The sequence below is a fragment of the Rhizobium sp. PAMB 3174 genome (assembly GCF_052908375.1).
In genome coordinates, this window is record NZ_CM128608.1 from 4010810 (window position 1) to 4126152 (window position 115343).

The 115343-nt window shown below is 62.5% G+C and carries 103 protein-coding genes (1 of these 103 cut by a window edge); 57 read left to right on the plus strand and 46 right to left on the minus strand.

Features of this window, described 5'->3' with window-relative positions:
* Positions 1-78: 78 nt before the first annotated feature.
* From ACU5AY_RS19180 to ACU5AY_RS19210, 7 genes are all read left to right on the plus strand, one after another.
* Positions 79-873, plus strand: a complete 795-nt coding sequence (locus tag ACU5AY_RS19180) for a response regulator (RefSeq protein ID WP_446822645.1) — start codon at positions 79-81, stop codon at positions 871-873.
* Positions 874-1002: 129 nt separating this feature from the next.
* Complete coding sequence (locus ACU5AY_RS19185) at positions 1003-1953, plus strand: sensor histidine kinase (protein ID WP_446827395.1); 951 nt, start codon at positions 1003-1005, stop codon at positions 1951-1953.
* A 77-nt stretch (positions 1954-2030) separates the two neighbouring features.
* Entirely contained in the window at positions 2031-3131 is a 1101-nt protein-coding gene (locus ACU5AY_RS19190; RefSeq protein WP_446827396.1) for an AI-2E family transporter, read from the plus strand.
* Positions 3128-4135, plus strand: coding sequence for a zinc-binding metallopeptidase family protein (locus ACU5AY_RS19195; RefSeq protein WP_446827397.1), 1008 nt, complete (start codon positions 3128-3130; stop codon positions 4133-4135). The genes ACU5AY_RS19190 and ACU5AY_RS19195 overlap by 4 nt, the downstream gene beginning before the upstream one ends.
* 56 nt (positions 4136-4191) lie before the next feature.
* Complete coding sequence (locus ACU5AY_RS19200; protein WP_446827398.1) at positions 4192-4530, plus strand: hypothetical protein; 339 nt, start codon at positions 4192-4194, stop codon at positions 4528-4530.
* A 20-nt stretch (positions 4531-4550) separates the two neighbouring features.
* Positions 4551-4733, plus strand: a complete 183-nt coding sequence (locus tag ACU5AY_RS19205; RefSeq protein WP_446827399.1) for a hypothetical protein — start codon at positions 4551-4553, stop codon at positions 4731-4733.
* Positions 4734-4806: 73 nt separating this feature from the next.
* Entirely contained in the window at positions 4807-6585 is a 1779-nt protein-coding gene (locus tag ACU5AY_RS19210) for an SLC13 family permease (RefSeq protein WP_446827400.1), read from the plus strand.
* 108 nt (positions 6586-6693) lie between these two features.
* On the opposite strand, the gene ACU5AY_RS19215 is transcribed toward ACU5AY_RS19210, so the two are convergent.
* Positions 6694-6861, minus strand: coding sequence for a DUF1328 domain-containing protein (locus ACU5AY_RS19215; RefSeq protein WP_261928619.1), 168 nt, complete (start codon positions 6859-6861; stop codon positions 6694-6696).
* Between the two features lie 186 nt (positions 6862-7047).
* On the opposite strand from ACU5AY_RS19215, the gene ACU5AY_RS19220 reads away from it, so the two are divergent.
* Both ACU5AY_RS19220 and ACU5AY_RS19225 read left to right on the plus strand, forming a co-directional pair.
* Positions 7048-7269 (plus strand): NepR family anti-sigma factor, encoded by a 222-nt coding sequence (locus ACU5AY_RS19220; RefSeq protein WP_446822652.1) that lies wholly within the window; start codon positions 7048-7050, stop codon positions 7267-7269.
* Positions 7262-7825 (plus strand): sigma-70 family RNA polymerase sigma factor, encoded by a 564-nt coding sequence (locus ACU5AY_RS19225; protein WP_446822653.1) that lies wholly within the window; start codon positions 7262-7264, stop codon positions 7823-7825. The genes ACU5AY_RS19220 and ACU5AY_RS19225 overlap by 8 nt, the downstream gene beginning before the upstream one ends.
* 16 nt (positions 7826-7841) lie before the next feature.
* Here the strand turns inward: ACU5AY_RS19225 and ACU5AY_RS19230 are convergent, their stop codons facing one another.
* A complete protein-coding gene (locus tag ACU5AY_RS19230) occupies positions 7842-8201 on the minus strand; it encodes a hypothetical protein (RefSeq protein ID WP_446822654.1) in 360 nt (119 codons plus the stop codon).
* Positions 8202-8510: 309 nt separating this feature from the next.
* Between ACU5AY_RS19230 and ACU5AY_RS19235 the strand changes: the two genes are divergently transcribed.
* Complete coding sequence (locus ACU5AY_RS19235) at positions 8511-9170, plus strand: Crp/Fnr family transcriptional regulator (protein WP_446827401.1); 660 nt, start codon at positions 8511-8513, stop codon at positions 9168-9170.
* 171 nt (positions 9171-9341) lie between these two features.
* A complete protein-coding gene (locus tag ACU5AY_RS19240) occupies positions 9342-9878 on the plus strand; it encodes a PRC-barrel domain-containing protein (RefSeq protein WP_446822655.1) in 537 nt (178 codons plus the stop codon).
* 49 nt (positions 9879-9927) lie between these two features.
* On the opposite strand, the gene ACU5AY_RS19245 is transcribed toward ACU5AY_RS19240, so the two are convergent.
* The 13 genes from ACU5AY_RS19245 to ACU5AY_RS19305 form a co-directional block, all read right to left on the minus strand.
* Positions 9928-10968: a sensor histidine kinase gene (locus tag ACU5AY_RS19245; protein ID WP_446822656.1), complete on the minus strand. Its 1041-nt coding sequence runs from the start codon at positions 10966-10968 to the stop codon at positions 9928-9930.
* A gap of 101 nt (positions 10969-11069) precedes the next feature.
* Entirely contained in the window at positions 11070-12026 is a 957-nt protein-coding gene (locus ACU5AY_RS19250) for a diacylglycerol/lipid kinase family protein (protein ID WP_446827402.1), read from the minus strand.
* A 150-nt stretch (positions 12027-12176) separates the two neighbouring features.
* The gene (locus ACU5AY_RS19255; RefSeq protein ID WP_446822658.1) at positions 12177-13349 is read right to left on the minus strand and encodes an osmoprotectant NAGGN system M42 family peptidase; all 1173 of its coding nucleotides are present in this window, start codon (positions 13347-13349) and stop codon (positions 12177-12179) included.
* Positions 13350-13358: 9 nt separating this feature from the next.
* Positions 13359-15170: an N-acetylglutaminylglutamine synthetase gene (gene ngg, locus ACU5AY_RS19260; RefSeq protein WP_446827403.1), complete on the minus strand. Its 1812-nt coding sequence runs from the start codon at positions 15168-15170 to the stop codon at positions 13359-13361.
* 9 nt (positions 15171-15179) lie between these two features.
* Positions 15180-16955 (minus strand): N-acetylglutaminylglutamine amidotransferase, encoded by a 1776-nt coding sequence (locus ACU5AY_RS19265; protein WP_446827404.1) that lies wholly within the window; start codon positions 16953-16955, stop codon positions 15180-15182.
* Between the two features lie 160 nt (positions 16956-17115).
* Positions 17116-18390: a TRAP transporter large permease gene (locus tag ACU5AY_RS19270; protein WP_446827405.1), complete on the minus strand. Its 1275-nt coding sequence runs from the start codon at positions 18388-18390 to the stop codon at positions 17116-17118.
* Positions 18391-18398: 8 nt separating this feature from the next.
* The gene (locus tag ACU5AY_RS19275) at positions 18399-18965 is read right to left on the minus strand and encodes a TRAP transporter small permease (RefSeq protein ID WP_446827406.1); all 567 of its coding nucleotides are present in this window, start codon (positions 18963-18965) and stop codon (positions 18399-18401) included.
* 117 nt (positions 18966-19082) lie between these two features.
* On the minus strand, positions 19083-20063 hold the full coding sequence (locus ACU5AY_RS19280) for a sialic acid TRAP transporter substrate-binding protein SiaP (protein ID WP_446829064.1): 981 nt from the start codon (positions 20061-20063) through the stop codon (positions 19083-19085).
* Between the two features lie 226 nt (positions 20064-20289).
* Positions 20290-21306, minus strand: a complete 1017-nt coding sequence (locus ACU5AY_RS19285) for a zinc-binding alcohol dehydrogenase family protein (protein ID WP_446827407.1) — start codon at positions 21304-21306, stop codon at positions 20290-20292.
* Between the two features lie 89 nt (positions 21307-21395).
* A complete protein-coding gene (locus tag ACU5AY_RS19290) occupies positions 21396-24908 on the minus strand; it encodes a molybdopterin cofactor-binding domain-containing protein (RefSeq protein WP_446827408.1) in 3513 nt (1170 codons plus the stop codon).
* Complete coding sequence (locus ACU5AY_RS19295) at positions 24905-25402, minus strand: (2Fe-2S)-binding protein (protein WP_446827409.1); 498 nt, start codon at positions 25400-25402, stop codon at positions 24905-24907. The genes ACU5AY_RS19290 and ACU5AY_RS19295 overlap by 4 nt, the downstream gene beginning before the upstream one ends.
* Positions 25403-25435: 33 nt before the next feature.
* The gene (locus tag ACU5AY_RS19300; protein WP_446827410.1) at positions 25436-27181 is read right to left on the minus strand and encodes a hydantoinase B/oxoprolinase family protein; all 1746 of its coding nucleotides are present in this window, start codon (positions 27179-27181) and stop codon (positions 25436-25438) included.
* On the minus strand, positions 27178-29286 hold the full coding sequence (locus ACU5AY_RS19305) for a hydantoinase/oxoprolinase family protein (protein ID WP_446829065.1): 2109 nt from the start codon (positions 29284-29286) through the stop codon (positions 27178-27180). Before ACU5AY_RS19305 ends, ACU5AY_RS19300 begins: the two co-directional genes overlap by 4 nt.
* A gap of 233 nt (positions 29287-29519) precedes the next feature.
* Between ACU5AY_RS19305 and ACU5AY_RS19310 the strand changes: the two genes are divergently transcribed.
* The 9 genes from ACU5AY_RS19310 to ACU5AY_RS19350 all read left to right on the plus strand — a co-directional run bounded on the left by ACU5AY_RS19310 (position 29520) and on the right by ACU5AY_RS19350 (position 38787).
* Entirely contained in the window at positions 29520-30974 is a 1455-nt protein-coding gene (locus ACU5AY_RS19310; RefSeq protein WP_446829066.1) for a 6-hydroxynicotinate reductase, read from the plus strand.
* A 2-nt stretch (positions 30975-30976) separates the two neighbouring features.
* Entirely contained in the window at positions 30977-31858 is an 882-nt protein-coding gene (locus ACU5AY_RS19315) for a UPF0280 family protein (protein ID WP_446827411.1), read from the plus strand.
* Positions 31851-32435, plus strand: a complete 585-nt coding sequence (locus ACU5AY_RS19320; protein WP_446827412.1) for an amino acid synthesis family protein — start codon at positions 31851-31853, stop codon at positions 32433-32435. Before ACU5AY_RS19315 ends, ACU5AY_RS19320 begins: the two co-directional genes overlap by 8 nt.
* Entirely contained in the window at positions 32432-33016 is a 585-nt protein-coding gene (locus ACU5AY_RS19325) for an amino acid synthesis family protein (protein WP_446827413.1), read from the plus strand. The genes ACU5AY_RS19320 and ACU5AY_RS19325 overlap by 4 nt, the downstream gene beginning before the upstream one ends.
* Before the next feature lie 30 nt (positions 33017-33046).
* A complete protein-coding gene (locus ACU5AY_RS19330; RefSeq protein WP_446827414.1) occupies positions 33047-34114 on the plus strand; it encodes an aromatic ring-hydroxylating dioxygenase subunit alpha in 1068 nt (355 codons plus the stop codon).
* A gap of 67 nt (positions 34115-34181) precedes the next feature.
* Entirely contained in the window at positions 34182-35381 is a 1200-nt protein-coding gene (locus ACU5AY_RS19335) for an ABC transporter substrate-binding protein (protein ID WP_446822671.1), read from the plus strand.
* 79 nt (positions 35382-35460) lie between these two features.
* Positions 35461-37323: an ABC transporter permease gene (locus tag ACU5AY_RS19340; RefSeq protein ID WP_446827415.1), complete on the plus strand. Its 1863-nt coding sequence runs from the start codon at positions 35461-35463 to the stop codon at positions 37321-37323.
* A complete protein-coding gene (locus tag ACU5AY_RS19345; RefSeq protein ID WP_446822673.1) occupies positions 37320-38093 on the plus strand; it encodes an ABC transporter ATP-binding protein in 774 nt (257 codons plus the stop codon). The genes ACU5AY_RS19340 and ACU5AY_RS19345 overlap by 4 nt, the downstream gene beginning before the upstream one ends.
* Positions 38083-38787: an ABC transporter ATP-binding protein gene (locus ACU5AY_RS19350; RefSeq protein WP_446826005.1), complete on the plus strand. Its 705-nt coding sequence runs from the start codon at positions 38083-38085 to the stop codon at positions 38785-38787. The genes ACU5AY_RS19345 and ACU5AY_RS19350 overlap by 11 nt, the downstream gene beginning before the upstream one ends.
* A gap of 24 nt (positions 38788-38811) precedes the next feature.
* Here the strand turns inward: ACU5AY_RS19350 and ACU5AY_RS19355 are convergent, their stop codons facing one another.
* The gene (locus ACU5AY_RS19355; RefSeq protein WP_446822674.1) at positions 38812-39300 is read right to left on the minus strand and encodes a MarR family winged helix-turn-helix transcriptional regulator; all 489 of its coding nucleotides are present in this window, start codon (positions 39298-39300) and stop codon (positions 38812-38814) included.
* Between the two features lie 249 nt (positions 39301-39549).
* On the opposite strand from ACU5AY_RS19355, the gene ACU5AY_RS19360 reads away from it, so the two are divergent.
* The 7 genes from ACU5AY_RS19360 (at position 39550) to ACU5AY_RS19390 (ending at position 46622) form a co-directional block, all read left to right on the plus strand.
* Positions 39550-40353 carry a ferredoxin--NADP reductase gene (locus tag ACU5AY_RS19360; protein WP_446827416.1) on the plus strand — a complete coding sequence of 268 codons (804 nt, stop codon included), beginning with the start codon at positions 39550-39552 and terminating at the stop codon, positions 40351-40353.
* Between the two features lie 246 nt (positions 40354-40599).
* Complete coding sequence (locus ACU5AY_RS19365) at positions 40600-41943, plus strand: substrate-binding protein (protein WP_446827417.1); 1344 nt, start codon at positions 40600-40602, stop codon at positions 41941-41943.
* A 94-nt stretch (positions 41944-42037) separates the two neighbouring features.
* On the plus strand, positions 42038-43069 hold the full coding sequence (locus tag ACU5AY_RS19370; RefSeq protein ID WP_446822677.1) for a branched-chain amino acid ABC transporter permease: 1032 nt from the start codon (positions 42038-42040) through the stop codon (positions 43067-43069).
* 1 nt (position 43070) lies between these two features.
* On the plus strand, positions 43071-44279 hold the full coding sequence (locus ACU5AY_RS19375) for a branched-chain amino acid ABC transporter permease (RefSeq protein WP_446827418.1): 1209 nt from the start codon (positions 43071-43073) through the stop codon (positions 44277-44279).
* Between the two features lie 12 nt (positions 44280-44291).
* Positions 44292-45044: an ABC transporter ATP-binding protein gene (locus tag ACU5AY_RS19380; protein ID WP_446822679.1), complete on the plus strand. Its 753-nt coding sequence runs from the start codon at positions 44292-44294 to the stop codon at positions 45042-45044.
* A gap of 31 nt (positions 45045-45075) precedes the next feature.
* A complete protein-coding gene (locus ACU5AY_RS19385) occupies positions 45076-45816 on the plus strand; it encodes an ABC transporter ATP-binding protein (RefSeq protein WP_446829067.1) in 741 nt (246 codons plus the stop codon).
* 98 nt (positions 45817-45914) lie between these two features.
* A complete protein-coding gene (locus tag ACU5AY_RS19390; protein WP_446827419.1) occupies positions 45915-46622 on the plus strand; it encodes an SDR family NAD(P)-dependent oxidoreductase in 708 nt (235 codons plus the stop codon).
* A 15-nt stretch (positions 46623-46637) separates the two neighbouring features.
* On the opposite strand, the gene folD is transcribed toward ACU5AY_RS19390, so the two are convergent.
* Together folD and ACU5AY_RS19400 are read right to left on the minus strand one after the other, a co-directional pair.
* The gene (gene folD / locus ACU5AY_RS19395) at positions 46638-47543 is read right to left on the minus strand and encodes a bifunctional methylenetetrahydrofolate dehydrogenase/methenyltetrahydrofolate cyclohydrolase FolD (protein WP_446827420.1); all 906 of its coding nucleotides are present in this window, start codon (positions 47541-47543) and stop codon (positions 46638-46640) included.
* 127 nt (positions 47544-47670) lie between these two features.
* Positions 47671-48603, minus strand: coding sequence for an ROK family protein (locus ACU5AY_RS19400; protein WP_446827421.1), 933 nt, complete (start codon positions 48601-48603; stop codon positions 47671-47673).
* A 319-nt stretch (positions 48604-48922) separates the two neighbouring features.
* On the opposite strand from ACU5AY_RS19400, the gene nagA reads away from it, so the two are divergent.
* A complete protein-coding gene (nagA, locus tag ACU5AY_RS19405) occupies positions 48923-50131 on the plus strand; it encodes an N-acetylglucosamine-6-phosphate deacetylase (protein ID WP_446827422.1) in 1209 nt (402 codons plus the stop codon).
* A 59-nt stretch (positions 50132-50190) separates the two neighbouring features.
* Here the strand turns inward: nagA and ACU5AY_RS19410 are convergent, their stop codons facing one another.
* Both ACU5AY_RS19410 and nspC read right to left on the minus strand, forming a co-directional pair.
* Positions 50191-51438: a saccharopine dehydrogenase family protein gene (locus tag ACU5AY_RS19410; protein WP_446827423.1), complete on the minus strand. Its 1248-nt coding sequence runs from the start codon at positions 51436-51438 to the stop codon at positions 50191-50193.
* A gap of 48 nt (positions 51439-51486) precedes the next feature.
* Positions 51487-52584, minus strand: a complete 1098-nt coding sequence (nspC, locus tag ACU5AY_RS19415; RefSeq protein WP_446827424.1) for a carboxynorspermidine decarboxylase — start codon at positions 52582-52584, stop codon at positions 51487-51489.
* A gap of 973 nt (positions 52585-53557) precedes the next feature.
* On the opposite strand from nspC, the gene ACU5AY_RS19420 reads away from it, so the two are divergent.
* Positions 53558-54100: a M15 family metallopeptidase gene (locus tag ACU5AY_RS19420; RefSeq protein WP_446822686.1), complete on the plus strand. Its 543-nt coding sequence runs from the start codon at positions 53558-53560 to the stop codon at positions 54098-54100.
* Positions 54101-54210: 110 nt separating this feature from the next.
* Here ACU5AY_RS19420 and pcaF read toward each other — a convergent pair whose 3' ends face one another.
* The 3 genes from pcaF to ACU5AY_RS19435 are packed head-to-tail and all read right to left on the minus strand — an operon-like array spanning position 54211 to position 56854.
* Positions 54211-55413 carry a 3-oxoadipyl-CoA thiolase gene (pcaF, locus tag ACU5AY_RS19425; RefSeq protein WP_446827425.1) on the minus strand — a complete coding sequence of 401 codons (1203 nt, stop codon included), beginning with the start codon at positions 55411-55413 and terminating at the stop codon, positions 54211-54213.
* A 47-nt stretch (positions 55414-55460) separates the two neighbouring features.
* Complete coding sequence (locus tag ACU5AY_RS19430; protein WP_446827426.1) at positions 55461-56150, minus strand: 3-oxoacid CoA-transferase subunit B; 690 nt, start codon at positions 56148-56150, stop codon at positions 55461-55463.
* Positions 56147-56854 (minus strand): 3-oxoacid CoA-transferase subunit A, encoded by a 708-nt coding sequence (locus ACU5AY_RS19435; RefSeq protein ID WP_446827427.1) that lies wholly within the window; start codon positions 56852-56854, stop codon positions 56147-56149. Before ACU5AY_RS19435 ends, ACU5AY_RS19430 begins: the two co-directional genes overlap by 4 nt.
* A gap of 149 nt (positions 56855-57003) precedes the next feature.
* On the opposite strand from ACU5AY_RS19435, the gene ACU5AY_RS19440 reads away from it, so the two are divergent.
* The 4 genes from ACU5AY_RS19440 to ACU5AY_RS19455 all read left to right on the plus strand — a co-directional run bounded on the left by ACU5AY_RS19440 (position 57004) and on the right by ACU5AY_RS19455 (position 64868).
* Entirely contained in the window at positions 57004-57759 is a 756-nt protein-coding gene (locus ACU5AY_RS19440; RefSeq protein WP_446827428.1) for an IclR family transcriptional regulator domain-containing protein, read from the plus strand.
* 92 nt (positions 57760-57851) lie between these two features.
* Positions 57852-58238, plus strand: a complete 387-nt coding sequence (locus ACU5AY_RS19445; protein WP_446827429.1) for a DUF6165 family protein — start codon at positions 57852-57854, stop codon at positions 58236-58238.
* A gap of 91 nt (positions 58239-58329) precedes the next feature.
* Positions 58330-63357 carry a tetratricopeptide repeat protein gene (locus tag ACU5AY_RS19450; protein WP_446827430.1) on the plus strand — a complete coding sequence of 1676 codons (5028 nt, stop codon included), beginning with the start codon at positions 58330-58332 and terminating at the stop codon, positions 63355-63357.
* Entirely contained in the window at positions 63354-64868 is a 1515-nt protein-coding gene (locus ACU5AY_RS19455; RefSeq protein WP_446827431.1) for a tetratricopeptide repeat protein, read from the plus strand. The genes ACU5AY_RS19450 and ACU5AY_RS19455 overlap by 4 nt, the downstream gene beginning before the upstream one ends.
* On the opposite strand, the gene ACU5AY_RS19460 is transcribed toward ACU5AY_RS19455, so the two are convergent.
* Positions 64859-66049: a glycosyltransferase family 4 protein gene (locus ACU5AY_RS19460; protein WP_446827432.1), complete on the minus strand. Its 1191-nt coding sequence runs from the start codon at positions 66047-66049 to the stop codon at positions 64859-64861. The genes ACU5AY_RS19455 and ACU5AY_RS19460 overlap by 10 nt on opposite strands.
* 214 nt (positions 66050-66263) lie before the next feature.
* Between ACU5AY_RS19460 and ACU5AY_RS19465 the strand changes: the two genes are divergently transcribed.
* From ACU5AY_RS19465 to ACU5AY_RS19480, 4 genes are all read left to right on the plus strand, one after another.
* Entirely contained in the window at positions 66264-68492 is a 2229-nt protein-coding gene (locus tag ACU5AY_RS19465) for a peptidase domain-containing ABC transporter (RefSeq protein ID WP_446827433.1), read from the plus strand.
* On the plus strand, positions 68464-69819 hold the full coding sequence (locus ACU5AY_RS19470; protein ID WP_446822696.1) for an HlyD family type I secretion periplasmic adaptor subunit: 1356 nt from the start codon (positions 68464-68466) through the stop codon (positions 69817-69819). Before ACU5AY_RS19465 ends, ACU5AY_RS19470 begins: the two co-directional genes overlap by 29 nt.
* Positions 69816-71138, plus strand: a complete 1323-nt coding sequence (locus ACU5AY_RS19475; protein ID WP_446822697.1) for a tetratricopeptide repeat protein — start codon at positions 69816-69818, stop codon at positions 71136-71138. Before ACU5AY_RS19470 ends, ACU5AY_RS19475 begins: the two co-directional genes overlap by 4 nt.
* Before the next feature lie 133 nt (positions 71139-71271).
* Positions 71272-71994 carry a sulfate transporter family protein gene (locus tag ACU5AY_RS19480; protein WP_446822698.1) on the plus strand — a complete coding sequence of 241 codons (723 nt, stop codon included), beginning with the start codon at positions 71272-71274 and terminating at the stop codon, positions 71992-71994.
* On the opposite strand, the gene nth is transcribed toward ACU5AY_RS19480, so the two are convergent.
* Positions 71984-72751, minus strand: coding sequence for an endonuclease III (nth, locus tag ACU5AY_RS19485; protein WP_446827434.1), 768 nt, complete (start codon positions 72749-72751; stop codon positions 71984-71986). The genes ACU5AY_RS19480 and nth overlap by 11 nt on opposite strands.
* Positions 72752-72776: 25 nt before the next feature.
* Between nth and ACU5AY_RS19490 the strand changes: the two genes are divergently transcribed.
* Together ACU5AY_RS19490 and ACU5AY_RS19495 are read left to right on the plus strand one after the other, a co-directional pair.
* Entirely contained in the window at positions 72777-73274 is a 498-nt protein-coding gene (locus tag ACU5AY_RS19490; protein ID WP_446827435.1) for a DUF2244 domain-containing protein, read from the plus strand.
* 79 nt (positions 73275-73353) lie between these two features.
* Positions 73354-74235: a methylated-DNA--[protein]-cysteine S-methyltransferase gene (locus ACU5AY_RS19495; RefSeq protein ID WP_446827436.1), complete on the plus strand. Its 882-nt coding sequence runs from the start codon at positions 73354-73356 to the stop codon at positions 74233-74235.
* Positions 74236-74245: 10 nt separating this feature from the next.
* Here the strand turns inward: ACU5AY_RS19495 and ACU5AY_RS19500 are convergent, their stop codons facing one another.
* The gene (locus ACU5AY_RS19500) at positions 74246-75238 is read right to left on the minus strand and encodes a sugar-binding transcriptional regulator (protein WP_446827437.1); all 993 of its coding nucleotides are present in this window, start codon (positions 75236-75238) and stop codon (positions 74246-74248) included.
* A gap of 234 nt (positions 75239-75472) precedes the next feature.
* On the opposite strand from ACU5AY_RS19500, the gene tal reads away from it, so the two are divergent.
* Together tal and ACU5AY_RS19510 are read left to right on the plus strand one after the other, a co-directional pair.
* A complete protein-coding gene (tal, locus tag ACU5AY_RS19505) occupies positions 75473-76438 on the plus strand; it encodes a transaldolase (RefSeq protein ID WP_446827438.1) in 966 nt (321 codons plus the stop codon).
* Between the two features lie 245 nt (positions 76439-76683).
* Entirely contained in the window at positions 76684-78159 is a 1476-nt protein-coding gene (locus ACU5AY_RS19510) for a hypothetical protein (protein ID WP_446827439.1), read from the plus strand.
* A gap of 111 nt (positions 78160-78270) precedes the next feature.
* On the opposite strand, the gene lysS is transcribed toward ACU5AY_RS19510, so the two are convergent.
* The 6 genes from lysS to ACU5AY_RS19540 all read right to left on the minus strand — a co-directional run bounded on the left by lysS (position 78271) and on the right by ACU5AY_RS19540 (position 83916).
* Positions 78271-79767, minus strand: a complete 1497-nt coding sequence (gene lysS / locus ACU5AY_RS19515) for a lysine--tRNA ligase (RefSeq protein WP_446822705.1) — start codon at positions 79765-79767, stop codon at positions 78271-78273.
* A 5-nt stretch (positions 79768-79772) separates the two neighbouring features.
* Positions 79773-81245, minus strand: a complete 1473-nt coding sequence (gene gltX, locus ACU5AY_RS19520) for a glutamate--tRNA ligase (RefSeq protein WP_446827440.1) — start codon at positions 81243-81245, stop codon at positions 79773-79775.
* Positions 81246-81471: 226 nt separating this feature from the next.
* Complete coding sequence (locus tag ACU5AY_RS19525) at positions 81472-81822, minus strand: hypothetical protein (RefSeq protein ID WP_446827441.1); 351 nt, start codon at positions 81820-81822, stop codon at positions 81472-81474.
* 69 nt (positions 81823-81891) lie between these two features.
* Positions 81892-82287: a DUF1236 domain-containing protein gene (locus tag ACU5AY_RS19530; protein WP_446822708.1), complete on the minus strand. Its 396-nt coding sequence runs from the start codon at positions 82285-82287 to the stop codon at positions 81892-81894.
* 149 nt (positions 82288-82436) lie between these two features.
* A complete protein-coding gene (locus ACU5AY_RS19535) occupies positions 82437-83174 on the minus strand; it encodes a TerC family protein (RefSeq protein WP_446827442.1) in 738 nt (245 codons plus the stop codon).
* Positions 83175-83268: 94 nt separating this feature from the next.
* The gene (locus tag ACU5AY_RS19540; protein WP_446827443.1) at positions 83269-83916 is read right to left on the minus strand and encodes a TetR/AcrR family transcriptional regulator C-terminal domain-containing protein; all 648 of its coding nucleotides are present in this window, start codon (positions 83914-83916) and stop codon (positions 83269-83271) included.
* A gap of 167 nt (positions 83917-84083) precedes the next feature.
* Between ACU5AY_RS19540 and ACU5AY_RS19545 the strand changes: the two genes are divergently transcribed.
* From ACU5AY_RS19545 to xylA, 5 genes are all read left to right on the plus strand, one after another.
* A complete protein-coding gene (locus ACU5AY_RS19545) occupies positions 84084-85316 on the plus strand; it encodes an HlyD family secretion protein (RefSeq protein ID WP_446827444.1) in 1233 nt (410 codons plus the stop codon).
* 17 nt (positions 85317-85333) lie between these two features.
* Positions 85334-86914, plus strand: coding sequence for a DHA2 family efflux MFS transporter permease subunit (locus ACU5AY_RS19550; RefSeq protein ID WP_446822712.1), 1581 nt, complete (start codon positions 85334-85336; stop codon positions 86912-86914).
* 128 nt (positions 86915-87042) lie between these two features.
* Entirely contained in the window at positions 87043-88068 is a 1026-nt protein-coding gene (locus tag ACU5AY_RS19555) for a LacI family DNA-binding transcriptional regulator (protein ID WP_446827445.1), read from the plus strand.
* Positions 88069-88094: 26 nt separating this feature from the next.
* The gene (xylB, locus tag ACU5AY_RS19560; protein WP_446827446.1) at positions 88095-89546 is read left to right on the plus strand and encodes a xylulokinase; all 1452 of its coding nucleotides are present in this window, start codon (positions 88095-88097) and stop codon (positions 89544-89546) included.
* 45 nt (positions 89547-89591) lie between these two features.
* On the plus strand, positions 89592-90902 hold the full coding sequence (gene xylA, locus ACU5AY_RS19565) for a xylose isomerase (RefSeq protein WP_446827447.1): 1311 nt from the start codon (positions 89592-89594) through the stop codon (positions 90900-90902).
* A gap of 50 nt (positions 90903-90952) precedes the next feature.
* Here xylA and ACU5AY_RS19570 read toward each other — a convergent pair whose 3' ends face one another.
* A complete protein-coding gene (locus tag ACU5AY_RS19570; protein WP_446827448.1) occupies positions 90953-91591 on the minus strand; it encodes a CatB-related O-acetyltransferase in 639 nt (212 codons plus the stop codon).
* Between the two features lie 353 nt (positions 91592-91944).
* On the opposite strand from ACU5AY_RS19570, the gene ACU5AY_RS19575 reads away from it, so the two are divergent.
* From ACU5AY_RS19575 to ACU5AY_RS19585, 3 genes are all read left to right on the plus strand, one after another.
* Entirely contained in the window at positions 91945-93324 is a 1380-nt protein-coding gene (locus tag ACU5AY_RS19575) for a GH1 family beta-glucosidase (protein ID WP_446827449.1), read from the plus strand.
* A gap of 72 nt (positions 93325-93396) precedes the next feature.
* Positions 93397-93912, plus strand: coding sequence for an NADPH-dependent FMN reductase (locus tag ACU5AY_RS19580; RefSeq protein WP_446827450.1), 516 nt, complete (start codon positions 93397-93399; stop codon positions 93910-93912).
* 124 nt (positions 93913-94036) lie between these two features.
* On the plus strand, positions 94037-96208 hold the full coding sequence (locus tag ACU5AY_RS19585; RefSeq protein WP_446827451.1) for a bifunctional diguanylate cyclase/phosphodiesterase: 2172 nt from the start codon (positions 94037-94039) through the stop codon (positions 96206-96208).
* Between the two features lie 26 nt (positions 96209-96234).
* On the opposite strand, the gene trhO is transcribed toward ACU5AY_RS19585, so the two are convergent.
* From trhO to ACU5AY_RS19600, 3 genes are all read right to left on the minus strand, one after another.
* A complete protein-coding gene (gene trhO / locus ACU5AY_RS19590; protein ID WP_446827452.1) occupies positions 96235-97152 on the minus strand; it encodes an oxygen-dependent tRNA uridine(34) hydroxylase TrhO in 918 nt (305 codons plus the stop codon).
* An 89-nt stretch (positions 97153-97241) separates the two neighbouring features.
* A complete protein-coding gene (locus ACU5AY_RS19595; protein WP_446827453.1) occupies positions 97242-98183 on the minus strand; it encodes a CHAD domain-containing protein in 942 nt (313 codons plus the stop codon).
* Complete coding sequence (locus ACU5AY_RS19600) at positions 98161-98655, minus strand: CYTH domain-containing protein (RefSeq protein ID WP_446827454.1); 495 nt, start codon at positions 98653-98655, stop codon at positions 98161-98163. The genes ACU5AY_RS19595 and ACU5AY_RS19600 overlap by 23 nt, the downstream gene beginning before the upstream one ends.
* A 162-nt stretch (positions 98656-98817) precedes the next feature.
* Here ACU5AY_RS19600 and ACU5AY_RS19605 point away from each other — a divergent pair, with 162 nt between their 5' ends.
* Together ACU5AY_RS19605 and ACU5AY_RS19610 are read left to right on the plus strand one after the other, a co-directional pair.
* Positions 98818-99456, plus strand: a complete 639-nt coding sequence (locus ACU5AY_RS19605) for a 2-dehydro-3-deoxy-phosphogluconate aldolase (RefSeq protein ID WP_446822723.1) — start codon at positions 98818-98820, stop codon at positions 99454-99456.
* A gap of 73 nt (positions 99457-99529) precedes the next feature.
* Entirely contained in the window at positions 99530-100231 is a 702-nt protein-coding gene (locus tag ACU5AY_RS19610; RefSeq protein WP_446827455.1) for a tellurite resistance TerB family protein, read from the plus strand.
* Here the strand turns inward: ACU5AY_RS19610 and ACU5AY_RS19615 are convergent.
* Together ACU5AY_RS19615 and ACU5AY_RS19620 are read right to left on the minus strand one after the other, a co-directional pair.
* The gene (locus ACU5AY_RS19615; RefSeq protein ID WP_446827456.1) at positions 100206-102194 is read right to left on the minus strand and encodes an FUSC family protein; all 1989 of its coding nucleotides are present in this window, start codon (positions 102192-102194) and stop codon (positions 100206-100208) included. The genes ACU5AY_RS19610 and ACU5AY_RS19615 overlap by 26 nt on opposite strands.
* Before the next feature lie 3 nt (positions 102195-102197).
* A complete protein-coding gene (locus tag ACU5AY_RS19620; RefSeq protein ID WP_446827457.1) occupies positions 102198-102605 on the minus strand; it encodes a MarR family winged helix-turn-helix transcriptional regulator in 408 nt (135 codons plus the stop codon).
* Between the two features lie 208 nt (positions 102606-102813).
* Here ACU5AY_RS19620 and ACU5AY_RS19625 point away from each other — a divergent pair, with 208 nt between their 5' ends.
* The gene (locus ACU5AY_RS19625) at positions 102814-103512 is read left to right on the plus strand and encodes a GNAT family N-acetyltransferase (RefSeq protein WP_446827458.1); all 699 of its coding nucleotides are present in this window, start codon (positions 102814-102816) and stop codon (positions 103510-103512) included.
* On the plus strand, positions 103509-103715 hold the full coding sequence (locus ACU5AY_RS19630) for a hypothetical protein (protein ID WP_446822727.1): 207 nt from the start codon (positions 103509-103511) through the stop codon (positions 103713-103715). Before ACU5AY_RS19625 ends, ACU5AY_RS19630 begins: the two co-directional genes overlap by 4 nt.
* Before the next feature lie 11 nt (positions 103716-103726).
* On the opposite strand, the gene ACU5AY_RS19635 is transcribed toward ACU5AY_RS19630, so the two are convergent.
* From ACU5AY_RS19635 to ACU5AY_RS19645, 3 genes are all read right to left on the minus strand, one after another.
* Positions 103727-104770, minus strand: a complete 1044-nt coding sequence (locus ACU5AY_RS19635; RefSeq protein ID WP_446827459.1) for a nickel/cobalt transporter — start codon at positions 104768-104770, stop codon at positions 103727-103729.
* The gene (locus ACU5AY_RS19640) at positions 104764-105396 is read right to left on the minus strand and encodes a DUF1007 family protein (RefSeq protein ID WP_446827460.1); all 633 of its coding nucleotides are present in this window, start codon (positions 105394-105396) and stop codon (positions 104764-104766) included. The genes ACU5AY_RS19635 and ACU5AY_RS19640 overlap by 7 nt, the downstream gene beginning before the upstream one ends.
* A 71-nt stretch (positions 105397-105467) precedes the next feature.
* Complete coding sequence (locus ACU5AY_RS19645) at positions 105468-106364, minus strand: LysR family transcriptional regulator (protein ID WP_446827461.1); 897 nt, start codon at positions 106362-106364, stop codon at positions 105468-105470.
* A gap of 523 nt (positions 106365-106887) precedes the next feature.
* Here ACU5AY_RS19645 and odc2 point away from each other — a divergent pair.
* The 4 genes from odc2 to ACU5AY_RS19665 all read left to right on the plus strand — a co-directional run bounded on the left by odc2 (position 106888) and on the right by ACU5AY_RS19665 (position 110358).
* Positions 106888-108021: an ornithine/lysine decarboxylase gene (gene odc2, locus ACU5AY_RS19650; RefSeq protein WP_446822731.1), complete on the plus strand. Its 1134-nt coding sequence runs from the start codon at positions 106888-106890 to the stop codon at positions 108019-108021.
* A 75-nt stretch (positions 108022-108096) separates the two neighbouring features.
* On the plus strand, positions 108097-108684 hold the full coding sequence (locus tag ACU5AY_RS19655) for a GNAT family N-acetyltransferase (RefSeq protein WP_446827462.1): 588 nt from the start codon (positions 108097-108099) through the stop codon (positions 108682-108684).
* 305 nt (positions 108685-108989) lie between these two features.
* Positions 108990-109679 carry an OmpW/AlkL family protein gene (locus ACU5AY_RS19660; RefSeq protein ID WP_446827463.1) on the plus strand — a complete coding sequence of 230 codons (690 nt, stop codon included), beginning with the start codon at positions 108990-108992 and terminating at the stop codon, positions 109677-109679.
* Between the two features lie 232 nt (positions 109680-109911).
* A complete protein-coding gene (locus ACU5AY_RS19665) occupies positions 109912-110358 on the plus strand; it encodes a glyoxalase superfamily protein (RefSeq protein ID WP_446827464.1) in 447 nt (148 codons plus the stop codon).
* Positions 110359-110457: 99 nt separating this feature from the next.
* Here ACU5AY_RS19665 and ACU5AY_RS19670 read toward each other — a convergent pair whose 3' ends face one another.
* The 5 genes from ACU5AY_RS19670 to ACU5AY_RS19690 all read right to left on the minus strand — a co-directional run.
* A complete protein-coding gene (locus tag ACU5AY_RS19670) occupies positions 110458-111180 on the minus strand; it encodes an SH3 domain-containing protein (protein WP_446827465.1) in 723 nt (240 codons plus the stop codon).
* A 177-nt stretch (positions 111181-111357) separates the two neighbouring features.
* Positions 111358-113208: a methyl-accepting chemotaxis protein gene (locus ACU5AY_RS19675; protein WP_446827466.1), complete on the minus strand. Its 1851-nt coding sequence runs from the start codon at positions 113206-113208 to the stop codon at positions 111358-111360.
* A 182-nt stretch (positions 113209-113390) separates the two neighbouring features.
* Positions 113391-113810, minus strand: a complete 420-nt coding sequence (locus ACU5AY_RS19680) for a DUF2267 domain-containing protein (protein ID WP_446827467.1) — start codon at positions 113808-113810, stop codon at positions 113391-113393.
* A gap of 6 nt (positions 113811-113816) precedes the next feature.
* The gene (locus ACU5AY_RS19685) at positions 113817-114803 is read right to left on the minus strand and encodes a WD40 repeat domain-containing protein (RefSeq protein WP_446827468.1); all 987 of its coding nucleotides are present in this window, start codon (positions 114801-114803) and stop codon (positions 113817-113819) included.
* Positions 114803-115343: the 3' end of a CobW family GTP-binding protein gene (locus ACU5AY_RS19690; protein ID WP_446827469.1), read on the minus strand. 566 nt of this gene lie beyond the right edge of the window; only the last 541 of its 1107 coding nucleotides appear in the window; the start codon falls outside the window, past its right edge; its stop codon occupies positions 114803-114805. Before ACU5AY_RS19690 ends, ACU5AY_RS19685 begins: the two co-directional genes overlap by 1 nt.

Sequence of the window (115343 nt, forward strand, 5' to 3'; positions counted from 1 at the left end):
CGCGGAAGGGAACTTTTTTCTGGACCAGACGTTTTCTTCCGGATTGAGTCTTGGTTTCCTAATCTGGAGATATTTCATATGTCGTTGACCGCACGCGTCGCTACCCACCTTCCGTACCTCCGACGCTTTGCCCGGGCCGTCACCGGTTCTCAGACTTCAGGCGACGCCTATGTCGCCGCCATGCTGGAGGCCTTGATAGAGGATCTCTCGCTTTTCTCGGACACCGGCAATGACCGTGTCAGCCTCTACAAGCTGTTTGTCCAGATCTTCGAGCGGCTGGATGTCGACGTCACTCCGCTGGAATCGCCCTTCGCCTGGGAGAAGCGGGCCGCCGCGAACCTTGCCAACCTGCCGAAGACGGAGCGCATCGCGTTCCTGCTCATTTCGGTCGAAGGTTTCTCCTCCTCCGATGCAGCCAAGATTCTCGACGTCGACGAAGCCCAGTTCTCGCGGCTGATAGAGGAAGCCGCCCGCCAGATTTCGCAGCAGGTCGCCACCGACATCATGATCATCGAGGACGAACCGCTCATTGCGCTCGACATCGAGCAGATGGTCGAGGACCTCGGCCATCGGGTGACCGGCGTGGCGCGCACGCATACGGAAGCCGTGGCACTTTTCAAGAAGACCTCCCCGAAGATGATCCTCGCCGACATCCAGCTTGCCGATGGCAGCTCGGGTATCGACGCGGTCAACGACATCCTCAAGGAGGACATGATGCCCGTGATCTTCATCACGGCGTTCCCGGAGCGGCTGCTGACGGGTGAACGCCCCGAGCCGGCGTTCCTTGTGACAAAGCCGTTCAACCCGGACATGGTGAAGGCTTTGATCAGCCAGGCTCTGTTCTTCAATGAGAAGGTGAAGGAACAGGCGTAACAGATCGGCTGCGCAAACCGGTTTCGAAGGTTCATTTGCGGCACCGTCGGCGATGGTCGACGGGCGCCCCACCGAGGGTTTTGACTGGTGCATAGATTGTCGTGGGTTGAGTCGGGGGAAATTGACGCGTTGTCGCGCGATTTCTTTATCCATGCTCTTCTCGATATGGGCGCCTGTTATCTGCTCTATGACGAGAGTGACAAGTGTATCTGCATAACCCGTCTGCCGGAGCCCTGGTCGCGTACGATTGAGGAAACACCCACCGATCTGCGCCTTTTCGGTCCGGAGATCGCTGATCGGCTGAGCGCCCTGAAGAAGGGGCTGACGGATCCCGGCATGCAGGACCGCATCGATGTCAGTCCCGACGAGGAGACCGTCTTCGAATTCCGCTGCCGAAAGGTCGATATTCCCGAACGCGGCCGCTATTTCATCACGTCGATCACCGACAAGTCCGAGGAGCGGCAGCGGGAAAAGCTGTTGCGCACCCTGCTTCTGGAAGTCAGTCACCGCTCGAAGAACCTTCTTGCCGTGGTCCAGGGCATCGCCTCGCAGACGGCACGGTTTTCCGGGTCGCTCGATTCCTTCCTGCAGAAGTTCAGGGGCAGGCTCTATGCCCTGTCCCAGTCTCAGGACCTGGTGACGGAATCGAGCTGGCAGGGGGCAACCTTCCTCGATCTTTTGCGCGGACAGCTCTCCCGCTACGTGGCCGACACCTCGACCGCCATCGAGGTCTCGGCCGAGAATATCCTTCTGTCGCCGAATGCCGCCATGCATGTGGGCCTCGCGCTGCATGAGCTGATCATCAATGCCATCAGCCATGGTGACATCCTGAAGGGAACCGGAACCGTTCGCGTCAGCTGCCATCGGGTCCAGACGGCGTCGGGGACGGAGATCAGGATCGTCTGGACCGAGCAGCCCTCGTCGGGCACCTTCGAGGAGGCGAAGTCGATCGAGGGGCAGTTCGGCAGCACCGTGCTGCAGAAGGTCGTGCCGGCTTCGGTCAACGGCCGTGCGATCCACCGCGTCGACGAGAGCGGCATCCACTACGAACTGACATTCCCGGCAGACGTCCGCGACTGAATTCGAACAGCGACACACTCAAGTAAAGGAACAAACACGGCTCCCGTTCGTTGTCCGTGGCCTTGGGGACACAGCCAATGATAACCGTGAGACGGCAGAATTACAGCCATAAGAGAATCAATCTGGACGGCCTTCTCAATCTGCTTGCGAGGCTTTCCCTGATCGTACTCGCCTTGTTTGCATGCATCGCGGCGATGGACTATGCGCAGGTCATCATCGCGCCGGTCGTATTGGCGGTCGTCATCGGGCTCATGCTCGCGCCTCTGGCCTTGCGGCTGGAGCGGATCGGCTTCTCGCCTTGGCTGTCCTCCGGCGTGGTGGTTCTGGCGCTTCTCATACTCATCATGGGCACCATTATCGCATTTGCAGTGCCAATCTCCGCATGGGTGGATAAGGCACCGGAGATATGGCAGTCGCTGCAATTGCGCATTTCCGACTGGCGATCGACGATTTCCTCGCTCAACGCATTCTGGGAACGGCTGGGTCAGGTCGCAGGCGATGCGAGCAAGATGAAGGTCGCCGTTGACGGCAACAGTGGCGTCGAAACGGTGATCACACTGGCGCCCGGTTACGTCGCGGAGCTCATCCTCTTCCTGCTCAGCCTCTATTTCTTCCTGGCCACTCGTGACAACTTCCGCATTCTCGTCCTGTCGCTGTGCATAACCCGGCCGCTGCGCTGGCGGGCGGCGCGGATATTCCGCGATACCGAATACCTCATGTCGCGCTATCTCCTGTCGATCTCGATCGTCAATGTCGGGCTTGGCATCGTCGTCGGCTTGGCGCTCTGGCTGATCGGTGTGCCGTCGCCCTTCCTGTGGGGCATGCTGGCGACGGTTCTCAACTACGTCGTCTATGTGGGCCCGGCGGTGATGACGGTTATCCTTCTGGCGGTTAGCCTGGCAACGAACGACACCACGGGCGCCACCCTGTTGCCGCCGGCGGTCTACCTTTCCCTGAACTTCATCGAATCCCAATTCGTCACGCCGCGCGTGCTCGGCTCATCGGTGACGATCAATCCCTTCCTGATTTTTCTGGCTCTGACATTCTGGCTCTGGCTCTGGGGACCGATTGGCGGCTTCATCGCCGTTCCGTCGCTTTTGATCTTCTCGGCGATCCTGACGAACATCATCCCGACGCTGGCCATCGGAGAGCCGACACCTCCAAGGAGAAACGCGTGAAAATTTTCAAATGCAGCAATTGTGACAACGAAGTTCATTTCGACAACCATGTCTGCGTCAATTGCAGCGCATCTCTCGGATACAGCCCCGAGACGTTCGAGATGCTGTCATTCACCGAGCAGCTGCCAAACGGACGCATAAGATGCGCCAACGCGGACAGCGCCAGTTGCAACTGGCTCGTGGACGCCAACGAGGGGCATGCCTTCTGTGTTGCCTGCCGGCTGAACCTGATGGTGCCGGACCTGTCCAACCCGGAGCATGCCGAGCGCTGGCGGCGGCTCGAGAGCGCCAAGCGCCAGTTCATATACGGGCTGATGCGGCTCGGCCTGCCGATCGTTTCGCGCGATGAGGATCCCGAGGAAGGGCTTGCCTTCGAACTTCTTGCGGATCAACCCGGCCAGGAGAATGGCTCGGTGCTGACCGGGCACGACAATGGGCTGATCACGATCAACATTGCCGAGGGAAGCGATCCGGAGCGCGAGGCGCGCCGCGAGGCGCTGGGCGAGCCGTTCCGCACCATGATCGGGCACTTCCGTCACGAGTCCGGCCATTATTATTGGAACCGGCTCGTGCGCGACCAGGGCAGGATTCCCGAAGCCCGGCCGATATTCGGCGACGAGAGCGAGAATTACGCCGAGGCTCTGCAACGCTATTATGCAAATGGTCCGGCTCCCGCATGGCAGGAACACTTCATCAGCGCCTATGCGTCGAGCCATCCCTGGGAAGACTTCGCCGAGAGCTGGGCGCATTACCTCCATATCGTCGACGGGCTGGAGACAGCGCAGTCCTACGGTCTGAAGTCCACGACCGCGGCGATGCCTTACGATCCCTACGATTCCGCCCAGCCGGTCGAGCAGCTCGTCAAGGCCTGGGTCTCCCTCTCGATTGCCGTCAATGCCGTCAACCGGAGCATCGGTCAGCCTGATCTCTATCCCTTCGTCTTTTCCGACGACGTGATCGGAAAGTTGCGGTTCATCCACCGTCTGGTGCACGGAGAAGTCTAAAAAGGAACAAAACTTCGCCATGGCCGTTTCTTCTTCGTGAAAGAACGGAGGCGGCTATGAGCGGCTTTGCAGCAATTCTGGTTTTGGTGGCTTGCCCGGTGGGCTATGGCGAATGCGTGCGTGAACCTGTGCGTGTTGTGTCCTACGAAAACGTCGCGGACTGCAATCGGAACCTGCCCGTTGAAACCAAGCGGGCTGAAAAATACGGTATGAAGATCTACGGGTCGTGCAACATTGTCGACGCCAATCTGGTGACGATGCGCACGCCGATCGATTTCACCGCCGGCGCAAGCGCCTACAAGACCGCCCGCGTCACTGCCGCGCCGACAGGCCAGGCTATGAGCTTCTCCACGTCCGAGTTTGAAAGGACCCTGGCCCCGCGCGCTTCCAACTAGACGCCGAACAGGAGACGACCATGACAAATTCCAGTGAGAAAGACTTCGAAATCCGCAAGATGGCGAAGGATGCGCAGCTCGACGAGGACCTTGAATCGATGGTTCCGCCGACCTGGAGGCGTTCCACGTCCTTCTTCATGGCTGTTCTGTTCTGCCTGATCGCGCTTGCGCTGATCGCAATTCTCTACATTTCTATCGGCTGACGATTCCCGCAGAATACATATTCGCATAAGCTGGCAATCCGTCCGCCCCTTCCGGTTTGGAGTTCGAGAACGCATGGATCTGGCTGGCTTCGTCCAGGCGCATGGCGCCGTTATTTGCCTTGTCATTCTTGCAGCACTGTTTGCCGCGTTCGTATCCGAACGCATGCCGGCGTCGGCGGTCGCCACGATCGGTGCAAGCCTCATGGTCGCGCTGGGATTGGTGACGACGGACGAGGCGCTCGCGGTCTTCTCGAACAGCGCGGTCATCACGATCTGCGGCATGCTCATCCTGTCGGCAAGCCTGGTGCGTACCGGCGTGCTGGAGGCACTGGCCGGATATGTGGTGGCGGCTGCCTCCAGCCGGCCCCGCAGCGCCCTGGCGATGATGCTGGGCGGGTCCGTGCTGTTTTCCTCGCTCGTCAACAGTACGCCGGTCGTCATCGTCCTCATTCCGCTGATGAAGAACCTTGCCTCGGCGCTCGGCACCAATTCCAAACGCCTCTTGATCCCCCTGTCCTATGCGGCCATTCTCGGCGGCACATGCACGCTGATCGGTACGTCCACCAACCTTCTGGTTGACAGCGTAGGCAGACAGGCGGGCCTTCCGCCATTCGGAATTTTCGACATCACCCCGGTCGGGCTGATCACGGCCGCGGCAGGCCTCACCTTCATGCTGCTTTTCGGTGCACGACTCCTGCCGGCCGACAGCGAAAGCGACGACGATACGGTCGTGCGGCCCGACATCATAACCGAGTTGCGCCTGCGCGACACGTTCGCCTCGCTCGGCAAGCGCTACGGCGATATTTCGGAACTGAAGCCGCGCGGGGTGAAGATCGTCGCGATCTACCGGAACCGGGTGAAGCTCGACCAGGAGGACAAGGCGACGGTCGCGGAGGCGGGTGACCGTCTCGTGCTGCGGACAACGGCGGAGGAACTGGCGACGCTGCGCACCGTTGAAGGGGTGCGTATGGGGCTCAGCGTGCGTGGCCGGTTCAATCCTGAAGACGAAATCCTGCGTGTGAGCATTGCGCCGCAAAGCCCGGCCATTGGTTCCACACTGCCGAATGCGACCTTCTTTTCCCGGTCCGCCGTTACCGTCGTCGGCGCCAGCCGATTCCGCAATCTCGCCGGGCCGGACCTCTCCGGCCTGATCCTGAAGCCCGGGGACCGGTTGTGGGTCAGCGGTCCGAAGGAGGAGCTGGCGACACTTTCGCGCGACCGGTCGCTGATTGCCTCCGAAAGCGGACTGGCACCGCCTTTCCGCCGCAACAAGGCAATCCTTGCCATCCTTGCCCTGGTCTTCGTTGTCGTGCTGGCCGCGCTCAATGTCATGCCGATCGTCGGCCTGGTCATCATCGCGGTCGGCTTTCTGCTTCTCATTCGCGGCCTCGATGCAAAGGACGCATGGCCGGCCGTCAACGGCGAGGTGGTCATGCTGATCTTCGGCATGCTGGTGGTGGGGACAGCCATGGAAAAGTCCGGCGCGGCACAGCTGATCGTCGACATCCTGCTGCCGTATCTCAAGGGGCTTTCGCCCTTCATGGTGCTGATCGCCTTCTATGTCCTGATTTCATTCCTGACCGAGATCATCTCGAATGCCGCGGTTGCCATCCTGATGGGGCCGATTGCGGTGTCGGCGGCCGAAGGACTGGACCTGCCGCCGGTCGCGCTGCTGGTGGTGGTCATGTTTGCCGCGAGCGCCAGCTTCGCCACGCCCATCGGCTACCAGACGAACACGCTCGTCTACGGTGCGGCCGACTACCGCTTCGTCGATTTCCTCAAGATCGGCGTGCCGATGAACATAGTCTGCGGACTGGCGTCCTGCACGGCGATCTACTTCTTCTTCGTCTGAGGAGACAGTGCGGCCTGCCTGCAGATGTTGGTCGGCGCTCCGGACTGCGCATAAAAAAAATGCCCGGCGTCATGCCGGGCATTTTTGGTCCGTCCGGTGACGGGGCGGTTATACGCCCCGGCGGAACCCACCGAAGATCAGCGAGAGGACGAAGAGGATGATGAAGACGAAGAACAGGATCTTAGCGATGCCGACCGAGGCGCCGGCGATGCCACCGAAACCGAGGGCTGCTGCGACAAGGGCGATAACCAGAAATACCAGAGCGTAGTAAAGCATGTCACTTCTCCTTTGACAGATGCTTGCTAAACGCGTTGGACGCAAAGTCGTTCCCATGGACATGTGAAGGATTTCGTTCATTGTATGAAATTCGCCGGAGGCTGACGAAATTGCAATTTCTGCGGGGAACTTTAACCCGGTGGGTGCCGTTAAGGTGAAAACAGAAACAAATATAAGTGGTTCGAAATGCGTAAGATAGAATCCAGACAAGTTGGCGGGGCGGCTGGCGGGGCCGACGCGTCCGCAGATTTCGCCCATGACGGCATAGCGTCCAAGCTGAAGGAGTTTTACGGGGTCCTCGAAGACGAGGGTATTCCGGACAACCTCGTCCAGCTCCTGGAAAAGCTCGACGCCGCCGAGAAGGCCGAGGCAAAGGTTCAGAGTTCGAAGGGTACAGTCGATGGGTGACAAGACCAAAGCCGGATTTGACTTCAAGAGCCAGCTGCTGACCACCATACCCAGCTTGCGGGCTTTTGCCGTGTCGCTGAGCGGCCATCACGATCGGGCCGATGACCTTGTCCAGGAAACCGTTGTGAAGGCTTGGTCCAAGCAGGAATCGTTCGAGCCGGGTACCAATCTGAAGGCCTGGCTGTTCACCATCCTGCGCAACGAGTTCTATTCCCAGATGCGCAAGAAGGGTCGGGAAGTGTCCGATCCGGACGATTATTACACCTCGCAGATGTCCGTACACCCGAACCAGTACGGATCAGTGGACATGAAGGATTTCCTGCATGCGCTGAAGCAGATCAGCGAAGATCAGCGCGAAGCAATCGTCCTCGTCTGCGCATCCGGTTTTTCCTACGAAGAGGCGGCCGATATCTGCGGCTGCGCGGTCGGCACCATCAAGAGCCGTATCAATCGCGCCAGAAGCCGTCTGCAGGAACTGCTCGGCGTGAGCGGTGAAGCGGATTACGGTCCGGACGCACACAGCGCCGCCGTCATCAAGCAGACGCTGACAGCCTGACCAAGGAGCGGGGCCGTCAGGCCCCGTACAACCCTTCCAGAAATGCCCGAATGGCATCGTCGGTAAAGGGGATGTCGATCACGGGATAACTGGTTTCCGCCCGCAATTTTTCCCGGATGTTGGAATTGGCCGTGAGGAACGCGACCTGTGAGCCGGCTCTGATGATCCGCTCGGCCTGTTCGCAGCATTCCTCGAACGTTGCGCCCGCCTCGACCAGCACGAGATCGCGTGGCGTCTGCGCCAGCATGTCATCCAGGTGGTCGCGCCGGCAGAGGCTGATCTCGCAGTCGAGCAGTTCGCGGACCGCCCGTTCGGCATCCATGGCAATGAAGAACTGGTTCTCTGCAATCAGTATCTGGCGGCGGCGGTTGGTCATTTATTCCTGCAAATCATTACCGTCCGAAACGGTCAAAATCGGTGTAACGGGCAAATCGTCGCTGTCTTCGGGGGCGGGGGCCAGTGAGGACTTGCGATTGGAAACACGAAAGACCCGAGTTTCCTCCCAAGTCATTTAAAAATGACATGTGAAACCGCTTTTGCGGAACAAACCCGCACTATCGGCGTTCATGGCAGTTGAACAGGAGAGCCCATCGTGGACACAAAGGTTGAATCCAGGCCCTCGCAGGATTGCAAGAATTGTAGTCTGCGCAAACTTTCCGGGCTCCGTCCCTTGTCGGTTACAGAATTGAAATTCGTTCAGGATTTCAAGTCGGGCGAACTTGCGTGCGATGCGGGCATGACCCTGATCGCCGAAAGTGCCTACAGCCCGCATCTCTACACCGTGCTCGACGGATGGGGCTTCCGCTACAAGACGCTTGAGGATGGCCGACGCCAGATCCTCAATTTCGTCGTGCCTGGAGACATGGTCGGGCTGCAGGGCGCCGTTCTCAAATACATGGACCACAGTGTCGAGGCTTTGACGCCGATGCGTCTGTGCGTGTTCGAGCGGGAGCGCTTCTTCTCGCTGTTTGAGAAGCATGCCGATCTGGCCTTCGACGTGACCTGGATTGCCTCGCGGGAGGAAACCATTCTTGATGAGCATCTTCTGAGTGTCGGGCGTCGTTCAGCACTCGAGCGGTCTGCCTATCTGCTTGCCTTTCTCTACTACAGGGGCCTCAACGCGGGTCTGATTTCCAAGGGCAAGGCGCACCTTCCGGTCACCCAGGCGCTGATCGCAGATACGCTGGGTCTGTCGATTGTGCACACCAACAAGACCCTGAAGAAGCTTGCTGCCCGCAAGCTTGTGACCTGGAAGGAAAAGGGCTGCGAAATCCTAGATGCCGACGGCCTCTCGGCGGTTGCCCAGTGGGAGCCGCGGTCGGAAGCCGAGCGCCCGTTCATCTGAGATTATTCATTATCTTTTTGATTTTAAAAAGAAATATCAAAAAATAAATTTCCGCCCGCAATCTGCGGAACCTTTCAAGAGGTCATCACGTTTACCCCCTGTATCCGGTCGGAAAGACAACAAGACTCCCAAGCCTGGCCGGAAAGAGAGAGAAACCAAAGGAGACACCTCATGTTTCGTGCACTTATTGCTTCGACCTTTCTGACCGCCGCCGTTGCGTTCCCGGTTATGGCGCAGAGCACCAACACCGATGCCGGCGCAAGTGGTGCCGCCACGATGGATTCCGGTGCTGATACCGGCACCATGGACACCAAGCCCGCTGTGCCGGGCGTAGGCACTACCGGCACTGCCGATGTCACGGCTGACGCCCAGGCCAAGCCGATGATGAACCTCGACGGCAAGGAATTTGCCGCCAATCAGCTGATCGGCACCTCGATCACCGACGGCAATGAAGACAGCATCGGTGAGATCGGCGACATCATCCTCTCCACCGAGGGTGGCGTGCAGTCGTACATCGTCAATGTCGGCGGCTTCCTGGGTATCGGCGACAAGCCGGTTGCCATCTCCCCCGACCAGCTGACGATCATGGCTGATGCTGACGGCAACTTCTCCGTCAAGACGGCCATGACCAAGGAACAGCTGGAATCGGCGCCGCAGTTCGATGCGACCAAGTATCCGATGGATGCGGCCGCTCCGGCTACCAAATAACGATAACGGAATTTGAAAACTCGCCGGCGTCGCAAGACGCCGGCCTTTTTTATTCCGGCTTGCCGAGCGTGACGATCACTTCGGCAACCGTGCCGCGCTCGGTTTCCGGGTAGCGGATGCCGCTGCCGATGGTGTCGGCCATCGTCTTGACGATCTTGCGTCCAAGTCCGGTCGATCCGGCGCTCGGCTGGGCCGCATTGACCCCGACACCGTCATCTTCCACCGCAAGACGGGCCGACGTTTCATCGATCTTGTTGAAGAGAACGCGGATTTCTCCCTGCTGGCTGTCCGAATAGGCGTATTTCAACGCATTGGTCACTAGCTCGGTGACGATCATGCCGGCGGAGACGGCCCTGTCGGCGGGCAGCAGGATACGTTCGACGTCGATGGAGATCGAGGTGGAGGAGCCCTTGGCCGCAGTCGCGGTGATGTCCTTGACCAGAGCATTCAGGTACGGCTGCATCTCGACGGTGCGCACGTCGTCCGTCGTGTACAGGCTGCGGTGCATGCCGGCGATGGCGGAGATGCGCCCCTGGGTTTCCTCGAGCGCTTCCTTGACCTCCGGATTGGCGGAGTTGTTGGCCTGCAGGCGCAGAAGGCCTGCGACCAGTGCCAGGCTGTTGGCGACGCGATGGTTCATTTCCGCCAGCAGGGCTTCGGCTCTTTCCTTGGCGAGCCGCGTCTCCTCGTCGGCACGGGCCTTCGCCTCACGCAGCCGTGCATTGCTGACCGTCTGGTTGATGGCATCCACCAGGAGCGGGAAGAAGTCCTCGCTGACGCTCTTCAATACGTAGTCGGATGCACCTGACTTCATCGCATCAATGGCGATGCGCGCCTCATGCGAGCCGGTGATGTAGACCACAGGAATGCCGATGCCGAGCTCCTGGAAGCGCTTCAGCATGTCGTGGCCCGTCATGTTGCTGAGATAGTGATCGAGCACGATCACATCGAAGGACTGCTCCCGCAGATAACTGATGGCGATTTCCGGATCATGGGTATGCGTGACATCGTGACTTGCCCGGCCAAGATTTCTCTTGACCAAACTCGCGAGGGCAAGGTCATCGTCGATGTAGAGTATGCGTGTTTCCATATAAGCCGCTAGCGTCCTTCCGGCAGAAGGGATAACCCTGTCCAGTCTCCTCGAAGGCCGCACGTTAGCGCGCCGCGGATTGAATTCCTAGTTGCATGTGATCAACGGTCGGACAAAATTTCCCCGAAAACCGATGAATTTTCAGAGGTGTCCTGCTTCGGGACGAGTACGCGCAACGCCTTCGGGTGCAGCCGTATGACGACCTCGCCTTCAAATAGCACGATCTCGCCATCCATCACCACATGGGTCTTTCGACGGTTGTCGAGAAGCTTGAGGCTGACTTCGCGCGCCGAAGAGATATCTATGTCGGGATCGTCGAGCCAATGGCCTCTGATCAGGCCGAAAGAGAGCTTGATCAGCGTGCCGAAGGAGGCGGGCGGCAACGTGTAGAGGCCGAGAATGCCCTCGTCGAGCCTGTCGGAGTAAGGCAGATGACCCGCGCCATACATGTTGTTTGACACTGCGACCAGGCTGAAGCGACCGCTCTTCTTCGGTGCGCCGTCGCACAGGATCTCCATCTTGATGCGCGGCGGGCGCCGGAAGACCGTGATGCCGGCGCGGATGCTGGCGAAAATCTTGCCGATCCGCGACCGGAACGGCAGCGATTCGCGCAGGCGCACCATCTTGGGATGAATGCCGGCGGCAAACTGGTGGATGAACGGCTTGTCGTTTGCGGTGGCAATGTCGACGTGCCTTTCCTCCCCGGTGGCAAGCGCCTCGACCGCGGCGAAAATATCGGTGGGAAGCTCCAGCGACTTGGCGAAGAAATTCATGGTGCCGGCGGGGATGACGGCCAGGAGCTTCTGATGCTTCCATGCCGTTGCGGCGCCAAGCGACAGGGTGCCGTCGCCGCCGGCAACGATGATGCCGTCCAGATCAGGGTCGGTCGTAACCCGCTCCATGGCTTCCACCACGTCCTTGCCGGAGGCCATGACGATCTTGACCTCATGGCCGGCCTGGCTGAACGCGGTTTCGATGTGCTGGGTAAACTGCTGGACGTCGATCGTCCGCAACGTGCCGCCTGCGGCGTTGACAATGGCGGCGAAGCGCATGGTCATATCCCCTTATCCCATGTGATCGCCGAACGCATGGTGCGGCGCGAGCCGTACCATCGGGCGCGTCCCCAGCAGGAATGCGCCCGGATGGATTTGGTTCCCGGTCATCGGTGGAATTCTCGCGCGCGGCTTTGCGTCAGAGGCGCGCGCTCGTCATTCGCCGGCGTCCAGCTCCTCGTCGCGGATGTCCGGGGAGAGATCCTGGCTTGCCTCGTCGGTGTTCTGCCGGGTGAAGCCCTTGACCCCTTCCGCCGTCGGCGAAAAGTCGCGGGTAATGGCGACCGGGCTTGCCACGTAGGCGGCAATCAGCTCGGCCAGGGAGCGCAGCGCGTGGAGATGGATGCGCTCGTAGCCGTGCGACGCGTCGACGCCGAAGGTGATCAACGCCGTGCGGACATCGGCGCCTGCCTCCAGCGCGCTGGCGGAGTCCGAGCGGTAGTAGCGGAAGATGTCCTTCTGGTAGCGGATATCGTTTTCCCGGCAGAGATCGACCAGCTTCTTGGTCAGGTGATAGTCGAACGGGCCGGTCTGGTCCGCCATGGCGATGGTGACGCCGAACTCGGAGGAATTCTGCCCGGGCGCCGAGGTGCCGTTGTCGACGGCTATCATGGAGGCCACTTCCGGGGTCAGCACCGAGGCGGCGCCGACGCCGACCTCTTCGGCAATCGTGAACAGGAAATGGATGTCCACCGGCGTGCGGACCTTTTCGTCCTGCAAGGCCTTGAGGGCGGCAAGCTCGACGGCGACGCCGGCCTTGTTGTCGAGATGTCGCGAGACGATGAAGCCGTTGTCAATGAATTCCGGCTGCGGATCGATGGCGACCATGTCACCGATCTCGACGCCGAGCCGCTCCAGGTCCTCGGCACTTCGCGACATGGCGTCGATGCGCAGTTCGACGTATTCCCAGCCGATCGGCATGGTGTCGACTTCTTCGTTATAGGTGTGGCCCGATGCCTTCAAAGGCAGGACGGTGCCGCGGTAGGAGCCCTTCTCCGTGAAGATGGTCGCACGAGCGCCTTCGGCAAAGCGGGCGGACCAGTGACCGACAGGCACGAGCGCGGCCCGGCCATTGGCCTTGAGCGCCTTGATCTGTGCGCCGAGTGTGTCGAGATGGGTGACGACGGCGCGGGCGCCATGGCGGCGCGAGCCCTGCCTGACGGCGCGGATGGCGCCACGCCGGGTCAGTTCGGCTTCGAGGCCGAGTTTCTGCAGCTCACCGGTTACATAGCGTACGATCGTGTCCGTGTAGCCTGTCGGGCTCGGTATGGCGAGCAGGTCCTTCAGAACCTGGATGAGATATGCGCTGTCGATCGTCAGCCGTGTCATGTGTCCTCCTTAAACTCCTGTTCGCCGCATCGCCTGCCTGACCGGTTCCGGCATCGAAAGCGGAAAGAGCAGATCGATGAAGCGTTCGACGGTCGGCTGGGGCTCGTGGTTTGCCAGCCCCGGCCGCTCGTTCGCCTCGATGAAGGCATAGTCGGCCTCATGCGGCGACTTCACCATAAGGTCGATGCCCGTCACCGGTATGTCAATCGCCCGGGCGGCTTTGACGGCCGCCTCGATCAGAACGGGATGGACTTCCTCGGTGACGTCATGAATGGTTCCGCCGGTGTGCAGGTTGGCGGTCCGGCGCACCATGACTTCCTCGTCCGCCGGGATGACGCTCTTCAACGAGTAGCCGGCCGCCGCGAGGGTCCGCCGGGTTTCCGCGTCCACCGGGATCTCGGATTCACCGCCCGTCGCGGCGGCACGGCGGCGGCTCTGTGCCGCGATCAGCTCCGCGGCGGTTGAACGCCCATCGCCGACAATGATCGGCGGACGCCTGATGGCGGCAGCCACCAGCCTGTAGTTTATCACCACGAGACGCAGGTCCTGGCCCTCTATCATCGCCTCGATCAGCACATCGTTGGACACCGATTTTGCTTCGGCAACCGCAGCCGCGACGTCCTCTTCGGTGGTCAGCCCGATGGAGATTCCGCGGCCCTGTTCGCCTCGGGCCGGCTTGACGACGAGCGAACCGTGTTCCGCCAGGAATGCGCTCACGGCCTCGCTGCCGGCGTCGCCGCTGATCTGCGGCGGCACCCGCACGCCGGCCTGCTCGACGATCCGCCTCGTCGTTGCCTTGTCGTCGCAAATCGACATGGCGACGGCCGACGTCAGTTCCGACAGGCTTTCCCGGCAGCGGATCGAGACGCCGCCATGGGTCAGGCGGAAGAAGCCACCACCGGCATCCATGATGTCGACCTGGATGCCGCGCCGACGCGCCTCCTTGACAATGATCGCCGCATAGGGGTTCAGGCCCTCGTCGGTCTCGGGGCGGGTGAAGAGCCGCTCGTTGATCGAATTCTTGCGCTTGACCGAGAAGAACGGCACGCGCTGGAAGCCGAGCTTTTCATAGAGCGCAATAGCCTGCTCGTTGTCGTGCAGGACAGACAGGTCGAGGAAGCTTGCGCCACGGGCGGCGGAGTATTCTGCGAGGCGCCGGACCAGCGCCTCGCCGATACCGGCATGGCGGGCCTGCGGATCCACGGCAAGGCACCAGAGCGAGGAGCCGCGCTCGCTGTCGTTGAAGGCGCGCATGTGGTCGACGCCGGTCACCGTGCCGATGATCTGGCCGGTGCGCTCGTCCTCGGCGACGAAATAGATGATCGCCCGCGCATCGCGCTTGGACCAGAAGAACTCCGGCGGCACCTGCACCATGGATCGCGAGGCGTAGATGCGATTGATGGCGATCGCATCCCGCTGCGAGGTCAGCCGGCGGATGAAATAGCCTTTCGGCGTCCGCTTCGACGGCCGGTAGCCGGACAGGTCCAGCCGGTAGGTGTGCGAGGGGTCGAGGAAGATCTCCTGCGGCGCGCTTGCCAGCAGCACATGCGGGTCGCGGACATAGAGTGCGATGTCGCGGCGGTCCGCCTTCTCCTCGCGCAAGGCGCCGGCCAGCGTATCCGGACTGGTGAAGGTCTGGGCGAAGACCAGCCGACCCCAACCGCAGTCGAGGGCGAAATCGGATTCCGCCTTCTGATCCTCATCGGGTTGCGGATGGGCGATCGGGGGTTTGAGCCCCTGCTCACGCATCCGTTTCAGTCGATGTCCGTAGCCGTCGCGGCCGCGCTGTGTCACGGACGTCGTCTTCTTCGTGTCGGACATGTCAGCACCTCAGATGTCGTGGGCCTGCAGCCACATTTCCAGAAGGGCGGCCTGCCACAGCTCCGAACCACGCAGCGGCGTGATGTGGGCGGCGGGGTCGGCAAAGAGCTGGTCGAGCCACTGCTTCTGGAACAGACCGCGCTCGCGTGCCTTCTGGGAGGTCAGCGCATCGCGCACCATGTCGAGGAACGGACCCTGGATGTATTTGAGCTGCGGAACCGGGAAATAGCCCTTCTTGCGGTCGATCACCTCGCTCGGGATCACCTGGCGGGCGGCATCCTTGAGGATGCCCTTGCCCTGGTCGGCGAGCTTCAGTTCCGGCGGCACGGTGGCGGCCAGTTCCACGAGCTCGTGGTCGAGGAAGGGAACGCGGGCCTCAAGCCCCCAGGCCATCGTCATGTTGTCGACGCGCTTGACCGGGTCGTCGACCAGCATCACCTGCGAATCGAGGCGCAGGGCCCGGTCCACGGGCGTGGCTGCACCGGACATCATCAGATGGTCGCGCACCAGCTCAAAACTTTCGTCGCGGTCGGCCATCCATTCGGGCGACAGCTGCGTGGTCAGCGTCTCGTGGCTGCGGTCGAAGAAGACCTTGGCATAGTCGCCGACGACATCGTTGGAGCCCATCAGCGGCGGGTACCAGTGATAGCCGGCGAAGACCTCGTCTGCGCCCTGGCCGGACTGCACGACCTTGATGTGCTTGGAAACTTCGCGCGACAGGAGGTAGAAGCCGATATTGTCATAGGAGACCATCGGTTCCGACTGGGCGCGGATCGTATCGGGCAGGTGGCCCATCAGGTCTTCTGCCGGAACGAAGATCTTGTGGTGATCGGTCTCGAAGCGCTTGGCGATCAGGTCGGAATAGACGAACTCGTCGCCCTTCTCGCCATTGGCCTCCTCGAAGCCGATGGAGAAAGTCATCAGATCCTTCTGGCCTTCTTCCGCCAGCAGGCCGACGATCAGGCTCGAATCGACGCCACCGGAGAGCAGCACGCCGACCGGCACATCGGCCACCATGCGGCGACGGACGGCAACGCGCAGGGCCTCGAGAACGCGGTCGCGCCACTGTTCGCGGGTGAGGCCGCTGTCTTCCTCTCGACGCTCGTAGACCGGCTGCCAGTAGCGGCGCTCGCGGCTCGTGCCATCCTGCTCGATCCGGCGAACGGTTGCCGGCGGCAGCTTGCGCACACCCTTCAGGATCGTGCGCGGCGGCGGCACGACGGCGTGAAAGCTCATGTAATTGTGGAGTGCGGCCTTGTCGATGCCCGTGTCGATGTCGCCGCCTGCGACGAGCGCGGGCAGGCTGGAGGCAAAGCGCAACCGCTTGCCGTCCTCGGAAATGTAGAAGGGCTTGATGCCGAAGCGGTCACGCGCCAGCGTCACGGCGCCCGTGTCGCGCTCGTGAATGGCGAAGGCGAACATGCCGTGGAGGCGCTTGACGCAGTCCTCACCCCACTTGTGGAAGGCCTTGAGGATGACTTCGGTGTCACCCTCGGAGAAGAAGCGGTAACCGGCTTCCTGCAATTCCTTGCGCAGCTCGGGGTAGTTGTAGATGCACCCGTTGAACGTGATGGTCAGGCCAAGATCGGGATCCGTCATCGGCTGGGCGGCCTTCTCGGAAAGATCGATGATCTTCAGCCGCCTGTGGCCGAAGGCTATCCGTCCTCTCGAAACCACTCCCGCACCATCCGGACCACGAGGTGCCAGCACCTCCATCATCCTGCCGACAGCCGAGGCATTGGCAAACGAATCATCAAAACGGACTTCTCCGGCAATTCCACACATAACGGGGACACCTTCCTGTTCTGCAGGGTGGTTGACCCTGCGCTGTTGCAATCAAAACAAAAAAGGCGCGGACCAAGCCGCGCCTTCTGTTAACGGGTTTGTATAGAAAGAGTTCCCTGAATTCAAATTTTGACGGGAACTTTTCCGGATCGACCCTTTCCTACCTGTACCAGAGGGTGGGTAGGTAAAGCGTGATCGACGGGAAAATGCTGATCGCGGCCAGCACCAGCAGCAGCGGGATGAGGAAGGGTGCAGTCGCCCGGATCGTCTTCTCGACCGACAGGCCGGAGATGCGCGACAGCACGAACAGCACCATCCCGACCGGCGGCGTCAATAGGCCGATCATCAGGTTCAGCACCATGATGACGCCGAACTGGACGGGGTCGATGCCGACATGGACGACCACCGGCATGAGGACCGGCACGAGGATCGAGATCGCGGCGATCGTTTCCATGAAGCAGCCGACGATCAGCACCAGGATGTTGATGATCAGCAGGATGACGAGCGGATTGTCGCTGACGCCGAGCAGGAAGTTGGTTACCAGCGTTGTCACCTGCGTCACCGTCAGCACCCAGGAAAACAGCGAGGCGGCCGCGACGATGATGAGAACACTTGCCGTCGTCTCGATGGTCTGGATGCTGATCTTGTAGAAGCGGCGGAAGGTGAGGGTGCGATAGAAGACGAAGCCGAGGAGAAGCGCCCAGGCACAGGCGGCGATTGCTGCTTCCGTCGGGGTGAAGGCGCCCGACGACATGCCGCCGATGATGATGACCGGGGTCATCAGGGCGGGAACGGCGGAGACGAAGGTCCGGCCAAGCGTGGTGACGCGGAACGCCTGGTCGCGGCCGATGCCTTTGCGGTGCGAATACCAGGTGACGTAGAGCATCAGCGCCACGGCCATCAGCAGACCGGGAAGGAAGCCGGCTGCGAAAAGCTGGCCGATCGAGACGTTGGCCATGACGCCGAAGACGACCATCGGCAGGGATGGCGGCATGATCGGGCCGATGGTGGACGAGGCGGCGGTAATGCCGACGGAAAGGTTGTCGTCATAGCCGCGGTCGCGCATGGCCTTGATCTCGATGGTGCCAAGGCCGCCGGCATCGGCGACGGCCGCGCCCGACATGCCGGCGAAGATGACCGAGGCGAGCACGTTGACGTGGCCGAGACCGCCGCGCAGCCAGCCGACGGCGGCGGTCGCGAAGTCGAAGATGCGGTTGGTGATGCCGGCCGAATTCATCAGGTTGCCGGCGAGAATGAAGAACGGCACGGCGATCAGCGGGAAGCTGTCGACGCCGCCCGCCATCCGGTGCAGTACGACGAAGGCGGGGATGTGTCCTATGAAATAGACATAGGCAAGCGAGGCAGCGCCAAGCGAGACGAAGACCGGTACGCCGATGATGAGCAGACCGAAGAAGACGGTGAGAAGAAGAAGCATCGTGAACCTCAGTCTATGACCAGCGGGGTGCTGTTTTCATCTTCGCGCCAGCCGCGGCGGGCGCTGGCAATGAAGCTGGTGACGGCGCGCCAGAGCATCATGAGGCAGCCGATGGCAATGCCCGCATAGACGACCTGCATGGAGATGTCGAAGACGGTCATCCGCTGGATCTTCATCTTTTCCATCACGGTCCAGGAGAAGACGACCAGCAAGGCGACAAAGGCCAGCGTGATGGTATCGGAGATGGCGCGCAGCACCCGCCCCGCCTTTTCCGGCAGCATGTAAGGCAGGATGTCGACGGCGATGTTCGAGCGGCGGCGAAAGACGACGCTGGCGCCGATGAAGGTCAGCCACATCAGCAGATAGCGGTCTATCTCTTCCGTCCAGGCATAGGAATCGTTCAGCACGTAGCGGCTGAAGAACTGCAGGAAGGTGACGATCGCCATTCCCCAGAACAGCAGGAAGGACAGCCAGTCGTCGAAGTGGTGTTCGATCGGTCCGTCCTGCTCGTCTTCGATGTGCAGCGCAGCCGCTGCGCTCAGCTCTTCCTGCTGCTTGTCGTCATTCGTCGCCATACGGCTCGTCTCCCCATCCGATACGGGCTTCCGCGATCGCGGAATATCCTGATTGTGCACCGGCCCCGGTGCGTCCTGTCAGACGCGTCGGGGCCGGCGGCGTCGATGGCGGATGCCTTACAGGGCCTGCAGGGCGTCGTACTGCTCCTTCGTCCAGCCTGCGCCGGAGTCAGGATCGTTGTGCAGGGGCTTGGCCGCTTCGATGAACGGGCCGCGGTCGACTTCGACGACGGTATTGCCCTGTTCGGTGAACCATGCGGCGAGCTTGCCTTCGGCGTCGCGGATCTGGTCGGTCGCGTTGGAGGCGGCTTCGCGCAGGACGTCCTCGAAGATTTTCTTCTGGTCGTCCGAAAGCTGCGACCAGACATGCGGGCCGACGATGGTCAGAAGCGATTCCGTGATGTGCTGGCTGAGCATGATGTGGCTCTGCACTTCATAGAACTTCTTCGCCTTGATCGTCGGCAGCGGGTTTTCCTGGCCGTCGACCGTGCCCTGCTGCAAAGCGAGGTAGACTTCGGAGAAGGCGATCGGCGTGGCGTTGGCGCCGACAGACTTGGTGAACATCAGGAACAGCGGCGCCGGCGGCACGCGCAGCTTCATGCCCTTCATGTCTTCCGGCTTGGTGATTGCCTTGTTTGCCGTCAGGTTGCGCTGGCCGTAATAGGTGAGTGCCACGGCGTGGTTGCCGGATGCGTCATTGTAGCCGCCCGTCAGCTCCTGGAAGAGCGGCGAGTCGCGATAGGCCTTCCAGTGGTCGAAATCGCGCAGGATGAACGGCGCGTTGGAGATCGCCATCGGCTTGTGGATCGAGCCGGCAAAGGCCACGCCGGTATAGATGATGTCGACCGTGCCGAGGCCGAGGCCTTCGTTGATCTGGTTCTCGTTGCCGAGCTGCGACGCCGGGAAGACCGAGATGGAGATTTCGCCGTTGGTCCGCTTCTTGATTTCCTCGGCGGCCCACAGCGCCTGCTCGTGATAGGGTTCCGACGTCTCGTAGACATGCGCCCATTTCAGCTCCATGGCGGCCTTGGCCGGCACGGAAAGGGCTGTCGACAGCGACAGGGCTACGAGGCCGAACGTGGCCGTTCTGCGTGTAATCTTCATGGTTTCCCTCCTCCTAGGGTGTCCGCTTCAAGCGGACAGTTCCGCAGGCAGGCGTCTCCTCCAAGACGGGACTGCATACGGAAAAACTATCTTGTCTGATAACTTCCGCGAAAAATGCGCAAGCATCACCCGTTGCCGACAGGTGATTACCTCAACTCATAGTATGAAACTGACAGGCGATCAATTGCACTTGTCGTATTATGAATGCGAACGTTGCGGCCTATCGGCTGATCACGACTTTCAATGCGTCGCGATGCGAATCCCAATAGGGCAGCGCCGATTCCGCCTCGGTGAACGGCACGACCTTGGAGACCAGCAGATCCGGAGTGTCTCCTGCTGATTCCAGGTAGGAAATCACCGATCGGAAATCCGCCATGGTGGCATTGCGCGATCCCATGATGTCCAGTTCCTTCAGGTTGAAGAACTGGGTCTGATAGGTGACCGGCGCCTTCGAATAGCCCACATAGACGACGCGCCCGGCAAAGCAGGCGAGGTCGACGGCCTGGGTGAAGGTCTGCGGCAGGCCGACGGCCTCGAAGGCGACATCGACGCCGTCGCCGTCTGTCAGGTCGTAGACGGCCTTGACCAGTTCTTCGGCGCCGGAGGGAAGCGCATGCGTGGCGCCAAAGCGCTTGGCCAGCTCGCGCTTCTGCTCGCTCGGGTCGATGGCGATGACCTCGGCGCCTCTTGAAGCGGCGGCAATGACCGCGCCCATGCCGATCATGCCGCAGCCGATGACGGCCACCCGATCGCCCTTGGCGACACGGCCACGCTCGACGGCGTGGAAGCCGACGGACAGCGGCTCGACCAGCGCCAGATGAAGGGGCTTCAGGGTGTCGTTGAGGATGACCTTCTCGGCCGGCAGGACGATCTCGTCGGCAAGCCCGCCATTCTGCTGGACGCCCAGGGTCTTGTTGTAGCGGCAGGCGTTGAGGCGGCCCTTGCGGCAGGACGAGCAGGTGCCGCAATTGGTGTAGGGCATGACGATGACGCGCTTGCCCTTCTGGTAGGCCGAATCGACCGCCGCCCCTGCCTCGATGATATCGCCGCCGATCTCGTGGCCGGGAATGCGTGGCAGTTCGACGAGGGGGTTGAGGCCCTTGAAGGTGTTGAGATCGCTGCCGCAGAGACCGACGTGCCTGACGGCGATCCGCACCTGGCCCTCTCCCATGGGCGCGGACTCAATGTCATGGAAAACCGTGGTGTTTTCCCGTTCGATCATCAGCGCGCGCACCATAGTCTCACTCCTCCAACAGGTTCCGGCTTGTTGTCCGATGCATACGCCAAAGCCTCGCAGGAAGAAACGGCTTTTTCGGATGCGATGGTTCAGTGGCGGATTTCCTGAAGGGCTTTTTCGATCCCGTTCCAGGCGGGAGCCCCAGGTGCGAAGCGGGCCCGGACATAGCGCGCCAGTTCGCCGATCTGCTTGTCCGTCAGCGTCTGGCCGAAGGCCGGCATGGACATGATTTCCTCATGCGCGCCGCCGGTGAGCGCGGCTAGCCGGGCAGGGGCTTCGGCACCGTTGACGATCACCTGCAGAACATTGGCCGGATTGTCGCTGACGACGGCGGAGCGCAGGGCGAGCGGGGTCAGCAGATCGTTGTTCTCGTGGCAGGAGGCGCAGGCGCCGTCGAAGATCCGTTTGCCGCGCGGCTCGGCAAGGGCGGCTGCCTCTGCTGCGGCGTCGCTGGCGGCGATCGCAGTCTGAGGGTCGGCGGCGTGTCCTGTCACGTTCTTAAGGGAGGTGAGATAGGTGGCCATGGCGCGGATGTCGCTGTTCGGCAGCGGCGCAAGCGAGGCGACAACCTCCGCCATCGGTCCGCCGGCGCCGCCGTGGTTTTCCGAATAGCCGTGGCGCAGATAGGCGTAGAGCTCGTCTGTGGTCCAGCCGGATGGCGCTTTCGTCGCGCTGGTCAGGGCCGGGGCTTCCCAGCCGTCCGCAAATCCGCCGGCAAGATGATGTGTTCCCGTCTTTTCCGCCTGCAGGACATTGCGCTCGGTATGGCAGGCGGAACAGTGGCCGAGCGTTTCGACCAGATAGGCACCGCGGTTCCATTCGGCGCTCATCGCTGTATTTGCGGTGAATGGCTCGGGCTTGTGGAAGAGCGCGTTCCAGCCAGCCATCAGCGTGCGGATGTTGAAGGGGAAGGCGAGCGCCGTTTCCGGCGTCTTGTTCCGGCTGGGCGCGAGGCTGGTCATGTGGGCGTAGAGCGCCTGCATGTCGTTTTCCTCGACGCCGGCAAAGGATGTGTAGGGATGCGCGGGATAGAGGAAGTGACCGTTGCGGCTGACACCTTCGCGCATGGCCCGCGCGAAGGCGGGATAGGACCAGGCGCCGATGCCGGCGTCCGGATCAGGGGTGATGTTGGGCGCATAGATGTTGCCGAACGGCGTTTCGAATGCCCTGCCGCCGGCAAATGCGGTTCCGTCGGAGCCAACGTGACAGACATTGCAGGCGCCGGCAGCGGCGACCAGCCGGCCACGCTCCAGCGTCTCGGCGCTGTAGACGCCGCTCTGCGGCCCGGCGACCGGAGCGATGGAGGCCGGAAAGGGCGACACCCAGGAAAGGCCGGCAAGCGTGGCGGCAATGCCGGCAAACGACAGGCCCGCGAGTAACCTTTTCTTTCCCGGCTTCTCCGGCATGGGCTTCGCAGGCGGCTCCTCGCCGTTCAGCGCAGCCAGCACTTTTTCAGGCGTCAGCGGCAATTCGCGAAAGCGGATGCCGGTCGCATCATAGACCGCGTTGCAGATGGCTGCGGCGCTGGGCACGGAGGCCGATTCGCCGACGCCGAGCGGCGGTTCGTTCTGGCGCGGCATGAGCAGGACATCGATATCCGGCACGTCCGGGAAGGTGATCAGCGGATAGCTGCCCCAGTCCTTCGAAACGACCTTCGTCTCGTCGAACTCCACCTGTTCCTTCAGCGTGCGGCTGACGGACTGGACGATGTTGCCGTGGATCTGGTGCTTCACGCCGTCCGGGTTGATCATCAGGCCGGAGTCCTGGCCGCAGATGACCTTGGTTACGGCGATTTCGCCGGTCTTGCGGTTGACGGCGACATCGGTCACCCAGGCGGCCCAGGCGGCGGCAACACCGGGGAAGGTGCCGTGTACATAGACGGCATAGGCAAAGCCGCGGCCATACAGAAGATCGCCTTCTCCGCCCATCGTTCCCCAGGTCGTGCGCGGGGTCCAGCCGGCGCGTTCGGCGGTCGCCTTGATGAGGTCGATGGCGCGCTCGTCCTTCATGTAGCGCAGGCGGTATTCGATCGGATCGACCTTGGCGCCGGCGGCCAGTTCGTCGATGAAGGATTCGTGCGCGTAGGTATTCGGCATGGACGAAACGCCGCGAAACCATGAGGCGCGGGCAATCGGCGGCATGTCGTGGACGGTCACGCGCAGCGCGCCGAAATCATAGGGCGGGATGGCGGTGCGGTCGCCCATCTGCAGCGTATCGGCGACCGGAGCGAGGCGGCCGGTCAGGATGAGCGCCAGCGTCGGCGCGGCGTTGGACGGATAGCGGCTTTCGAAATCATAGGCCGCAGGGCCGCCCTCAAGATCGAGCGCGCCGCGCACGTCCATCACCTGGGCGGTGCCCTTCGGCTCCCATTCGTGCTCCTGCTCACGCGTCAGCTGCACCCTGACCGGCCGGCCGCAGGCGCGCGACAGGAGGGCCGCATCGGCGGTGACGTCGTCGGCGCAGTTGCGTCCGTAGCAGCCCGCCGCCTCCAGCCGCTCCACGGTGATGAAACTCTCCGGCACATGGAAGAGCTGGGCAAGGTCGCGGCGCATCCAGAACGGGTTCTGGGTGCCGGACCAGACGGTCAGGCCATCCTCGCGCCAGTCGGCGACCGCGCAGGAGGGGCCGATCGAGGCATGCATCTGGTAGGGCCAGACATAGCTGCGGGTAAGCGGCTCGGCGGCACCTTCCAGCACGCGGTCGACATTGCCCTTGTCCGCGAGCTTGCGAGCAATCCCAGGATTCTCGTGCAGCGGATCGTAGGGGTCGTTGAGATCGGGCCGGGCGGGTGGCTCCTTCCAGTCGACCTTGAGGCGGTTCATCGCCTCGATCGCCTGCTCTTCGCGCTCGGTCACCAGACCGACGAAATCGCCTTCGGAAAAGACGCCGACCATGCCGGGGATATCGGCGACGGACCCTTCGTCGATTGCAATCAGGCTTTTGCCGACATGCGGACCCTGATCGTAGCCGGCATAGGGTGGGCGCACGACGCGGCCATGCAACATGCCGGGCAGGCGCACGTCATGGACGTAGATCCAGGCCCCGCGTGATTTCGCCGGGATATCGCTGCGACGCTGCGGGATTCCGACCAGGCGGTAGTCGGAAACGGGCTTGACCGGCGCATCGCGGTCCAGAGGGATATCCACGTGCTGCCCGGTGACGATCTCGCCGAAGCTTATGGAGCGGTTGCCGTCCTTCTCTCGGATGATGCCGTCGTCGAAAATCAGCACGTCGGGCGCGATCTCCAGCCGCGAGGCCGCTTCGCCGAGGAGATACCGTCTTGCGGTCGCGGCGGCGAAGCGCAGGGGCTTGGCGGCAATCTGTATCGTTTCCGAGGCGATGGTCGCGCCCTGGTCCGGAACGGAGCCGGTGGAGCCGAGCACCATCTCGACCTTGGCGAAGGCGAGGTCCAGCTCTTCGGCGACGATCTGGGCAAGCGCGGTCCGGATGCCGGTGCCGAGATCGACATGGCCGTTGAAGGCGGTCACCGCGCCATTTCCATCGATGGCTATGTAAATGTCCGACCCGTCGGTGCCGGTGATCAGAAGCATGTCGTCGCTGGCGAACCAGGCGCTTTTCGGGATATCGCGAACGTCGCTCATCCGGCGGCGCTTTCTATGGCGGACAGCTCACGCATCAGGCCTGCGGCCTTCCTGACGGCGGCGAGGATTTCCATATGCGTACCGCAGCGACAGAGATTGTGTCTGAGGGATGCGCGGATCGCGTCTTCGCTCGGCTCCGGACAGCGTTTCAGAAGGCCCGTCGTGGCGATGATCATGCCGTTCAGGCAATATCCGCACTGGGCGGCATTTTCCTCGATGAAGGCCTGCTGAACCGGGTGCGGCTTGTCGCCGTCGCCAAGTCCCTCGATCGTTGTGAAGGCGCGTCCCGCGGCATCGCGGATCTTGACGGTGCAGGAGCGGACGGGGCGGTCGCCGGCGAGCACCATGCAGGCACCGCATTCGCCGAGGCCGCAGCCGAATTTCGGGCCGTTCAGGTGCAGATCGTTGCGCAGGACATAGAGGAGCGGCGTTTCAGGGTCGGCAGAGACGGTGACGGTCCTGCCATTGACGGTGATCTCATGGGGAGTGCTCATGGATCGGTCACCCTCTTTGCCCCTCTTTTTCCGTTATGTTCGAAGATGCGTCCGCAGCGTTTCGGTTTTTTGCCAGTCTGGCACGCCGCCCTCAGCGATGACAACGCCGAACAGCGTGCCGGCTTCCTCGCGGGTGTAGCGTTCAAGCCGCACGTCCTCGGCCACCAGCGCCGGGTCGCGGGTCAGCGGATCGCCGTAGCCGCCGCCGCCCGGCGTGCGCACCCGCACCCGGTCGCCCGGTTTCATCGGGATATCCTGCGCCTTCGACAGGTGTTCCGGCGTCATGGGCTTGCCGTCCTGCCAGACGGTGACCCGGTTGACCATGCCATCGCGGCCGCCGAGCGCACCCTGCGGGCCGAAGCGGCCGTGATCCATGACGAAGCTCGCGGTCGCATTGCCGCGCCTCAACTCGACTTCGTAGTCGAGGCCGAAGCCGCCGCGGTGCTTGCCGGCGCCGCCGGAGCCTTCGTGAAGCGCGTAGCGGTGATAGAGGACCGGGAACTGCTGCTCCATGATCTCGACCGGCGGCGCCTTGGAAATGCCGATGGTCGAGCAGCCGTTGGCAATGCCGTCGCCATCCGCGCTGCCGCCGTAGCCGCCGCCGGAAATCTGGTACATGACGAAGTTGCGGCCGCGCTCGGGATCGAAGCCGCCAAGGCCAAAATTGCCGGACGAGCCGGCGGGCGCGGCGGTGACGCGGTCCGGCAGCGCCTCGACCAGCGCGGCGAAGACGGCTTCGGCGATGCGCTGCGAGACCTCGGCCGCGCAGCCGGAAACGGGACGCGGATAGCGGGCGTCGAGGAAGGTGCCTTCCGGGCGAACGATCTTGAGCGGCTCGAAGGCGCCGGCCGAGATCGGCACGTCCGGAAAGATGTGGCGCATGGCGAGATAGACGGAGGAATGCGTGGTTGCCAGAACCGAGTTCATCGGTCCCATGCAGGGCGCGGACGAGCCGGCGAAATCGAAGGTCAGTTCGCCATCCTTGGCCGTAACGGTGAGCCTGATCTCCAGCGGTTCGTTGATCACGCCGTCGCTGTCGACATAGGCGGTCGAGGTGTAGACGCCGTCCGGAATGAGCTTGATGTTGGCGCGCATCTGTTCGGCGGCGCGGCGCTTCAGCTCGCCGATCGCCTCGGCAACGGTGTCGTCGCCGTAGCGGTCGAGAATGCGGTTCAGACGCTTCTCTCCAACCAGAAGGGCGGCGGCCTGCGCCTTGACGTCACCGATGCGTTGTTCGGCGACGCGGATGTTGGAACAGATGATAGCGTAGATTTCCTTGTCTAGCACGCCCTTCTTGAACAGGCGGACAGGCGGAAGGCGCAAGCCTTCCTGTTCGACGGCGGTGGCGGAGGCCGAGAAGCCGCCGGGTACGGCGCCGCCGGTGTCGGGCCAGTGGCCGGTGTTCGACAGCCAGCAGAAGATCTTGCCGTCGCGGTAATAGGGCATGGCGAAGCGCACATCCATGAGATGCGTGCCGCCGAGATAGGGATCGTTGACGATGTAGATGTCGCCCGGCTGCGGCTCGGCCGCGTCACCCGAGGCGATCATCTCGATCAGTGTGCGGGTGGAATACTGCATGGTGCCGACGAAGACGGGGAGGCCGCCGGCCCCTTGCGCGATCAGTGCGCCGTCTTCGGCCGAATAGATGCCGTCGGAGCGGTCGTTCGCCTCTGCGATGACGGGGGAGAAGGCGGCGCGCGAGAAGGTCAGGTCCATCTCGTCGCAGACCTGCTGCAGGCCGTTCTGGATGACGGAGAGCGTGATCGGATCGATGGTCATGCGAGCGCTCCCTTCAGGGTGATGATGATATTTCCGTCGCGGTCCTGCGCGGCCGTATCGCCCGGTTCGACGACGATGGTCGTATCCATCTGTTCGATGATGGCGGGGCCGGTGACGGTGGCGTCGGCGGGCAGGTGGTCGCGCCAGTAGACCGGCGTCGTCACCCAGCCGTCGAACCAGACCGGGCGTTCGCCGGTCTTTGCCTCGGCGACCGTCGCCTTGCGTCCCGACGCGTCGATCAGCAGCGACAGGTCGATATCCTTGCGGCGACCGATGACGGAGGTGTTGACGTTGACGAGGCTCGGGCGGATTTCCGGCAGTTCGACATGGAAGCGGTTGAAATAGGCGTCGGCGAAACGCTGGCGCAACTCCTCCCGGCTCGGCGTCGGGGTGTCGAGCGGCACGCGCAAGAGGTGGGTCTGGCCGATGAACTGCATGTCGACCGAATAGATCTCCTTCAGTTCCTCGATCTCGACCGGTTCCTTGGCGATCAGCCGGCGTCCTTCTTCGCCCTGGTGGGCAAAGAGCGCATGGACGGCATCCATATCGGCGAGGTCGAGCGGCTTGTTGACGGTGTTGACGAAGTCATGCCGGAGATCGGCGACGACGCAGCCGAGCGCATTGGTGATGCCCGGCCGGGAGGGACAGAGGACGCGCGGCACGCCGAGTTCGCGGGCGATCGCCACCGCATGCAACGGGCCTGCGCCACCGAACGCAAAGAGGGCGTAATCGCGCGGGTCTTCGCCAAGGCTCACCGAGACCATGCGCACTGCGCCGGCCATCTTGGCGTTGGCGATCTGCAGCACTGCTGCGGCAGCACCCGTGGCATCCAGGCCGAGCGGCGCGCCGAGGTCGCGTTCGAAGATCGCGCGGATGTCGTCGAGGGAGATTTTCGAGGAAACGGAGTTGAGCTTGTCCGGGTTCATGCGCCCGAGCAGAAGGTTGGCGTCGGAGATGGTCGGGCGCGTGCCGCCACGGCCGTAACAGATCGGGCCCGGCGTCGCGCCGGCGCTTTCCGGGCCGACCTGCAGCAGGCCCGCGGCCGTCACCTTGGCGATCGAGCCGCCTCCGGCGCCGACGGTGCGCACGTCGACCATCGGAACGTGGATCGGCATGGCGTATTCGATTTCGATCTCGTTGGAGACCGCCGGTTCCGCGCCCTTGATCAGCGCCACGTCGGTCGAGGTGCCGCCCATGTCATAGGTCAGGAGATTGGTGATGCCGGCGCGCCGTCCGGTGTAGGCTGCCGCCATGACGCCGGATGCCGGGCCGGACATGACGGTCTTGGCGGCTTCGTTGGAGACGTGGCGGGCCGAGACCATGCCGCCATTTCCGTTCATCACCAGAACGTCGTTGCGGTAGCCGCGCTCGGCGAGCTTGTCGGCCAGGCGTTCGACATAGCGGCGCAGAAGCGGCTGCACCGAGGCGTTGACCGCGGCCGTCACGCCGCGTTCGAATTCGCGGCTTTCGGACAGCAGGGCGTGGCCCATGGTGATGTTGCCGTTCGGCCAGATGTCCGCGGCGATTTCGGCGGCGCGCAGTTCATGGGCGGGATTGGCGTAGGCGTGCAGGAAATGGATGACGAGGGATTCGCAGCCCTTGTCGACCAGCGCCTGAAGGGCGGACTTCAACGCGTCCTCGTCGAGCGGGGTGACGACATTGCCGCCGGCATCCATGCGCTCGGGGATTTCGAGGCGCAGATCACGCGGAATGATAGGTGTGAACTCACCCTTCATGCCGTAGGGATTGGGGCGGGTGCGGCGGCCGAGCTCCAGCACATCGCGGAAGCCGATCGTGGTGATGATGCCGGTCTTGGCCAGCGTCCTCTCCAGAACCGCATTCGTCGTCGTCGTCGTGCCGTGGATGATGAGGTCGAGCGTCTGCAGGTCCGCGCCCGCGGCTTCCAGCGCGTTCAGGACCCCGCCGGCCTGGTTGTCGAGTGTGGTCGGGGTCTTGGCGAGGCGAACCGTGCGGGTGGCGCTGTCGACGAGGACGAGGTCGGTAAACGTGCCTCCGACGTCAATGCCTGCGACCTGCGACTGCACCGTCGGTGCCGGATCCACCGGTTTGCCTGCGCGATCGGCGGCCAGAACATCGTCCTGCATCATGAACCCCGTTTATCATTTGTATACGAACAGACTATGAATGAAGCGCGACGACTGTCAAGCGTCACATTCGTCGTCGGAAACAATTTCTCCTCTGCGGAAAACAGCCGTTGACAGGTCTCGAAGTTAGATGTTTGTATACGAACGAATGATGTTCAGGCGCATGGGAGCCGAATGTGACGACTGCCCCCGATGTCAAGGCCGAGAAGATACGCTGCGATGCCTGTCCGGTGATGTGCTACATCGCCGATGGCCGCTCCGGAGCCTGCGACCGCTATGCCAATGAAGGTGGACAGCTGATCCGCCTCGATCCCCTCGTTATCCTCGAAAACTGCTCGGCGACCGGCGGTGACGTCGTGCCCTTCCTGGAGCGTGACTGGGACGGCGACGTGGTCGGCGCTTCGAACAGTTTCGTGACCGCCGTCGGTGCAGGCACGACCTATCCGGACTACAAGCCGGCGCCCTTCATTGTCTCGTCCGAAGTCGACGGTGCCGACATGATTACCGTCGTCACCGAAGGCATCTTCTCTTATTGCGGCGTGAAGGTGAAGATCGATACCGATCGCCACCTTGGTCACGAATGCGCCACCGTCCGCGTCGACGGCGAGCCCGTGGGCCATGTGACGACGGCGGAATACGGCAGCCAGATGCTGTCGCTTGGCGGCGTCAACCATCTGACCGGCGGCTCGAAGAAGGAAGGCCGCGTTACCTGCGATACGCTCTTGAAGCTCTGCAACGGCGAGGCGGTCGAAGTCTCGATCGACGAGGGCGCGACGCTCATCGTGGAGGCCGGCAAGGCGCCGATCGTCAACGGCGTGCCCGAGAGCCGCATGCGGGTCGGTTGCGGATCGGCGACGGTCGGCATGTTCGCGGCGCAATGGATGGGGCTGGTCGATGAAGTCGTCGTGGTCGACGATCACATCACCGGCGTCATGTCCGAGCACCAGGCGGGCAAGGTCATCGGCTGGCAGCCGACCGGCATCAAGATCAATGGCCGGCGCTCGACGCCCGGCCGCTATTTCCAGGTGGCCGAACCCGGCACGGGCTGGGGCGGCACCGATCTCGCCGATCCGCTCGCCATCCTCGGCAAGTTCGATCCCAAGACGGCAAAACCGGGCCAGTCGCTGCTGATGGTTTCGACGACGGGCGAGCATGCCGCCTATTACGAACTCGACGAAAACCTCTGTCCCATCGAAAAGGAGATGCCGGAGCGGCTTCTCCCCTCGGTCAGGCGGATCGAGGAAAACTGCGAGCCGGCGATGACGTCGGTGCTGTTCATGGCGGGCGCCGGCGGATCGCTGCGCGCCGGCGCGACGCAGAACCCGGTTGGCCTCACCCGTTCGGTCCAGCAGGCGCTCACCTATGTGTCCTGTGGCGGCGCGCCTGCCTATGTCTGGCCCGGCGGCGGTATCACGCTGATGGTCGACGTGACGCGCATGCCGAAGAATTCCTTCGGTTACGTCCCGACCCCGGCGCTGGTCGCTCCAATCGAGTTCACCATGCGCTCCGACGATTATGCGGCGCTCGGCGGGCACATGGATTACGTCATGCCGCTGATGGAGGCGCTTGGCGGCAAGACCGGGCGGCAGAACGACCATCTCCTGAAGGGCCGCCGCAATCTTTCGGCCAGCGGCGACAATCCGTGGCCACCGCGCGCCAAGTCTGCGCTCAGCAGGAAGGTGAGCTGACAATGGTGGCGGGCGGCGGCAAATCGGGTGCAATCGCGGTTCTGCTGCCGGACAGCCGCCGCCTGCATCTGCAGCACGGGCCGATCGATCTCATCATCGAGGCTATTGGATCGCCCGCAGATGTCCGTCAGGCCTATCAGCAGGCGCGTGCCGCCTTCGATCCCCTGCTCGCTGATCTCGTTCTCGAATTGCCGCGGTTGCGGTCAGCGACCGGGGCAGAGCCCTACGGTGTCGTCGCGCGGCGGATGGCCGCCGCAGTCGCGCCCTACGCGCCCGAATTCATCACGCCGATGGCGGCCGTTGCCGGCAGCGTTGCCGATCATATCCTCGCGGCGATGCGGGTCGGGACCCGGCTTGAGCGTGCCTATGCCAACAATGGCGGCGATATTGCGATCCATCTGGCGGAAGGAACCTTTCGCATCCGCATCTGCGACAATCCGGAGACCGGTGAGGCAGGCGGTATGGTCGAAATCGGGCCCGATGACGGGATCGGTGGTATTGCCACCAGCGGCTGGCGCGGACGTTCGCATTCGCTCGGAATCGCCGACGCGGTGACCGTGCTGGCCGCAAGCGCCGCCGAGGCGGACGCCGCGGCGACAATGATCGCCAACAAGGTCGATCTGCCGCGGTCCGGCAAGGTAACGCGCGTTCCGGCCCGCGATCTTTCCCATGACAGCGATCTCGGCGATCGTCTGGTGACAACGGGCGTCGCCTCTCTTGATCGCGATGAAGTCGAAGAAGCCCTTTCGTCCGGCGAACGGGCTGCCTATGGTTACCGCGAGCGCGGCCTGATCCGTGCCGCCTATCTCAGTCTTTCCGGCGAGCGCCGTACATTGGATGCCGCGCCGAACCACAATAATTCCAGGGAGATCATCCATGCCTAAGCCCGTCGTTCGCAAGAAGGCGATCATCGTTGAGGAAATCTTTCACGAGGGCGGTCCCGTTCCCGGCCGCACGCTGAAGCGTGCCGCCTGCCTGGCCGTGATCAAGAATCCTTTCGCTGGCCAGTATGTCGAGGACATCGCCGGTTTCATGGATGACCTCAACCCTCTCGGTCTGGAAATGGCGCAGGATCTCGTCGATGCGCTTGGCGGTGATGCGTCGGTCGTCCAGGGCTACGGCAAGGGTGCGATCGTCGGCTCGGCCGGAGAGATCGAGCATGGGGCGCTCTGGCATGTGCCTGGCGGCTACGCGATGCGCGAAATCCTGCCGAATTCGGCGGCGATCGTTCCCTCGACCAAAAAGGTCGGCGGTCCGGGGGCGCGTCTGGATGTTCCGGTCACCCATACCAATGCCTCCTATGTCCGCTCGCATTTTGACGCCATGGAAGTCGGGATGAACGATTCGCCCAAGGCCGACGAAATCCTGCTGGCGCTGGTCATGACCACAGGTGCGCGCATTCACGAACGCGTCGGTGGTCTGAAGCACGCAGACGTCAAGGGGGAGGATGGTCTCCGGTGATTGCGAAGATCCGCAAGATCGTCACTGTTCTTGAGGATGTGGCCTTCGAAATGGGCCAGCCGGTGACGCCGCATGCGCGCCGGGCGGTCTCTGCTGCCATCATCGCCAATCCCTATGCCGGCCAATATTCCGCCGATCTCGACCAGTTGATTGCGATCGGCGAGGAGTTGGGTGCGTTGCTCGGCGAAAAATGTGTGGCGGCACTCGGCATCTCGCCGGCGGAGGCGCAAAGCTACGGCAAGGCGGCGCTTGTCGGTGAAAACGGCGAGCTGGAGCATGCCGCCGCTCTCCTGCATCCGAAGATGGGTGCGCCGCTGCGCAAGGCCGTGGAAAAGGGTGCCGCGCTGGTGCCGTCGAACAAGAAGATGGGCGCACCTGGCCAGCCGCTCGACGTGCCGCTCGGCCACAAGGATGCGGCCTATGTGCGCTCGCATTTCGACGGCATGGAAATCCGCGTTGCCGATGCGCCGCGGGCCAATGAAATACTGGTCGCCATCGCGGTGACGGCGGGCGGGCGCCCGCTGCCGCGCGTCGGCGGACTGAAACATGAAGACGCAGTTGGTGAAGACGGATTGAGATAGAACGAAGCGCTCGAACAAGGAGGCGGATCCATGGAATTTGTCAGAAATGCCTGGTACGTGGCCGGTTGGTCGAAGGAAATCGATGCGGAACTCCGCCGGTTTACAATCCTTGACGAGCACATCGTCATGTTCCGCAAATCCGACGGCTCGGTTGTCGCCCTGGAGGATCGCTGTCCCCATCGCCTTCTGCCGCTTTCCAAGGGCAAGCGCATCGGCGACACCGTCCAGTGCGGCTATCATGGCCTGACCTTCGACTGTTCCGGCAAATGCGTGCGCGTGCCGGGTCAGAGCAACCTGCCGGCATCGGCCTATGTCGAGGCCTATCCGATCGTCGAAAAGAACGACATCGTCTGGATCTGGATGGGCGACAAGGACAAGGCAAATGCCGACGACGTGTTCGACATGCCGGAGTTCTACGATGCCAGCTGGCATGCGCATCAGGGTGGTGCGCTGCACCTCAAGTCGAACTATCTCAACGTCGCCGAAAATCTCGTTGATCCGGCGCATGTGAGCTTCGTCCACCCGACGACGCTCGGCAGTGCGGCGTCCGAGAACGTTCCGGTCCACGTGGTGACCGAAGGCAAGGCGATCGTCGCCTGGCGCTGGATCCGCGATGCCGAGCCGGTGGGCTTCTTCAAGAAGTTCGGCGGCTTCTCCGGCAATGTCGATCGCTGGCACTACTACTATCTCTACACGCCGTGCACGGCGGTCATCGACTTCGGTTCGGCGCCGGTGGAAGATCAGATCGCCGAGGACGAGCGCGACAAGGGCGTGCGCATCTTTGCCCTGCATTTCATGACCCCGGTCACGAAAAACTACACCATCGACCGCTGGATGCATCTGCGCAACCGGGCCGTGGGCGACGAAGAGGCGAGTGCGGCCATGGACACCATGTTCCGCATCGCCTTCAATGAAGACAAGGAGATCCTGGAGGCAGTCCAGGCGGAAGAGGAACGCCCCCTGAAACGCCGGCCGATCCGGATAGCCATCGACAAGGGACCGATGGTCTACCGCAAGCGGATCACCGAACTTCTGGAAAAGGAGCGGACACACGATATCGCGTCGGATCCGACACCGGCCTTTATCTATCACGACTAAATCCGTAACAATCCGGCGAAGACCGGAATCACGAAAAGGCGAAAACAAGCCGTCAGAGGAGAACGACATGAAACTATTTACTAAATTGGCCGCAACAGGACTGGCGGTGCTCGCCCTGTCGACGGCGGCATTGGCCGAAGAGACGATCAAGATCGGCGAAATCAATCACTACAAGCGCATGGCGGCGTTTGCCGAGCCCTACAAGCAGGGCATCGAGCTGGCGCTGAAGCAAATCAACGATGGCGGCGGCGTGCTCGGCAAGAAGCTCGAATTCGTCTATCGCGACGATGAAGGCAATCCCGGCAATGCCGTCAAGATCGCCGAAGAACTGATGACGCGTGACGGCACGGTCATGCTGACAGGTTCGATCCTCTCGAATGTCGGGCTGGCGCTCTCGGCGCTTGCCGGTGAAAAGCACTACATCTATCTCGCGTCCGAACCGCTGGCCGACGAGCTGATCTGGAAGAACGGCAATCCCTACACCTTCCGCCTGCGTGCCTCCACCTGGGTTCAGGCCGGCATGCTGGCCGAGGAAGCCGCCAAGACCGACGCGAAGCGCTATGCGACGATCGCGCCGAACTATGCCTACGGCACGGCTGCCGTCGAAGCCTTCAAGACGCAGCTGAAGAAGCTGAAGCCGGATGTCGAATTCGTTGCCGAACAGTGGCCGGCACTGTTCAAGATCGATGCGGGCGCTGAAGTCCAGGCGATCGAGAAAGCCAAGCCGGACGCGATCTACAACGTCGAATTCGGCACCGACCTTGCCAAGTTCGTCCGCGAGGGCAATACGCGCGGGCTGTTCGAAGGCCGCAAGGTCTATGGTCTCCTGACCGGCGAGCCGGAATATCTCGATCCGCTCGGCGACGAGGCGCCGGAAGGCTGGTTCGTCACGGGCTACCCCTGGTACGACATTCAGGACGGCCCGGGCAAAGCCTTCGTCGACGAGTACAAGGCCGCTTACGGCGACGGTCCGAAGATCGGTAGCCTTGTCGGCTACATGACCGCCAAGAGCATCGCCGCGCTCATCACCAAGGCCGGTTCTACCGACACCCCGGCGCTGCTTGAAGCGTTCAAGGACCTGAAGGTGGAAACGCCGGTCGGCGAAATCTCCTATCGCGACATTGACCACCAGTCGACGATGGGCGCCTATGTCGGCACGACCGCCGTCAAGGACGGCAAGGGCGTGATGGTCGACTGGTCCTACAAGGATCCGGTCCCCTACATGCCGAGCGATGACGAAGTCAAAGCCATGCGTCCGGCCAACTGATCACGGTTGACGAACGATCCGGCCGGTTTGCCACGAACCGGCCGGAGCCTGCCCCTTCTCAGATATCGAGCGGACCTCAATGGGACTTCTGGTAGCGCAGCTCCTTACCGGGCTTGCAAACGCGGCGGCGCTTTTTCTCGTTGCCTCCGGGTTGTCACTGATTTTCGGTGTGACCCGTATCGTCAACTTCGCGCATGGCTCCTTTTACATGCTTGGAGCCTATATCGGCGTCACGCTGATGCAGGTCCTGCCGGGAGCCGTCGGCTTCTGGGGGGCGATCGTGCTGTCCGCGGTCGCTGTCGGGCTGATCGGCGTGGTCGTGGAAATCCTGGTGCTCAGACCGATCTACAAGGCGCCGGAGCTCTTCCAGCTTGTCGCGACCTTCGGCGTCATTCTGGTGGTGCAGGACCTGACCCTGATGATCTGGGGCGCCGAGGACCGTCTGGGTCCGCGTGCGCCGGGGCTGAAATCGGTGGTGCGAATCTTCGGCGAACCGGTCCCGCAGTATGACCTGGCGCTCATCGCCATCACCCCCTTCATCCTTCTTTGCCTCTGGTGGCTGATCACCAAGACGCGCGTCGGCATTCTGGTGCGCGCGGCGACCCAGGACCGTGAAATGGTCGGCGCGCTCGGCGTCAACCAGGCGTGGCTGTTTACCGGCGTCTTTTTCCTCGGTTCGGCGCTGGCCGGTCTCGGCGGCGCGATCCAGCTGCCGAAGGGCGGCGCGGACCTGCTGATGGATTTCAACATCATCGCGGGCGCCTTCGTGGTCGTCGTCATCGGCGGCATGGGGTCGCTGCCCGGCGCCTTCATTGCTGCCGTCATCATTTCCGTCCTCAATGTCTTCGGCGTGACCTACATTCCGCAAAGCACGCTGGTGCTGATGTATGTCGTCATGGCAGTCGTGCTGATCTTCAAGCCCTACGGCCTGCTCGGCAAGCCGGAAGTGGCAGGCGAGCACGGGCAGGTTGGCGATATCGAGCCGCCGATCCGGCCCTTCGGTCTGCGGGGCCAGCTCTTCTTCCTGGCGCTGGTCGCCTGCCTTGCGGCCGTTCCCCTGCTGGGGTCGAACTTCGCCCAGGTGCTGATCATCGACATTCTGGTGTTCTGCCTTTTCGCAGCCTCGCTGCAGTTCATGCTCGGCAGCGGCGGTCTCGTCAGCTTCGGCCATGCGGCCTTTTACGGCGGCGGCGCCTATGTCGCGGCCCTGTCGGTCAAGTATTTTGCGGCACCCATGGAGCTTGCCTTCCTGCTCGCGCCGTTCGGTGCCGGCCTCCTGGCCGTCATCGTAGGCTGGTTCTGTATCCGGCTTGCCGGCGTCTATTTCGCCATGCTGACGCTTGCCTTCAGCCAGCTCATCTGGTCGCTGGTCTTCCAGTGGGGCGATTTCACCGGCGGCGACGACGGCATCCTCAACATCTGGCCGGCGCCGTGGCTGTCTTCGACGACCGCCTACTACTATTTCACGCTGGCCTTCGGCATCGGCGGCATCCTCGCGCTTCGCCACATCATCCACTCGCCCTTCGGCTACGCGCTGAGGGCGACGCGCGATAGCGCAAGACAGGCGGAAGCGACCGGCATTGACGTGAAGATGATCCAGTGGACGGCATTCGCGATCGCCGGCGCACTGGCGGGTCTCGCCGGCGGCCTCTTCGTCTTCTCCAAGGGGTCGGTGTTCCCGAACGAGCTGGAGATCGCCAAGAGCTTCGACGCGCTGATCGTCGTCTTCCTGGGCGGCGTGAAGACGCTCTCCGGTGCCGTCGTCGGTGGGGCCTTCCTGGCCTCCGCCAAGGACTGGCTGACGCGCATGGAATACTGGCGTCTGCTGCTCGGCCTGCTGATCATCGCCGTCGTCATCGTCGCGCCATATGGCATCGCCGGAACGTTGCAGAGACTGGCGACAAGGCTCGGCTTCTATGCCGACAAGGAGGAGCGGGTATGACGCCGGTTCTTGATGTCACAAACCTCAGCAAATCCTTCGGCGGCGTGCAGGCGGTTGCCGGCGTCAGCTTCGCGGTCGCCGCAGGCGAGATGAAGGCGCTGATCGGCCCCAACGGCGCGGGCAAGTCCACCTGCTTCAACATGCTCATGGGCCAGTTGAAGCCGACGTCGGGGCGCGTCTACTTCAAGGGCAAGCCGATCACCGGCCTGCCGCCGCGCAAGATCTGGCGCATGGGCGTCGGCCGCACGTTCCAGATCACCGGCACCTACCAGAGCATGACGGTCGCCGAGAACGTGCAGATGGCCTTGATCAGCTATCAGCGGCGTCTGACTTCACTGTGGCCGAGGGCCTGGAAGCTTTACCGCGCCGAGGCGCTGGCGCTGCTCGACCTCGTCGGTATGGCGGACCAGGCGGACCGGGCCTGCGCCATTCTGGCCTATGGCGATCTCAAGCGCCTCGAACTGGCGATCGCACTCGCCCATGGTCCGCAGCTTCTGCTGATGGACGAACCGACGGCGGGCATGGCGCCGAAGGAACGCATCGCGCTGATGCAGCTGACCGGCGACATCGTGCGGGAGCGCGGGATCAGCGTGCTGTTTACCGAGCACGACATGGACGTCGTCTTTGCGCATGCGCACCGGATCATGGTGCTGAACCGCGGCAAGCTGATCGCCGATGGCACGGCGGCGGAAGTCAAGGCCGATCCGAAGGTCCAGGAGGTCTATCTCGGCGGCGGCACTCTCTACAAGAAGGATGGCGATCATGCTTGAGCTGACGGCAATCAACAGCTTCTACGGCAAGGCGCATATCCTGAACGATCTGAGCTTTTCGGTGGAGCCGGGCGAGGTGGTGGCGCTTCTGGGACGCAACGGCGCCGGCAAGACGACGACGATGAAGTCGATCATGCAGATGGTGCGGCCGCGCTCCGGCAGTGTGCGCTTCCAGGGCCGCGACATTACCGGCGAGCCGGCATACAAGGTTGCGCGCCAGGGTCTCGGTTACGTGCCGGAGGAGCGGCGCATCTTCACCAGCCTGACGATCCTGGAAAATCTCGAGGTCGGCAAACAGCCGAAGCGCGCCGGTGCCCCCTACTGGACGGTAGACGCGCTGTTCGAACTCTTCCCGAACCTGTCGGAGCGACGCAACAATCTGGGCAAGGCGCTTTCCGGTGGGGAGCAGCAGATGCTGACGATCGCCCGCACACTGATGGGCAATCCGTCACTGATCCTTCTCGACGAGCCTTCGGAGGGCATCGCGCCGGTGATCGTCGAGCAGATGGCCGCGTCGATCCTGAAGTTCAAGGAGCACGGGCTGACGGTCATCATCTCCGAGCAGAACCTGCATTTCGCACGGGCCGTGGCGGATCGGACGATCATCATCGAAGGCGGAGCCAAGAAATTCGACGGCACGTTCGAGGTGCTCGAACGTGAGCCGGAGATACGGGATCAGTACCTGTCCGTCTGATCCCGTACAGGCCGCACGGGATGGCTAGGTGATCTTTGCCAGCAAAGTGACCAGCGTGCGGCTTTCCTCCGCGGTCAGCGGATCGAGGGTCAGCCGGGAGACTTCGAAGCCGATCTTGTAGAGGGAATCCAGCAGGGTCTGTCCCTTGTAGGTCAGGCTGATCAGGGATCGCCTGCGGTCGCTTTCCGAAGCGTTGATGGCGACTAGGTCCTTCGCCTTCAGGCGATCGACGACGCCCTTGATGGTCGCAACATCCATGGCGGTCAGCCGCCCGAGCTGGTTCTGCGAGCAGGGACCGACGTCGGCAAGCCTGGCCATGGCGGAAAACTGCGTCGCCGTCAGCCGTTCGGGAAAATGTTCCTGAAAGATGGACGTATGTCGCTGGTTGGCCAGACGCAGCAGATAGCCGATCTGGTCGTCAAGGCGGTAGCCGTCACGGTTTGCGGGAAGCGCGGTCTCGTCGTTGGAATCCGTTGAAATGGAATGTCCCCCTATGCCGTTGCCGCCCGGCATTTCGATGCGGACGACCTGCCCTTGTTTCCATAGGTTGCACGACGGGTCAAGTCGCGTCCGCTCTCGCGGTCAAGCGGCCGCAGGGACCTCCGGGTGATTGCTTGTGGTGGATTGACAAAAGACAATGACTTTATTATCGTTAGTATACGAATGAAAATGTGATGGCGTTTCATCACATCGATACGGTCGGAACCGGCCGTCTCTGACGGAAGTGCTTTCAATAAACATGTAAAAAGAGGGTGATGGGTCATGGATGTGATGGCGAAGCAAACATTCGCAATTCCGGAGAATGTCTATGCCGAGACGGTGACGCTGGTGCAGCATTACACCGATCGCCTGTTCCGCTTCCGCACCACGCGCCCGGCCGCCTTCCGTTTCCGCTCCGGCGAATTCGTGATGATCGGCCTGCCGAACGCCGAGAAGCCCGTCTATCGCGCCTATTCGATCGCCAGCCCGGCCTGGGACGAGGAGCTGGAATTCTTCTCCATCAAGGTTCCAGATGGGCCGCTGACGGAGCATCTGCAGAAGATCCAGGTCGGTGACACGATCCTCCTGCGCAAGAAGGCGACCGGCACCCTGGTCAACGACGCCCTTCTGCCGGGCAAGCGTCTCTACATGTTCTCGACGGGGACCGGCATCGCACCGTTTGCCAGCCTCGTTCGCGATCCGGAAACCTACGAGAAGTTCGAGCAGGTCATCCTAACCCACACGTGCCGTGACGTCGCCGAACTGAAATACGGCCAGGATCTGGTCGAGGAAACCTTGAACGATCCGCTGGTCGGCGAGTTCGCGTCGGGCAAGCTTGTCCACTATCCGACGGTTACCCGCGAAGCCTTCACCCATACGGGCCGGATTACCGACCTGATGCGGTCCGGCAAGCTGTTTTCCGATCTCGGGGTGCCGCCGCTCGATCCCGAAGTCGACCGCGGCATGATCTGCGGTTCGATGGCGATGCTGAAGGAAACCAAGGAAATTCTGGAGGCCTGCGGCCTCGTGGAAGGCGCCAACAACGCGCCCGGAAGCTTCGTCGTAGAGCGTGCCTTCGTCGACTGATTTTCCAGTCCAATGGCACCTTGGCCTGTGAATTCGGGCCGACCGTTTTGACAAAAACGAAGTTTTGCGCTGCAAGGCCCGGTCTTTCTGCCGGGAATTGCGGCGCTAAAACGATTTAGTTCATCATTATATACTCACAACAAAATATATCGCTTGCCTGCTTCGGTAAGCTTATTAAGGTTATGTCTGTTCCGGGGAGGACGGAACAGACTTACATCGCTGATTGCAGCTCATGGGAGGAGCTTAATGTCAAAATTCAACTTTACGCGTCGTCAGGCGCTCAAGGCGGGTGCCGCGTCGGGTCTCATTCTTGCGACCCCGACGATCTTCACCCGCTCGGCCTATGGTTTCGTCAATGAACCAAAGGGGGGCACCGTCACGCTCGGCTTCAACGTTCCGCAGACGGGACCTTATGCCGATGAAGGCGCTGACGAACTGCGGGCGTTCCAGCTCGCCGTCAAGCACCTGAACGGCGAGGGCGACGGCGGCATGCTGAACACCTTCTCGTCCAAGGTCCTGGACGGTACCGGCATTCTCGGCAAGAAGGTCGCCTATGTTACCGGCGACACGCAGACCAAGTCCGACGCTGCGCGTGCATCCGCGCAGTCGATGATCCAGAAGGACGGTGCGATCATGATATCCGGCGGTTCGTCGTCGGGCGTCGCGGTTGCCGTTCAGGCGCTCTGCCAGGAAGCTGGCATCATCTTCATGGCTGGCCTGACGCACTCCAACGACACGACCGGCAAGGACAAGAAGGCAAATGGCTTCCGCCACTTCTTCAACGCCTATATGTCCGCAGCCGCGCTCGCGCCGGTTCTGAAGAACCTCTACGGCGATGGCCGCAGGGCCTACATGTTGACGGCCGACTACACCTGGGGCTGGACGCAGCAGCAGTCGATGGAAGCCTCGTTCAAGGGCATCGGCTGGGAAACCGTGACCAATGTGATGACACCGCTGGGTGCGGGCGACTTCTCGCAGTACCTGACGCCGGTCCTCAACTCCGGCGCGGATGTTCTGGTTCTCAACCACTACGGTGGCGACATGGTCAACTCTCTGACCCAGGCCGTCCAGTTTGGCCTGAAGGACAAGCAGGTCAACGGCAAGCAGTTCGAGATCATCGTGCCGCTGATCTCCGAGCTGATGGCCAAGGGTGCCGGCGACAACATCAAGGGCATTCCGGGTTCGTCCAACTGGAACTGGAAGCTGCAGGACGATGGCACGAAGGCCTTCGTGAAGTCGTTCGGAACGGAATACGGCTTCCCGCCGAGCCAGGCAGCGCAGACCTGCTACGTGCAGACGCTGCTTTATGCCGACGCCGTGGCCCGTGCGAAATCGTTCAATCCCTGCGACGTCGTCGCAGCGCTGGAAGACTACGAGTTCGACGGCCTCGGCAACGGCAAGACGCTCTACCGTGCCGCCGACCACCAGTGCTTCAAGGACGTTCTCGTGGTGAAGGGCAAGGACAAGCCGGACAATGAGTTCGACGTGCTGGATGTCGTCGAGATCACCCCGGCCGACAAGGTGACGTACGCCCCTGATGATCCGATGTTCGCCGGCGGCGACCTCGGCAAGTGCAACGCGGGCGCATAAGCGTCTGACGAATGTCGACAGCCGGCCGTTCTCGGGAGGAGGGCGGCCGGCTTCTACAGCTTGATCGATCGGGTGTGTTCCAGCGGGAGGGGCAATGGACGCAATAATTCTTCAGATCCTGAACGGGTTGGACAAGGGCAGCGCATACGCGCTGATCGCCCTCGGACTGACCCTCATTTTCGGTACGCTCGGCGTCGTGAACTTCGCGCACGGCGCCTTGTTCATGATCGGCGCCTTCTGTGCCGTCACCATGCAACGCTTGCTCGGCCTGTCCTTCGAGACGGTCGACCCAACACGAACGGACTTTCTCGGCCAGCCGCTGAAGGTCAAGACGGCCTATATCGAGGCATGGTTCGGCCAGGATTTCGGCGCGGCCATTCTCAACTGGTCGGTGCCTCTCGCCATTCTGCTGGCCATCCCGGTGATGCTGATCGTCGGCTATGCCATGGAGCGCGGGCTGATCCGGCACTTCTACAAGCGGCCGCACGCCGACCAGATCCTGGTGACGTTCGGCCTTGCGATCGTCCTGCAGGAGATCGTCAAATACTTTTTCGGCGCCAATCCGATCCAGACTGCAGGCCCTTCGCAGTTCACCGGGTCGTTCGACTTCGGCGCGATGCTGGGTTTCGATCCCAACGTCGTCATCTATCCCTACTGGCGCATGATCTATTTCGGCTTCTCGCTGGTCGTGATCGGCGCGGTTTTCGCCTTCCTGCAGTTCACCACCTTCGGGATGGTGGTGCGGGCCGGCATGGCGGACCGTGAAACAGTCGGCCTGCTCGGCATCAACATCGACAAGCGCTTCACCATCACCTTCGGCATCGCGGCCGCGGTGGCGGGTATTGCCGGCGTGATGTACGCGCCGATCAGCTCACCCAACTATCACATGGGCATGGACTTCCTCGTCCTGTCCTTCGTGGTCGTTGTCGTGGGCGGCATGGGCTCTCTGCCCGGTGCCGTGCTTGCCGGCTTCGTGCTCGGCATATTGCAGAGCTTCGCATCGATGAACGAGGTCAAGATGCTGTTTCCAGGCATCGACCAGATCATCATCTATCTTGTGGCAATCGTCATCATCCTGGCCCGCCCGCGCGGCCTGCTGGGACGTGTCGGCGTGATGGAGGACTGACATGCTGGGCCTCGATCGCAAGGACTTCGGTCTTCTCCTGCTGGTGTTCGGGCTCTGCCTGTTCGCACCGGTCATTCTCAACCCGTTCCCGGCGGACAGCGCGCTTGCGCAGTTCAACGCCGGTTATCCCGACCTGATGCGGCGCTTCGTGATCTTCGGAATCTTCGCCATCGGGTTCAACATCCTGTTCGGCCTGACGGGGTATCTCTCCTTCGGCCATGCAGCCTTCCTTGGCGTCGGGTCCTATTCGGCGGTGTGGATGTTCAAGCTTCTGACGATGAACATCATCCCGGCGATCGTGCTTGCCGTCATCGTGTCGGGCATCTTCGCCCTGGTGATCGGCTACGTCTCGCTTCGCCGCTCGGGGATCTATTTCTCGATCCTCACGCTCGCGTTTGCGCAGATGTGCTACAATCTCGCCTATTCGGTGCTCACACCGCTGACGAATGGCGAGACCGGCCTGCAGATCACGCTCAGCGATCCGCGCATCCTCGGCCAGACGGCCACGCAGACGGGCGGCATTCCGGTGACGCAGATCTTCGGGGCCGAGATGCGGGCGACGACGACGCTGCATTTCGGCGGCTGGGAATTCCAGCTGAATGTCGGCTACTACATCTGTGCGCTCATCCTGCTGATCGTCTTCTATCTGGCGATCCGGCTGTTCCGGTCGCCCTTCGGCCTGATGCTGCGCGCCATCAAGACCAACCGCAACCGCATGAGCTATACCGGCCTCAACACCCGTCCCTACACGCTGGCGGCCTTCGTGATCTCCGGCATGTATGCGGGTCTCGCCGGTGCCTTGCTTGCCTGCATGGATCCGCTCGCGGGTGCCGAGCGCATGCAGTGGACGGCATCCGGCGAGGTGGTCATCATGACGATCCTCGGCGGCGCCGGCACGCTGTTCGGTCCCATCATGGGCGCCGGTCTGATCAAGTATCTGGAAAACATCTTTTCCAAGATCAACGAAGGCGTGCTGCACCAGTGGTTCTCGTTCCTGCCGGATTCCGTTCAGGATGTCTGCGTCTGGATTGCAGCGCGGTTCACCGGTGAGGGCTGGTCGCTGACGCTCGGCCTGATTTTCATGGCCGTGGTGATCTTCCTGCCGGGCGGATTGATGGAGGGTGCGCGCCGTATCGGACGGGCGATGTCCAGCCGCAAGGCGGACGGCAACGGGCCGCGGGGCAATCCTGCGCCGCATGCGGCGGAATGAGGAGAGACGACCATGAACATTCTTGAAGTCAACGACGTCTCCAAGCGCTTCGGCGGCCTGCTTGCGCTCAACCAGGTCAATCTGGCGGTCGAGGCCGGCACGGTGCATGCCATCATCGGACCGAACGGCGCCGGCAAGTCGACCTTCCTCAACTGCCTCGTCGGGCGCATCTCGCCCGACGTCGGCTCGGTCAGCTTCAACGGCCAGCCGGTTCTCGGGCGCAAGCCGCACGAGATCAACCAGATGGGAATCAGTCGCGTGTTCCAGACGCCGGAAATCTTCGGCGAGCTTTCGGTTCTGGAGAACGTCATGATCCCCTGCTTCGCCCATCGTGACGGTGCGTTCCGGCTGCAGGGCCTCGACAGTGTGCCCGGCGAACGGGACATCCTGGAAAAGGCCGAGAAGATGCTGGACGACGTGAAGATGCTCGACAAGCGCGACATGAACGCGGCGACGCTTTCACGCGGCGACAAGCGGCGGCTGGAAATGGCCATGTGCCTCGTGCAGGAGCCGAAGCTGCTGCTGCTCGACGAACCGACGGCGGGCATGTCCCGCCTCGACACCAACCGGACGATCGACCTTCTGAAGGAGATCAAGCAGTCCGGCATGACCAAGGTGATCATCGAGCATGACATGCATGTGGTCTTCTCGCTTGCCGACCGGATCACGGTTCTCGCCCAGGGCACGGTGATCGCATCTGGAAAGCCGGAAGAGATCAAGGGCAATCCCAAGGTCCAGGAAGCCTATCTCGGGGGAGCGCACTGACATGAATGTTGTTTCTCAGGAAAACGCGGCCATGGCGGGGGCGCAGCCATCCGCGAAGACCGGCGAAAAGCCCTTCTTCTCGGTCAAGGATATCCATTCCTTTTACGGGGAGTCCTACATCGTTCAGGGTATTTCGCTCGAATTGAACCGGGGCGAGATCCTCGCCCTGCTCGGCCGCAACGGCGCCGGCAAGACATCGACGCTGCGCACCATCGCGCGGGTCGACGATCCGGCGCTGAAACGCGGCGAGATCTGGCTGGACGGGCATTCGCTGCATGACAAGAAGGCCTATCAGGCTGCCCAGCTCGGCGTGCAGCTGGTGCCGGAAGACCGGCGCATAATCGCCGGCCTGACGGTGGAGGAAAACCTGCTCCTGGCGCAGGTCTCCGAGCCGAAGGGATGGGAGATCGCCAAGATCTACGACCATTTCCCGCGTCTTGCGGAACGGCGCAACCAGATCGCCGTGACGATGTCGGGCGGCGAGCAACAGATGCTGGCGGTCGCGCGGGCGCTCTCCCGCGACGTCAAGCTACTGCTGCTCGACGAGCCCTATGAAGGCCTGGCACCGGTCATCGTGCACGAGATCGAGAAGATCGTCCGACAGATCAAGGAACTCGGCATCACCACCATCATCGTCGAGCAGAACGCGGTCGCCGCGCTGAAGCTCTCCGACAAGGCGGTGATCGTCGACATGGGCGAAGTGGTCTATTCCGGCAAGGCGCAGGACGTCCTCGAAAACGAGGAACTGCGCAACGAATACCTGGCTATCTAAATACTTGGCCGGCGGTCCCTGGGGGTCGCCGGCTTCTTCCTCATGAACCATATTCTGCTAGCAAGCGTATTGTCTGTCAGGCAAGTTGCAGGAGCAGGATGGTGACGGTTTCACTTAAATCCCTTGGACAGGGCTATCGCGCGCTGGTGATCGGTGCCAGCGGCGGCATCGGCCATGCGCTCATCGACGCGGTGCGGGGCGATGCGGCCTGCGGTGAGGTGCGGGGGCTTTCCCGCAGCGGTGACGGCTTCGATGTGACAAATGAAACTGCCGTTGCAGACTGTGCCGCACGATCGGGCGAGGCGCCGTTTCAGCTGATCATCTGCGCCACCGGCGTGCTTGCTACCGACGAGCGCGGGCCGGAGAAGAGCGTGCGACAGATCGACGGTTCCGCGATGCTTGATCTCTTCGCCGTCAATGCGATCGGGCCGGCGCTGGTGATCAAGCATTTCCTGCCGTTGCTCGACCGCAAGCGTCGGTCGATCTTCGCCTTCCTGTCCGCGCGCGTCGGTTCGATCGGCGACAATGCTCTCGGCGGTTGGATCTCTTACCGGGCGTCCAAGGCTGCGTTGAACCAGATCGTCCACACGGCCGCGATCGAGGCTAGCCGTACCCATGCGAAATCCATACTGGTCAGCATTCATCCAGGGACGGTGGCGACAGCGCTTTCGTCGCGCTATCTCTCCGGTCACCCCTCGGTCCCTCCGGAGGAGGCTGCTGCCAATATCCTGACGACGCTCGACGGCCTCCCGCCAGAGGCTACGGGCGGTTTCCGAGCCTATGACGGCAGCAAGATCGAATGGTAAGGCCGATGCCCCGGATTATTTGCCGGCGGCGATCTTGGCGGCCTTCAGCGTGTTCGCCATCAGGAGCGCAATGGTCATCACGCCGACGCCGCCGGGAACCGGCGTGATGGCGGACGCCGTATCCTTGCAATCGTCGAAGTCGACGTCACCGACGATGCGGTGAGGCTTTTCGGAGCCGGGCGGATTGGCAACCCGGTTGATGCCGACGTCGATGACGACGGCGCCGGGCTTGATCCAGTCGGCCTTGACCATTTGCGGGCGACCGACGGCTGCAACCAGGATATCGGCCTGGCGGCAGACGGACGGCAGGTCCTTGGTGCGCGAATGCGCGATCGTAACGGTCGCATTGGCCTGCAACAGAAGGCTTGCCATCGGCTTGCCGACGATGTTGGAGCGGCCGATGACGACGGCGGATTTACCGGAGAGATCCTTGCCGATCACTTCCTCGATCAGGATCATGCAGCCGGCCGGCGTGCAGGGGATCGAAGCCGTGTCGGTCATGCCCGTGGTGAGCTTGCCGACATTGATCAGATGAAAGCCGTCGACATCCTTGGCCGGATCGATTTCCTGGATGATGCGGGCTTCGTTGATGTGAGAGGGCAGCGGCAGCTGGACGAGAATGCCGTGGATGGTCGGATCGGCATTGAGCTTGTGCAGCAGCGCCATCAGCTCTTCTTCGGAGACGGTTTCGTCCAGCTTGTGCTCGACGGACTTGAAGCCGCATTCGGTCGCCCGCTTGCCCTTCGAACGGACATAGACCTGGCTTGCCGGATCGGAGCCGGCGATGACGACCGCGATACCGGGCTGGACGCCGGTCTCTGCGATCAGCGCCGCCGTTTCCTGCCGGACGGTGCTCAGCACCCGCTCTGCGATGGGCTTGCCAGAAAGAATGGTCGTCTCTGCCTTCAATGCTGCCTCCATACCGGTTGCCGGCCTCTCCGTGTGATGTCGCGCACTTTCGCAGAGGCTCTAGTATAGGAATGGCCCGAAAACAACATTCTTGTCCTTGTCTGCGTCGTTTCGCGTCCGGTGATCGGCGCCGTCAGGATCAGGCGGGCAGGGCCTCGGCCTTTTCCTGCAGCCGTGCGAAGCCGAGTTGTGCCGCGCCGATGAGCCCCGGTTCGACCCGGCATTCGCAGCGGAGCACCAGCGGTCGATCAAACGCCCTCAGGGTCTTCGCGCGGACCGATCGGTCGAGTTCGGCCAGCAGGGCCTCACTGTTGGACAGACCGCCGCCGGCCGGAATGATGTCGGCGCCGAGGAGATTGACGATCAGGGCGAGGGGCCCGGCCAGGATGTCGACGAAGACCTCGATGGTCCGCGAGGCTTGGGCGTCTCCCGCCTGCCAGGCAGCGACGATCTGTTCACTGGTCAGCTCCGTTGCGTGAAGATGGCGGTGGAGCCGCTCCATGCCGCGCGCGCTGCCTATGGGATCGAGGCAGCGTTCGCCGCCGCATCCGCAGGGGATGGCGGGAATGGCGGCCGGCGGGTGGCCTGCAAAATGCGGGGCGGCCGGGCCGTGGCCCCACTCGCCGGCATAGCCACCGCGCTCGTTGATCAGCTTGCCCTTGACGACCACGCCGCCGCCGACCCCGGTTCCGAGAATGATGCCGAAGACCGTGTGATAGCCGCGGCCGGCGCCCGCCAGCGCCTCCGCGAGGGCGAAGCAATCCGCGTCGTTGGCGATCAGGACTTCCACGCCGAGATCGGCGGTGAGATCTGCGGCAAGCCGGCGGCCGTTGATGCAGGGGATGTTGGCGCAGATGATCGCCCCGGTGTCCGGGTCTATGGAACCGGCATTCGAGATGGCCACGCAATCCGGGCGCTCGCCCGTTTCGGCAATCACGGAGCGCAGAGTGTCGACAAAGGCTGTGTAATCGTTCGTGGGGGTCGGACGGCGTCCCAGAGGCCTTACATCGTCCGGAGAATGTGCCAGCGCGCCCTTTATCGCCGTGCCGCCAATATCAAAGCATACGATCATTATGCGTTTTCCTGAAAATTGCTGACAGAACCAGATGCCAGAACCGTCCGACGTCGTCGCTGAGCGGGAATGCTCTCCCAAACATGCAGGCGGCTGCGCCCGGCATCAGCCACGGGTCTGCTATATCACAGCATTTGCCGCTGTTGAGCCCTCCGTGATTGCATATGTAAGTCGCGAAAGACCTTAATTATTACATTTTTACTATGCATCTTTATCCCAGATTGAGGGGAATGGAGATACACTGTTCGCGGTTTTGTTGTGCCTGTTGCGGGTGCACGGTGGGCGGCGCGGTGTTCAGGGAACTTTCGCACGTATGGACATGCAGATCAGCCAAGCGTTTGTTGGCGCGCGTCTTTTCGACGGTGATGCCTTTCGCGACAAGGTCGCGCTCCTTGTCAGTCATGGCCGCGTGCACGCTGTCGTTCCGGAACGGGACCTGTCCGAACACGACCCGGTGATTCGCCTCGACGGTGGCATCATTGTGCCTGGCTTCATCGATGCGCAGGTCAATGGCTATGCCGGCAAGTTGCTGAACGCGTCGCCGTCGGTGGGTACCGTGACTGCGATGGCGGCCAGCCTCAGGACCATGGGAACGACGGCGATCCTGCCAACGATGATGACCGACAGCCCGGCTGCGGTGCGGGCGGCCGTCAAGGCCGTGACGGCTGCTGCCGCCAGGGACAGCTGTATTGCCGGCATGCATCTGGAAGGCCCGCATCTTTGGCCGGCCCGTCGGGGCATCCATCCCGGCGAATACATTCGTCCGGTCGAAGACGCCGATATCGACTTCTATCTCGAGGCCCGCGAGAGCCTTGGCGTCCTGATCATCACGGTGGCCGGCGAGCAGATTACGCCCGGGCAGGTCAGGGAGCTGACCGCAGGCGGGGTGGTGGTCAGTCTTGGTCATACCGATTGCGATTTTACAACGGCGATGGCGTTGTTCGATGCCGGCGCGACCGGGGTGTCCCATCTCTTCAATGCGATGAGCGGCTTTTCCCATCGCGCGCCCGGTGCCGTCGGTGCGGCGCTGGAACATCCCTCCGTCTGGTGCAGCATCATTGCCGACGGTCATCACGTTTCGCCGCCGGCGTTGCGGATTGCCCACCGCGCCAAGCGGGGCGAGGGACGGTTGTTCCTGATTACAGACGCGATGTCACTGGCGGGAAGCCCTGACGAGTCTTTCACGCTGCATGGCAGCGAGATTACGAAGCATGCGGGTGATTTCTGCTCGCGCCTGCTGATGACCGACGGGACATTGGCCGGTTCCGATCTCGATATGCTGACCGCCATCCGCTACACGCTCTTGAACATGGAGACCGGCCTGACGGAAGCGTTGCGGATGGCAACCTCCTATCCGGCGCGCTTCCTGGGGCTCAACGATCGCGGCCACCTTCGTCCCGGCCACCGCGCGGATTTTCTGCATCTCACGGACACCCTGCACATCGCCGGGGTCTGGACTGGCGGTCGCAAGATCTGCGACGGGCAAGAGGATCAGGGTACCCGCAGGCCGGCGCATCGCATCATGTAAACGGAAAACGCCCGCCGGCTTTTATACCGACGGGCGCATTTTCAGTCATGTCGGGCCGATCAGGGCTCGATGAATTCCAGCGGCCGTTCGCCGTTCTCGTCACGGATGCAGGTCTGCAGGCCGATGCGGTTCAGCACCGCCAGGAAGGGCTGCGGCGGCAGTTCCTCGACATTGGCCATCTTCTTCACATCCCATGCGCCCTTGGCGATCAGGATCGCGGCGGCGACCGGCGGAACGCCGGCGGTGTAGGAAATGCCCTGCGAACCGACTTCGTTATAGGCTTCCTTGTGGTCGGCAACGTTGTAGATGAAGACCTCGCGGTCCTTGCCGTCCTTCTGGCCCTTCACGAAATCGCCGATGCAGGTCTTGCCTTCGTAGTCCGGTGCCAGCGATGCCGGATCGGGCAGGCAGGCCTTCACCACCTTCAGCGGCACGACCTCGGAACCGTCGGCAAGCTTCACCGGCTGCTCGGAGAGGAGGCCGATGTTCTTCAGGACGGTGAAGACGTTGATGTAGTGCTCGCCGAAGCCCATCCAGAAGCGCACGTCGGCGCCGTCCATGTTCTTCGACAGCGAGTGCACCTCGTCGTGGCCGCAGAGATAGGCGCGGCGCGTGCCGACGACCGGCAGGTCGTAGTCCTTGCCGACTTCGAACATCTTGTTCGTCTGCCACTCGCCGTTCTGCCAGGAGTAGACGACGCCGGTGAACTCGCGGAAGTTGATTTCCGGGTCGAAATTGGTGGCGAAGTACTTGCCGTGGCTGCCGGCGTTGATGTCGACGATGTCCACGTCGGTGATCTTGTCGAAATACTCCGCCTTGGCGAGTGCTGCATAGGCGTTGACGACGCCCGGATCGAAGCCGGCGCCGAGGATGGCGGTGATGCCCTTTTCCTCACATTCGGCGGCACGCTTCCATTCGTAGTTTCCGTACCACGGCGGCGTTTCGCAGATCTTGTTCGGCTCCTCGTGGATCGCCGTGTCGATGTAGGCGACGCCGGTGTCCATGCAGGCGCGCAGCACCGACATGTTGAGGAAGGCGGTGCCGACGTTGATGACGATCTCGGATCCGGTCTTGGCGATCAGCGCCTTGGTCGCCTCGATGTCGAGCGCGTCGAGCGCGTGGGCTTCAAGAACCCCCGGCTGCTTCATCGCCTTCTTGTCGTGGACCGACTGGATGATCTGGTCGCACTTCGCCTTCGTGCGCGAAGCGATATGGATATCTCCGAGGATGTCGTTGTTCTGGGCGCACTTGTGCGCAACGACCTGGGCGACGCCGCCCGCACCAATAATCAGCACATTCTTCTTCATCTCACACGTAAGCCTCCGTGCAATGTTGGCGGTTGATTGGTTGTTCGTTCAGGACAGGCTGGAGACGTAGTCGCCGTACGAAAATTCTCGGACGACACGCACCGTTCCGTCCAGTTCCCTGATGGCGATGGCCGGCATCTTCACGCCGTTAAACCAGTTTTTCTTGACCATCGTGTAACCGGCGGCATCGGCGATCGAAATTCTGTCGCCGGCCTTCAGTTCGGTCTCGAAGCGGAATTCGCCGAAGATGTCACCGGCAAGGCAGGACTTGCCGCAGACCATGTATTCGTGATCGCCGGTATTGGGTTCCAGCTTGGCGCTCTGGCGGTAAATCAGAAGGTCCAGCATGTGGGCCTCGATGGAGGAGTCAACGATCGCCAGGTTCTTGCCGTTGAACATGGTGTCCAGCACGGTCACTTCAAGGCTTGCCGACTTGGTGATCGCCGCTTCGCCGGGCTCCAGATAGACCTGCACGCCGTATTTCTCCGAGAAGGTTTTGAGCCGTGCGCAGAAGTCGTCGAGCGGATAGCCCTCGCCGGTAAAATGGATGCCGCCGCCGAGGCTGACCCAGTCGAGCCTGCCGATCAGGTGGCCGAATTGCTCCTCGATCTTGCCGAGCATGTCGGAGAACAGGCCGAGATCGCCGTTCTCGCAGTTGTTGTGGAACATGAAGCCGGAGATCCTGTCCATCACCGTCTCGATCCGCGCCGGGTCCCATTCGCCGAGGCGCGAGAAGGGACGGGCGGGATCGGAAATCAGCCATTCGGAGGAGGAGACGCGCGGATTGACGCGCAGCCCGCGCGTTCTGCCTTTCGACTGATCGTCAAAGCGGGTCAGCTGGCCGATCGAATTGAAGATGATCTTGTCGCAATTGGCGACGACCTCATCGATCTCGTCATCGGCATAGGCGACCGAATAGGCATGCGCTTCGCCGGGGAACTTCTCGAAGCCGAGCTTCACCTCGTTCAGCGAAGACGAGGTCGTGCCGTCCATGTATTCGCTCATGAAGTCGAAAACGCCCCAGGTGGCGAAGCATTTCAGCGCCAGCAACGACTTCGCGCCGGACTTCTCCCGCACGTATTTGATCGTCTCCATGTTCTTCAGGAGTTTCGACTTGTCGATCAGGTAGTAGGGAGTTTTCAGCATGGCTCGCGGTCCGGCGCCTCTCACTCGCGCCGAAGGCGCTGGGCGGCAAAGGGGTTCAACGGGTCGCTCCGGGCCGGTCCATGTCGACGTCCTGCCCGAAATTTGAAAGCAAGTGCGCCATACCGCGTCCGGGCCGATATCTCAATGGGAAATGTGGCGATGCATAGCATTCGCCGCGGCTGAGGCGTATCGGTTGACGAATCGGCGTTGTCCCAAGATTTGGGAGCGTCTCTCCCCAATTCTTGCGATTCCGCAAATGCCATCCGTCGGTTACATATATTCGCAGATGCTGATCAACCGGTCTTCGAACGAGGACTTCCGGGCCGGGGCGGCGATTGGCATCCAGTTTCGGTTGGGCAGCTTTATCGCCCAATTGTGAGAGAGTTGGCGTTGCACCGGATATGGGGCCATTTGGTGCACGGGGTCGGCGGGCCCTGAGTCAACTCTCTCACTCTCTCCCTTCCCTTCGGATCAAGATCAACGACATTTCAATAGTCGCCTATCTATGTGCGGCCCAGTCGCGAGCGCGAGGGGCGAGCATCTCCGAAGAATTATGGGGGGATCCTGATATTTGCGGATTTTCCTGACCTTGGATTTTCTTCATAGGGTCAGGCATGCCGCTTCTGGCGATCCGGATTCGACCCGGGCTCGCCAGCGGTGGCCAGAACCTACGGGCCAGGCAACAACTGCCCGACAGGAGAGCCGGCGTGACGCATTCGGGGACGGGGAAATCCGGGTGCAACCAAGTGGCGGACCTAGACGCCGGCTCTCCCAGTTCTCCCTCTCAAGCAGGAAGCCTTAGTTTCCTTTTTCCCATTTTCCAGCAGTGACGCAGCGCGAAGAAACTCCGTGCTGCCCTTCATCCCTACAGGATTAATGCACTTATTAGTTGCTATAATTATTTATGCAATCTTTAATTGATTTACTGGGCAGCCCTTTGCTATTCTGCAGGCAGGAGTGGAGGGACTGGAAAATGGCTATTTCATTAAACGGCTTGGATCCCGCATTCAGGGCCAAGGTTAATGACCTGCTGCATGTCTTGAACAGCCTGGGCGTCGAAATGCGCCCTTATTTTGGACTTCGCACGGTGGAGGAGCAGGCGCGTCTTTGGCGCCAGAGCCGGAGTACAGAATCGATCAATCATGAAATCGGCAGATTGAAAGCGTCCGGTGCACCTTTTCTGGCGGACGTGCTTAATCGGGTTGGACCGACGCATGGCCCGCATGTGACCAATGCTCTTCCCGGCCTGAGCTGGCATCAATGGGGCGAAGCTATCGACTGTGTGTGGATAACCGGCGGGGTGGCCGAATGGTCAGCCTCCAAGCTTGTCAATGGTGTCAACGGTTACAAACTGTACGCCACAAAAGCAAAGGAAGCCGGGCTCAATGCCGGCGGCTTCTGGAGCAGCTTCAAGGATTGGCCGCATGTGCAACTTCGACAGTTTGGTTCGCCTGCCGGCGCGGGCATGACGTTCCCCGAGATCGACGCGGAAATGAAGAAACGCTACGGCCCCTGATTTTCCACAGCGGCCAAGTGAGAAAAGACCGGACAGGAACCCGGCGGACGCTAATGCGACGGGTTCCTGTCCTGAGTTTCCTCCCACCGGTCGGGTGTGGAGGGGGGAAATCAGACGCGTTCGGTGGCGATCGCGATGCCCTGGCCGACGCCGATGCACATGGTCGACAGTGCGTATCTGCCGCCTGACAGCGAGAGTTCGAGTGCCGCCGTGCCGGTGATGCGGGCGCCGGACATGCCGAGCGGATGACCGAGGGCGATCGCGCCGCCGTTCGGGTTGACGCGCGGATCGTCGTCGGCGACGCCCAGTTCACGCAGGACGTAGAGGCCCTGGCTGGCGAATGCTTCATTGAGTTCGATGACGTCGAACTGGTCGATCGTCATGCCGAGGCGGGCGAGGAGCTTCGTGCTGGCCGGAGCGGGGCCGCAACCCATGACACGCGGCGGAACGCCGGCTGTCGCGCCGCCGAGAATGCGGGCGATCGGCGTCAGGCCGTGCTTCTTCGCGGCGGCTTCGGAGGCGATGATCAGGGCGGCTGCGCCGTCATTGACGCCCGAGGCGTTGCCGGCGGTTACGGTGCCTTCGGGGAAGAGCGGCCGCAGCTTCGCGAGCGCCGCCATGTCGGTTCCGGCGCGCGGATGTTCGTCCTTGTCGATGACAAGCGGGTCGCCCTTCTTCTGCGGAATGGTGACGGGCACGATTTCCTTCGCGAGGCGTCCATTCTGCTGGGCAGCCGTGGCTTTCGCCTGCGAGCGAACGGCCATGGCGTCCTGGTCTTCACGGCTGACGCCGAAGTCGCGGGCGACGTTCTCGCCGGTTTCCGGCATGGAGTCGACGCCGTAGAGCCGCTTCATCTGCGGATTGACGAAGCGCCAGCCGATGGTCGTGTCGTGGATTTCGGCGTGGCGGGAAAAGGCGGTCTCGGCCTTCGGCATGACGAAGGGCGCGCGGCTCATGCTTTCCACGCCGCCGGCGATCATCAGTTCGGCCTCGCCGGCCTTGATGGCGCGCGCGGCCGTCATGATTGCGTCCATGCCGGAGCCGCAGAGACGGTTGATGGTGGTGCCCGGCACAGGAACCGGAAGGCCGGCCAAGAGCGAGGACATGCGCGCCACGTTGCGGTTGTCTTCACCGGCCTGGTTGGCGCAGCCGAAGATGACGTCTTCGACAGCTTCGAAATCGACGCTGGAATAGCGCTCCATCAGCGCCTTCAGCGGGATCGCGCCGAGATCGTCGGCACGGACGGAGGAGAGCGATCCGCCGAAACGGCCGATCGGCGTGCGCAGATAGGCGCAGATGAAGGCTTCAGTCATGATGTCATTCCTCAATGCGTTTGGTCCGGCGCGGTACCGGTCAAGGATCAGAGTTCCGGGACGACGAGATCGGCGACCGGGCCGTCGGTGTAAAGCTTGGCGCCGGTCATGGCCTGAAGTTCGTCCATCGTCATGGCGGCGAGCTTTTCGCGCACCACGAAGTGTCCGTCCTTGACGTTGATGACGGCATGGCTCGTATAGATCCGTGTGATGCAGCCGACGCCGGTCAACGGGAAGGAGCAGCGTTCGACAAGCTTGGGCTCGCCCTTCTTGGTGACGTGCTCGGTGATGACGATCACCTGCTTTGCACCGTGGACCAGATCCATGGCGCCGCCGACGGCGGGAACGCCCTTGGAACCAACCCGCCAGTTGGCGAGGTCGCCGTTTTCAGCCACCTGGTAGGCGCCGAGAATGGCGACGTCGAGATGGCCGCCGCGGACCATGGCGAAGCTGTCTGCATGGTGGAAGAATGCCGCGCCCGGCTTCAGCGTTACCGCCTTCTTTCCGGCGTTGATCAGATCCCAGTCCTCTTCGCCTTCGGCCGGAGCCTCGCCGAAGTTCAGGATGCCATTTTCCGTGTGGAAGATCGCCTGCCGGCCCGGTGGCTGGAACTTCGCGACCATTTCCGGGAAGCCGATGCCGAGGTTCACATAGGCGCCGTCGGCGATATCCTGCGCTGCGCGCCAGGCGATCTGGGCGTTGGAAAGCTTGATGTCTTCTCGCGTGTCGACGGTCATACGTAGGCCACTCCGGCTCGGATGAGCTCTTCTTCCTGTTGCGGGTTCTGCACTTCGACGATGCCGTCGACGAAAATGCCGGGGGTGACGACATGTTCCGGGTCGATGCCGCCGGCCGGTACGATCTTCGAGACCTGGGCGACGGTCTTGGCTGCGGCCATGCACATCAGCGGGTTAAAGTTGCGGCCCGCCTTGTTGTAGGTGAGATTGCCGTAGGGGTCGCCGAGCTCAGCCTTGACGATCGCGAAGTCGGCCTTCAGCCATCGCTCCTGCACGTATGAGCGGCCCTCGAATTCGGCGATGACCTTGCCTTCGGCGATTTCCGTGCCGTAACCGGTCGGCGTGTAGAAGGCCGGGATGCCGGCGCCGCCTGCGCGGATGCGCTCGGCGAGCGTGCCTTGCGGCACCAGTTCGAGTTCGATTTCGCCGGCGAGATACCTGTCGGTGAAGGCGCGTGGATCGGAGGAACGCGGGAAAGAGCAGATCATCTTCCTCACCATGCCGGCGTCGATCATGGCGGCAATGCCGATCCGTCCGTTGCCGGCATTGTTGTTGATGACCGTGAGGTTCTTCGGCCCCTTGTCAATCAGGGCGTGGATGAGTTCGATCGGCGCGCCGGAGCCGCCAAATCCGCCAATCATCACCGTGGCGCCGTCGCCGATGCCGGATACGGCCTCAGCCAGACTTGCAATTGTCTTGTCCATCTAATCCTCCGTCCCGGCATATCCTGTCTGTCGCCGGGAATGCTGGCCATTGAAATAATCCAAACAACGGAAGGCGGCAATGGATTATGTGCGATAATTGACATTTGTTCGTATATCGCACATAATGAGCGCAGAACTGGAGAGCGGTTGTGCGGGAAACGGATTTTCTGGGTGGCTTCGCCAAGGGTTTGAGTATCATCGAAGCCTTTGGCGGCGATCAGCCAAGGCTGACGATTGCGGAAGCCGCCAAGCGTACGGGCCTTGATCGGGCCACGGCGCGCCGGTGTCTCCTGACGCTGTCGGGGCTCGGCTATGCCGATTACGACGGCAAGTTCTTCGCGCTGACGCCCAAGATTCTCCGGCTTGGGCAGGCCTACCTGTCGGCAACGCCCCTGCCGGCCATCGTGCAGCCGCATCTCGACCGGCTTTCGGAAAGGGCCGGGCAAAGCGCTTCGGTCTCGGTGCTGGACGGAACGGAAATCGTCTACGTGGCGCGCGCTTCCCTGAAGAAGATCATGTCGATCAGCCTGATGCCGGGAAGTCGCATGCCGGCCTACTGCACCTCGATGGGGCGGGTGCTGCTCGCCGCGCTGCCGGAGGCGAAGGCGCGTGAGGTGCTGGAGCATTCGAGCCTTCAGGCCCGCACGCCGCTGACGAAGACCGGCGTGGCGGAAATCATGGCCGAACTTGCGAAAATCCGGGCGGCGGGCCATGCGGTCATCGACCAGGAGCTCGAACTCGGCCTCTGCTCGATCGCCGTGCCGCTCATCAATGCGCGTGGCGAGACAGTCGCGGCGCTCAACATCGGCGCGCCCGCAACCAGCGCGTCGGCGGCAGACATGCCGGGGCTCTATCTGGAACAGTTGACCGAAACACAGCAGGCGCTGCGTTCGATATTGCGCTAGAGGTTGGCCAGTTTCGCAAAAGCGATTCCATTTAGTGTGAGCCCACATTCGCCCGGCATGACGCAGGGACGATTCGCATATCGAGGACTGCAATGATTGAAGTGCCCGTTTCCTATGGCGAACTGATCGACAAGATTACCATCCTCGAAATCAAGAGCGCCCGGATTGCCGACGACGGCAAGCTTGCCAATATCCGCAAGGAACTGGCGCTTCTCGAGGAAAAACTCGGTGATACGGCCAAGGTGCCGGCGGTCGAGGAGATCCGCGCCGCCCTGTTCGACGTCAATGAGAAGCTATGGGACATCGAGGACGCAATCCGCGACTGCGAGCATGCGGGCAACTTCGGTCCCGAATTCGTCAAGCTCGCGCGCGCCGTCTATGTCACCAATGATGAACGCGCGGAATTGAAGCGAAAGATCAACATAGCCCTTGATTCCGCGATCATTGAGGAAAAATCCTATAAGCCCTACAAGGCTTGACAGGTATTGTGACCGCGTCGCCGGTCATGCGTGAGGTTTGGTGCGTCGGCCCGGCGTCGACTTTATTGATATCGAGGGAATATTGCGGACGGTGGCGGTTCAAGGCGCCCTGCAGGATTGTGTAAAGCTGATCGGCGCCGGCAAGGCGGCCGAGGCCGTGGCGAACCTTCAGGCGCTTGCGGATGACAATCCCGACGACGCCGACGTGCATCATTATCTCGGCCTTGCCCTGCATCTTTCCGGCCGCTCCGCGGATGGCATCGTGGTTCTGCAAAAGGCGGCAGAGCTGGAACCCGACAATGCCGCCATTCGCCAGAACATGGTGTTGCCCTTCCTTGCGACCGGCGATGTCGACGCCGCGATCGCCGCGGGAGAGCGATCTGTCGCGCTCGCGCCACGCAGTCTCGGCGCCCGCGTCAATTTCGTCTTGGCGCTGACGCGCGGCGGCGACTGGCAGAAGGCCGCGGCGGCCTGCGAGGAGGCCCTTTCCGCCTTCCCGGACAATCCCGCCCTTCTCACCCAGATGGGTCATATCCTCCTGCAACTGGACCGAAGCGCTGAGGCCGAGCAGCACTTGCGCCGGGCGCTTGTCCTCCGTCCGGAAGAGCATGAGGCGAGCTATAATCTCGGCGTCCTGCTGCAGCGCCAGGGCAGGAACGAGGAAGCGGTCGAGTGTTACCGCCAGACGCTTTCGGCCGATCCGCGCCATCTGGGGGCGATCATCAACGGCGCCGTCTGCCTGCGCAATCTCGGCCGCGTGACGGAGGCGCTGGCCGCGCTGGAAGGGTCCCCGCTGAACCCGGAGGCCTTCCCCGCGCTCGCCTATAACATCGCCTGGACGAAACTCTTGCTCGGCCGGTGGGGCGAGTCCTGGCCCGATTATGAAAAGCGCGTCGCGGTTTTGCCGCAGCCAACACGCGTGACCGTTTCCGACGCGCCGTTGTGGCGTGGCGAAGATCTGACCGGCAAGAGGATCGCTGTCCTGCACGAGCAGGGGCTGGGGGACACCATTCAGTTCATCCGTCTCCTTCCCCTGATCGGCGAGCGGGCGGAAAAAGTGATCTTCGTCTGCCAGCCGCAGCTGCACGCGCTACTCAAGACCTTTCCGGCATTTCGCGACAATCCCGAGCGGTTTCAGCTCATCGCAGACGGCTCGGTGGCGCTGCCGACACACGATTATCAGGTGCTGCTGATGTCCCTGCCGGGTTTGCTCGGTCTGCAGCCGGATCAGCCGAATGGCGGCTTTCCCTATCTTTCGGCCGAGCCCGAGCGCAAGGACAAATGGGCGGCCTTTCCCGAGCGCCCAGAGGGTACGGCAAGGCCGCTCAGGATCGGATTGTCCTGGCAGGGCAATCCGAATGCGGCGACCGAGCGCGGACGATCGGTGCCGCTCGATGAGTTCGTGGCGCTCGGCGCGCTCGGCGAAGCCGTGGAGTTCATCTCGCTGCAGAAGGGACCGGGTGCGGATCAGCCGGTTCCCGACGGTTTGCGCCTCCTGAAGCCTGCCCCCGATTTCGATGTCGGGCCGGATGCCTTTGTCGATACAGCCGGCCTTATCTCTTCACTGGACATCGTCATCACATCCGATACCGCCATTGCCCATCTGGCTGGAGCGATGGGGCGGCCGGTCTGGCTCATGCTGATGGCGGCGCCCGACTGGCGCTGGGGTCTCTCCGGCGAGTTGACGGCATGGTATCCGACCATGCGTCTTTTCCGACAGGAGACACAAGGCGACTGGGCCGGCGTCATGGCGCGGGTCGCGGCGAACCTCAAGGCGCTTGCAGAAGCGCCGCAGCCGATCGATCCGGATCCAGGCACCGTGGCGCTGGAACAGGCGATCGCCGTCAACCGGCGCGGTGATTTCGCAGGCGCTGCTAGGCTCTACCGTCACCTGATGGCGCGGCGCGGACGGTCGGCACAGCTTCTCAACCTGACGGCCATGGCGGACCTGGAAGCCGGAGGCCGCAGTCGCGAGACAGCGCTTGCCTGCCTGCCCTTGGCGCTGCAATCCTTGGCGCTCGCGCCGGCGGTCACGGATTTCTGGAGCAATCTTTCCATTGCCCTCGACAGCGCCGGGTTTCAGCGGGATTCGGAGCGTGCGCTGGTCTTCGCGCTGAAGGTCGATCCGGCTCATATTCCATCGCATTTGTCGCTCGTGCGCCGGGAGATCGCCGCTGGCCACGCGGAGGGAGCACTGTCGCGCGCCAAGGCGCTGCTTGCCCATCACCCGGACAACCTCGCGGTGCTTTCCGCCTATGCCAATGCCTGTACCGCGATCGAGCGGCCGGAGGAGGCGGAGCGGGCGCTTGCAAAGGCCTGCCGGCTGGCGCCGAAGGACAGCAAGCTCCTGGTCCAGTGGGGGGCGGCGCTTCTGGCGCTCGACCGGACCGAGGAGGCGGCGAGGGCCTGGGAACGGGCGATCATCGCGGATCCCGCCAATTCCGATGCCTGGAACAATCTCGGCGTCCACGAGCGTAATCACGGCGAACCGGATATCGCGGTCTGGCTGCAGCGCCAGGCGGTGGCGGCAAAGCCCGGAAATGCGGAAGCCTGGTCCAACCTCGGCGTCAGTGAAATGGATGCCGGCCATGAAGAGGAGGCCATTTCCTGCTTCCGCCGGGCAATCGACATCCGGCCCGGCTACCCCGATCCGAAGATGGCGCTTGGCATGGCACTGATGAACAGTGGCGATCTCGCCGCCGGCCTGCCGCTATACGAGGAGCGGCTGAATGTCGGCGTGCTCGGTCTCGGCGCGACGCGGCCGAAGCTTGCCGAGTGGACGGGCGAGGACCCGGCGGGCAAAAGCTTTCTTCTTCTGGCCGAACAGGGGTTCGGCGATGCCTTCCAGTTCGTGCGCTATGCCGCGGTTCTGAAGGAACGCGGCGCCGCAAAGGTTTTCGTCGGTTGCCGGGGGAAGATCGCCGCGCTGATGGCGGGCGCGAAGGGCGTGGACGGTGTCGTGCGCGAAGGCGACCGGTTTCCGGCGACCGATTACTACGCCTTCATGATGAGCCTGCCGCTCCGCTGCGGCACGCGCGTCGAAACCATACCGAGCTATCCAAGCTACCTGACGGCGGATGATGAGCGGCAGACGCGCTGGGCCGAATGGCTGAATGAAAAGCCCGGCTTCCGGGTCGGCATCGTCTGGCAGGGTAATCCGGATCCGAAGGTGGACCGAGGGCGGAGCTTCCCGCTTGCCACCCTGGAGCCCCTGGCTGAGGTCCCCGGCGTACGCCTGATCGCGCTGCAGAAAGGGCCGGGCGAGGAGCAGATCGCCGCACTTGCCGGCCGCTTTGCCGTGGACCTGCCGCCCAAGGACTTCGACAGCGGGCCGGACGGCTTTGCCGATACCGCGGCAATGATGATGAACCTCGATCTGATCGTCACCTCGGATACCGCGACGGCCCATCTGGCGGGCGCGCTCGGCAAGCCGGTGTGGATCCTGTTGAAGGCGAAAGCGGAGTGGCGCTTCCTGCGCGGCCGTTCGGATTCGCCCTGGTATCCGTCGGCGCGGCTGTTCCGGCAGGTTGCCGGCGAAACCCCGGCCTCGCCCTTTGCCGGTGCGGTCGGCCGTCTTGCCGCCGAGCTCGAAAAACTGGTCCGTGGCGACCGCTCGGTCCTGTTCCGCGCGCAGGCCGAGCCGGAGGCGACAGCACCGGCCGCAAGCGAGCGCGAGCAATTTGCCGCCGCCATCCGCGCCCATATCGCCGGAAAGACGGCGGCGGCGCGCAAAGGTTATGCCGTTCTCCTCAGCAAGCCGAGAACGGAGCCGGAAGCCCTGCACATGCTGGGCGCGATGGCGCTGGAGACGCAGAATTTCGCACGCGCTCATCTCTTCTTCCTGAAGGCACAGGAGAAGGGGCTGAAGACCCGCGAGTTCCGCACGAACTTCGCCATCGCACTGCGCAATCTCGGCATGGTGGCGGAAGCCGAGGCGATGTTGCGCGGGTGCCTCGCCGAGAAGGAGACGGCGGAAGCGCAGATGACGCTCGGCAACCTGCTGCGCGACGATGGCCGCTTCGCCGAGGCGATCGCCGCCTACGAGCGGGCGATTATTCTCAGGCCGGAGATTTCCAAGTCGCATCGCGGCCTCGCCAATGCGCTGAAGGATGTCGGCCGGACCGACGCAGCGATTGATGCCTTCAACAAGGCTTTGGCGCTGGCGCCGGGCGATACGGAGACGCTCATCGACCGGGCGCATGCCTATCTGCAGAAGGGCAATCTGCCGGCAGGCTTCAAGGACTACGAGCACCGCTTTTTCGGGCTCGAGATGAAGGACCGGAAGCTGGCAATTCCGCGCTGGCGGGGCGAGCCGGTCGGCGACAAGGTGTTGTTCGTGCATGGCGAACAGGGGTTCGGCGACCAGATTCAGTTTGCCCGGTTTGTCGTCCAGGCGTGCGGCATGGCCGGACGCGTGATCCTTGAATTGCGCGAGCCCTTGATCCCGCTGTTTAAGGCGCTGCCGGGCACGGAGACCATGACGATCATCCGGCAGGGCGTCGATCCGGTGCCGTCGGCGGATTTCGAGATTCCGATACTCAGCCTGCCCCTCGTCTTCGGCACGACGTTCGAAACGCTGCCGCCGCCCGTGCCCTTTGCCGTTGACGGGAATGCCGTGGAACGGTGGCGCGCAACGTTCGGCGGCAAGGGCAAGTTTCGCGTCGGCCTCGTCTGGCAGGGCAATCCGAACGCGCGGGCCGACAATGGCCGCTCGCCACCGCTGAAAAGTCTCGCGCCGCTTTTCGAGCTTCCGGACATGCATTTCGTCGCGCTGCAGTTTCGCGACGGTCTCGACCAGTTGCGCGACGTTGCGTTTGCCGATCGTATCGAGGCGCCGGGGGAAGCGCTCGGCGATTTTGCCAGCACGGCGGCGGCAATGCAGGCCCTTGATCTCGTCATTTCCTCCTGCACTTCGTCGCTGCATCTCGCCGCAACCCAAGGCCTGCCGACCTTCGGGCTGCTGAAATACAACGCCGACTGGCGCTGGATGCGTGACCGCTCCGACAGCCCGTGGTACCCGAAGCTCAGGCTCATTCGCCAGCCGAAGATGGGCGACTGGGACAGCGTCGCCGAAAAGGCGGCGACGGCGCTGAGGAGCTTTGCGGAGTGGCGGCGATGACGGGCCGTGAAGAAGATAGTGTACTATTGAAGCGCGCCTTCGATCTGCATACGTCCGGCGATTTCGCGGCGGCTCTTTATATCTACGAAGCGCTGCTTGACGACGCGCCCGACCATCCCGACGCACTGCGACTGGCCGCATCGGCGAAGCGGTCCGCCGGCGATCTCGCCGGCGCTCTCGCGCTCTTCGAGAGATTGACTGCGGCCGAGACCGTTCAGCCCGAGGTCTGGTTCAACTACGGCAACGCGCTGGCGGACGCCGGACGTTTCGAGGATTCGATAGCCGCCTATCAAAAAACGATCGCCGCCGGAAATGCGACAGCGGAGGTCTATGCCAATCTCGGTATCGCCGAGGTCGGGCGCGGCGATCATCACGCGGCCATTGCCGCCTATCACACCGCGCTCGGTCTGGATCCGCGCCACAAGACGGCGATGCACAATCTCGGCAATGCACTGGTCGAAACCGGCGATCTGGGCGCTGGCATCGACATGTTGCGCCGGACGGTCACCGTTTACCCGGAGCTTGCCGAGGCGCGGTACAATCTCGCGCTGGCGCTGCTCAGGACCGGGGATTTTGCGGCCGGCTTCCGCCAGTACGAATGGCGCTGGCGGACGGAGAAGTTTCCGGCAAGACCGCGTTACACCGAAATTGCCGATTGGAACGGTCGGCCCTATCCCGGTAAGACGCTGCTCGTGCATGCGGAGCAGGGCCTCGGCGACACTATCCAGTTCGTGAAACTGCTGCCGCTGGCGCGCTCGCTTGTCGGCCGGCTCGTCCTTCAGGTCCCGGACAAGCTTGTAAGGCTTCTGTCGAGGGGTCAGGGCTTCGACAGTATTGTCGGCGAAAGCGAGGATCCCGGGGCCATCGACCTGCAGTCGCCGCTGCTCGGCCTGCCGCATCGCCTGCAACTGACGCCCGGCAGCATCCCGGCCGCCCGGTCCCATCTGACCGCCGAGCCGGAGCGCGTCCTTCACTGGCGCAAGACGCTGCGGCTTGATGGCGGTGCGAAAGCGCTGGGCTTCGTGTGGAAGGGCAATCCGAACTCGCCGGTCGAGCGTGGGCGCAGCCTTGCCGGACCTCGCGAGCTTGCACCCTTCGCCGACTTGCCGGATGTGCGGCTGATCGCCCTGCAGAAGCTGGCGCCGGGAATGCTGGAGCGGGCCGACACGCCCTCGGGGTGGAAGGTCGGCGGGCTGGATTTCGTGCTGGAGCATCCTGGGCCGGACTTCGATGCGGGAACGGACGCATTTGTCGACACGGCCGGCATCATGGCCAATCTCAGCGGCGTCGTGTCGGTCTGCACGGCGCCGCTGCACCTTGCCGGGGCGCTGGGCGTGCCGAGCGTGGCGCTGTTGAAGGCGGTTGCCGACTGGCGCTGGATGACGGACCGGGACGATACGCCCTGGTATCCGTCAATGACGCTCTGCCGCCAGACGCGGCCGGGCGACTTCGCCCCCACGATTACCGCTGCCGCGGATATCGCGAAGGGCTGGCTTTCCGCTCAGAGATAGCCGCTGACGATCGCCTTCATCTGGTCGGCAGTGCGCGACCAGGAATATCCGGCGAGCTTGGCCGCGCCGCGATCGCCGCGCCGGCGGGCGTCTGCCCGATCGCGATAGGCGCGCTCGAGCATGTCGTCGATTTCCTCGACATCGCTTTCACCCCAGCCGGCGACCGATCCGACGCCGCCACCGCTACCGTCCATCGGTGCCTGCTTCTCGAGGGCGTAGCAGTTGTTGCCGTCGATCAGGTCGAGATGGCCGGTATTGGCTGACAGGATCGCCGGCACGCCGCAGGCCATCGCCTCCATGGCGACGAGATTGGTGCCGCCTTCCGACCGATTGGGGAAAACCGCGACGTCCATCTCCCGCAGGACCGGCGCCATCAGTGCATTCGGGATGGCGCCGAGATCGAGGAACTGGTTGCGGGCGATGCCGTTCGCCTCGGTCCAGGCGGTCTGGTCGACCTTGCCTTCGGGTGTGAATGGCAGGGGCGCGGCCATGCCGCTTTCGTCCAAGCTTTTGGCCAGCTGCGGCCAGGGGCTGTGCCAGGCCGCGGCCAGCAGCGCGTCGGGATGGCGTTTGGCAAAGCGCGCGAAGGCGGCGACCACGAGGTCCTGCCCCTTGCGCCGCTCCAGCTTGCCGCCGGTGAAGACGAGGAAGCGATCCTTCAAGACGCCCTGCTTCTGGGCGGGATGGAACAGGGTCTGGTCGATGCCCTGGATGACCGTCTTCACATTGGTGAGCCCGTAGGCGCGCAGAATCCGTTCGTTCCAGGTCGAGCCTGTGACGATCAGCGGAAAGGACCGGGCCCGCTCAATCACGTCGTCGGACAGTTGCGGCACCTCAAAGAAGACGACGCCGAGGTTCGGTGCGCCTTGCAGCATCACGCCATGGGCGCCGGGCATCGTCTGGAAATCGTTGCCGAGGCCGACGAGAACCGGTGCGTTGACGCTGGTCGGCTTGCCGGCGCGGTCTTCCAGCCGCTTGACGAAGTCGATGGACGCCTTGAAGAACGGCGACAGCGCCTGCTGGCGCAGTGGATCGACGGCGATTTGGTCGCCCCGGAGCGGCAGCGAGCAGACCGGCTCGAAATCCGGGTCGGCCGACCAGTTGAGGGCGAGGTTGAGGCCGTAGATTCCCCAGCCGAAGAAGCTGGAAATGCCCCAGTGAATGATGACCGGCTTTCTCATCGGCTCCCGAAAATGCTGTCCGCTTTCCCCGCGCTTATCCCGCGGCAATGTTGCGTGGCGCTGACGTGCGCGCCCGAATTGCAGGTAGCGCACAAAAACGGCGGAGAATCCAGCATCGCGAAAGCTTCCACACATAGGGTCGAACCCAAATGGGCAGGATGCCCTCTCTCTTTTCCCTGTTTTCCTTCCGGAAGACGCCAAGAGGTAGTCCAGAATGAGTGAAACGGATCGGGATCCGACAGCAGACCGTTCGGTGAGTTCCCCCTTCAAGGCACTGGTGCTTGCTGGACGCAAACTCGGCCTGTCGCTTTCCCTCGAGCAGATACAGCGCGATTTTTCCGATTCGGGGCGTTTGCCGGAACTGCCGGCGCTTGCCGAGATCGCCAAGGAACACGGCATGAAGAGCCGGGTGCTGAAGGTCACCTGGCGCGTGCTGAGCCAGCTCGACCAGAGCATTTCGGCGATCATCTGCCTCCGTGACGGCACGCTTCTCGTCTTCGATCAGTATCTGAACGACCCGGTCACGCCGCAGGTGGTGCTGCGCGATCCCAACGATGCCGTTCACGGCAAGGTCGCCGTCGACCAGGTGCGCCTGGAACAGGTTTGGGACGGCAGTGTCGTCCTCTTCAAGAAGGCGCCGGTTCTCCACCATTTCGACGAGGAAGATCCGGAAGAGTTCAATTTCAGCTGGATGACGCGCCAGGTGTTCAAGGAGCGCCGGCTGTTCCGGGACATCCTGATCGCCGCCATGTCGCTCGGCGTCCTGTCGCTCGTGCCGTCGATCCTCTACCTCGTCGTCATCGACAAGGTTCTCGTCCATCATCGCATCTCGACGCTGATGATGATGGTCATCGCCATTGGCGTCGTGCTGGTCTTCGACATGGCGCTCAGCTACCTCAAGCGCATGATGTCGGCGGTGGCGACCGCGCGCATCGACGTCCGGCTCAACCTCTACATCTTCAACCGCCTGTCGCGTCTTCCGATCGAATTCTTCGAACAGAACCCGACCGGCGAGATCGTTCACCGACTGGGCGAGGCCAAGCGTGTGCGCGCCTTCATCACCGGCCAGCTGTTCGGCACGATGCTCGATCTTCTGTCGCTGATCGTGCTGATCCCGGCCATGTTCCTGCTGTCGCCCGTCCTGTCCTTCTGGGTGCTGGGCATCGCCGCCATGATGTCGCTGGTGCTGGTCATCTACATGGGGCCGATCCGCAAGGCCTATGCGCGGGTAATGAAGTCGGAGCATCAGCGCACCTCCATGCTGATCGAGACGATCAACGGCATCCGCACGATCAAGTCGATGGCGCTGGAAGGCCGCAAGCGGCGCGAATGGGACCAGCGGGTCGCCGAATCGGTCCGCTCGCAGACGGAACTCCTGAACCTCGCCAATCAGCCGCAGACGCTGCTGGCGCCGCTCGAAAAGCTGATCTACGCCGGCTCGCTCTGCATCGGCGCCTATATCGCGATTTCCTCGGACAGCGCCGTGATGACCGGTACGCTCGTCGCCTTCACGATGGTTGCCCAGCGCGCGACCCAGCCGATCGTGCAGCTGGCTGCGCTGATGCAGCCGCTGGAAGAAGCCCGGGCGGCATTGAAACAGGTCGGATCGATCATCAACCGTCCGGCGGAGCGCGCTTCCGGCAGCGGCGTGCGCCCCGTGCTGAAGGGCGAGATCGAATTCGAGGACGTGCGCTTCACCTATGCCGGCGGTTCGCAGCCGGCGCTCGACCAGATCAGCTTCCGCGTGAAGCCGGGCGAGGTCGTCGGCATCATGGGCCGAAGCGGTTCGGGCAAGACGACGGTGACGCGGCTCCTGCAGGGCCTGCACGCCAATTATGGTGGTCTTATCCGCATGGACGGCGTCGAGCTGAAGGAAATCGACCTCTACCACCTGCGTTCCAATGTCGGCGTGGTGCTGCAGGAAAGCTTCATGTTTAAGGGTACTATCCGCGACAACATCACCGCCGGAAAGCCGGATGCGTTGCCGGAAGAGATGATCGCCGCCGCGCAGCTTGCCGGTGCCGACGAGTTCATCGAGCGGCTGCCGCGTGGATACGATACCATGCTGGAAGAAGGCGCGACCAACCTATCCGGCGGCCAGCGCCAGCGCCTGGCGATTGCCCGGGCGCTGATCTCCAACCCGCCCATTCTTGTCTTCGACGAGGCGACCAGCGCGCTCGATCCCGACAGCGAGGCGATCATCATGGGCAATCTCAACGAGATCGCCCGCGGGCGCACGGTCCTGATGATTTCCCACCGCCTGTCTTCGCTCGTCAACTGCGACCAGATCCTGATGTTCGAACGTGGACGCTTGAGGGATTCGGGCCTGCATGGCGACCTGATGAAGCGGTCCCCCGATTACCGGTATCTGTGGAACCAGCAGAACCGCCACATGATGATGGATGCAAAGAGCAATGTTCAAGGCCTTAACGCTGTTGCCTGACGATGCCGATGCGTCGCAGAATGCGGCCTCGGAGTTCATATCGGACAGTGCGGAAATCCTGAACGCAGCCATTCCGAAGGCTGCGCGGATGACCGTGACCGTCGTCGCGGCCTTTGTCGGCGTCGCCATTCTCCTGTCGATCCTCATTCCGATCGAACGCGTCGTGTCGTCGACCGGGCGCATCATCTCGGAAGCCCCGCACGTCGTCATCCAGCCGATCGAAACGTCGATCGTCCGTGAAATCCATGTGCGCGAAGGCCAGCGGGTCAACAAGGGCGAGATTCTCGCGACCCTAGACCCGACCTTCTCCGAGGCGGATGCCACCTCGTGGCGGCGGCAGGTCGGGGCGCTGAAGGCGGAAATCGAACGGCTTTACGACGAAGTCGACGGGCGTCCGTACCGGCCGCTTGGCAACGACCTCTTCACCGAACTGCAGCAGCGCTATTACAGCGCCCGCAAGTCGCAATATGATTCCGCCATCACCAACCTGAACGGCAAGGTGGCGGCCATCGAAGCGCTGCGCAGGCAGCTTTCCTCGGAACTGCATCTCTTCGGCCAACGGCTGGATATCCTCAAGCAGACAGAGGCGATGAAGGCGTCGCTGGTCGAACGGCAGGCGATCAGCAAGATGGAACTGCTGCAGGTATCGGACAACCGCCTGGAACTCGAGCGGCAGATCGCCGGGATTCAGGGGCAGCTTTCAACCAGCGCCAACGATCTCGAGAGCGCCAAGGCGGCGCGGGACAATTATGTCCAGCAGTGGCGTTCGGACGCCATGCAGCAGCTCGTCAAGCAGCAGGGCGAACTGAACTCCGCCATGGAACAGCTCTCCAAGGCGGACAAGCGGCATGAGCTGATCGAGATGCGCGCGCCGCAGGACGCGATCGTGCTGCAGGTCGGCGACATCTCCGTCGGCTCGGTCGTCGAGACCGCGCAGAAGATGTTCATCCTCGTTCCGTCCGACGCGAAGCTGGAAGTCGAGGCCGAAATCTCGACTTTGGAACAGGGCTTCGTCCATCCCGGCCAGGAAGTCGAAGTGAAGCTCGATGCCTGGCCATTCGCCAAGTACGGCGGACTGAAGGGCTCCGTGCGGTCGCTGTCTGCCGACAGCGTCACCGTCGGCAAGAACAACGACAGCAACGGCAAGGCCGTCTATCTGGTCAAGATCGACCTGGAGAGCCCGAACCTTGATTCGAGGCCTGACGGCTACGGGCTCGTTCCGGGCATGACGCTGACGTCCGACATCGTCGTCGGCAAGAGAACGCTTGCGGGCTATCTGTTCGAGCGCGCAAGCCCTGCATTGACTGAAGGAATGCGAGAACCATGATGGATCTTTTCGTGCGGAAGATGACCTTCCTCGACAATTTTATGTTCAAGCGTGCGTGCAAGTATATCCGCAGGGGCGAACTCGTGCAGGGCGCGCGGCTTTTGAGCCGGATCGGTTCGCATGGCCATCGCGACGCGGCTTACGAACTCGCCAAGCTTTACGAGAGCGGCAAGGGCGTGATTGCCGATATCGGCCGCGCCCGTCACTGGGCCAGGCAGGCGGCCGACGCGGGGCATGCGCGCGCCATGGTGCGGCTGGCGCGGCTCTACCTGATGCAGCCGAACGTGCCGGCCTACAAGGGGGCTGCCGCCAACCTGCTGCAGTCCGAGCTGGAAGACCTGGAAGCGCGCCCGACGGAAGCGCGGCTCTACGCCACGCGCGCCGCCATGGCCGGCAGCATCGAGGGCATGGCACTTGCCGGATACCTCTGCGCCTCCGGCATCGGTGGCGAGGTGGATTACCGCACCGCCTGGATCATGTATTCCAAGGCCGCGGATGCCGGCAATGTCGAGGCCAATCTCGGGATCGGGACGCTGATTGCCAGCGGCAAGGTCGGCAATCCGGACTACGAAAAGGCCGAACGCCACCTGAAATTTGCCGCAGACGCCGGCAACATGACAGCACGCCATTATCTGGCGGTCCTCATGCTGCAGGGGCACAGCAAGGAAGGCGACGTGCAGACGGGCCTTCGCATCCTCGTCGCCTCGGCGATGAAGGGCCATCAGGTTTCCATCGAGGAACTCGCCAAGTACTACCTCGATCCCGAGCACAAGGATCGCGACCGGCAGATGGGCATGCGCTGGCTGGTCTCGCTTGGCCGCATGGGACATCACCGCGCCTGCCGCGAACTGGTGCAGCGCTATTCCAAGGGCGTTGACGTTGCGCCCGATCCCTTCGAGGCGATCGCTTGGCTCGAAAAGGGTGCCGAAGCCGGCGATGTCGCAGCGCAGTTCCAGCTGGCGATCCAGTATACGCTCGGCCGGCTGACGCCGCTCGACAACGCGCGTGCCCGCCAGTGGTTCAAGAAGGCCGCCCAGAAGGGGCATACGATCGCAATGGTCAATCTCGGCCGGTTCATGATGAGCGGTACCGGCGGATCGGTCGACATCAAGGGCGCCCGCGAGTGGCTGGAGAAGGCCTATGAGATGGGCGAACAGGCGGTCTTTCCGGCGCTCGGCGAGCTTTACGCCTTCCGCACCGATCCGCCGGATTACGAAGCGGCCCGGCTGGTGCTGGCGCGGGGCGCGCAGAGCGGCGACGCCCTCTCCCGTCAACTGCTCGGCAAGCTGGACGCGGTGCTCAAGGAGCGCGCGGCCTGATATCGGTTGCGATGCCACGCCGTTTCCCGTTGCAAAGGCCCGCTTTACCGCGGGCCTTCTTGCTTGAGGGAACCGGCATGCCTACATGGCGTTCATCGATGAGGGTTACCCACACGAAGACAGGAGACGGACCATGATCCTCGAGGCGGCCAGGCTGGGCCTTGTCAATCTGCTCGCATCCGAGACGCGTGGCGTCTTCTGGAAGGTGCTCGGGCTGACGGTGCTGGTGCTTGCGGCCCTGTGGCTTGCGGTGCGCGAGAGCTTCATGGCCTATGCGCTGCCCTGGATCGAAAGTTTCCTGCCCGGCATTCCCGACTGGGCCGGCTGGCTCGCCTTCGTATTCGGCATTCTCGCAAGCATCGGTCTGGCACTGTCGTTTGCCTTGCTGATTTCACCAGTGACGGCTCTGATTGCCGGGCTGTTTCTCGATGATGTCGCGGAGGTTGTCGAACAGCGCGACTATCCCACCGACACGCCCGGCACGGCCATGCCGCTCGGCGATGCGATCCTGAGTTCCGTCAAGTTCCTCGGCATCGTCATTCTCGGCAACCTGTTCGCGCTCATGTTGCTGTTCATCCCGGGCGTCAACCTGGTCGCCTTCTTCGTCGTCAACGGCTATCTGCTGGGGCGGGAGTATTTCGAATTCGCTGCGACGCGTTTCCGTACCCACAATGAGGCGCGGCAGTTCCGGGCGAAGCACGGCTCCACGGTGTTCCTCGCCGGCCTGCTGATCGCCGCCTTCCTGGCCGTGCCGATCGTCAACCTGCTGACGCCGCTGTTTGCGGCCGGCATGATGGTGCATCTGCACAAGCTGCTGAGCCGCAAGGATCCGTCTTTTCCGGCAATCACTCGATAATCTGGCTGGGTAGCTCGACGAGCGGCGCCGGGATGTCGCAGGTCTTTTCCGGCGACTTGCAGATGTCGGCGATGACGCAGCGCTCGCATTCGGGCTTGCGCGCCTTGCAACAGTAACGGCCATGCAGGATCAGCCAGTGATGGGCATGGAAGAGGTATTCCTTCGGAATGATCTTCTCCAGGACGTCCTCCACCTGGTCCGGGGTCTTGCCCGGTGCCAGCTTGATCCGGTTGGCGATCCTGAGGATGTGTGTGTCGACGGCAATGGTCGGAATGCCGAAGGCCATGGACATCACGACGTTGGCCGTCTTTCGGCCCACACCGGGAAGAGTGACCAGCTCCTCTCGCGTCCGTGGCACCTCGCCGCCGAAGTCGTCGATCAGCTTTCTCGACAGTGCGATGACGTTCTTCGCCTTGTTGCGGAAGAGGCCGATCGTCTTGATGTGGCCGATCAACCGTTCCTCGCCGAGGTCGAGCATTTTCTGCGGCGTGTCGGCGATCTTGAAAAGTTCCTTCGTCGCCTTGTTGACGCCGACGTCTGTTGCCTGCGCCGAGAGCGCCACGGCGACGACCAGCGTGAAGGGATTGACGTGGGCGAGTTCGCCTTTCGGTTCCGGACGCTGGATCGAAAACCGGCGGAAAATCTCCTCAAGCTCGGTGCGGGAATAGGCGGTCAACTGCCGTCGCGGCTTTGTGATTCTGCGTGCCGTTGACTTTTGGGTCGCTTGGGTGCTGGATTTGAGAGACGATTTTGCCATGAATCCTCTATAGTCAGCCCCGACGATGGAAAGCAACGCGGAAAATGTGAACGAACAGCCGGTCTTTGCGGCCGTGCTCATGCCCTATCGCTCGCTTGGCGGCAAAGGGTTCAGGGTGCTCCTGACCCTGACTTTCGCCATGCTGGCGCTGCAGGCGGCTCTCTTCATGACGACCGGCGCCTGGCCGGTGGTGATGTTCTGCGGGCTCGATTTCCTGCTGCTCTACGGCGCCTTCTGGTTGAGCTACCGCTCCGGCCGGGCGCGCGAGGAGGTCAGCGTGTCACGCACCGATCTTTCCATCCGCAAGTTCTCGCCGTCGGGCCGGATGCGCGCCCAATATCGTTTCAATCCGTTCTGGGCGAAGTTCCGCGTCGACCGTCACGAGGAGTTCGGCATCCTGTCGATGCATGTGAGCGGCGAGGGACGGGCAACCGATATCGGCTCCTGCCTCAATCCGGAAGATCGCGAGAGCTTTGCCAAGGCTTTCAAGGGGGCGCTGGCGACCGTGAAGCGGCGGCTTTGAGCTATTTTCATCTTTGCAGGAATCGGGTGGCTGGCAAGGCCAGGCCGTGGTCTGATCGGACACGATCAGGAGATTTGCCATGACCATGAAGATCGCGAAGGCGCAGGACATCACGCCGGACGGAACAGACTATGAGACTGTCTGCCGCGTCATCGAAATGCTGACGGAAGAGTATCAGGAACAGCCGTCACTGGAGGCGATCGCGGTGCGCCTCAAACAGTCGCCGACGCAATTGCAGAAGACGTTCACGCGCTGGGCGGGGCTTTCGCCGAAAGCCTTCCTGCAGGCGGTCACGCTCGACAATGCCAAGCGGCTGCTCGGCGACGAGGGCATGCCGCTTCTGGAGACGTCGATCGAGCTCGGTCTGTCTGGACCGGGCCGCCTGCACGACCTGTTCGTCACGCATGAGGCGATGTCGCCGGGCGAATGGAAGGCGAAAGGTGGCGGTCTGGTCATGCGCTACGGCTATCATCCGTCTCCATTCGGCCTGGCCTTGATCTTCGTGACCGATCGCGGCCTTGCCGGGCTTGCTTTTGCCGATGCGGGCGGGGAGAGAGACTGTTTCGACGACATGGCGCGGCGTTGGCCGAACGCGCGTTTCGTCGAGGATTCGGGTGCCACGGCGCCTTATGCCGCCCGCGTGTTCAACCCGTCCGCCTGGACCGGCGAGCAGCCGCTGCGCGTCGTGCTGATCGGGACCGATTTCCAGATCCGCGTCTGGGAGAGCCTGTTGAAGATCCCCTTCGGCAAGGCGGTGACCTACAAGGACGTCGCCGGCGACATTGGCCAGCCGAAGGCGTCGCGGGCCGTCGGGGCCGCAATCGGCCGCAATCCGATCTCCTTCGTCGTCCCCTGCCACCGTGCACTCGGCAAGGGCGGGGCGCTGACCGGCTATCACTGGGGGCTGACCCGCAAGCGGGCGATCCTCGGCTGGGAAGCGGCGCAGTCGAAGACCGGCTAACCGTCAGGGTTCAGGCTGCTTCGTCTTTTTCCGCCAGCGCCAGAAGGCCGCGTGCGGCCGCTTCGTCGGTCACCAATGTGTTGCAGCCGATGCGCTTGATGGTAGCGCGGATTGCCTGGGCGCGTCTGGCGCCGCCCGAAGCAAGCACGACATGCTTCGCCTTGCGGATGCTGTCGAGGCCGACGGCCATGACGCGTCGGTTCAGCGGATGGTCGATGGAATTGCCCTCGGCATCGAGGAAGTTGAACATCGTGTCGCAGACGCATCCGGCAGCGATCAGCTCCTCCCGGTCCTTCTCGGTGATGAAGCGCTCGGACTGGGAGGTCGAATGCGGGCCGATATCGCCACAGCTGACGATCGCCAGATCGAGTTCTTCTGCGAGCCGATAGATTTCCGCCAGTCCGCATTCCTCGATGAGGCTGCGGCGGGTCTCGGGGGAATCGACCAGGAGCGGCGACAGGAACATGTAGCATTCGGCGCCGAGCTGGCTGGCGAGCTGCCATGTGTAGTCGATCGGATTGTTGAGGTGGACGGCGACGACACCACCCAGAAGCGAAACGACGCGACAGTTTTCCCGGCGCGGCGGATGAAAGCTCGCCAGCGAGGCGGTCATCGTGCGACCCCAGCCGGTGCCGATAGTGCAGTTGTCGGTGATCACTTCCGACAGAAACTGGCCGAGCGCCAGGCCGACATTCTTGGCGATGGCATCGGCGCTCGCCTTGGCCGGGGAGGGAACGACGAGGGCTTCGTCGAGGCCATAGAGGCGCTCCAGCTTGATGGCGAGCTCGACGCAGTCATCGACGCCCTCCTTGATCCAGATCTGCACCTCGCCGCGCTTGACCGCTTCGTCCAGCATGCGGATGACCGTGGTGCGGCTGATGGAAAGCTGGTCGGCAACTTCCTTCTGCGTCATGCCCTGATTGTAATAGAGCCAGGCGGCGCGCAGCCGCAGGGATCCCGTCTCGGTATAGGCCTGATGGGTGCCGCGTCTCAGCTTGACCACTTTGCGGAGTCCTCGTTCATTTCACAGCCGCGGGCGAGCCGCGAAGAAGTTTCCGGGATAATCGTGCATTTGCGACTTATGTCAACATGGATGGACAAATGTCGCTTGACTTTCTTGCGTCCTCGCGGTGATAGTCCGGCCTATCGCAGTCAGCTGTCGTACCTTTGCCCTTGTCTCGTCCTTTTGGGACATTAGCTATTGAGTGAAGACGGCGCGAACAGGAAGAGAGAGATTATGGCATCCAAGCTAGAACAACTGCGCGCAATGACGACGGTGGTGGCGGATACCGGCGACTTTGAAGCCGTGGCCCGCCTGCAGCCTGTCGATTGCACGACCAACCCGACCCTGGTGCTGAAGGCGCTTTCGACGCCGGCATTCGCCGAGACGCTTGCTGAGGCGGTCAGCTGGGGCAAGAAGCAGGGCGGCCAGGACGAAGCTGTCGTCGCGGCGGTGGCCGATCGTCTCGCCATTTCCGTCGGCGCGAAGCTGGTCGAACTGGTCCCGGGCCGCGTCTCGACCGAAGTCGACGCCGACCTGTCCTTCGATACCGAAGGCTCTATCACCAAAGCCCGGCAGATCATCGCGGCTTACAAGGAACGCGGCATCGAGAAGGACCGCATCCTCATCAAGCTGGCCTCCACCTGGGAAGGCATCCGCGCGGCGGAGGTCCTCCAGAAGGAAGGCATCGACTGCAACCTGACGCTGCTGTTCTCGAAGGCCCAGGCCATCGCTTGCGCCGAAGCCAATGTATTCCTTATCTCGCCCTTCGTCGGTCGTATCCTTGATTGGTACAAGAAGTCGACGGGCAAGGATTACACCGCAGAGACCGATCCCGGCGTCGTTTCCGTCAAGGCGATCTACAACTACTACAAGGCGAACGGCATCAACACGATCGTCATGGGTGCTTCCTTCCGCAACACCGGCGAGATCGAAGCGCTGGCAGGCTGCGATCGCCTGACGATCAGCCCGCAGCTGATGGACGAGCTGGCTGCCGACGACGGCAAGCTGGAAAAGGTCCTCTCTGCATCGGACGCCAAGGACGAGCCGCTGGTCTCGCTCGACGAGAAGGCGTTCCGCTGGATGATGAACGAAGACCCGATGGCTACCGAGAAGCTGGCGGAAGGCATCCGCTCCTTCGCCAAGGACCTCGGCTCCCTGCGTGACATCGTTCGCAAGGAACTGCAGGCCGCTGCCGCCTGACGGGCTTCCCGCTCCATGGATTTTTTGAAGGCCGGGCGTCATGCGTTCCGGCCTTTTTGCTGCCGATACGCCATCTGGCACCGCCTCATTCCCGCCCGACGGGTCATCCCGGATGATTTTCCCGGGTTAATGTTACGGCAACCAATCCCTTCAACGCCTCCTTAAGCATTCGGAAACACCAAACGGATACGGTGGGTTATCCATTTTTGCGCGTTGGAGTGGAGTTTGATGACGGAGCAGTTGGCGTGAAAGCCATCTTGCGCATTTTCCGGATTCCCCGGAAGGTTCTCTTCATCATCGGAGGTCTTGGGCTTCTCGGTGGTGTCGCGAGCGCGGCTGCCTATGTCTATCTCCATCAGGAAATGTTCTTTGGACCGTCGGAGGAAACGCTGAACGGTCTTGCCTGTACTCCCGTCAAGACATTCAACATCAAGCAGGACAACCGCTACTGGATTCGCGCCTTCATCAAGACGGCGCCGACGGACGGGCCGATGCGCGTCAAGACGGCGCTGCGGGTCGCCAAGGCCATCATCGAGGAGAAGCACCCCGACCTTGTTCAGGTGGTCGTGCTTGACGAGCACGGTCCTGAACAGCGGGCGGAGATGCGCGGCCGGGCGGTCGGCGCGGACGTCGTCTTCATCGCTCATCCCGAAAAGATCCCCGATTACAACGCGCAAGGGGGCTTTACGGCAAAATATATCGATGGAACGGCCAATGCCGACGGCGATTTCTACGGCAACAAGATCGTCGTGCCGAAGGAGGAGATCGACAGGATCACGTCCCTGTTCGACAAGATCGAAGGCTGTGTCGATCCGGAAGAGGCCGACAAGAAGTCCGGCGGCGGCGGACATGGCGCGGCCCCTGCCGCCGATCATGGCGGCGGTGGCAAGGCGGAGGGCGATCACGGGGAAAGCGCGCCTGAAGGCGAGGGTCACGGCTCCGACCAGAAGGACGGTGGCGGCCATGGCGGCGGCGATTCCGAAACGCCGGTCGCGTCAGCGGAGGAGCCGTCCTTCTTCTCGAAGATGCTGAGCATGGTTGGCCTTGGTTCCGACAGTCCGGCGGAAGGCGGTCATGGCGAGGGCACCGAGGCAGTCGCCAGCCATGACGCCGAAGGCGGTGGCCATGGGGATGCGGGCGCGAGCGGGCACGGTGCTGCAGCTGCCGCTGAAACCGGCCATGAGGCGGCCCCGGCCGGCCATGGCGAGGCCGGTGTGGCTGTCGCCAGCGAGAGCCCGGCTGATGGAGGCCATGGAGAGACGAATTCAGGCGGACATGGCGTTGCTGCCGAAGCGCCGGTCGTGGCGCATGATGAGCCCACCGGGCACGAGGATAAACCCGCCGGGAATGCCGATGCCGGTCATGGCGGCGGCGATAGCGCAACTGGACATGAGACTGCCTCGGGCGAGCACGGCGAGCCGGCGCATGCCACCTCGGTCGCAGAAGAGGCGCCGGCCGATACCAAGCATGGTCCCGCAAGCCAGGAGGCAGGACATGCGCCTGCCGTCGCGGAAGAGGGTGGCCACGGATCGCAGCCGGGGGAAACGCACGCCGAGGCAGCCGTCGAGGATGACGGTCATGGAGCCGCGCCGACAATCGATGCCGAGGCGGTCACGGGTGCTGCCGGGATCGGCGAAGACCCGCACGGTTCGGCTGAAAAGCCGCTCGTAAAGCATACAGAGGAGGAAGAAGGAGGAGACCACAAACCGGCCGGTCACTGATCCCGACGCCATTTCAACGCGCAGGCGAACGGATCGTAGGGCCGGCTTCAGGCATGAGAGCGGGGCGGAGTGATACCGACCCGCTCTCATGCATCTTGCAAACAATTCCGCTCAGTCTGCCTTCTGGCGACGGGCCGGGAAGAGGATGACGTCGCGGATCGACGGTGCATCGGTCAGAAGCATGATGAGGCGATCGATTCCGATGCCGAGACCGCCGGCCGGGGGCATGCCCTGGTCGATGGCGTCGAGGAACTCGTCGTCGAGCTGCTTTTCCTTCTCGCCGCGGGCATGGGCCTGCTCGAGCTGCTCGACCATGCGACGACGCTGCTCTTCCGGGTCATTGAGCTCGGAGAAGGCGTTGCCGAGTTCCCACGCATTGCAATAGGTCTCGAAGCGTTCGACGAGGCGCGGTTCGCCCGGCACTTCCTTGGCAAAGGGCGAGATGTCCTTCGGGAAATGGGTGACGTGCGCCGGCTGGATCAGCGTGCCTTCCACCTTCTCCTCGAAGATGAAGGCGAGGCACTCGCCCCAGGTCCAGTCCTTCTCGACTTCGAAGCCGGCGGCCTTGGCGGCGGCGCGGGCCTCTTCGTCGGTCTTGATCGCCAGGAAATCGATGCCGGTGACGTCCTTGACGGCGTCGGGCATCGGCACGCGGCGGAACGGACCCTTGAAGGAGATGTCCTTGTCGCCGTAGCGGAACTCCGTCGATCCGTGGATGTTCATCGCCAGATGACCGAACAGACGCTCGACGAGGCCCATGATGTCCTCGTAGTCGGCATAGGCCCAGTAGCATTCCATCATCGTGAATTCGGGATTGTGGCGGGTCGACACACCTTCGTTGCGGAAGTTGCGGTTGACCTCGAACACCTTGTCCGTCAGCCCCGAGACCAGCGTACGCTTCAGGAACAGTTCCGGCGCGATGCGCAGGTACATGTCGAGCTTCAGCGTGTTGTGGTGGGTCTTGAAGGGCTCGGCCGTGGCGCCGCCGTAGACCGAATGCAGCATCGGCGTCTCGACTTCGAGGAAGCCTTCTTCCTCCATGAAGCGGCGGACGCCGGAGACGATCTTCGAGCGCTGGCGGAAGCGCAGCTTCGAGTCGTCATTGGTCATGATGTCGAGGTGGCGCTTGCGATAGCGCGTCTCGATGTCGGACACGCCGTGCCACTTTTCCGGCATCGGCAGCAGCGCCTTGGTCAGCATGGTGATTTCATGGGCGTTGACCGTCAGCTCGCCGCGCTTGGTGCGGCGGACTTCGCCCTTGACCCCGATGATGTCGCCGAGATCGATCATCGGCAGCAGCGCGCGAGCCTCTTCCGGGGTCATGTCCTTGTGCGAGAAGATCTGCACCTTGCCGGAGGCGTCGCGGATGTCCATGAACATGCCGGAGTTGCGCGACGAGTACACACGGCCGGCGACGGTCACGATGTCACCGGTCTCAGTGTCCGGCTCGATGCCCGCATATTTTTCCACCAGTTCCGCATTGCTCATCGTGCGATGGAAATGGGCCGGATAGACGTCGCCGATCTGCTCGCGAAGCATTTTCAGCTTCTGGGCGCGAACCTCCGTCACGTCGGAGGAGAGGGCGGTTTCCTTGGTCTGATCGGTCATGATTCTTATCCGTTGTTCTTCTTGTCCGCTTCGATGCCCGCCTTGACGGCGACAGCGGCCTGTTTCAGGCGCTGGCGCACCACGGAGCGGCCGAGGATCGCCATGGAATCAAACAGCGGCAGCGAGCGCGACGAGCCGGAGACGGCGATGAACAGCGGGGCGAGAACGTCGCGCAGCTTCCTCTCCATCCGGTCGGCGACGGCGCGAAGCTCGGCTTCGATCGCTTCCTGGTTCCATTCGAAGATCTTGTCGAGATCGGCCTGCGCCGTTTCCAGGATCACCTGAACGTCGGCGAGCGGGACCTTCTTGATGTTGGCGAAGTCGGCTGCCGTCAGGCCGAGATCGCCCTTCAGCAGGAAGCCGGTGAGGCCGGGCAGATCGGAGAGCTTCTCGATACGCGACTGGGCAAGCTTCATGCCCTCCATGAAGCGATCGTTTTCCTGTGCCCAGTTCAGCACGCGGCCGACGAACTCCTCGGTCGAGATGCCTTCGCGCAGCCAGCGGCCGTTCAGCCAGTCGAGCTTCTGGATGTCGAAGATGGCGCCGGCCTTGTTGAGGCTTTCCGGATCGAACTTCTCCGCCAGCTGGTCCATCGTCATCAGTTCGTCGCCTTCGGCGATCTGGATGAAGAAGAGGCCGAGGAAGTTCATCAGCGCTTCCGGCATGTAGCCGAGCGCGGAGTAGTAGGAGATCGAGGTCGGGTTACGGCGCTTCGACAGCTTCGACTTGTCGGCGTTGCGCATCAGCGACAGGTGCATGAAGACCGGCGGCTCGAGACCCAGGTAGCGATAGAGCAGGATGTGCTTCGGCACGGATGCCAGCCACTCCTCGCCGCGCGCGACGTGGGTGATCTTCATCAGATGGTCGTCGACGACGTTCGCCATGTGGTAGGTCGGCATGCCGTCGGCCTTCAGCAGCACCTGCATGTCGACCGATTCCCACGGGATCGAAACGTCGCCATAGACGCCGTCGTGGAATTCGCAGGCACCTTCGGTCGGGATCTTCATGCGAACGACGGACGGTTCGCCGGCGGCCATGCGGCTCGTGACTTCCTCGGCCGTCAGGTTGAGGCATCGGCCGTCATACTTCGGCTGCTGGCCGGCGGCGCGCTGGGCAGCGCGCATCTCGTCCAGGCGCTCCGGCGTGCAGAAACAGCGGAAGCCGTGACCGGCGGACACGATCTTTTCGACATAATCGCCGTAGATGTGCTTGCGGTCCGACTGGCGGTAAGGGCCGTAAGGGCCACCGACATCGGGGCCTTCCTTCCATTCAAGCCCGCACCATTTCAGCGCGTCCAGCACCTTCTGCTCAAATTCGGGCGTCGAGCGTGTGGCGTCGGTATCCTCGATGCGGAGGATGAAGTCGCCGCCATGCTTCTTGGCGAAGAGATAGTTGAAGAGCGCGATATAAGCGGTGCCGACATGGGGTTCGCCGGTGGGCGAAGGAGCAATGCGGACGCGGACGTTGGACGTGGTCATCTTTTCAAGGTGCCTGTGCTGACATGCAAAATCGGCCCCGCTGACATGAGGCCGACTTTTGTCGACCGCAGCGCGGCGCCGGTTTCCGGTGATCATTGCCGCCAGCGTGCCGCAATCGCCGCACGTCGGGCGCATGTATGTTCGGCAGGCCTTAGGCCATATTCAGTCAGGCACGTCAAGGGTAAGGCGAAGGTCGCCGCGCGGTGGGGCCAAGTTGCGGCCGCGTTCAGGCTCCGGCGAGCTCGATCACCGGCACATTGCGGTGATGGCGAAAGTCGATGGCAGTTGTGGGATCCTGGAGGAAACGCGGACCGATGCGCCGCACATCCTGCTCGGCCCGGGTCAGATCCGAAGGCCGGCTTTCGATGGGGCTTGGCGACAGGCTCAGAACCTTGACGGCCGGTGCCATCTTGCGCGCGGGGACCGACGGAATTCCGGCAGCAGCGGATGTGGCGGTCTGCAATTCCGGCTTGATAGGACTGTCCGCGCCGATGGCCCAAGCGCTGAGCGTAACGGTGAGTATGCCGATGGCGATCAGGCCCGTCTGCGTGGCGGTTTCCAGTTCGGGGACGGTCATTTTCCTCTCCAGGTCTTCAAAGCAGAAAGGCTGCAGGGCGGGGGCGGGCCCTGCAGCCTCTCGCTATCGTCAGTACACGCCGACGACAACGTAGGTGTTCGGATCAACAATGACGCGCTGGTCATTCACGAACGCATAGGAATAGGTCGGATCTTCCGGAACCGGCGTCAGGACGACGGTCTGCGGGATCGGCTTGCCGACGACGACAGGCTGCTGGATGACCACCGGCTGCGGCGGTGCGGGCTGCGTCTCGACATAGGTGATGACCTTCTGCGGCGGCGGGTCGATGGCAACGCCGGCAATGGCGCCGACAACGCCACCGACAGCTGCGCCGACCGGACCACCAACGACGGCGCCGGTGACGGCTCCTCCGGCAGCGCCGGTGACCGCGGAATCTGCGGCGAACGTCGTGGTTGCCGTGGCAGTGGCAAGAAGAGCGGCAATAACGATTGTTTTCTTATTCATGGCTCGTTCCTTTCTCGTGAATGCCATGGCCAAGAAACCTGCCGGACGCGTTTTTGTTCCTCAAAAATATTCAGCTGCACTGGATCGAAAAATGAAAACGCCCGCCGAAATGGCGGGCGCAGGTTGATATCCGTGGAGTTTTGCGGGGGCTATTTTTTCTTCAGGCGTGCCTGGCGTGCGAACATGTTGAGCACCTCCACCAGAGCGGAAAACGCCATGGCCGCGTAGATGTAGGCCTTGGGCACGTGGACGCCGAAGCCTTCGGCAATCAGCGTCATGCCGATCATCAGCAGGAAGGCCAGTGCCAGCATGACGATGGTCGGGTTCTTCTCGATGAAATTCGCAAGCGGGGTCGCGGCTGTCATCATGACGGCGACGGCGATGACGACGGCGGCGACCATGATAGGCAGGTGCTGGGTCATGCCGACGGCGGTGATGATGCTGTCGACGGAGAACACCAGATCGAGGAGCAGGATCTGGACGATGGCCGCCGACAATCCGGATGTCGCGGAGCTGGCGATGAAATCGGTCTCGTGGTCGGCCGGGTCGACCGTGTGGTGGATTTCCTTCGTGGCTTTCCAGACCAGGAACAGGCCACCGGCGATCAGGATCATGTCCTTCCACGAGAACCCGTGTCCAAAGGCTTCGAAGACCGGGGTCGTGAGCTTGACGATCCAGGCGACGGTGCCGAGTAGGGCAAGGCGCATGACAAGCGCGAGGCCGATGCCGACACGTCTGGCGGGGCGTCTTTGCGCTTCCGGCAGCTTGTTGGTGAGGATCGAAATGAAGATCAGGTTGTCGATGCCGAGCACGACTTCCATCACCACGAGGGTGATGAGGGCAACCCAGGCGGCAGGGTCCTGGAGAAGGATGACGATACCGTCCATTGGCGATGGTTCCGATTGAGACTTCGCGGCACGTAGGAACTGGACGGCCCCGCTTCAAGGTCGTCCAGGCCTGTCGCCGGCAATATCCCAGCCGTTATTTGGGACAGTAGGCCGCCATGAAGACCCGAACGGCGCCGTCCACGATCTTGTCTATGCGCTGATGGGCGTCGTCCTGGCTGAACTCGCCGAAAATGCGCAGCTTGAACAGGCTGCCGGTCGTCAGGTCCATGAACTGCCAGGATGCCAGCTCGATGTCGTCGATCGCCAGTTTTCCGTCACGAACCTGATGCTCGAAATAGTCCATGAGAACCGTACGGGCATTCTGGGGCGCGCAGGCGAAAAGGCGGCGCGGCAGCTCCGGCATGCTGTCGACCACGCCGATGACGCTGCGCATGGCGCGGATAACGTCCGCGGATGTGAAATGATAGGCGAAGGTCCGGCCGTATGCGGCAAGCGCATCTTCGACATTTGCTTCTTCCGCAAGGGCGAGGCGCATGGATTCGGCCATCTTGCTGCGCTCCCTTTCAATGAGGGAGGCGAACAGGTCTTCCTTGTTCTTGAAATAGACGTAGATGGTGCCCTTCGAAACGCCTGCTTCGCGGGTCACGTCGTTCATGCTTGCAGCGCTGAAGCCCAGCTTCATGAACACGCGCTTGGCGCCGTCCAGAATTTGCTCGCGCTTGACCGGATCCTCGCCGGCCGCCCGGCGGTGAGGGCCGGACAACTGTTCGTCATTTGCCAAAATATCGGTTTCTTCTTTGTACGAGTGCATCTTTCCCGGCACCTTAACCTTTTTCGAACCAAGCGGTTCGATTTGCTCTTGATATGCGACTTTTTTATCTATATGTCAAATCGAACCGAACAGTTTAGTTCGATATCGCCATATTCATTTTCAAGTTGGTTAGAGAGATGTCCACAATGAAGGATGCCCGCTCCGCACGTGTCGTCAAATTGCAGGGCGACTCGGGGCAAGATGCAGACGTTGCCGAAGTCAGCGAGGCCGTGGAGGCCCGCAACACCGAGACCACCCCGGAAATGCGATCGGAAGACGCTTCCAAGGCGGAGGCGACTGCCGCCGCTACGAAGAAGGGCGGCCTGAAGGGCAAGGTCATGCCTGTCCTGCTGGTCGCGCTTCTGGCCGGTGGTGGCTGGTTCGGCTACAACTGGTGGACCCATGGCCGCTTCATGATCTCGACCGACGACGCCTATATTGCGGGCGATATCGCCGTGATCTCGCCGAAGGTCACCGGCTATGTCAAAGACGTCAACGTCAAGGCCAACCAGCTGGTCAAGGCCGGCGAGCCGCTGATCACTCTCGATGACGGAGACTACGCCATCGCCGCCAAGCAGGCGGCTGCGCAGATCGCCACGCAGGAACTGTCGCTCAAGCGCATCGACGCGCAGATCAAGGGGGCGGAAGCCTCGCTGGAACAGGCCAAGGCGCAGAAGCTTGCCGTTCAGGCAACCCTTGAAAATGCGCAGCAGAGTGCAGAACGCGCGACGAAGCTGCAGGCCCAGTCCTTTGCCTCGCAGGCGACGCTCGACTCCGCCTCCACGGCCCTGCAGCAGGCGAAGGCCAACATTGTCGGCGCCGACGCCAACATTGCCGCTGCCGAAGCCAATATCGTCGTTCTCAAGGCACAGCGCGACGAGGCCGCAAGTTCGCTCGCGTCCCTCAGCCTCACCAAGGACAAGGCCGAGCGCGATTTCGGCTTCACGGTCCTGGTCGCACCCTATGACGGTGTGATCGGCAACATGGCCGTCCAGAAGGGCGATCTCGTATCGCCGGGCGCACGTCTTGCCTCGCTCGTTCCGGTCAAGGACCTCTATATCGAGGCGAACTTCAAGGAAACCCAGATCGAGGACCTCCAGCCGGGCGAGAAGGTGAACATCACGGTCGACGCGTTCGAAGACCGGCCGCTGGTCGGAACGGTCGCTTCCGTGGCCCCGGCTTCCGGCTCCGTCTTCTCGATGCTGCCCGCGGAAAACGCCACCGGCAACTTCACCAAGGTCGTCCAACGCGTTCCGGTCCGCATCGCTATCCCGCAGGAAGCGCTCGACAAGGGCTATCTGCGCGCGGGCCTCAGCGTCGTTGTCGACGTCGATTCCCGCACGGCACCCGACAAGGACGCGGCCAAGTAAGGCCCTGGTGACGGAAGATGGCGACCACAGCGAACCCGGCCGCGGCTATGTCCGCGCCCTCCGAAGTCATTGACCCGCGGCGGGCCATCGCGTTCGTCGCGATGGTTTTCGGCATGTTCATGTCGATCCTGGACATCCAGATCGTCTCGGCATCGCTGTCGGAAATCCAAGCGGGCCTTGGCGCCGGATCCGACGAGATCGCCTGGGTCCAGACGTCATACCTGATCGCCGAAGTGGTGATGATCCCGCTTTCCGGCACGCTGGCGCGCATTCTGTCGACGCGCGTTCTCTTCACGTTTTCGGCGGCCGGCTTCACGGCTGCCAGCATCCTCTGCGCCACCGCGACGAACATCGACCAGATGATCGTCTACCGCGCCATCCAGGGCTTCATCGGCGGCGGCATGATCCCGTCGGTGTTCGCGGCCGCCTTCACGATCTTCCCGCCGTCCAAGCGCAATATCGTCTCGCCGATCATCGGCTTGGTCGCCACCATGGCGCCGACCATCGGCCCGACCATCGGCGGCTATCTCAGCCATGTCTTCTCCTGGCACTGGCTGTTCCTGGTCAACGTCATTCCCGGGCTTGCGGTGACGGCTGCCGCCTGGCTGCTGATCGACTTCGACAAGCCGAACCACAGCCTGCTGAAACGGTTCGACTGGCTGGGGCTGGCCTCGATGGCCGTCTTCCTCGGCTCCCTGGAATATGTTCTCGAAGAGGGCAATACCAAGGGCTGGTTCCAGGACGAGCATATCGTCATGGGAACGGTGGCGCTTTTCGTCGGCGCCGCGGTGTTCTTCTACCGGGCATTCAAGGTCGACTTTCCCGTCGTCGACCTGAAGGCGTTCAACAACATGAATTTTGCCGTCGGCTCGCTGTTCTCGTTCATCATGGGCGTCGGCATTTACGGCATGACCTATCTCTATCCGCTCTATCTCGGCCGTATCCGCGGATACGATTCGCTTATGATCGGCGAGACCATGTTCGTTTCGGGTCTGGCGATGTTCGTCGGCGCGCCGCTGTCCGGCATGCTTTCGAGCAAGCTCGATCCGCGCGTGATGATGATGATCGGTTTTGCCGGCTTCGGGGCCTCCACCTACTGGATCACCTACATCACGCCAGACTGGGACTTCTGGGAGCTCTTCATCCCGCAGATCCTGCGCGGCCTGTCGATGATGCTGTGCATGGTGCCGATCAACAACATTGCGCTCGGCACGCTGCCGCCGCAGCGCATCGCCAATGCGTCGGGCCTCTTCAACCTGACGCGAAATCTCGGAGGCGCGGTCGGGCTGGCGCTGATCAACACCACGCTGACCCAACGCACGGACGTCCACTACGCCTACCTGTCCGAGCGTATCAACGCCGGCAACCAGGCAGCACAGAACTGGCTGAGCAGCGTCGGCGCCAATTACAGCAGCTATGGTCTCGACGGTGCCAATATCGCGCTCGAGAAGCTCTCCGGCATCGTCCGGCAACAGGCATGGTTGCTGTCCTTCATGGATGTCTTCATCGGCCTCTCCATGCTCTTCTTCTCCCTGATCTTCCTGGCGATGATCCTGCGCAAGCCCAAGGCTGCCGCTCCTGCTGGGGCCGGACACTGATCCGGCCCTGAATTGGAATAATCGAGATCTTTCAGAGCCTTGAACCTATGTCGCTCGACGGCTGGAAAATTCTGATTTACGTACATCAAAAAAAGCGATAGTCCTCCCTTCCGAGGAGAGGAGTTCCCGTGCGTCCGACCGTTCACGACATTGCCGCGACAGCGGGCGTCAGCCTTGCCACGGTCGACCGGGTGCTCAACAACCGGCCGGGCGTGAAGCGTGCGACGCGCGAGCGGGTGGAAAACGCCATCGGACTTCTGGGCTATGTCCGCGACGTCGCCGCCGCAAACCTCGCCAAGAGCCGCATCTATTCGCTGGCCTTCATTCTTCCGGACGGCGACAACTCGTTCATGGCAGCGCTGGAACAGGCGATCGTCGAGGCCAAGTCGCGCGGGCCGCACGAGCGGACCCGGGTGAGCCTGGTCAAGGTGCCCGCCTTCGACGCGGAGGCACTGGCCAAGGCGCTCGACGCGATCGGCGACGAGGGCGTCGACGGGGTGGCGGCGGTCGCGGTCGACGCGCCTGAAGTGACGGCGGCGGTGGAGCGGCTGAGCGGGAAGGGCATTCCCTTCGTCACACTGGTGTCGGACCTCACGGCTTCGTCGCGGGCGCATTACTGCGGGATCGACAACAGCGCCGCCGGCCGTTGTGCCGCGCGCCTGATCGGACGCTTCGTGTCTTTGCCCGGCGCACCGGTCGCCGTCATTGCCGGCTCCATGCTGGTCAAGGACCATCGCGAGCGCGTCGAGGGCTTCCGAGATGCCATGGCGCGCGACTTTCCGGAGCTTGAGGTTCTGGCTCCGGTCGAGGGGCGGGACGATGGCAATATCGTCTACCGGCAGATCGGCGCGCTCATCGATGCGCGGCCCGACGTCGCCGCGATCTACAGCCTCGGTGCCGGCAATCGCGGTTTTGTCAGGGCGCTGAAGGAGCGTGGGCTCGCCGGCAAGGTGAAGGTCGTCGCCCACGAATTGACGCCGGCGTCGCGCGCTGCGCTCGAGGACGGCACGATCGACGTCATCATCGCTCAGGACCCCGGCCACGAGGTGCGCAGCGCCGTCCGGATTCTGAAGGCCAAGGCCGATGGCCAGCCGGTGATCGACGCGCAGGAAAAGATCGGCATCGACATATTCTTGAAAGACAACCTGCCGTGAGACGGCGGGAGACAAGGGAGGAAAGCATGTATCTGGGACTCGACCTTGGAACATCCGGCGTGAAAGCGATGCTGATCGATGCGTCGCAGAACGTTATCGCGTCGGCGACCGGCTCGCTGGATGTCGCCCGCCGCAATCCCGGCTGGTCGGAGCAGGACCCGGCGGAATGGATCCGCGCCACGCGCGACGCCGTCGCCGGCCTGAAGAAGACGCATGCGGCGGAGCTCGCCGCCGTGAAGGGGATCGGCCTTTCCGGCCAGATGCATGGCGCGACGCTGATCGGCAAGAACGGCGAGGTACTCTATCCCTGCATCCTTTGGAATGACACGCGCTCCTACAAGCAGGCGGCAAAGCTGGACGCCGATCCGATGTTCCGGCGCATCACCGGCAACATCGTCTTTCCGGGCTTCACCGCGCCGAAGCTCGCCTGGATCAAGGACAACGAGCCCGAGATCTTCGCCAAGGTCGACTGTGTCCTCCTGCCGAAGGATTATCTGCGCCTGTGGCTGACGGGCGAGCGCATTTCCGAAATGTCGGATTCGGCCGGGACATCCTGGCTCGATACGGGCAAGCGCCAGTGGTCGAAGGACCTGCTTGCCGCAACCGATCTCGATGAACGGCAGATGCCGAAGCTCGTCGAGGGAACGGAGGTCGGCGGCACGCTGCGCGGCGAACTGGCGGCAGAGTGGGGCATGGCGGGTTCGGTCGTGGTTGCCGGCGGGGCCGGCGACAATGCTGCCTCCGCCTGCGGCATGGGAACGGTGAGCGAAGGCGCGGCTTTCGTCTCGCTCGGAACGTCGGGCGTGCTGTTTGCGGCCAACGCTTCCTACCTGCCGAAACCCGAAAGCGCGGTTCATGCCTTCTGCCACGCGCTGCCGAATACCTGGCACCAGATGGGCGTGATCTTGTCGGCGACCGATGCGCTCAACTGGTATTCCGGCATTGCCGGCCGGTCCGCCGCCGAGCTGACGGCGGAACTCGGAGAGGGACTGAAGGCGCCGACCGGCGTCACCTTCCTGCCATATCTCTCCGGCGAACGGACACCGCACAACGACGCGGTCATCCGTGGCGTGTTCACCGGTCTCGGTCACGAATCGGGCCGCGTGGCGCTGACCCAGGCCGTGCTCGAAGGCGTCACCTTCGCCATACGCGACAATCTCGAGGCGCTGAAATCCGCCGGCACGCAAATCTCTCGGGTTACGGCGATCGGCGGCGGTTCGCGCTCACATTACTGGCTGAAGTCGATCGCGACCGCGCTCGGCGTGCCGGTCGATATTCCCGCCGACGGGGATTTCGGCGCGGCATTCGGTGCGGCCCGGCTCGGCCTGATCGCGGCGACCGGCGCCGATCCGGTGGCGGTCTGCACAGCGCCCGCAACGGCAGCAACCATCGAGCCGGATGGCGCACTCGCCGGCGCATACGAGGAAGCCTACCAGCGCTACCGTTCGCTCTATCCGGCGATCCGGGCGCTGTCCTGAACCAACATCCATCACACCACGAGACCATTTACGGAGGAAAACATCATGAGCACCGGATTTTTCGGCAATATCGCCAAGGTCAAATATGAAGGGCCGGAGAGCACCAATCCGCTCGCCTTCCGGCACTACAATCCCGACGAGGTCGTCCTCGGCAAGCGGATGGAAGACCATCTGCGGTTTGCCGTCGCCTACTGGCATACGCTCGCCTGGGAAGGAGGCGACCCGTTCGGTGGGCGCACCTTCGACCGTCCCTGGTATGGCGACGGCATGGCAAAGGCGAAGCTGAAGGCCGATGTCGCCTTCGAACTCTTCGATCTGCTCGGCGCGCCCTATTACTGCTTCCACGACGCCGATGTGCGTCCGGAAGGCGCGACGTTTGCCGAGAACACGAATAACCTCAACGAGATCGTCGACTACTTCGCCGAAAAGCAGGCCGCGACCGGCGTCAAACTTCTGTGGGGTACGGCGAACCTCTTCTCCAACCGTCGATTCATGTCCGGCGCATCGACCAATCCGGATCCGGACGTCTTCGCCTACTCGGCCGCGACCATCAAGACCTGCATGGACGCGACGATGAAGCTCGGCGGCGAAAACTACGTGCTGTGGGGCGGCCGTGAAGGCTACGAGACCCTGCTCAACACCGACCTGAAGCGTGAGCTCGACCAGATGGCGCGCATGCTGCACATGGTCGTCGAATACAAGCACAAGATCGGCTTCAAGGGCACGATCCTCGTCGAGCCGAAGCCGCAGGAGCCGACCAAGCACCAGTACGACTACGACGTTGCGACCGTCTACGGCTTCCTGAAGAAGCACGGCCTCGAAAACGAAGTGAAGATGAACATCGAACAGGGCCACGCGATCCTCGCCGGCCACACGTTCGAGCACGAGCTTGCGCTTGCCAACGCGCTCGGCATCTTCGGTTCGATCGACATGAACCGCAACGACTACCAGTCCGGCTGGGATACAGACCAGTTCCCGAACAACGTGCCGGAAATGGCGCTCGCCTATTACCAGGTTCTGCTGGCCGGCGGCTTTACCACCGGTGGCACCAATTTCGACGCCAAGCTGCGCCGCCAGTCGATCGATCCGGAAGACCTGCTCTATGGTCACATCGGCGGCATGGATGCCTGCGCCCGCGGCCTGAAGGCGGCGGCGAAGATGGTCGAGGACGGCGCGCTGTCGAAGCCGCTCGCCGAACGTTACGCCGGCTGGGAAAGCGAGCGCGCCAAGAAGATGCTGTCGGGCGGCATGTCGCTGGAAGACATTACGGCGATGGTCGAGGCGGAAAACATCAATCCGCAGCCGAAGTCCGGACGCCAGGAGCATCTGGAAAACATCGTCAACCGCTACGTCTGAGGCGATTGCAGGGAAGCGGGAGCCGGCGGATCACCGCCGGCTCCACTCTTTCAGGCCGCTGCTTTCAGGGCGGCGATGTCGCCGCCTTCGAGCGCCGGCAGGTTGGCCTCGATCTTTTCGATCGGCCAGTCCCACCAGGCGATCTCCAGCAGGTCCGCGATGGTTCGGTCGTCGAAGCGCTGGCGGATCATTGTCGCGGGATTGCCGCCGACGATCGCATAGGGCGGAACGTCACGGGTGACGACGGAGCCTGCGGCGACGATGGCGCCGGAGCCGATCGTTACGCCGGGCATGACGATCGCGCCGTAACCGAGCCAGACGTCGTGTCCGATGACCGTGTCGCTGAACGGCAGGTCGAGGTAGTCGGCCATCGTCGACGGGTCGAAGATGCGGAAGGGATAGGTCGTCAGCCCGACCATCGGATGATTGGCAGACGAGGTGATGAACTTTACGCCATTGGCGATCTGGGCGAATTTCCCGATCACCAGCTTCTCCCGGCTGAAGGCGAAGAGATAGGGCGCGATCGCCTCGGCGACGTTGTCCGGAGCCTCGAAGAAGGACGCATAGGAGTAGTCGCCGGCCTCGATGCGCGGGTGATCGATGGCATTCTTCAGATAGACGCTGGTCTTGAGGTTGGTGCCGTCCGGCGTGGTGATGGGAAAGCGTAGAGACTTGTCGAGAAGAGGCATGATGAAAGACCTTTCAATAGCCGTTTGTCAAAGAATCCGCGCCAAAATTTCGTCGCGGTTCCAGCGGATGGTATCGATGCCTTCAGTTGAAGGCCGGTCTTACTTGTTCATGTCCCTGCACTCCCGTTGATGGCGTGAAGATTACGTGAGATATCGCATGTTGACCAGAGCGTAGATCCTTTCGCCGTGAGTGACGGCGGTCCGGAATCCGTGCCGGGGCGGCGAATTTCGAGGCCTTCTGCGACGAAGAACGCATGTTCGAAGGCTGTACAAGCGCCGTACGAGTGTTTTAGAGCATCATCATTTATGTGTGCCCGGTCTCCCAACGGGCGCGACATCGAAGGAACCACATCATGACCATCACCCCCCAGGATCTTCGCCGGGCTTTCCCTGGTGATTTCACATTCGGCGTTGCCACCGCCGCATTCCAGATCGAAGGCGCGGCGAAAGCCGACGGCCGCAAGCCATCCATCTGGGATGCATTCTCCAAGATGCCCGGCCGCGTGTTCGGGCGTCACGACGGCGATGTCGCCTGCGATCACTACAATCGTCTCGAGGAGGATCTCGACCTGATCCAGAGCCTGGGTGTCGAGGCGTATCGCTTCTCCATCGCCTGGCCGCGCATCGTTCCGGAAGGGACGGGCAGGGTGAACGAGGAGGGGCTCGATTTCTACGACCGCCTCGTCGATGGCTGCAAGGCACGCGGCATCAAGACGTTTGCGACGCTCTACCACTGGGACCTGCCGCTGGCCCTGATGGGTGACGGCGGCTGGACGGCGCGGTCGACCGCTTACGCCTTCCAGCGCTACGCCCGCACCGTTATGGCCCGTCTCGGCGACCGTCTCGACGCGGTGGCGACCTTCAACGAACCGTGGTGCTCCGTCTGGCTCAGCCATCTGATGGGCGTTCACGCGCCGGGCGAGAAGAACATGGACGCCGCCCTTCATGCCCTGCACTACACTATGCTGGCGCACGGGCTTGGCATCGAGGCGATCCGGGCGGAGGCGCCGAATGTACCGGCGGGTCTCGTCTTCAATCCGATGGTGACGATTGCCGGCTCCGACAGCGAGACCGACAAGGCGGCCGAGGAGCGGGCATTCCAGTTCCACAACGGCGTCTTCTTCGAGCCGGTCTTCAAGGGCTCCTATCCGGAAGCCTTTATGACGGCGCTCGGCGATCGCATGCCGGAGATCGAAGACGGCGACATGGCGATCATTAGCCAGAAGCTCGACTGGTGGGGCATGAATTACTATACGCCGATGCGCGTTGCCGACGATAGCAGCGACGGCGCGGAATTCCCGGCGGTCAAGTCGGCCCCCTTCGTCAGCAAGACGGTCACCGACATCGGCTGGGAAGTCTACGCCCCGGCGCTGAAGCGTGGCGTCGAGGAACTCTACCGGCGCTACGACCTGCCTGAGATGTACATCACCGAAAACGGCGCCTGCTACAATATGGGTCCGGATGCCGATGGCGTCATCGACGATCAGCCGCGCATCGATTATCTCGCCGCGCACCTGAAGGCGACGGCGGAACTGATCAAGGGCGGCTATCCGATCCGTGGATATTTCGCCTGGTCGCTGATGGACAATTTCGAATGGGCGGAAGGCTATCGCATGCGCTTCGGCATCGTCCATGTCGACTATGAGACGCAGGTCCGCACCGTGAAGAAGAGCGGTGAATGGTTCAAGGCGCTGGTGACGGCGCCGTTGAAAGCGGATGACATGGCCGCCTGATCCGGTCCGTATCGAGGGTTGCCAGGAACCGCCGACTCATGGCCTGTCGCGGTCATGATCAGGTTCCTGGCAATGTCCGGCAGTCTGCGGGCTGCTTCTTCCAACACAGCGCTCCTGAAAGCACTGGCGGTCCATGCGCCGGCCGATGTGGAGATTGAGCTCTGTGACCTGGTCGGTACCTTGCCGATCTTCAATCCGGACCTTGAGGGAGAGAAGACGCCGGCGCCGGTCATCGCGCTGGCCCGGAAAGTGAATGCCGCGGACGGGCTGATCATCGCCTGCCCAGAATATGCCCACGGCATTCCCGGTGGTTTGAAGAACGCGCTCGACTGGCTGGTCAGCCGCGATGAGATCCCTTTCAAGCCCGTGATGCTCGTACATGCATCCCACCGCGGACAGTTCGTGCTGGAGGCACTGAGCGAGGTGTTGCGGACAATGTCGCTTGCGATCGTCGAGGACGCCTTCCTGCAGGTGCCGCTTCTCGGCAAGGCGGAGGCGCTCCGCGACGCGATCCTCTGGGACAACGCGGCGCTCATGAAGGCGAAGCTTGGTGTCTTCGCCGACCTGTGCAGGAAGAGCGCCAATTGAGGCGATTAGTCGAAGCTATAACAACGTGTTAGCACTGCATATTAACCAATCATTCTGTAGTTGCCGCTAATCTGCTCGTCGGATTATCGGGATGCAGCCAGTGAAGTTACTGTTTAGATCTGTCATGAGCGTGAGCGCCCGCGGCCTTGTGGTCGGGACCCTGGCGTCATTCGCGGTCATGGCGGCGGTCGTCGTGCTTCTGGTGGTCACCTCGTTCAAGGACATGGCGACGCATGCCAACGCGCTGGACGACGCACGCTCGCGCGAGACCACCAAGGGCGCACTCGACACGTTCCGCCAGCAGTTGGGGCTGACCCTGAACGATTACGCGGCCTGGGACGATGCGGCGATCAACATCTACACTCGCCCGAACATGTTCTGGGTCATCTCCAATTACGGGGATATGTCCAAGGACAGCGATCTCTTCGACGTCGCCATGGTGATCGACCGGAAGGGCAACTCGGTCCTGTCCTACAAGGACGGATTGCCGGTCAGCATGCCGGTGAACTCCTATTTCGATCCTTCCCTGCAGACCTTGATCGACAAGGCGCAGAACCCGGCGTCCGGCGAGGTTCCGGAAGCCTCCGGCTTCGTGAGGACCGAGATCGGCATTGCTGCGGTCGGCGTTGCCCTGGTGCGCATGAAGGACAACTCGATCGAGGTGCCCCCGGCCGATTACAAGTATCTCATCTTTGCGCGCCACCTCACACAGGAGAAGATCGAGAAGCTTTCCGAAACCTATGTTGTGCAGGGAATGGCGCTTGTCGATCGGGATACGGAGGCCGCCAATCTCGTGGCAATAACCAATGCGGATGGAAACGTCCTCGGCAAGCTGGTCTGGACGTCGCGCCGGCCGGGAGACATGAGCTACAGCCAGATCTGGCCGCGCGTCGTTGCGGCGATGAGCATCGTCGGTGTGTTCTTCGCCCTCCTGTTTTCCGTCGGGTGGATTGCCATTCGCAAGCTGAAGAGCGCCGAGCGGCGTGCATGGCTGATGTCACTTCAGGACCGTCTGAGCGGGCTGTGGAACCGCAGCGGGCTGTTCGGAAAGCTCGATGACCTGATCGAAGAGGCTTCCGTGACGAAGTCGGATGTCCTGTTGATGTATCTGGATCTCGACGGTTTCAAGGGCGTCAATGACAGTTACGGGCATGGCACCGGGGACAAGCTGATCCGCGGAGTGGCCGTCGGCCTGCGCCAGCTGTCGCCAGCCGATGCCGTGATCGGACGTGTCGGCGGCGACGAGTTCGCAATCGCGCTCTGCGCCGACGATGCGGCGCAGGCGGCGGCCGACCTCGGCGATCTCATCCAGCGGTTCTTCGCCGAGCCGCTGCTCATCGACGACCATGTTGCCGTCGTCGGCTGCAGCATCGGCTACGCGATCTCAAGAGCGGGCGCCACGGCGCGCGACGAACTGGTCCGGTTTGCCGATCTCGCCATGTATCGCGCCAAGGAAAGCGGCAAGGGACGGACGATCGCCTATGACGCAACGATGGAGGAAGAGCGCCAGCTGCAGAAGGAGCTCGAACGCGACCTTCAGAAGGCGATCGAGGCAGATGAACTGACGGTCGCCTACCAGCCTCTCGTCAGGGCGCGCGACAGCGAGGTCGTCGGCTTCGAGGCGCTGGCCCGGTGGAACCGCAGGGGATACGGCCCCGTTCGCCCGGACGTGTTCATCAGTGTTGCGGAAACGAGCGGTCTCATTCATGCGCTCGGACGCCAGATCATGCGGCAGGCTTTCACGCAGGCTGCGAAATGGCCGGACAAGAGGATTTCCATCAATATCTCGCCGGTGCAGTTCCGCGATCCCGGCTTCGTCCATACGGTCGCCGGCATGCTGACGGAATCCGGCATGGATGCCGGTCTTGTGTCGCTGGAAATGACGGAAGGCTATCTCGTCCACAACACGGCTCGCGCCCGCGAAACCATCGCCCGCCTTAAGGCGCTCGGCGTGAAGATCGTGCTCGACGATTTCGGCGCCGGCTTCTCCTCGATCGGCTATCTGCGGCAGTTCGGTTTCGACCGTTTGAAGATCGACCGCACGCTGATCACGGCGCTTGACGATGGTCATCGTGCCAAGGAGATGCTTCAGGCGACCGTGGCGCTCGCAAGGTCGCTCGATATCCCGGTGACGGCTGAAGGCATCGAACGGGAAGACCAGGCCGTGATGCTGCGGCTGTTCGGCTGTGACGAGTTCCAGGGCTATTATTTCGGCCGGCCGGTTTCGGCGTCCGAAATCCAGGAGGCACTGGACGCGCCCGGCGGGTCACGCCTCGAGCTTTCCGCCGAGGCCTGACCCGTCAGGACAGTTTCAGATGTCCGTCACGAGCCGAGGTGGCGTTCGCCACGCTTCTTCGCGAGTTCGATCTGGCGCTGCCGCTGGCGATAGCGCAGACGATCCTCTTCGGTGCGTTCCTCGAAGCAGTGCGGGCAGGAGACGCCCGCCTCGTAGTGCTCGGATGCCAAGTCCTCGGGTGTCAGCGGGTGACGGCAGGCATGGCAGAGTGCATGCTCGCCGATCTCCAGGCCGTGGGTCACCGACACGCGGTCGTCGAAGACGAAGCATGCGCCTTCCCACAGGCTTTCCTCCGGCGGCACTTCCTCGAGATATTTGAGGATGCCGCCCTTGAGGTGGTAGACTTCGTCGAAGCCCTGTTCCTTCATGAAGGCGGTCGCCTTCTCGCAGCGGATGCCGCCGGTGCAGTACATGGCGATCTTCGGCTTGTTGTGCAGGCCGGGATTGTTCTTCACCCAGTCGGGAAACTCACGGAACGTCCTGGTCTTCGGATCGACGGCGCCCTTGAAGACGCCGATCGCCGTCTCGTAATCGTTGCGGGTGTCGATGACGATCGTGTCCGGGTCGGAAATCAGTTCGTTCCAGTCCTTGGGCGCCACATAGGTGCCGACAATCTTCAGGGGGTCGATATCCTCGACGCCCATCGTGACGATTTCCTTCTTCAGCCGTACTTTCATGCGCAGGAACGGCATCTTCGTCGCGTGGCTTTCCTTGTGCTCGAGATTGGCGAATTCCGGCTGCGAGCGGATGAAGGCAAGCACATTGGTAACCCCGGCCTTAGGTCCGGCGATGGTGCCGTTGATGCCTTCGCGGGCGAGAAGGAGCGTGCCCTTAACGCCATTTTGCTCGCAGACATCGAGAAGCGGTTCGCGCAGCGTCTCGAAGCGTTCGAACGGAGCGAAATGATAGAGCGCAGCTACAAGGAACGTGTCTTCGCCGGTCATGGTGGTCAGTCTGCCTTCGTTGGTCTTTGCGCGGGAAATACTGCCTGCGGGCCCGCGTTGCAATCGCCAATTCTACCGAGCGCCTGCCGTCAACCCTCGTCCGGCCAGAACGGAACGTCCTGCCCTCGCGCCGTTGCAGCATACCACAGGAGGCCGATGACGCGGCTTTCAACGGCCGGCGGTTCGGGAAACAGCGACGTCGCCAGCGCCACGCAATCGCGCTGCATGGCGAACAGGTTGCGGTTGATCGCCACCTTGAGGTGGATCAGGTCGTCGCCTTCTGCGGGCAGCTTGCCGCCATCGGCAAGCGCCGAGAGGACGGCAAGATCGTTGGCTTCGCCGAGCGCGTCGGCCAGCCGCTTGGCTTCTGTCCGCTTCATCGACAGGGCTGAAGGCCATAGACCGCCAAGCAGCGCGCTCTGGCGCCAGTAATCCTGCACCCGTTTGCGCAGCGCGTGATAGTGCGAAGGGTCCGAACTGTTGCGGCAGTCATCCAGCGCTGCGGCGATCCCGGTCAGCGTCTTTTCCCAGCCGGCGGCGAGGCGGCGGGCGGTCTTCTTGCGCCCGTCGTCCAAGGTCATGTCGCCGACAGCGTCGAGGGCTTCGGCGCAGGCGGACTTGGCCGCTGCAATGCGATCCGCCAGTTCGCTGCCATCGTCTTTCCTGCCGTCGTGCTGTTCGACCAGCGCTTGCCGGATGCGTTCAAGTGCCGCGGCTTCGTCTCCCGAGAGCGCCGACTGGTGCAGGGCGGTGCAGGCGCCGATGATTGCCGCCGAGTCTCGGTAGGGCGACAGGCTTGCGGCGATGTCCCTGAACCGGGCGTTTTCCCGCTTTTGAAACTTGCGCGCATCCGAGGCGACCAGACGGTAAAGGGAGCGGATACGCTTGAAGCAGCGCCTCGCCTGATGGATGCCTGTATCAAGGCTTTCGGGAGGCCCGGAGAGGAGCGCGATCGCCTTGGCGATCTGCTGCCGGGCGACCAGGGCGACTTCATTGCTGAAGGACTTGTCAGGCCGTATTTGATAGCTCATCGGGCAATTCCTCGAGACTTCCGCCCAAAGCCAGCGACTGGTTGGAATAGCGGTGGTCGCCGGTCACCTCGCGTCCCAGCCAGGACGGAAAGGAGGGGACCTGCTTCTCGCTGTCGAGTTCGACTTCAGCGACGACGAGGCCGTCATAGGCACCCGAAAACACGTCGATTTCCCAGGTGAAGCCCTTGTGCCGCACTTCGTAGCGCGTCTTTTCCAGCACATTGCCGATGGCATTCGCCATCAGCTCGCGGCCATCCTTGTAGGGAATGTCATATTCGAATTCGTCGCGGGTTATCGTCCCCGCGCCGATCTTGATCGTCAGTCGCGCCTTCTTGCCGTCGATCAACCGCACCCTCAGCGATCGGCCATCGGAAGTGGCGATGTAGCCCTGGCGAAAACTCTTGCCCTTCTCGGCCGTTTTCCGCCAGTCGTCGTTGAGAACGAGAAACTTGCGCTCGATTTCCTTTGCCATCGCTCCGGTTTGCCTTGCGCTGCACAATGCGGTTACCCTAGACCAAGCTTGGGCGCTAAGGAAGCATCAGTTCCGTCCGCGCCAGCAATTATCTCGACAGGGCGCGCGCACGCCTGTATCAGATGCAAATTCAATCGGTTTAAAGCATAAGGATTCCTGTTCATGGGTGAGAAAACGGAAAAGCTGAAATCAGTCCTGAAACTTCAACCCGTGGTCCCGGTCCTCATTGTTGAGGACGCGGAATCGGCTGTGCCTCTGGCGCGCGCGCTGGTCGCCGGCGGGCTGAAGGCGATCGAAATCACCATGCGGACGCCGGCCGCGCTGGAAGCCGTCCGTCTTGTGGCCGACCGGGTCGAGGGCGCCGTTGCCGGCGCGGGCACGATCCTCAACGCCGACCACTACAAGGCAGCTGTCGATGCCGGCGCTGAGTTCATCGTCAGCCCGGGCACGACACAGGAGCTGCTCGATGCCGCCCGCAAGTCAAACGTGCCTCTGCTGCCGGGTGCAGCGACCGCGAGCGAAGTGATGGCGCTTCGCGAGGAAGGCTACGAAATCCTCAAGTTTTTCCCGGCCGAACAGGCAGGTGGTGCCGCTTATCTGAAGTCGCTCTCCTCGCCGCTCGCCGGTACCATGTTCTGCCCGACCGGCGGCATCTCGCTGAAGAACGCCAGGGACTACCTGTCGCTGCCGAACGTGATCTGTGTCGGCGGCTCCTGGGTGGCTCCGAAGGAGCTGGTTGCCGCCGGCGACTGGGACGGCATCACCAAGCTGGCTGCGGAAGCGGCCGCACTCGCGGGCTGACGACCCTCGGTTTGTAATTGGCAATCTCCGTTCCTATGTCAGCCTCAAGCTCAACGGAACGGAGATTGCAAAGATGTTCGACGCCAAGAAATTGCTGGACCAGTTCCTCGGTTCGCAGGTTCCCGGAGCCACGGGAACGGTCAAGGACAAGGCAAGCGGCGCCTGGCAGACGGCGAAGGACAATCCGCTGGCGACCAGCGCGATCGCCGGTATCCTGCTCGGCACCAAGACGGGACGTTCGCTGACCGGCAGCGCCCTGAAGCTTGGGGGGCTGGCCGTCGTCGCCGGCCTCGGATACCAGGCCTACAAGAATTATCAGGCGGGCAAGGCGCCGGCCGAGAGCGGCAATGTTCCGGCCGAGCCGGCCATGCTGCCACCGCCGACCGACTCCGGCTTTTCCCTGCAGCAGACCGACAATGACTTCGCCCTGCATCTCTTGCGGGCGATGATCGCGGCGGCGAATGCCGATGGCCATATCGATGCCAGCGAACGCGCCAACATCATGGACAAGATCCGGCTTTCCGCGATTGACGACGAGGCCGGGCAGTTCCTGGAGCGGGAACTGGCCGCGCCGCTCGGCATTGCCGAATTGGTGGCCGGCGCCAAAACGGAAGAGCAGCGCGTCGAGGTCTATACGGTTTCGCGCCTGACGATCGATCCGGACACGCGCACCGAGCGCGGCTATCTCGACCTGCTGGCCGGACGGCTGGGCCTTCCCGATCCGCTGGTCGAGCACATCGAGGCGACAGTCATGGCCGCGTCACGCTCGGCCTGAAAGCCAGCATAGCCGGAAACAGGCCGCGCAAGCCGGCCTTTTCGGCGCGTCGGAGGTGAGCGGCATTTTCGTCGATCAAGGCCGATGCGCGGGTAAGAAGGCTTGTTTCCGTGCCGGCTTCCGCGCGCAGATATGAGGCCAAGCGCTCGAGTGAACGGGCGCAGCGCTGCGGATCCCTCGAGAGGGATTGCAGATCGCGCAAGGTCAGGCGCAGCCGGTCGCCGATTTCTGCATTCGCTGTTCGGGCATCAACCGCTTCGTGGATCTGGCGCACCGCCTTGCCGACAGCAAATATCGTCATGCCCGTGCGTGCCGCGGTAATGTCCGCCTCGCCGATGCGTCCGGCAAGCCGGATCAGTCGCAGCACTCGATGATAGAAACGCATCCGCCATACCTCGATATCATGGCGATGGCCATCGGGCGCGCTCATAGCCTCCAGGTCGTGCACCATCATCGCGATCAGCGTGTCGAAACGCCGTTGCAGGCTGATGGGGTAGATCAGCGTGAATGCGGCAAGTCCGAGCGCCGGGCCGGCCACGACCGCGCCCATCATCAGGAAGCTGTGGCTCACCGTGCCGGCGAGCGGCAGTGCGGGCTGCAACAGCAGAAGAAGGACCATGTTGTAGTCGAAGCTGAAGCGGGCCGTCTTGCGGTTGGCGGTCATCAGTCCGCCGACAAGGATGAAGGGCACGAGGAGGAGGAGCAGCCCGACCTCGGAGGAGGCAAGTGGCCAGACGAGCCAGCGGCAGGCGATGGCGCCCAACGCGCCGAAAGCCTGGCCGAACACGACGGATCTCAACATGACATGCGGCGCGTCGAAGGCGGAGAAGATCGTCACCATGATCGAGGCGCCGAGCATCATGAAGGGGCCGACGGAAATGCCGGTTACGGTCCAGACCATGCCGATCAAAAATATGGTGACGCCGGCGCGGATCATCGCCTGCAGGGCGCCGAGCCAGTCGCGGTGGAGAGCGAGACTTTCATGACCGCGGAAGGAGGCGGTGGCATGGTCCGTGCCGTCGCGCAGCAGGATATCCAGTGCCCGCAGCATGTCGTGAATTTGGGGGCGGTTCGCCGAAAGGTCCAGCGCATGGCGTAGATGTTTCGTGGCTTCCGCTGCGTGGGAATGATCCGCAAGCGCGTCTGAAAGACTGTGGAGCGTCTCGGAGAGCGGTCCGTCGGTCGGCAGGGAGACGTCGCGCAGACCGGCCATCAGGGCCATGTGGCGGATCAGCAGAATGCGGATATCGCGGGAGGCGCGGCGCCTTCGCAATGAACCCGCGCCGTGGCCGTCGAGCATGTCCTCGACCGCGGCCATCTCCGCCAGCAGGACGGCCTGCTCTTCGTCGCGATCGTGCGGCTTGTCGTTGCCGGCAAGGTCAGCGGCGACCCGGCGCAGCAGTGTTGACGTCAGTTTCAGGGTCTGGCGGAGGATCGGGTCGGTCTCCTGCCGTCTGGCAAAGAACCAGCCGACCAGCAGCGCGACGCCGACGCCGACGGTAATCGTCAGGAAGCGATCCACGCCGAGTTCCACGATCTTGTCCGGATGCGTTGCTTCGAGCAGGGCGACCATCGCGGCGGAATAGCCGGCGAGCATCGCACCATAGGCGGCGAACGAACGCAGCAGGTTTCCGACGGCGGCGCAGAGGGCGATCCAGACGGTCAGGCCTAGCGTCAGGATGAAAGGGTCGCCGTCCGCGGTCCACATCAGGGCGATGCCGAAGACCACGCCGATCAGCGTTCCGATGACGCGGAACAGTCCCTTTTCAAGGAGATGGCCGCGCACGGGTTGCGATGCCGCCCAGACGGTCATGGCGGCCCATTGCGGGTGCTCCAGACGGAGCAGCCAGGCGCAGAACAGTGCGATACAGGCGGCGAGCGCGGTCCGCATGGCATAGGGGAGGATCTGTTCGTCGAAGCCGAGACGTTTCAGCATGCCGATAGCCGTTGTCTTTGTGGTCATCTCTCAGCGCCCGTTGAAATTCTGGATGCGATCGTCGATCCGGAAGACGGCGTCGGTCATCAGTGCAATTTCGTCATCGTTTATATCGCCGAGAATTTCGGTCTCCGCCCTGGCGATGATCGTGCGGACGTCCTCCGCTGCGCTGTGCCCTTCCTGCGTGAGGAAGATCAGCTTCGTGCGCCTGTCGTCCGCGCCGGGCCTGCGCTCGATCAGGCTCCGGGATTCCATGATGTCGAGCAGCCGGACGAGGCTGGAACCGTCGAGACCGACACGCGCGGCGAGCTCGGTTTGGTTGATGCCGTCGCCGGTGATGGCGAGGTGCAGCAGGGGTGGCCATGTGGCGTCGTTGAAGCCGGCCTCGGCGAGAACATGGTCGAGGAGGCGGCGCCAACGGCGCTGCAGGCCGGCCATGAGAATTCCAAGGCCACGCCGTTGTTCGTCAGGAGACATTGGTGCAATCCATATTGTTTGAATTCAAATAATGTTGATGCAATATATTTGTCAAGAAGCGATACGTGACGTCATCGAAAATCGGCGTGCCGCGGCGACGCCTGCCATTGAAGGCGGAGCGGCTATGTGATCCTATCGCGCCTTCCGCAATCAGCCGCTCCGGACGACCATGAACGACCTCGCCAACTGGAAACCCCGCCCTGCACCGCAACCGGTCGCCATCGAAGGCCGGACCGTCGCCCTGGTGCCTTACGTCCGGGATAAGCATGCGGAGGCCCTGTGGCGCGCATTCGGCGGTGCGGAGAAGATCAACGACCTTCTGGCCTATTTTCCGTGCCCGATCTTCGAAACCGCCGATGCCTTTGCCGACTGGCTCGATGCCGGCCAGAAGACCGGCGGCTGGGTGACCGAGGTCTTCGTCAACCGGAAGACTGGTGAGGTCGTTGGCATGGCCAACTATATGCGCGCCGATCCGGCCAATGGTGTCGTCGAGGTCGGCTCTGTCGCCCATGGTCCGGCGATGGCGCGCACGCCGATGGCGACGGAGGCGCATTATCTGATGGCCCGTCATGTGTTCGAGGATCTCGGTTATCGCCGCTACGAGTGGAAATGCCACAATGCCAACGAGCCCAGCAAGAAATCGGCGGTCCGCTACGGCTTCACCTTCGAGGGGCTGTTTCGCCAGCACGTCATCTCCAAGGGCGCCAACCGCGATACCGCCTGGTTCTCGATGATCGACAAGGAGTGGCCCCTGTTGAAAGCCGCCTTCGAAGTCTGGCTCGATCCGGAAAATTTCGATACGGCAGGTCAGGAGCGGCGAAAACTTGCCGACATCCGCAACGCAATGTCCGCAGAGGTGCGATCGTGAGCAACGAAAACAATTCCCGCAGCGCGATGATCGCGGCGGCGGCGATCCTGGTTGGTGTCAGCCTGGCGCTGCTGCTGATGCCGAAGATCGTCCTCTGGCTCGGCGGCTATTCGCCCTTGCTTGGCTTCGCCTTTGGCGCCCTCGTCATCCTCGCCTTCTTCCTGATCTTCTGGCTCAGGTCGCGCTACCAGCGCCGGCGATAGATAGTCCGGCTTTACGCGGTCAGCGATGCGCCGAGTAGCATCAGCCCGAAGACGATCACCATGACGGCGCCGAGTATCTCGATGCCGTTCGACAGCATCATGCCCAGGCGTGAGCCGCCGCCTGCGACGCGGACGGCGACGTCCTTCGCGGTTACGGCAAGGGTCGCCAACGTCGCGACCGTGATGGCCGTGCCCAATGACATGGCGAAGACGGAGAGAAGGCCGCCGAGATAAAGGCCGTTCAGCAGCGAGAAGGTAAGCACGAGAAGCGCGCCGGAGCAGGGGCGCAGGCCGACGGCGATGATCGCCGCCCACGCCTCGCTGATGCCGAACCGCTCGCCTTTCAACATGGCCGGATCGGCGCCATGCGAATGGCCGCAGGTGTCGCAGACGAACGCCTGCCGCTTGTTTCCGCGTCCGGCGCCGGCGAATGCGAGGGCATGGTCATGGGTGCAGAGACTGTGATCGTGGTCGTCGAAAAGCGAGGCAGCCACGGGGGGCTTGCGGCCCATCGACCTGAGCTTGCGCCAGAGCATGTTGAGCCCGAAGAGCACGATCAGCGCATAGGAGGCGATTTCCAGACCCCAGGTGGTCTTGGTGACGGAGATGCCGGTGCCGCGCAGCAGGAAGAAGGCGGCGCCGATCGCCAGGATCGCCACCAGCCCCTGCGTCATGGCCGACAGAAATGAGATCACGATGCCGCGCTTCAATTCCGTTTCGTTGGCGATCATGTAGGAGGAAATGACCGCCTTGCCGTGACCGGGGCCGGCGGCATGAAAGATGCCGTAGGTGAACGACAGGGTGACCAGCGACCACAGCGCCCAGGGGTTCTGGCGCATTTCCTTCAGTGCGCCGGTCAGGGCTCGATAGAAAGCCTGCTGCTGGACGTTGACCCAGGCGAACAGCGGCGCGAGCGGTCCGCCGCTGCCGAGGCTGACGACCGGCTCCGCAGTGCCGAGACCGAGCGAGGATTGCGCATGGGCGGCGGCGGTCAGGACGGTTGCTATCGACAGGGCGAGCAGGACGGCCTTCAGTTCGCCGCGGCGCTTCAGCATGTCAGGTCCAGCCGGGTGGCGACGAGCTTGGATGGGATGGTGGTCGGATCGCTGAAGAAGGAATCCGTCAGGCTCGCCTGATTCTGGCTGATGATCTGGTCGGGATCGGGACGGATCACCGCATGCTTGCAGGCGTTCAAATCCTTGCCGTCGAGCTTGAAGTCGCTGTCGCTGGTAAAATCGAGGGCGGTGTAGAGGCTCGGATCATAGGCGCCGACGCTGATGTTGCCCTTCAGCGGCAGGGGCTTTTCCGGCTTGATCGCGAAGGTGATCAGCAGGCGATTGTCCTTGAAATCCGCCTTGATGTAGTGCGGATGCGCCATGACCACGTCTTTGCCGTTCACCGTCACCAGCGTGTAATAGCTGTAGTCGGCCAGCGAATTGACGACCGTGTTGGAGATGTCCGCCAGTTCATCCGGTTCCAGTTTGAGGTCGGTGTTCTTGTCATAGTCCATCATGACGCTGGAGGAGAACACCTCGTCGAAATACCAGGTGTGCTTGAGTTCGAGGAGGGTCTTGTTCGGCCCTTCGACGACTTCGAGCTTGGCGTCGGCAAAGACATGCGGATGGGCAAACGCCGACAGTGGCAGCAGGCATATGAACGCTGTCAGCGCAATCTTCTTCATGCGTCGGTCTTTCCTGAACGGTATTTCTTTCCTTGGTTATGAAAGAGTCCGAAATACGGCGGGTTCAACATTCATTCCTGCGTCTTCTTGAACCAGTTCGACATGAAGTCGACGAAGGTCCGGACCTTGGCCGGCAGATAGCGCCGGTGCGGATAGACGACGTAGATGCCCCTGTCCTTGGCCATGTAATCCTCGAACAGGCTCGCAAGAGCGCCTGATTCGACGTGGCTGCGGGCCACGAAGTCCGGCACGACCGCGACGCCAAGCCCGGCAAGAGCGCCGCGCAGCGTCGCGCGCGGGCTGTTGACCTCCAGCGGGCCGTTGACATTGACGTTGAAGCCGCCGCCCGCGGGATCGTTGAACCGCAGACTGTTGTGCGAGCGGGCATTGGTATCCACCAGGAACGGCACGTTGGTCAGGTCCTGCGGGCGCTCAAGCGGGCCGTACTTCTCGATGAACTCGACGGAGGCGCAGACCAGGACCTGGAAGTCGCTGATCTTGCGGGCGATGAGGCCGGAATCCTCCATCTTGGTGATTCGGATGGCGGCGTCGAACCCTTCCTCGATGAGGTCGGCGAAGCGGTCCTCCGAGGAAATTTCCAGTGACAGGTCCGGATGCTCCACGATGAAGTCGATCAGCGACTGGCCGACCTCGGCATCGACGAAGGTGCGCGGTGCGGTGATGCGGAGCTTGCCTTTCAGGTCCGCATTGTTCTCGCGCACGAGGTCAGCAAGGCTGTCGATTTCCTTGAGGATGTCGGACGCCGAGCGGTAATAGGTGTGGCCGGCCTCCGTCATCGAGAATTGCCGGGTGGTGCGGTTCAGGAGAAGCGCACCGAGTTCGTCTTCGAGTTCCCGCACATATTTCGACAGCAGCGCCTTGGACCGGCCCGTCCGTCTGGCAGCAGCGGAAAAGCCTTCGGCCTCGACGACGTCGATGAAGGCGCGGATGCGGGTGAGGGTGTCCATTCAGAGCTCCTGCTTTGTGCGGGATTATTGAACGGAAAGAGCAAGGCCGTTCAATGTTTTTTTGAAGAAATCGATCAAAAAACTCTTGATTATTACAGGCAGAAACCATATCTCCTCGCTTGCCCAAAGTCGCACGTGCCTGTGGGTGTCCGCCGATCTCTCGACAAGGTGAGGGACACGGTAAGGTACCTGGAACTAACCCCTCCAGTCGTTTCTCCGGCCAACCGGTGATGCGAGGACATCTTGAAGCAACGACGGTGCGGGCCTTTCTGGTGTCTGCCGGCTTTCCAACAGCCGGGGTTACTGAAGAGGCACACCTTCATTGCCGGAAGTGCGGTCGGGTTCCCCAACCAATCCAAGGCAGACAAAGCAGAATTGAAACCTTCGCGGGTTTTGGTTCGCCTTCGCGTATCGAGCGTTATTCATGGCTCCGGCAGCTCCAAAGGCCGGTTTCGTGCAGAGCGCCCGACAGCTTTTGTCCTCCGGTTTTCTCCGGAACATTGGAATTCGAAAGGGTAACACGATGACGACTGCACGCATCCTCGACTTCATCAAGAACCGCCGTCCGGAAGGTCCGTGCCTCGTCGTTGACCTCGACGTCGTGCGTGGCAACTTCGAAACGTTCCGTCAGGCCATGCCGGACAGCGCCATCTACTACGCCGTCAAGGCCAACCCGGCCCCCGAAATTCTTCGTCTGCTCGCCAGCCTCGGCTCCAATTTCGATTGCGCATCCGTTGCCGAAATCGAAATGGCGCTTGACGCCGGCGCGACTGCCGAGCGCGTTTCGTACGGTAACACGATCAAGAAGGAGCGCGACATTGCCCGCGCTCACGCGCTCGGCGTTTCTCTCTTCGCCGTCGACAGCCACGAGGAAGTCGAAAAGATTTCCCGCGCGGCTCCCGGCGCACGCGTATTTTGCCGCGTGCTGACGGACGGCGAAGGTGCGGAATGGCCGCTGTCGCGCAAGTTCGGTTGCGTGCCGCAGATGGCTGTCGACGTGCTCGTCTACGCCCATCAGCTGGGCCTCGAATCCTATGGCGTCTCGTTCCATGTCGGTTCGCAGATGACCATGGTCGATGCCTGGGATTCGGCGCTCGCCGATGCCAAGCGCGTGTTCGTGTCGCTCGCCAAGCAGGGCATCAACCTGCAGATGGTCAACATGGGCGGTGGCTTCCCGACGAAGTACCTGAAGGACATCCCGACGGCGGAAGCCTACGGCCTGGCCATCAACGGTGCGCTGCGCAAGCACTTCGGCAACCGCCTGCCGCTGACGATCATCGAGCCCGGCCGCGGCATGGTCGGCAATGCCGGCACCATCAAGGCTGAAGTCGTCCTGATTTCGAAGAAGTCGGACAACGACAATCACCGATGGGTCTTCCTCGACATCGGCAAGTTCGGCGGTCTCGCCGAAACCATGGACGAGGCGATCCGCTACCCGATCCGCACGGAACGGGACGGTGACGAGATGGAGCCCTGCGTGCTGGCCGGCCCGACCTGCGATTCGGCCGACGTGATGTACGAGAAGAACATGTATCCGCTGCCGCTCACGCTTTCGATCGGCGACGAAGTTCTGATCGAAGGCACGGGCGCCTACACGACCACCTACTCGGCGGTCGCCTTCAACGGCTTCGAGCCCTTGAAGTCCTACGTGATCTGATCGGCCTGCTCCGGCGAACAGCCGGAGCGGCAATCTCACAAATTTTCGAAGTTTCTAGGGAATGGGGAGGCCGCCATGGCCGCTGTTCTTGGTGCCGTGCACGCATCTTTTGCGCCGGCGTTCGTACTCGACGTTGAACATCAGGGCGATGTTGCCGCCCGCGAGAGCCTGCTCGACCAGGCCATGGGCAAGAATCGCCGCCGCAAGTCGTCGGAGAAGCTGCGCCGTGGCCGCCTTCCGTCCGAAGGCCTTGCCTTCGTGGCCCGCGACGACGCCGGCCAGGTCATCGGCACGGTGCGCCTGTGGGACATCGAGGCAGGCATTGATTCGCGCGGCACGCCGGTCAAGGCGCTTCTGCTCGGCCCGCTTGCGGTCGACCCGGCCCATGAGGGCAAGGGCATCGGCGGCGCGCTGATGCGGCATGCGATCATGGAAGCCAAGATGCGCGGCCACGGCGCCATCCTGCTTGTCGGCGACGCTGCCTATTACGAACGCTTCGGCTTCTTCGCCGACAAGACCCAGCATCTCGTCATGCCGGGGCCGTTCGAGCGTGCGCGCTTCCTGGCGCTGGAACTCGTCGACGGTTGGCTTGACGGCGCTGCAGGCGTGCTGACGGCGGCGGGCCGCAAGCCCGCCATGCAGGCGCTGCGCAGGGCCGCCTGATCCGGCCAAGCATCGCGGGCGAATTCCGCGAAGCCAGTTTCTGACGCAATCGGCCGTCGGCGAATCATCGTCGGCGGCCGATTCGATTGGGCTCCGGCCTCGTTTTTCCTTTCCTGATAAAACGGTCATCAATCGCCATTCTTGACGGATGCCATTCCAAGCAGATTGCAACTTAACGTATGTCTATTCGCTCTCGCTTTTTTTGTCGCAGGCGATCCCTTCGTTGATCTGAATCAATCGTCCGCTTTTTGGCTCCGCTTTACTCCGCGCGAGGCATGACCTTGTTTGTTTTAGGAGAAATGGAAATGGGCATTCGCTGGACGGCTTGGACTTTCGCACTGGCTGCAACAACAATCTTCACTGCCGCGGCACCGGCGGCCATGGCGGCCGATCTTGCGCCTGCAACCACAGCGGCAGAAGCGCCGGCGGCTGCGCTCAGCCCTTGGCAGGTCCGCGTCCGTGGTCTCGGCGTGCTGCCGAATGACGATGGTAAAGTCGATGGCGTGTCGGGATCGGATCTCTCTTACAGCAACTCGGTCATTCCCGAACTCGACATCAGCTACTACTTCACCGACAATATCGCGGCTGAACTGATCCTCGGGACGACCTACTCCAATATCTATGGCGACGGAAAGATCAGCGGTCTCGGGCGGATCGGCAAGACTTGGATCCTGCCGCCGACCCTCACTTTGCAATACCACTTCACCGATTTCGGCGCCTTCAAGCCGTATCTCGGCGCCGGCGTGAACTACACGATGTTCTACAATCAGGACGGCAATGGCTCTGTCACCGACCTGAAGGTGAAGGATACCTTCGGCGTCGCCCTGCAGGTCGGTTTCGACTACATGGTCAACGATCACTGGGGCCTGAACTTCGACGTCAAGAAGATCTTCCTCGACGCCGACTACGACGCCAAGCTGAACGGCACGCCGATCAGCGGCAAGGCCAAGCTCGATCCCTGGCTGATCGGCGCCGGTGTCACATACCGCTTCTAGGCGGTGTCGCTCGCGGGAGGCGGCCCGCGGATTGACAATTTCGAGGTCAGACACTATCTCGGGCGGCAAGGGCTGGAACCCCTGCCGCTCGCTGGCTTTTTTAACAAGAAGCCCATGGTGAAGTTCCCTCTTTAAAGAGACACGGTTCATGCTTTTTCAAGGCATCCGGCCGGTGGCAATGCGGGCACCCACATTATCAGGCCAGACCGGGATGCCGGAAAAGAGGACTGTCATGAGCGGACTATCCATGCCGCTGCCCGCCCTTCATGCATTGAAGGACCAGGCCAAGCGCCTGCGCTCTTCACTGGAAGGCGAGGGAGCTTCCATAAGTCATTCGAAAGCCCTGGAACTGATCGCGAAGCAATATGGTCTTCGCGACTGGAACACGCTTGCGGCGATCGCCGGCAACCGGCCGCCGCTCAATCCCTACGTGCTGGGGTCGCGGGTCTCCGGCCATTATCTCGGCCAGGCGTTTTCCGGCGAGATCATCGGGGTGCAGGCGATCTCGGCGCAGCCGGGGCGCTACCGTATCACGCTCGATTTCGACGAGCCTGTCGATGTCGTCACGTTCGAGAGCTTCTCGGCGTTTCGCAAGCGGGTGTCGTGCACGATCGGCGAAGACGGCTGCACCGTCGAGAAGACCTCGAACGGGCGCCCTCACCTGGAGCTTGCGTGGTGACGGCCACGCGATTGCCGAAAGGCCTGCATGCACTACGAACACAAAAAGACCGGCGGAGAATACTCCGCCGGTCTTTTGCTTTTCGACTTGCCGTTTGGCTCAGAAAGCCTTGAAGGACGAGACCTTGTTGTTCATCAAGAGCAGCGTCGGCCGGCTTTGGGTAATGGCCGTGCAGGTGCCGCTCATGTACCAGTCCTTGCAGACCATGACCTTGGCCGAGCCGATGAGCTTGATCGAGGAAATCCGGTCGTTCCAGAAGCCCTGAAGCTTGGCATTCGACTTGCCCGGCGAAACGCAGAAATGCGAGCCCTGGTAGTTCACCTTGCTGTAGAAGCAGACCTGGTTGAGCGTCAGCTTGGGCGGCAGCTTCGGCGGAATCGGGGGCTTGGGCGGCTGCGGCTTCGGCGGCTGCGGCTTGGGTGGCGGAGGGGGCTGGTTGGATGGCGCGCCGGCGCCGCAACCCATCTGCACACCACCGGGGCCGATCTGGATGCCGCAGTCTTCGAGCGGGTTGCCCGGGCCGTTGCCGTCTGCTTCCTCCTCGTCGTCCGCGGGGCCGTTATTGCCGCCGACGGCGAGAAAGTTGCTGCTGACCCAGCCATCGGTGCCGGTGTGCTCGACGAAGCACCAGCCGGATGCGCATTCCTTTATCTCGACATGTTCGCCGTTATAGAGTTGGTCCACCTTGGAAAAGTTCGTGCCGGGTCCGGTGCGGACATTGACGTTGCCGGTGGCGATACCGGGCGCTGCCAGCGCACTGCCGGCAAGAAGGGATATTGCGATTGCCAGGACTGTGCCCGAGGCCTTGCTGAAGTTGCTCATTGTCTCTCTCCTCTGGATGGTCGGCATGCTGTCCTCATGCCGGTGAGAAGAAGATAACACCGTGGCGGCTGAACGCGTTGTGAAGTCTCCGTTTAGATTTCATTCATCTGCATAAAAGAAGAGCGGCGATCTACATCGTCGCTCTTCTTGTTTCAACTTTAGACAGACTTTCGTGGACTAGGCCGCGTAGCTTCTCTTTGCTGCGGCCGCCTGGCTCAGCTTGAACTGTTCGATCAGTCCGGCCAGGGCCTGGGCATCCGATGCGAGCCGGTGTGTCAGGGCCGCCGTCTCTTCCACCATCGCCGCGTTCTGCTGTGTCATCTGGTCCATCTGGCCGACGGCCGAGTTGACCTCGTTGAGGCCGGTCGCCTGTTCGCCGGCGCTCGTCGCGATGGCGCCGATCGACTCGTTGATCCGGGCGACCTGCGAGGCGATCGCCTGCAGCGCTTCGCCGGTATTGCGTACCAGGGTGACGCCGTTCTGCACTTCGTGACCCGATTTCTCGATCAGGCCCTTGATGTCCTTGGCGGCATTGGCCGAGCGCTGCGCCAGTTCGCGAACTTCCTGGGCAACGACCGCAAAGCCTTTGCCGGCTTCACCGGCACGGGCGGCCTCGACGCCGGCATTCAGCGCAAGGAGGTTGGTCTGGAAGGCGATCTCGTCGATGACGTTGATGATCGATGAGATCTCGCCGGATGCGCCCTCGATGCGGCCCATGGCGGCAATCGCATCGGCGACGACCTGGGCGGAGGCTTCGGAACTTTTCTTGGCGGCATCGACCATCTGGGCGGCTTCGCGCGCCCGAGCCGACGCGTTGCTGACGGTTGTGGTGATCTCGTCGAGAGCGGCGGAGGTTTCCTCCAGCGATGCCGCCTGCTGTTCGGTGCGCTTGGAGAGGTTGTCGGATGCGGAGCGCATTTCCGCGGCGCTGTCGTCGATCGAGCGGGCGTTGGTGCTGACGGCGGTCAGGGTTTCGTTGAGCTTGCGGACCGAGGCGTTGAAGTCGGTACGCACGCGCTCCATGTCGCCGTGGAAATGGTCATCGATGCTGACCGTCAGGTCGCCCTGCGACAGACGTGTCAGGCCCTCGGCCAGACGGTCGACGGAGCGGCGGATGAGATCGGCCTCGCGGGACTTCTCGCTCTCGGTGGCGGCGCGGTCCCGTTCGGCGTTTTCGCGGATGGTCTCGGACTGCTTGCGCAGTTCGCGGGCTTCGAGCTCGTTGCGGCGGAAGATGTCGATGGCGCGCGACAGATCGCCGATCTCGTTGCCGAGCGTCAGATTCGGTACCTCGACCGCGAGATCACCGTCCGTCATGCGCCGGGCGACGGCCGTCAGCTTCGGCAGCCCGCCGAGTGCCGCGCGCATCGCCAGTGCGATCAGACAGGCTGCGACGAGCGTTGCGAGGATGGCGGCGATGCCCACCTTGACGCCGATTTCGCTTGCGACGGCGTTGATTTCCTGCGCGTCGACACCGGCATAGAGAATGCCGGTCACCTGTCCCGACGGCGAGAAGATCGGCTGGTAGATCGTGTAATAGGGCTTGCCGAGAATGACGGCCTCGCCGCGATATGTCTGGCCCCTGGTGACGACGGGATAGACGGCGCCGTTCTGCCCGAGCTGCGTGCCGACCGCGCGATTGCCGTCGGGCTTGACGATATTGGTCGTCTGGCGCCAGAAGTCCTTCGATGCGCCGTCCCATGCGAAGATCGTCGCCGTCTCGCCGGAGATACGGCCGACGCTGTCGATCATGGCGTGATCCTTCACGTCCGTCGGAACCGTCTCCATGATGATCTTGTCGATGTTGCCGTTCTTGTCGTAGGTCACCTTCGTGCCGGGAACGTCGCGGCTGACGATTTCGGCCGCAATGCGAAGGCTGCGGTTCTGGCCGTCGATCGCATTGGTTCGTATGTTGGTGGAAATCACCTGCCAGGCGACGACGAAAATGGCGGCAAGCGCGGCGAGCGTGACAACGGCACTCAAGATGGTGACCGTCTTGACCAAGCCAAAACGCGACAGAAGTTTCATGTGGGGGCCCTCAAAATTTAATCTTTGTCAAATTTTGCGGGAAGATGATTAAGTATCGGTGAATCCAGTCTTTTGTGTCGGATTGTACTGTCCCGAACAAAAGACAACCTAGGTTGGATGCACTCTAAAGCCTTTGAGAAGGCTTCTTTATTAGTGGTTGCAGAACAAGATTGACGGCGCGGTCAAATTTCCCAGAAGCTGCGCGCATCTGCCGGCAGTCTGTCTAGCGCGATCTGCCAATCCTGCGGATCGATGTTCTTGCGGACTGCGGCTGCTACATCCGCGATGGCGCTTTCGGGTGAAATGTTGTGGTTCGCGCGGACCGTGCGGACTTCTCGGGTGAGTGTTTCTCTGTCGGAAAAGGGTATCACTGGCTGGGAGGCATCCCAATCCTCGACGAAAATCGCTCTGAGAACCGGTGGGAGAACATCGGCGAACGCAAGAGCATCGACGACCGGAAGATGCGAGCGGAACACATGCAGCACCGCCCGTGTCATTGCGTAACATTGGTGATGCGTGGCCAGCAGCGACATTGATTTCAGGTCCGCCATGTAGCGCTCGAAGTCGCGTGAGGCCTGAAAGTACTCCTGCGGCATCGGCATCTGCCGTCAGCCCGAAATGTCGATGACGCCGCAGTCTCCTGCTTCCGATGCGAAGGCGAGTTGCTTGCCCGAACGGTTCCAGGCCATCGACGTGACCGCGCCTTTGCCAGGGCGGCGCAGCAGCGCTTCCTTGCTGTCGGCGATGCGGACGGCCAGGATCATGCCGTCGATGAAGCCGATGGCGAGCACCTCGTCGGTGGGGTGGAAGGCGACGGAAGTGACCATGATGTCGGCCCGCGTGCCGAGTTCCAGCGGTGCCTTGCCCATCGGACCGTCCTTGCTGGCGAACGGCCAGACGATGGCGGCGGGCGCGCCGGAGGACGCGAGCCATTTGCCCTTCGGCGACCATGACAGCGATTTGACCTTGGCCGGATAGCCGGTCATGCGCATGTGACGGGCGTCGCCGGGCTTGCCGTCGAGCTTCCAGCCGTGCAGCGCGTTCTCCTGCATGGTGGTGACGACGAAGCGTCCGTCCGGCGAAAAGGTGATGCCGGTATGGGCGCCCTTCCATTCCAGATCGACGGGCTGTCCGGCGGTGCCGACCCAATGCAGGGTCACGCCGTTGTAGCGCGCCACGCCGATCCTCAAGCCCTTCGGCGCGAAGGCGATGCCCTCGACGGTGCGCTGCTCGGCGAATTCCTTCTCCGTGCCGTCGGCAAGCTTTACGAGCGCCGAGCGGCCATGCGCATAGGCGACCGCACCCTGCGGCCCACCGGTAACGACCGAGATCCACTTGCGCGGCGCTTCGGCGACGAGCGAGACGGAACCGTCTGCGCCGATGCGATTGACCTTGCCGTCCTCGCCGCCGGTGATCAGCGTTTCGGAATAGGGATCCTTGACGCAGGAGAGAAGACCCTGATGGGCCTCGGTGACCTTGTCGCCGCCATCCAGCCGATGGATTTGACCGGAGGCGGCAGCGAAGAAGGGCACATCATTCAGGAAGGCGGCGGAGACGACATAACCTTCGATGTCGAGCGGCGCGACCGTCGGCATCAGGCGGCTGCCTCGCAGGCGCGGAAGCTGGCTTCCAGCTTTTCGCGGTCGAGATCGCGGCCGATGAAGACGAGGCGGGTCTCGCGCTTCTCGCTTTCCTTCCACGGACGCTGGTGATCGCCCTCGATGATCATGTGGACGCCCTGGACGACATAACGATGGTCGTCGCCCTTGAACGCGATGATGCCCTTGAGGCGCAGGATTTGCGGGCCGAAGGTCTGGGTGACCTTCTGGATCCACGGGAAGAAGCGTTCCGGGTTCATCTCGCCGGCGCGGAAGGACAGCGACGTGACCGTCACGTCGTGGATGGGCGAGGGGCCGTGGTTGTGGTGCCCATGGTCATGACTGTGATCATGGTGATGGTGGTGATGGTCGTGATCGTGGTCGTGGCCATGATGGTGGTGATGATCATGATCGCAGTCCGGGCCGCAGACATGGTCCTCGTCGTCGTGGTCGAGGAAATGCGGATCGTTTTCCAGCGCGCGCTCGAGATTGAAGGCACCCTGGTTCAGGACCTTGGCGAGATCGACGCCCGAACGG

Bases quoted from the DNA above. Each gene is read 5' to 3' on its own strand.
- ACU5AY_RS19180 (WP_446822645.1), top strand. From the start codon at position 79: ATGTCGTTGACCGCACGCGTCGCTACCCACCTTCCGTACCTCCGACGC.
- ACU5AY_RS19190 (WP_446827396.1), top strand. From the start codon at position 2,031: ATGATAACCGTGAGACGGCAGAATTACAGCCATAAGAGAATCAATCTG.
- ACU5AY_RS19200 (WP_446827398.1), top strand. From the start codon at position 4,192: ATGAGCGGCTTTGCAGCAATTCTGGTTTTGGTGGCTTGCCCGGTGGGC.
- ACU5AY_RS19205 (WP_446827399.1), top strand. From the start codon at position 4,551: ATGACAAATTCCAGTGAGAAAGACTTCGAAATCCGCAAGATGGCGAAG.
- ACU5AY_RS19210 (WP_446827400.1), top strand. From the start codon at position 4,807: ATGGATCTGGCTGGCTTCGTCCAGGCGCATGGCGCCGTTATTTGCCTT.
- ACU5AY_RS19215 (WP_261928619.1), bottom strand. From the start codon at position 6,861: ATGCTTTACTACGCTCTGGTATTTCTGGTTATCGCCCTTGTCGCAGCA.
- ACU5AY_RS19220 (WP_446822652.1), top strand. From the start codon at position 7,048: ATGCGTAAGATAGAATCCAGACAAGTTGGCGGGGCGGCTGGCGGGGCC.
- ACU5AY_RS19225 (WP_446822653.1), top strand. From the start codon at position 7,262: ATGGGTGACAAGACCAAAGCCGGATTTGACTTCAAGAGCCAGCTGCTG.
- ACU5AY_RS19230 (WP_446822654.1), bottom strand. From the start codon at position 8,201: ATGACCAACCGCCGCCGCCAGATACTGATTGCAGAGAACCAGTTCTTC.
- ACU5AY_RS19240 (WP_446822655.1), top strand. From the start codon at position 9,342: ATGTTTCGTGCACTTATTGCTTCGACCTTTCTGACCGCCGCCGTTGCG.
- ACU5AY_RS19245 (WP_446822656.1), bottom strand. From the start codon at position 10,968: ATGGAAACACGCATACTCTACATCGACGATGACCTTGCCCTCGCGAGT.
- ACU5AY_RS19250 (WP_446827402.1), bottom strand. From the start codon at position 12,026: ATGACCATGCGCTTCGCCGCCATTGTCAACGCCGCAGGCGGCACGTTG.
- ACU5AY_RS19255 (WP_446822658.1), bottom strand. From the start codon at position 13,349: ATGACACGGCTGACGATCGACAGCGCATATCTCATCCAGGTTCTGAAG.
- ngg (WP_446827403.1), bottom strand. From the start codon at position 15,170: ATGTCCGACACGAAGAAGACGACGTCCGTGACACAGCGCGGCCGCGAC.
- ACU5AY_RS19265 (WP_446827404.1), bottom strand. From the start codon at position 16,955: ATGTGTGGAATTGCCGGAGAAGTCCGTTTTGATGATTCGTTTGCCAAT.
- ACU5AY_RS19270 (WP_446827405.1), bottom strand. From the start codon at position 18,390: ATGCTTCTTCTTCTCACCGTCTTCTTCGGTCTGCTCATCATCGGCGTA.
- ACU5AY_RS19275 (WP_446827406.1), bottom strand. From the start codon at position 18,965: ATGGCGACGAATGACGACAAGCAGCAGGAAGAGCTGAGCGCAGCGGCT.
- ACU5AY_RS19285 (WP_446827407.1), bottom strand. From the start codon at position 21,306: ATGGTGCGCGCGCTGATGATCGAACGGGAAAACACCACGGTTTTCCAT.
- ACU5AY_RS19290 (WP_446827408.1), bottom strand. From the start codon at position 24,908: ATGAGCGACGTTCGCGATATCCCGAAAAGCGCCTGGTTCGCCAGCGAC.
- ACU5AY_RS19295 (WP_446827409.1), bottom strand. From the start codon at position 25,402: ATGAGCACTCCCCATGAGATCACCGTCAATGGCAGGACCGTCACCGTC.
- ACU5AY_RS19300 (WP_446827410.1), bottom strand. From the start codon at position 27,181: ATGACCATCGATCCGATCACGCTCTCCGTCATCCAGAACGGCCTGCAG.
- ACU5AY_RS19305 (WP_446829065.1), bottom strand. From the start codon at position 29,286: ATGCAGGACGATGTTCTGGCCGCCGATCGCGCAGGCAAACCGGTGGAT.
- ACU5AY_RS19310 (WP_446829066.1), top strand. From the start codon at position 29,520: ATGTGCTACATCGCCGATGGCCGCTCCGGAGCCTGCGACCGCTATGCC.
- ACU5AY_RS19315 (WP_446827411.1), top strand. From the start codon at position 30,977: ATGGTGGCGGGCGGCGGCAAATCGGGTGCAATCGCGGTTCTGCTGCCG.
- ACU5AY_RS19320 (WP_446827412.1), top strand. From the start codon at position 31,851: ATGCCTAAGCCCGTCGTTCGCAAGAAGGCGATCATCGTTGAGGAAATC.
- ACU5AY_RS19330 (WP_446827414.1), top strand. From the start codon at position 33,047: ATGGAATTTGTCAGAAATGCCTGGTACGTGGCCGGTTGGTCGAAGGAA.
- ACU5AY_RS19335 (WP_446822671.1), top strand. From the start codon at position 34,182: ATGAAACTATTTACTAAATTGGCCGCAACAGGACTGGCGGTGCTCGCC.
- ACU5AY_RS19340 (WP_446827415.1), top strand. From the start codon at position 35,461: ATGGGACTTCTGGTAGCGCAGCTCCTTACCGGGCTTGCAAACGCGGCG.
- ACU5AY_RS19345 (WP_446822673.1), top strand. From the start codon at position 37,320: ATGACGCCGGTTCTTGATGTCACAAACCTCAGCAAATCCTTCGGCGGC.
- ACU5AY_RS19355 (WP_446822674.1), bottom strand. From the start codon at position 39,300: ATGCCGGGCGGCAACGGCATAGGGGGACATTCCATTTCAACGGATTCC.
- ACU5AY_RS19360 (WP_446827416.1), top strand. From the start codon at position 39,550: ATGGATGTGATGGCGAAGCAAACATTCGCAATTCCGGAGAATGTCTAT.
- ACU5AY_RS19365 (WP_446827417.1), top strand. From the start codon at position 40,600: ATGTCAAAATTCAACTTTACGCGTCGTCAGGCGCTCAAGGCGGGTGCC.
- ACU5AY_RS19370 (WP_446822677.1), top strand. From the start codon at position 42,038: ATGGACGCAATAATTCTTCAGATCCTGAACGGGTTGGACAAGGGCAGC.
- ACU5AY_RS19375 (WP_446827418.1), top strand. From the start codon at position 43,071: ATGCTGGGCCTCGATCGCAAGGACTTCGGTCTTCTCCTGCTGGTGTTC.
- ACU5AY_RS19380 (WP_446822679.1), top strand. From the start codon at position 44,292: ATGAACATTCTTGAAGTCAACGACGTCTCCAAGCGCTTCGGCGGCCTG.
- ACU5AY_RS19385 (WP_446829067.1), top strand. From the start codon at position 45,076: ATGGCGGGGGCGCAGCCATCCGCGAAGACCGGCGAAAAGCCCTTCTTC.
- ACU5AY_RS19390 (WP_446827419.1), top strand. From the start codon at position 45,915: ATGGTGACGGTTTCACTTAAATCCCTTGGACAGGGCTATCGCGCGCTG.
- folD (WP_446827420.1), bottom strand. From the start codon at position 47,543: ATGGAGGCAGCATTGAAGGCAGAGACGACCATTCTTTCTGGCAAGCCC.
- ACU5AY_RS19400 (WP_446827421.1), bottom strand. From the start codon at position 48,603: ATGATCGTATGCTTTGATATTGGCGGCACGGCGATAAAGGGCGCGCTG.
- nagA (WP_446827422.1), top strand. From the start codon at position 48,923: ATGCAGATCAGCCAAGCGTTTGTTGGCGCGCGTCTTTTCGACGGTGAT.
- ACU5AY_RS19410 (WP_446827423.1), bottom strand. From the start codon at position 51,438: ATGAAGAAGAATGTGCTGATTATTGGTGCGGGCGGCGTCGCCCAGGTC.
- nspC (WP_446827424.1), bottom strand. From the start codon at position 52,584: ATGCTGAAAACTCCCTACTACCTGATCGACAAGTCGAAACTCCTGAAG.
- ACU5AY_RS19420 (WP_446822686.1), top strand. From the start codon at position 53,558: ATGGCTATTTCATTAAACGGCTTGGATCCCGCATTCAGGGCCAAGGTT.
- pcaF (WP_446827425.1), bottom strand. From the start codon at position 55,413: ATGACTGAAGCCTTCATCTGCGCCTATCTGCGCACGCCGATCGGCCGT.
- ACU5AY_RS19430 (WP_446827426.1), bottom strand. From the start codon at position 56,150: ATGACCGTCGACACGCGAGAAGACATCAAGCTTTCCAACGCCCAGATC.
- ACU5AY_RS19435 (WP_446827427.1), bottom strand. From the start codon at position 56,854: ATGGACAAGACAATTGCAAGTCTGGCTGAGGCCGTATCCGGCATCGGC.
- ACU5AY_RS19445 (WP_446827429.1), top strand. From the start codon at position 57,852: ATGATTGAAGTGCCCGTTTCCTATGGCGAACTGATCGACAAGATTACC.
- ACU5AY_RS19455 (WP_446827431.1), top strand. From the start codon at position 63,354: ATGACGGGCCGTGAAGAAGATAGTGTACTATTGAAGCGCGCCTTCGAT.
- ACU5AY_RS19460 (WP_446827432.1), bottom strand. From the start codon at position 66,049: ATGAGAAAGCCGGTCATCATTCACTGGGGCATTTCCAGCTTCTTCGGC.
- ACU5AY_RS19465 (WP_446827433.1), top strand. From the start codon at position 66,264: ATGAGTGAAACGGATCGGGATCCGACAGCAGACCGTTCGGTGAGTTCC.
- ACU5AY_RS19470 (WP_446822696.1), top strand. From the start codon at position 68,464: ATGTTCAAGGCCTTAACGCTGTTGCCTGACGATGCCGATGCGTCGCAG.
- ACU5AY_RS19475 (WP_446822697.1), top strand. From the start codon at position 69,816: ATGATGGATCTTTTCGTGCGGAAGATGACCTTCCTCGACAATTTTATG.
- ACU5AY_RS19480 (WP_446822698.1), top strand. From the start codon at position 71,272: ATGATCCTCGAGGCGGCCAGGCTGGGCCTTGTCAATCTGCTCGCATCC.
- nth (WP_446827434.1), bottom strand. From the start codon at position 72,751: ATGGCAAAATCGTCTCTCAAATCCAGCACCCAAGCGACCCAAAAGTCA.
- ACU5AY_RS19490 (WP_446827435.1), top strand. From the start codon at position 72,777: ATGGAAAGCAACGCGGAAAATGTGAACGAACAGCCGGTCTTTGCGGCC.
- ACU5AY_RS19495 (WP_446827436.1), top strand. From the start codon at position 73,354: ATGACCATGAAGATCGCGAAGGCGCAGGACATCACGCCGGACGGAACA.
- tal (WP_446827438.1), top strand. From the start codon at position 75,473: ATGGCATCCAAGCTAGAACAACTGCGCGCAATGACGACGGTGGTGGCG.
- lysS (WP_446822705.1), bottom strand. From the start codon at position 79,767: ATGACCGATCAGACCAAGGAAACCGCCCTCTCCTCCGACGTGACGGAG.
- gltX (WP_446827440.1), bottom strand. From the start codon at position 81,245: ATGACCACGTCCAACGTCCGCGTCCGCATTGCTCCTTCGCCCACCGGC.
- ACU5AY_RS19525 (WP_446827441.1), bottom strand. From the start codon at position 81,822: ATGACCGTCCCCGAACTGGAAACCGCCACGCAGACGGGCCTGATCGCC.
- ACU5AY_RS19530 (WP_446822708.1), bottom strand. From the start codon at position 82,287: ATGAATAAGAAAACAATCGTTATTGCCGCTCTTCTTGCCACTGCCACG.
- ACU5AY_RS19535 (WP_446827442.1), bottom strand. From the start codon at position 83,174: ATGGACGGTATCGTCATCCTTCTCCAGGACCCTGCCGCCTGGGTTGCC.
- ACU5AY_RS19545 (WP_446827444.1), top strand. From the start codon at position 84,084: ATGTCCACAATGAAGGATGCCCGCTCCGCACGTGTCGTCAAATTGCAG.
- ACU5AY_RS19550 (WP_446822712.1), top strand. From the start codon at position 85,334: ATGGCGACCACAGCGAACCCGGCCGCGGCTATGTCCGCGCCCTCCGAA.
- xylB (WP_446827446.1), top strand. From the start codon at position 88,095: ATGTATCTGGGACTCGACCTTGGAACATCCGGCGTGAAAGCGATGCTG.
- xylA (WP_446827447.1), top strand. From the start codon at position 89,592: ATGAGCACCGGATTTTTCGGCAATATCGCCAAGGTCAAATATGAAGGG.
- ACU5AY_RS19570 (WP_446827448.1), bottom strand. From the start codon at position 91,591: ATGCCTCTTCTCGACAAGTCTCTACGCTTTCCCATCACCACGCCGGAC.
- ACU5AY_RS19575 (WP_446827449.1), top strand. From the start codon at position 91,945: ATGACCATCACCCCCCAGGATCTTCGCCGGGCTTTCCCTGGTGATTTC.
- ACU5AY_RS19580 (WP_446827450.1), top strand. From the start codon at position 93,397: ATGTCCGGCAGTCTGCGGGCTGCTTCTTCCAACACAGCGCTCCTGAAA.
- ACU5AY_RS19585 (WP_446827451.1), top strand. From the start codon at position 94,037: ATGAGCGTGAGCGCCCGCGGCCTTGTGGTCGGGACCCTGGCGTCATTC.
- trhO (WP_446827452.1), bottom strand. From the start codon at position 97,152: ATGACCGGCGAAGACACGTTCCTTGTAGCTGCGCTCTATCATTTCGCT.
- ACU5AY_RS19595 (WP_446827453.1), bottom strand. From the start codon at position 98,183: ATGAGCTATCAAATACGGCCTGACAAGTCCTTCAGCAATGAAGTCGCC.
- ACU5AY_RS19600 (WP_446827454.1), bottom strand. From the start codon at position 98,655: ATGGCAAAGGAAATCGAGCGCAAGTTTCTCGTTCTCAACGACGACTGG.
- ACU5AY_RS19605 (WP_446822723.1), top strand. From the start codon at position 98,818: ATGGGTGAGAAAACGGAAAAGCTGAAATCAGTCCTGAAACTTCAACCC.
- ACU5AY_RS19610 (WP_446827455.1), top strand. From the start codon at position 99,530: ATGTTCGACGCCAAGAAATTGCTGGACCAGTTCCTCGGTTCGCAGGTT.
- ACU5AY_RS19615 (WP_446827456.1), bottom strand. From the start codon at position 102,194: ATGACCACAAAGACAACGGCTATCGGCATGCTGAAACGTCTCGGCTTC.
- ACU5AY_RS19620 (WP_446827457.1), bottom strand. From the start codon at position 102,605: ATGGCCGGCCTGCAGCGCCGTTGGCGCCGCCTCCTCGACCATGTTCTC.
- ACU5AY_RS19625 (WP_446827458.1), top strand. From the start codon at position 102,814: ATGAACGACCTCGCCAACTGGAAACCCCGCCCTGCACCGCAACCGGTC.
- ACU5AY_RS19635 (WP_446827459.1), bottom strand. From the start codon at position 104,770: ATGCTGAAGCGCCGCGGCGAACTGAAGGCCGTCCTGCTCGCCCTGTCG.
- ACU5AY_RS19640 (WP_446827460.1), bottom strand. From the start codon at position 105,396: ATGAAGAAGATTGCGCTGACAGCGTTCATATGCCTGCTGCCACTGTCG.
- ACU5AY_RS19645 (WP_446827461.1), bottom strand. From the start codon at position 106,364: ATGGACACCCTCACCCGCATCCGCGCCTTCATCGACGTCGTCGAGGCC.
- odc2 (WP_446822731.1), top strand. From the start codon at position 106,888: ATGACGACTGCACGCATCCTCGACTTCATCAAGAACCGCCGTCCGGAA.
- ACU5AY_RS19655 (WP_446827462.1), top strand. From the start codon at position 108,097: ATGGCCGCTGTTCTTGGTGCCGTGCACGCATCTTTTGCGCCGGCGTTC.
- ACU5AY_RS19660 (WP_446827463.1), top strand. From the start codon at position 108,990: ATGGGCATTCGCTGGACGGCTTGGACTTTCGCACTGGCTGCAACAACA.
- ACU5AY_RS19665 (WP_446827464.1), top strand. From the start codon at position 109,912: ATGAGCGGACTATCCATGCCGCTGCCCGCCCTTCATGCATTGAAGGAC.
- ACU5AY_RS19670 (WP_446827465.1), bottom strand. From the start codon at position 111,180: ATGAGCAACTTCAGCAAGGCCTCGGGCACAGTCCTGGCAATCGCAATA.
- ACU5AY_RS19675 (WP_446827466.1), bottom strand. From the start codon at position 113,208: ATGAAACTTCTGTCGCGTTTTGGCTTGGTCAAGACGGTCACCATCTTG.
- ACU5AY_RS19680 (WP_446827467.1), bottom strand. From the start codon at position 113,810: ATGCCGATGCCGCAGGAGTACTTTCAGGCCTCACGCGACTTCGAGCGC.
- ACU5AY_RS19685 (WP_446827468.1), bottom strand. From the start codon at position 114,803: ATGCCGACGGTCGCGCCGCTCGACATCGAAGGTTATGTCGTCTCCGCC.